101 protein-coding genes (1 of these 101 running past the window's edge) are annotated in these 115003 nt (G+C 71.8%); 71 read left to right on the forward strand and 30 right to left on the reverse strand.

What is annotated here, in order from left to right; translation table 11 throughout:
• Positions 1–139: 139 nt before the first annotated feature.
• Together allB and alc are read left to right on the forward strand one after the other, a co-directional pair.
• Positions 140–1495 (forward strand): allantoinase AllB, encoded by a 1356-nt coding sequence (allB, locus tag ACH4RC_RS02090; RefSeq protein ID WP_398193922.1) that lies wholly within the window; start codon positions 140–142, stop codon positions 1493–1495.
• Positions 1496–1553: 58 nt separating this feature from the next.
• Positions 1554–2675: an allantoicase gene (gene alc / locus ACH4RC_RS02095; RefSeq protein ID WP_398195652.1), complete on the forward strand. Its 1122-nt coding sequence runs from the start codon at positions 1554–1556 to the stop codon at positions 2673–2675.
• A 67-nt stretch (positions 2676–2742) separates the two neighbouring features.
• Here alc and ACH4RC_RS02100 read toward each other — a convergent pair whose 3' ends face one another.
• A complete protein-coding gene (locus tag ACH4RC_RS02100) occupies positions 2743–3474 on the reverse strand; it encodes an SDR family oxidoreductase (RefSeq protein WP_398193925.1) in 732 nt (243 codons plus the stop codon).
• A 179-nt stretch (positions 3475–3653) separates the two neighbouring features.
• Here ACH4RC_RS02100 and ACH4RC_RS02105 point away from each other — a divergent pair, with 179 nt between their 5' ends.
• Positions 3654–4085, forward strand: coding sequence for a ribonuclease (locus ACH4RC_RS02105; protein WP_398193926.1), 432 nt, complete (start codon positions 3654–3656; stop codon positions 4083–4085).
• Positions 4086–4092: 7 nt separating this feature from the next.
• Here the strand turns inward: ACH4RC_RS02105 and ACH4RC_RS02110 are convergent, their stop codons facing one another.
• Complete coding sequence (locus ACH4RC_RS02110) at positions 4093–4311, reverse strand: hypothetical protein (RefSeq protein ID WP_398193928.1); 219 nt, start codon at positions 4309–4311, stop codon at positions 4093–4095.
• Between the two features lie 179 nt (positions 4312–4490).
• On the opposite strand from ACH4RC_RS02110, the gene ACH4RC_RS02115 reads away from it, so the two are divergent.
• The 3 genes from ACH4RC_RS02115 to ACH4RC_RS02125 all read left to right on the forward strand — a co-directional run bounded on the left by ACH4RC_RS02115 (position 4491) and on the right by ACH4RC_RS02125 (position 8166).
• On the forward strand, positions 4491–5762 hold the full coding sequence (locus ACH4RC_RS02115) for a histidine kinase (protein WP_398193930.1): 1272 nt from the start codon (positions 4491–4493) through the stop codon (positions 5760–5762).
• A 402-nt stretch (positions 5763–6164) separates the two neighbouring features.
• Positions 6165–6827 carry a response regulator gene (locus ACH4RC_RS02120; protein ID WP_398193933.1) on the forward strand — a complete coding sequence of 221 codons (663 nt, stop codon included), beginning with the start codon at positions 6165–6167 and terminating at the stop codon, positions 6825–6827.
• 64 nt (positions 6828–6891) lie between these two features.
• Positions 6892–8166: an ROK family protein gene (locus ACH4RC_RS02125; protein WP_398193934.1), complete on the forward strand. Its 1275-nt coding sequence runs from the start codon at positions 6892–6894 to the stop codon at positions 8164–8166.
• Positions 8167–8636: 470 nt separating this feature from the next.
• Here ACH4RC_RS02125 and ACH4RC_RS02130 read toward each other — a convergent pair whose 3' ends face one another.
• Positions 8637–9641, reverse strand: a complete 1005-nt coding sequence (locus ACH4RC_RS02130; protein ID WP_398193936.1) for a Gfo/Idh/MocA family oxidoreductase — start codon at positions 9639–9641, stop codon at positions 8637–8639.
• A gap of 219 nt (positions 9642–9860) precedes the next feature.
• Between ACH4RC_RS02130 and ACH4RC_RS02135 the strand changes: the two genes are divergently transcribed.
• The 10 genes from ACH4RC_RS02135 (at position 9861) to ACH4RC_RS02180 (ending at position 20391) form a co-directional block, all read left to right on the forward strand.
• The gene (locus ACH4RC_RS02135; RefSeq protein ID WP_398193938.1) at positions 9861–10625 is read left to right on the forward strand and encodes a GntR family transcriptional regulator; all 765 of its coding nucleotides are present in this window, start codon (positions 9861–9863) and stop codon (positions 10623–10625) included.
• Between the two features lie 115 nt (positions 10626–10740).
• Complete coding sequence (locus tag ACH4RC_RS02140; RefSeq protein ID WP_398193940.1) at positions 10741–11739, forward strand: sugar ABC transporter substrate-binding protein; 999 nt, start codon at positions 10741–10743, stop codon at positions 11737–11739.
• A gap of 140 nt (positions 11740–11879) precedes the next feature.
• A complete protein-coding gene (locus tag ACH4RC_RS02145) occupies positions 11880–12884 on the forward strand; it encodes a sugar ABC transporter substrate-binding protein (protein WP_398193942.1) in 1005 nt (334 codons plus the stop codon).
• Positions 12881–13948 (forward strand): ABC transporter permease, encoded by a 1068-nt coding sequence (locus ACH4RC_RS02150; protein WP_398193945.1) that lies wholly within the window; start codon positions 12881–12883, stop codon positions 13946–13948. The genes ACH4RC_RS02145 and ACH4RC_RS02150 overlap by 4 nt, the downstream gene beginning before the upstream one ends.
• On the forward strand, positions 13945–14787 hold the full coding sequence (locus tag ACH4RC_RS02155) for an ATP-binding cassette domain-containing protein (protein ID WP_398193948.1): 843 nt from the start codon (positions 13945–13947) through the stop codon (positions 14785–14787). Before ACH4RC_RS02150 ends, ACH4RC_RS02155 begins: the two co-directional genes overlap by 4 nt.
• Before the next feature lie 477 nt (positions 14788–15264).
• The gene (locus tag ACH4RC_RS02160; protein ID WP_398193950.1) at positions 15265–16404 is read left to right on the forward strand and encodes an ROK family glucokinase; all 1140 of its coding nucleotides are present in this window, start codon (positions 15265–15267) and stop codon (positions 16402–16404) included.
• A 36-nt stretch (positions 16405–16440) separates the two neighbouring features.
• Positions 16441–17025, forward strand: coding sequence for a sugar kinase (locus ACH4RC_RS02165; RefSeq protein WP_398193952.1), 585 nt, complete (start codon positions 16441–16443; stop codon positions 17023–17025).
• A 75-nt stretch (positions 17026–17100) separates the two neighbouring features.
• A complete protein-coding gene (locus ACH4RC_RS02170) occupies positions 17101–18402 on the forward strand; it encodes a sulfite oxidase (protein ID WP_398193955.1) in 1302 nt (433 codons plus the stop codon).
• A gap of 764 nt (positions 18403–19166) precedes the next feature.
• On the forward strand, positions 19167–19403 hold the full coding sequence (locus tag ACH4RC_RS02175; RefSeq protein ID WP_398193957.1) for a DUF397 domain-containing protein: 237 nt from the start codon (positions 19167–19169) through the stop codon (positions 19401–19403).
• A gap of 88 nt (positions 19404–19491) precedes the next feature.
• Positions 19492–20391 (forward strand): helix-turn-helix domain-containing protein, encoded by a 900-nt coding sequence (locus ACH4RC_RS02180; RefSeq protein WP_398193960.1) that lies wholly within the window; start codon positions 19492–19494, stop codon positions 20389–20391.
• Between the two features lie 50 nt (positions 20392–20441).
• Here the strand turns inward: ACH4RC_RS02180 and ACH4RC_RS02185 are convergent, their stop codons facing one another.
• From ACH4RC_RS02185 to ACH4RC_RS02200, 4 genes are all read right to left on the reverse strand, one after another.
• Positions 20442–21257 (reverse strand): SAM-dependent methyltransferase, encoded by an 816-nt coding sequence (locus tag ACH4RC_RS02185; RefSeq protein WP_398193962.1) that lies wholly within the window; start codon positions 21255–21257, stop codon positions 20442–20444.
• A 96-nt stretch (positions 21258–21353) separates the two neighbouring features.
• Entirely contained in the window at positions 21354–21938 is a 585-nt protein-coding gene (locus tag ACH4RC_RS02190) for a hypothetical protein (RefSeq protein WP_398193964.1), read from the reverse strand.
• Positions 21935–23071: a helix-turn-helix domain-containing protein gene (locus ACH4RC_RS02195; RefSeq protein ID WP_398193966.1), complete on the reverse strand. Its 1137-nt coding sequence runs from the start codon at positions 23069–23071 to the stop codon at positions 21935–21937. The genes ACH4RC_RS02190 and ACH4RC_RS02195 overlap by 4 nt, the downstream gene beginning before the upstream one ends.
• A 161-nt stretch (positions 23072–23232) precedes the next feature.
• Positions 23233–23499, reverse strand: coding sequence for a hypothetical protein (locus tag ACH4RC_RS02200; protein ID WP_398193969.1), 267 nt, complete (start codon positions 23497–23499; stop codon positions 23233–23235).
• Positions 23500–24121: 622 nt separating this feature from the next.
• Between ACH4RC_RS02200 and ACH4RC_RS02205 the strand changes: the two genes are divergently transcribed.
• Complete coding sequence (locus tag ACH4RC_RS02205; protein ID WP_398193971.1) at positions 24122–25414, forward strand: alpha/beta fold hydrolase; 1293 nt, start codon at positions 24122–24124, stop codon at positions 25412–25414.
• Positions 25415–25462: 48 nt separating this feature from the next.
• Entirely contained in the window at positions 25463–26107 is a 645-nt protein-coding gene (locus tag ACH4RC_RS02210; RefSeq protein ID WP_398193973.1) for an MBL fold metallo-hydrolase, read from the forward strand.
• A gap of 21 nt (positions 26108–26128) precedes the next feature.
• Here the strand turns inward: ACH4RC_RS02210 and ACH4RC_RS02215 are convergent, their stop codons facing one another.
• Positions 26129–26704 (reverse strand): hydrolase, encoded by a 576-nt coding sequence (locus ACH4RC_RS02215; RefSeq protein ID WP_398193975.1) that lies wholly within the window; start codon positions 26702–26704, stop codon positions 26129–26131.
• A gap of 117 nt (positions 26705–26821) precedes the next feature.
• Between ACH4RC_RS02215 and ACH4RC_RS02220 the strand changes: the two genes are divergently transcribed.
• Positions 26822–27601 (forward strand): exodeoxyribonuclease III, encoded by a 780-nt coding sequence (locus ACH4RC_RS02220; protein WP_398193978.1) that lies wholly within the window; start codon positions 26822–26824, stop codon positions 27599–27601.
• A 259-nt stretch (positions 27602–27860) separates the two neighbouring features.
• Here ACH4RC_RS02220 and ACH4RC_RS02225 read toward each other — a convergent pair whose 3' ends face one another.
• Positions 27861–29642, reverse strand: a complete 1782-nt coding sequence (locus tag ACH4RC_RS02225) for an SGNH/GDSL hydrolase family protein (RefSeq protein ID WP_398193981.1) — start codon at positions 29640–29642, stop codon at positions 27861–27863.
• 211 nt (positions 29643–29853) lie between these two features.
• Here ACH4RC_RS02225 and ACH4RC_RS02230 point away from each other — a divergent pair, with 211 nt between their 5' ends.
• The 5 genes from ACH4RC_RS02230 to ACH4RC_RS02250 all read left to right on the forward strand — a co-directional run bounded on the left by ACH4RC_RS02230 (position 29854) and on the right by ACH4RC_RS02250 (position 33655).
• Positions 29854–30291, forward strand: a complete 438-nt coding sequence (locus ACH4RC_RS02230; RefSeq protein WP_398193984.1) for a DUF6278 family protein — start codon at positions 29854–29856, stop codon at positions 30289–30291.
• A 132-nt stretch (positions 30292–30423) separates the two neighbouring features.
• Positions 30424–31167, forward strand: a complete 744-nt coding sequence (locus ACH4RC_RS02235) for an amino acid ABC transporter ATP-binding protein (RefSeq protein WP_398193986.1) — start codon at positions 30424–30426, stop codon at positions 31165–31167.
• A gap of 18 nt (positions 31168–31185) precedes the next feature.
• Positions 31186–32097 (forward strand): glutamate ABC transporter substrate-binding protein, encoded by a 912-nt coding sequence (locus tag ACH4RC_RS02240; RefSeq protein ID WP_398193989.1) that lies wholly within the window; start codon positions 31186–31188, stop codon positions 32095–32097.
• An 11-nt stretch (positions 32098–32108) separates the two neighbouring features.
• Positions 32109–32753: an amino acid ABC transporter permease gene (locus tag ACH4RC_RS02245; protein WP_398193992.1), complete on the forward strand. Its 645-nt coding sequence runs from the start codon at positions 32109–32111 to the stop codon at positions 32751–32753.
• 5 nt (positions 32754–32758) lie between these two features.
• Complete coding sequence (locus tag ACH4RC_RS02250) at positions 32759–33655, forward strand: amino acid ABC transporter permease (protein WP_398195654.1); 897 nt, start codon at positions 32759–32761, stop codon at positions 33653–33655.
• A 190-nt stretch (positions 33656–33845) separates the two neighbouring features.
• Here the strand turns inward: ACH4RC_RS02250 and ACH4RC_RS02255 are convergent, their stop codons facing one another.
• Positions 33846–34604 (reverse strand): hypothetical protein, encoded by a 759-nt coding sequence (locus ACH4RC_RS02255; protein ID WP_398193994.1) that lies wholly within the window; start codon positions 34602–34604, stop codon positions 33846–33848.
• A 116-nt stretch (positions 34605–34720) separates the two neighbouring features.
• Here ACH4RC_RS02255 and ggt point away from each other — a divergent pair, with 116 nt between their 5' ends.
• Positions 34721–36544 (forward strand): gamma-glutamyltransferase, encoded by a 1824-nt coding sequence (gene ggt / locus ACH4RC_RS02260; RefSeq protein WP_398193996.1) that lies wholly within the window; start codon positions 34721–34723, stop codon positions 36542–36544.
• 23 nt (positions 36545–36567) lie between these two features.
• Here ggt and ACH4RC_RS02265 read toward each other — a convergent pair whose 3' ends face one another.
• Both ACH4RC_RS02265 and ACH4RC_RS02270 read right to left on the reverse strand, forming a co-directional pair.
• A complete protein-coding gene (locus ACH4RC_RS02265) occupies positions 36568–37386 on the reverse strand; it encodes an ABC transporter permease (protein ID WP_398193999.1) in 819 nt (272 codons plus the stop codon).
• Entirely contained in the window at positions 37383–38312 is a 930-nt protein-coding gene (locus tag ACH4RC_RS02270) for an ATP-binding cassette domain-containing protein (RefSeq protein WP_398194002.1), read from the reverse strand. The genes ACH4RC_RS02265 and ACH4RC_RS02270 overlap by 4 nt, the downstream gene beginning before the upstream one ends.
• Before the next feature lie 102 nt (positions 38313–38414).
• Here ACH4RC_RS02270 and ACH4RC_RS02275 point away from each other — a divergent pair, with 102 nt between their 5' ends.
• The 12 genes from ACH4RC_RS02275 (at position 38415) to ACH4RC_RS02330 (ending at position 51924) form a co-directional block, all read left to right on the forward strand.
• Positions 38415–39581 (forward strand): sensor histidine kinase, encoded by a 1167-nt coding sequence (locus tag ACH4RC_RS02275; RefSeq protein ID WP_398194005.1) that lies wholly within the window; start codon positions 38415–38417, stop codon positions 39579–39581.
• The gene (locus tag ACH4RC_RS02280) at positions 39578–40243 is read left to right on the forward strand and encodes a response regulator (protein ID WP_398194008.1); all 666 of its coding nucleotides are present in this window, start codon (positions 39578–39580) and stop codon (positions 40241–40243) included. The genes ACH4RC_RS02275 and ACH4RC_RS02280 overlap by 4 nt, the downstream gene beginning before the upstream one ends.
• Positions 40244–40303: 60 nt before the next feature.
• Entirely contained in the window at positions 40304–40555 is a 252-nt protein-coding gene (locus ACH4RC_RS02285) for a helix-turn-helix domain-containing protein (RefSeq protein ID WP_398194010.1), read from the forward strand.
• Between the two features lie 194 nt (positions 40556–40749).
• Positions 40750–42039 carry an aspartate aminotransferase family protein gene (locus ACH4RC_RS02290; protein WP_398194013.1) on the forward strand — a complete coding sequence of 430 codons (1290 nt, stop codon included), beginning with the start codon at positions 40750–40752 and terminating at the stop codon, positions 42037–42039.
• A 273-nt stretch (positions 42040–42312) separates the two neighbouring features.
• Positions 42313–43872 carry a PucR family transcriptional regulator gene (locus ACH4RC_RS02295; RefSeq protein ID WP_398194016.1) on the forward strand — a complete coding sequence of 520 codons (1560 nt, stop codon included), beginning with the start codon at positions 42313–42315 and terminating at the stop codon, positions 43870–43872.
• A gap of 108 nt (positions 43873–43980) precedes the next feature.
• Positions 43981–44823, forward strand: coding sequence for a nitrilase-related carbon-nitrogen hydrolase (locus tag ACH4RC_RS02300; protein ID WP_398194018.1), 843 nt, complete (start codon positions 43981–43983; stop codon positions 44821–44823).
• 22 nt (positions 44824–44845) lie between these two features.
• The gene (gene hydA, locus ACH4RC_RS02305; RefSeq protein WP_398194020.1) at positions 44846–46246 is read left to right on the forward strand and encodes a dihydropyrimidinase; all 1401 of its coding nucleotides are present in this window, start codon (positions 44846–44848) and stop codon (positions 46244–46246) included.
• A gap of 11 nt (positions 46247–46257) precedes the next feature.
• On the forward strand, positions 46258–47280 hold the full coding sequence (locus tag ACH4RC_RS02310) for a TIGR03842 family LLM class F420-dependent oxidoreductase (RefSeq protein ID WP_398194021.1): 1023 nt from the start codon (positions 46258–46260) through the stop codon (positions 47278–47280).
• 43 nt (positions 47281–47323) lie between these two features.
• Positions 47324–48844, forward strand: a complete 1521-nt coding sequence (locus ACH4RC_RS02315) for an NCS1 family nucleobase:cation symporter-1 (protein WP_398194023.1) — start codon at positions 47324–47326, stop codon at positions 48842–48844.
• A gap of 32 nt (positions 48845–48876) precedes the next feature.
• A complete protein-coding gene (locus ACH4RC_RS02320; RefSeq protein WP_398194025.1) occupies positions 48877–49449 on the forward strand; it encodes a dihydrofolate reductase family protein in 573 nt (190 codons plus the stop codon).
• Positions 49450–49650: 201 nt separating this feature from the next.
• Positions 49651–51141, forward strand: coding sequence for an NCS1 family nucleobase:cation symporter-1 (locus ACH4RC_RS02325; protein ID WP_398194027.1), 1491 nt, complete (start codon positions 49651–49653; stop codon positions 51139–51141).
• A gap of 54 nt (positions 51142–51195) precedes the next feature.
• Positions 51196–51924 carry an aspartate/glutamate racemase family protein gene (locus ACH4RC_RS02330; protein ID WP_398194029.1) on the forward strand — a complete coding sequence of 243 codons (729 nt, stop codon included), beginning with the start codon at positions 51196–51198 and terminating at the stop codon, positions 51922–51924.
• A gap of 25 nt (positions 51925–51949) precedes the next feature.
• On the opposite strand, the gene ACH4RC_RS02335 is transcribed toward ACH4RC_RS02330, so the two are convergent.
• From ACH4RC_RS02335 to ACH4RC_RS02345, 3 genes are all read right to left on the reverse strand, one after another.
• Positions 51950–52630 carry a hypothetical protein gene (locus ACH4RC_RS02335; RefSeq protein ID WP_398194032.1) on the reverse strand — a complete coding sequence of 227 codons (681 nt, stop codon included), beginning with the start codon at positions 52628–52630 and terminating at the stop codon, positions 51950–51952.
• Between the two features lie 172 nt (positions 52631–52802).
• Positions 52803–53732, reverse strand: a complete 930-nt coding sequence (locus ACH4RC_RS02340) for a class I SAM-dependent methyltransferase (RefSeq protein WP_398194034.1) — start codon at positions 53730–53732, stop codon at positions 52803–52805.
• A complete protein-coding gene (locus ACH4RC_RS02345; RefSeq protein WP_398194037.1) occupies positions 53732–54733 on the reverse strand; it encodes a carboxymuconolactone decarboxylase family protein in 1002 nt (333 codons plus the stop codon). The genes ACH4RC_RS02340 and ACH4RC_RS02345 overlap by 1 nt, the downstream gene beginning before the upstream one ends.
• A 219-nt stretch (positions 54734–54952) precedes the next feature.
• On the opposite strand from ACH4RC_RS02345, the gene ACH4RC_RS02350 reads away from it, so the two are divergent.
• From ACH4RC_RS02350 to ACH4RC_RS02420, 15 genes are all read left to right on the forward strand, one after another.
• Complete coding sequence (locus tag ACH4RC_RS02350) at positions 54953–56170, forward strand: sensor histidine kinase (RefSeq protein ID WP_398194040.1); 1218 nt, start codon at positions 54953–54955, stop codon at positions 56168–56170.
• Entirely contained in the window at positions 56167–56904 is a 738-nt protein-coding gene (locus tag ACH4RC_RS02355; protein WP_398194043.1) for a response regulator, read from the forward strand. Before ACH4RC_RS02350 ends, ACH4RC_RS02355 begins: the two co-directional genes overlap by 4 nt.
• Positions 56901–57584, forward strand: coding sequence for a DUF4232 domain-containing protein (locus ACH4RC_RS02360; RefSeq protein WP_398194045.1), 684 nt, complete (start codon positions 56901–56903; stop codon positions 57582–57584). Before ACH4RC_RS02355 ends, ACH4RC_RS02360 begins: the two co-directional genes overlap by 4 nt.
• A gap of 75 nt (positions 57585–57659) precedes the next feature.
• A complete protein-coding gene (locus tag ACH4RC_RS02365; protein ID WP_398194048.1) occupies positions 57660–58061 on the forward strand; it encodes a cold-shock protein in 402 nt (133 codons plus the stop codon).
• A gap of 311 nt (positions 58062–58372) precedes the next feature.
• Positions 58373–59941 carry an ABC transporter substrate-binding protein gene (locus ACH4RC_RS02370; protein ID WP_398195656.1) on the forward strand — a complete coding sequence of 523 codons (1569 nt, stop codon included), beginning with the start codon at positions 58373–58375 and terminating at the stop codon, positions 59939–59941.
• Positions 59942–60012: 71 nt separating this feature from the next.
• Positions 60013–60966 carry an ABC transporter permease gene (locus ACH4RC_RS02375; protein WP_398195658.1) on the forward strand — a complete coding sequence of 318 codons (954 nt, stop codon included), beginning with the start codon at positions 60013–60015 and terminating at the stop codon, positions 60964–60966.
• 11 nt (positions 60967–60977) lie between these two features.
• Positions 60978–61847, forward strand: coding sequence for an ABC transporter permease (locus tag ACH4RC_RS02380; RefSeq protein WP_398195660.1), 870 nt, complete (start codon positions 60978–60980; stop codon positions 61845–61847).
• Entirely contained in the window at positions 61844–62848 is a 1005-nt protein-coding gene (locus ACH4RC_RS02385; protein ID WP_398194050.1) for an ABC transporter ATP-binding protein, read from the forward strand. Before ACH4RC_RS02380 ends, ACH4RC_RS02385 begins: the two co-directional genes overlap by 4 nt.
• Positions 62845–63879: an ABC transporter ATP-binding protein gene (locus ACH4RC_RS02390; RefSeq protein WP_398194053.1), complete on the forward strand. Its 1035-nt coding sequence runs from the start codon at positions 62845–62847 to the stop codon at positions 63877–63879. The genes ACH4RC_RS02385 and ACH4RC_RS02390 overlap by 4 nt, the downstream gene beginning before the upstream one ends.
• Positions 63880–63887: 8 nt before the next feature.
• A complete protein-coding gene (locus ACH4RC_RS02395) occupies positions 63888–65738 on the forward strand; it encodes a gamma-glutamyltransferase family protein (RefSeq protein WP_398194055.1) in 1851 nt (616 codons plus the stop codon).
• Positions 65739–65846: 108 nt separating this feature from the next.
• Entirely contained in the window at positions 65847–66710 is an 864-nt protein-coding gene (locus ACH4RC_RS02400) for an inositol monophosphatase family protein (protein ID WP_398194057.1), read from the forward strand.
• A 114-nt stretch (positions 66711–66824) separates the two neighbouring features.
• The gene (locus tag ACH4RC_RS02405; RefSeq protein WP_398194059.1) at positions 66825–68243 is read left to right on the forward strand and encodes a phytoene desaturase family protein; all 1419 of its coding nucleotides are present in this window, start codon (positions 66825–66827) and stop codon (positions 68241–68243) included.
• Entirely contained in the window at positions 68240–68755 is a 516-nt protein-coding gene (locus ACH4RC_RS02410; protein ID WP_398194062.1) for an O-acetyl-ADP-ribose deacetylase, read from the forward strand. Before ACH4RC_RS02405 ends, ACH4RC_RS02410 begins: the two co-directional genes overlap by 4 nt.
• 308 nt (positions 68756–69063) lie before the next feature.
• Complete coding sequence (locus ACH4RC_RS02415) at positions 69064–70539, forward strand: AlkA N-terminal domain-containing protein (RefSeq protein ID WP_398195662.1); 1476 nt, start codon at positions 69064–69066, stop codon at positions 70537–70539.
• 18 nt (positions 70540–70557) lie between these two features.
• Positions 70558–71046, forward strand: coding sequence for a methylated-DNA--[protein]-cysteine S-methyltransferase (locus ACH4RC_RS02420; protein WP_398194065.1), 489 nt, complete (start codon positions 70558–70560; stop codon positions 71044–71046).
• 30 nt (positions 71047–71076) lie between these two features.
• Here ACH4RC_RS02420 and ACH4RC_RS02425 read toward each other — a convergent pair whose 3' ends face one another.
• The 3 genes from ACH4RC_RS02425 to ACH4RC_RS02435 all read right to left on the reverse strand — a co-directional run bounded on the left by ACH4RC_RS02425 (position 71077) and on the right by ACH4RC_RS02435 (position 74745).
• Positions 71077–72519, reverse strand: coding sequence for an MFS transporter (locus ACH4RC_RS02425; protein ID WP_398194068.1), 1443 nt, complete (start codon positions 72517–72519; stop codon positions 71077–71079).
• Positions 72516–73463, reverse strand: a complete 948-nt coding sequence (locus ACH4RC_RS02430; protein ID WP_398194070.1) for a nucleoside hydrolase — start codon at positions 73461–73463, stop codon at positions 72516–72518. Before ACH4RC_RS02430 ends, ACH4RC_RS02425 begins: the two co-directional genes overlap by 4 nt.
• A 193-nt stretch (positions 73464–73656) precedes the next feature.
• Positions 73657–74745 carry an ADP-ribosylglycohydrolase family protein gene (locus ACH4RC_RS02435; RefSeq protein ID WP_398194073.1) on the reverse strand — a complete coding sequence of 363 codons (1089 nt, stop codon included), beginning with the start codon at positions 74743–74745 and terminating at the stop codon, positions 73657–73659.
• Positions 74746–74894: 149 nt separating this feature from the next.
• Between ACH4RC_RS02435 and ACH4RC_RS02440 the strand changes: the two genes are divergently transcribed.
• Entirely contained in the window at positions 74895–76046 is a 1152-nt protein-coding gene (locus ACH4RC_RS02440; protein ID WP_398194076.1) for a glycerate kinase, read from the forward strand.
• Between the two features lie 557 nt (positions 76047–76603).
• Here the strand turns inward: ACH4RC_RS02440 and ACH4RC_RS02445 are convergent.
• A complete protein-coding gene (locus tag ACH4RC_RS02445; protein WP_398194079.1) occupies positions 76604–77803 on the reverse strand; it encodes a PucR family transcriptional regulator in 1200 nt (399 codons plus the stop codon).
• Between the two features lie 264 nt (positions 77804–78067).
• Here ACH4RC_RS02445 and ACH4RC_RS02450 point away from each other — a divergent pair, with 264 nt between their 5' ends.
• The 5 genes from ACH4RC_RS02450 (at position 78068) to ACH4RC_RS02470 (ending at position 83062) form a co-directional block, all read left to right on the forward strand.
• Positions 78068–78850 (forward strand): ABC transporter ATP-binding protein, encoded by a 783-nt coding sequence (locus ACH4RC_RS02450; RefSeq protein ID WP_398195663.1) that lies wholly within the window; start codon positions 78068–78070, stop codon positions 78848–78850.
• Between the two features lie 109 nt (positions 78851–78959).
• Entirely contained in the window at positions 78960–79796 is an 837-nt protein-coding gene (locus ACH4RC_RS02455; protein ID WP_398194081.1) for an ABC transporter ATP-binding protein, read from the forward strand.
• Positions 79793–80683, forward strand: a complete 891-nt coding sequence (locus ACH4RC_RS02460) for a branched-chain amino acid ABC transporter permease (protein ID WP_398194084.1) — start codon at positions 79793–79795, stop codon at positions 80681–80683. Before ACH4RC_RS02455 ends, ACH4RC_RS02460 begins: the two co-directional genes overlap by 4 nt.
• The gene (locus ACH4RC_RS02465; protein ID WP_398194087.1) at positions 80676–81791 is read left to right on the forward strand and encodes a branched-chain amino acid ABC transporter permease; all 1116 of its coding nucleotides are present in this window, start codon (positions 80676–80678) and stop codon (positions 81789–81791) included. Before ACH4RC_RS02460 ends, ACH4RC_RS02465 begins: the two co-directional genes overlap by 8 nt.
• A complete protein-coding gene (locus ACH4RC_RS02470) occupies positions 81788–83062 on the forward strand; it encodes an ABC transporter substrate-binding protein (protein WP_398194090.1) in 1275 nt (424 codons plus the stop codon). The genes ACH4RC_RS02465 and ACH4RC_RS02470 overlap by 4 nt, the downstream gene beginning before the upstream one ends.
• Before the next feature lie 241 nt (positions 83063–83303).
• On the opposite strand, the gene pssA is transcribed toward ACH4RC_RS02470, so the two are convergent.
• The 9 genes from pssA to ACH4RC_RS02515 all read right to left on the reverse strand — a co-directional run bounded on the left by pssA (position 83304) and on the right by ACH4RC_RS02515 (position 94253).
• Positions 83304–84116 carry a CDP-diacylglycerol--serine O-phosphatidyltransferase gene (gene pssA, locus ACH4RC_RS02475; protein ID WP_398195665.1) on the reverse strand — a complete coding sequence of 271 codons (813 nt, stop codon included), beginning with the start codon at positions 84114–84116 and terminating at the stop codon, positions 83304–83306.
• Positions 84117–84144: 28 nt separating this feature from the next.
• Positions 84145–84801, reverse strand: a complete 657-nt coding sequence (locus tag ACH4RC_RS02480; protein WP_398194092.1) for a phosphatidylserine decarboxylase — start codon at positions 84799–84801, stop codon at positions 84145–84147.
• Positions 84802–84985: 184 nt separating this feature from the next.
• Positions 84986–86191: an acyl-CoA dehydrogenase family protein gene (locus ACH4RC_RS02485; RefSeq protein ID WP_398194093.1), complete on the reverse strand. Its 1206-nt coding sequence runs from the start codon at positions 86189–86191 to the stop codon at positions 84986–84988.
• 2 nt (positions 86192–86193) lie between these two features.
• Positions 86194–86706 carry a MaoC family dehydratase gene (locus tag ACH4RC_RS02490; protein ID WP_398194095.1) on the reverse strand — a complete coding sequence of 171 codons (513 nt, stop codon included), beginning with the start codon at positions 86704–86706 and terminating at the stop codon, positions 86194–86196.
• A gap of 5 nt (positions 86707–86711) precedes the next feature.
• Positions 86712–87674 carry an HpcH/HpaI aldolase/citrate lyase family protein gene (locus tag ACH4RC_RS02495; protein ID WP_398194097.1) on the reverse strand — a complete coding sequence of 321 codons (963 nt, stop codon included), beginning with the start codon at positions 87672–87674 and terminating at the stop codon, positions 86712–86714.
• Complete coding sequence (locus tag ACH4RC_RS02500) at positions 87671–89719, reverse strand: protein meaA (protein ID WP_398194099.1); 2049 nt, start codon at positions 89717–89719, stop codon at positions 87671–87673. Before ACH4RC_RS02500 ends, ACH4RC_RS02495 begins: the two co-directional genes overlap by 4 nt.
• A gap of 22 nt (positions 89720–89741) precedes the next feature.
• Positions 89742–91079: a crotonyl-CoA carboxylase/reductase gene (ccrA, locus tag ACH4RC_RS02505; RefSeq protein ID WP_398194101.1), complete on the reverse strand. Its 1338-nt coding sequence runs from the start codon at positions 91077–91079 to the stop codon at positions 89742–89744.
• Positions 91080–91555: 476 nt separating this feature from the next.
• Complete coding sequence (locus ACH4RC_RS02510; RefSeq protein WP_394429119.1) at positions 91556–92377, reverse strand: TetR family transcriptional regulator; 822 nt, start codon at positions 92375–92377, stop codon at positions 91556–91558.
• Between the two features lie 85 nt (positions 92378–92462).
• Positions 92463–94253, reverse strand: a complete 1791-nt coding sequence (locus ACH4RC_RS02515; protein WP_398194105.1) for a 3-hydroxyacyl-CoA dehydrogenase family protein — start codon at positions 94251–94253, stop codon at positions 92463–92465.
• A gap of 291 nt (positions 94254–94544) precedes the next feature.
• Here ACH4RC_RS02515 and ACH4RC_RS02520 point away from each other — a divergent pair, with 291 nt between their 5' ends.
• Positions 94545–95117, forward strand: a complete 573-nt coding sequence (locus tag ACH4RC_RS02520) for an adenylosuccinate lyase (RefSeq protein WP_398194108.1) — start codon at positions 94545–94547, stop codon at positions 95115–95117.
• Between the two features lie 6 nt (positions 95118–95123).
• On the opposite strand, the gene ACH4RC_RS02525 is transcribed toward ACH4RC_RS02520, so the two are convergent.
• Positions 95124–96692, reverse strand: coding sequence for an alpha/beta hydrolase (locus ACH4RC_RS02525; protein ID WP_398194111.1), 1569 nt, complete (start codon positions 96690–96692; stop codon positions 95124–95126).
• A gap of 72 nt (positions 96693–96764) precedes the next feature.
• Positions 96765–97805, reverse strand: a complete 1041-nt coding sequence (locus tag ACH4RC_RS02530; RefSeq protein ID WP_398194113.1) for an Rv2578c family radical SAM protein — start codon at positions 97803–97805, stop codon at positions 96765–96767.
• A gap of 160 nt (positions 97806–97965) precedes the next feature.
• Here ACH4RC_RS02530 and ACH4RC_RS02535 point away from each other — a divergent pair, with 160 nt between their 5' ends.
• From ACH4RC_RS02535 to ACH4RC_RS02590, 12 genes are all read left to right on the forward strand, one after another.
• Positions 97966–98409 carry an SRPBCC family protein gene (locus ACH4RC_RS02535; RefSeq protein ID WP_398194116.1) on the forward strand — a complete coding sequence of 148 codons (444 nt, stop codon included), beginning with the start codon at positions 97966–97968 and terminating at the stop codon, positions 98407–98409.
• 220 nt (positions 98410–98629) lie between these two features.
• The gene (locus ACH4RC_RS02540; protein WP_398194119.1) at positions 98630–101071 is read left to right on the forward strand and encodes an MFS transporter; all 2442 of its coding nucleotides are present in this window, start codon (positions 98630–98632) and stop codon (positions 101069–101071) included.
• Between the two features lie 130 nt (positions 101072–101201).
• Positions 101202–103652: a SpoIIE family protein phosphatase gene (locus ACH4RC_RS02545; protein ID WP_398194122.1), complete on the forward strand. Its 2451-nt coding sequence runs from the start codon at positions 101202–101204 to the stop codon at positions 103650–103652.
• Between the two features lie 67 nt (positions 103653–103719).
• Positions 103720–104451: a class I SAM-dependent methyltransferase gene (locus ACH4RC_RS02550; protein ID WP_398194125.1), complete on the forward strand. Its 732-nt coding sequence runs from the start codon at positions 103720–103722 to the stop codon at positions 104449–104451.
• Positions 104452–104534: 83 nt separating this feature from the next.
• Positions 104535–105857 carry an enterochelin esterase gene (gene fes / locus ACH4RC_RS02555; protein ID WP_398194127.1) on the forward strand — a complete coding sequence of 441 codons (1323 nt, stop codon included), beginning with the start codon at positions 104535–104537 and terminating at the stop codon, positions 105855–105857.
• A 104-nt stretch (positions 105858–105961) separates the two neighbouring features.
• A complete protein-coding gene (locus tag ACH4RC_RS02560; protein WP_398194130.1) occupies positions 105962–106795 on the forward strand; it encodes a M55 family metallopeptidase in 834 nt (277 codons plus the stop codon).
• Positions 106788–108131, forward strand: a complete 1344-nt coding sequence (locus ACH4RC_RS02565) for a M20/M25/M40 family metallo-hydrolase (RefSeq protein ID WP_398194132.1) — start codon at positions 106788–106790, stop codon at positions 108129–108131. Before ACH4RC_RS02560 ends, ACH4RC_RS02565 begins: the two co-directional genes overlap by 8 nt.
• 89 nt (positions 108132–108220) lie before the next feature.
• Positions 108221–110209: an LpqB family beta-propeller domain-containing protein gene (locus ACH4RC_RS02570; protein WP_398194134.1), complete on the forward strand. Its 1989-nt coding sequence runs from the start codon at positions 108221–108223 to the stop codon at positions 110207–110209.
• Positions 110206–111138 carry an LD-carboxypeptidase gene (locus tag ACH4RC_RS02575; protein WP_398194136.1) on the forward strand — a complete coding sequence of 311 codons (933 nt, stop codon included), beginning with the start codon at positions 110206–110208 and terminating at the stop codon, positions 111136–111138. Before ACH4RC_RS02570 ends, ACH4RC_RS02575 begins: the two co-directional genes overlap by 4 nt.
• Before the next feature lie 693 nt (positions 111139–111831).
• A complete protein-coding gene (locus ACH4RC_RS02580) occupies positions 111832–113637 on the forward strand; it encodes a CocE/NonD family hydrolase (RefSeq protein WP_398194139.1) in 1806 nt (601 codons plus the stop codon).
• A 56-nt stretch (positions 113638–113693) separates the two neighbouring features.
• Positions 113694–114269, forward strand: a complete 576-nt coding sequence (locus tag ACH4RC_RS02585; protein ID WP_398194142.1) for a GNAT family N-acetyltransferase — start codon at positions 113694–113696, stop codon at positions 114267–114269.
• A 90-nt stretch (positions 114270–114359) separates the two neighbouring features.
• Positions 114360–115003: the beginning of a DUF5107 domain-containing protein gene (locus ACH4RC_RS02590; protein ID WP_398194144.1), read on the forward strand. Its footprint extends 1351 nt past the window's final position; only the first 644 of its 1995 coding nucleotides appear in the window; it begins with the start codon at positions 114360–114362; its stop codon lies beyond the right edge, outside the window.

The following is a 115003-nucleotide window of genomic DNA, read 5'->3' on the forward strand; positions in this document are numbered from 1 at the left end:
TATCGGAAGGGTAATTCCACTTTGTGGAAACGTCCAGAGGGTCGTCGGACAGGCGTCGGAGGTACGCCGACTCTTGACGGACCGCGAACGCGAAGTGAAAACTCCTTCAACAGAACGTTGAAAAGCGAGGAGGTCCAGGGTGTCGGAGGCCGAAGTCGAACTGGTGCTGCGCTCGACCCGCGTGGTCACCCCCGACGGTACGCGGCCCGCGTCCGTCGCCGTAGCCGCCGGAAAGATCGTCGCGGTGCTCGAGCACGACGCGGAGGTACCGGCGGGCGCCAGGGTCGAGGACTTCGGCGACCACGCGCTGCTGCCGGGGATCGTGGACACGCACGTCCACGTCAACGACCCCGGGCGCACCGAGTGGGAGGGCTTCTGGACCGCCACCCGCGCCGCCGCGGCGGGCGGCATCACGACCCTGGTCGACATGCCGCTCAACTCCCTGCCGCCGACCACCACCGTCGGCAACCTCCGCACCAAGCAGGAGGTCGCCCGCGCGAAGGCGCACATCGACGTCGGCTTCTGGGGCGGCGCCCTGCCCGACAACGTCAAGGACCTGCGCCCGCTGCACGACGCCGGAGTCTTCGGCTTCAAGTGCTTCCTCTCGCCGTCCGGCGTCGACGAGTTCCCGCACCTGGACAGCGAGCGGCTGACCGCCTCCATGGCCGAGATCGCCGGGTTCGGTGCCGAGGGGGGACTCCTCATCGTGCACGCCGAGGACCCGCACGAGCTGGACGCCGCCCCGCACAACAGCGGCCCCAAGTACGACGACTACCTCGCGACCCGGCCCCGTATCTCCGAGGACACCGCGATCAAGGGGCTCATCGACACCGCCAGGCGGATCGGCGCCCGCGTCCACATCCTGCACCTGTCCTCCGCCGACGCGCTGCCGCTGATCGCCGCCGCGAAGGCGGAGGGCGTCCGGCTGACCGTCGAGACGTGCCCGCACTACCTCACGCTCACCGCGGAGGAAGTCCCGGACGGCGCCAGTGAGTTCAAGTGCTGCCCGCCGATCCGCGAGGCCGCCAACCAGGACCTGCTGTGGCAGGCGCTCGCCGACGGCACCATCGACTGCGTCGTCACCGACCACTCACCCTCCACCGCCGACCTGAAGACCGACGACTTCGCCACCGCGTGGGGCGGCATCTCCGGGCTCCAGCTCAGCCTCTCCGCCATCTGGACCGCGGCACGCGCGCGTGGGTACGCCCTCGACGACGTGGTCCGCTGGATGTCGGCGCGCACCTCCGAGCTGGTCGGCCTCGACGACCGCAAGGGCGCCATCGCCGTCGGCCGCGACGCCGACTTCGCGGTGCTCGCCCCCGACGAGACCTTCACCGTCGACCCGGCCGCGCTCCAGCACCGCAACCGCGTCACCGCGTACGCGGGCAAGACGCTGCACGGCGTCGTCAAGTCGACCTGGCTGCGCGGCGAACGCATCGTCGCCGACGGCGAGTTCACCGCCCCGCAGGGCAAGCTGCTCGAAAGGACCAAGTAACCCCGTGGCCGCATCTTCCGAGACACCCGGGGCCCCCGAGGCCCCCGAGAACCCAGTCATACCCCGCTTCACCGGTGACGCGAGCCCCTTCGGCGGCGGTGACCCGTACGCCGACTACCGCACCGCGGACTTCCCCTTCACCCGGTACGCCGACCTCGCCGCGCGCACCCTCGGCGCCGGGGTGATCGCGGCGAACGACGAGTTCTTCGCGCAGCGCGAGAACCTCCTCGTCGCCGGGCGCGCCGAGTTCGACCCGGAGCACTTCGGCCACAAGGGCAAGGTCATGGACGGCTGGGAGACCCGCCGCCGCCGCGGCGCGGGCCCCGAGCACCCGTGGCCCACCGAGGACGACCACGACTGGGCGCTGATCCGGCTCGGCGCGCCCGGCGTGATCCGCGGCATCGTCGTCGACACGGCGCACTTCCGCGGCAACTACCCGCAGGCCGTCTCCGTGGAGGCGACCTCGGTCGCGGGCGCCCCGACCCCGGAGGAGCTGCTCGCCCCCGACGTGAAGTGGACGACGCTCGTCCCGCGCACGGCGGTCGGCGGCCACGCGGCCAACGGCTTCGCGGTCGATGTCGAGCAGCGCTTCACCCACCTGCGCCTCAACCAGCACCCCGACGGCGGCGTCGCCCGGCTGCGCGTGTACGGCGAGGTCGTCCCGGACCCGGAGTGGCTCGCCACCCTCGGCACCTTCGACGTCGTCGCCCTCGCCAACGGCGGCCACGCCGAGGACGCCTCGAACCTCTTCTACTCGCCCGCCTCCAACACCATCCAGCCGGGTTACTCCCGCAAGATGGACGACGGCTGGGAGACCCGGCGCCGCCGCGACACCGGCAACGACTGGATCCGCTACCAGCTCGTCGCCCAGGCGCAGATCCGCGCCCTGGAGATCGACACGGCGTACCTGAAGGGCAACTCGGCCGGCTGGGCCTCGGTCTCCGTCAAGGACGTCTCCGGGAACGGGAACGGGGACGGCGACTGGGTCGAGGTGCTGCCCCGCACCCGCCTCCAGCCCGACACGAACCACCGCTTCGTGCTCGACACCCCGGCGGTCGGCACCCACGCCCGTATCGACATCTTCCCCGACGGCGGCATCTCGCGCCTGCGCCTGTTCGGCTCCCTGACAGAGCAGGGTGCCGCGCAACTGGCAGCGCGCCGCGCGGAGTTGGGCGCGTAGCCCACTCCTCGCGCCCGCGGGGCCGCACCGGCTCGACAGCACCGGTGCGGCCCCGCGTTCCGCGCTGTTACGCGGCGTGCCCGCCGTCCACCGCCAGCTCCGCGCCCGTGACGTACGTGGCCGAGGGCCCCGCCAGATAGGCCACGGTCCGGGCCACCTCGTCCGCCGTGCCGAACCGGCCCAGCGCCGTGGCCTGCGCCTGAGGCGACGCGTACGGCCCGTCCGCCGGGTTCATGTCGGTGTCGATGGGCCCGGGGTGCACGATGTTCGCCGTGACACCACGCCCGCCCAACTCCCGCGCCAGCGCCTTCGTCAGCCCGATCAGGGCCGACTTGCTCATCGCGTAGAGCGTGGCGCCCGGACCCGGCACGTACTTGGTCATGCACGTGCCGATCGTGACGATGCGCCCGCCCTCGGCGAGGACCGGTGCCGCGGCCTGCGAGGCGAGGAAGACCCCGCGCACGTTGACGGCGAGGACCCGGTCCACGTCGGCGAGGGACAAACTCTCCAGCGGGCCGAGGACGCCGACGCCGACGTTGTTGACCAGCACGTCGAGCCGACCGAGCCGCTCCACGGTCTGTGCGACCGCCCCCGCCGCCTCGCCCGCGTCCGCGGAGTCGGCGCGGATCGCGCACCCGCGCCGCCCGAGCGCCTCCACCCGCCGCACGACCTCGTCGGCGGCCTCCTTGCCCTGTACATAGGTGACGGCCACGTCGAAACCGTCCTCCGCGAGCCGTACGGCCGCCGCCGCACCCATGCCGCGGCTGCCGCCGGTCACCAGAGCCACCTTGCTGTCCATGAACTCTCCTGAGGTCATCGGTTGTTGTGATGTCCTCAAGTACAGCGGCGTACGAGGCCGGAGGCTGGCGGCAATCGGACGGTAAGTCCGGACGCGTCCGGCGGCGCATGTGAACACCCGGAGAAAATGCGGAAGTTGCTGTTGACGTACACCCGTCTACGCGCGTCATGCTGAGCGGCATGAAGATTCCCCCACGCTTCATCAGCGTCGCCGCCCTCGCCGCCGCGCTCTTCGTCGGCGGCCCCGCCACGCTCACCGCCCAGGCAGCCCCGGCCGCCCAGGCCCCCGCCCCCGCCGTCTCCGTATCGGCGTTCTCCGCCGCCGCCGTCGGCGACATCTGCTACTCCGACCTGCCGTCCCAGGCGCACGACACCCTGGACCTCATCGCGCGGGGCGGCCCGTTCCCGTACGACCAGGACGGCGTCGTCTTCCAGAACCGCGAGGGCATCCTGCCGTCGCGGTCGACCGGGTACTACCACGAGTACACGGTCATCACGCCGGGCTCCTCCGACCGCGGCGCCCGCCGCATCGTCACCGGTGAGGCGAGCGAGGAGGACTACTACACGTCCGACCACTACGCGTCGTTCGACCTGGTCGACCACGACTGCTGATCCGCGCTCAGCCGTTCTTCCGGCTCTCGGCGGCCGCGAGCAGGGCGATCGCGAGCACGACCAGCGCGACGTTCCCGTAGACCTCGTAGCCGTCGAGGAAGCCGAGGTGCTGGACCAGGCCCCAGTCGAGACGGCCGGTGAACTCGTGGACGAGACCGATCACGCCCTGGAGCAGGGCGAGACCGCCGAGAACCTCGAGGATCCGCTGCAACTCCTTCTTGTTCATGTCCGGAACCCTCGCCCCGCGGACCCCCCACGCACATCGGCCGCGGGGCGAGCCACGTACGCCATGAGTCGCTCTCGGCACGGCCGTCGGCCGACCTAAGTCGCCGGCCGCACGACTTTGGTCGCCTTCCGTCCGCTCCGGGCGGTACGGGGCCGCCGCCATGCGTAGATTTGTCGGCCATGAAGGCATCGCAGCGGACCGGAACCCCGGAGCAGGCGGCCGGGCCGCCGCAGGGATGGCGACGCCGGCTGCTGCCCTCGGGCGCGGCCGGTGAACTCGATCTGGACCCCGACGGCCATCCGGGCCGCCGCAAGCGCACCGCCCGGGACTGGGCGGTCGACTTCAGCTGCTTCCTGGTCGCCGTCTGCATCGGCATGGTCGCCGCCGACCAGCTCGACCAGAACCCGCACGTGTCGCACGACCTCGCCGTCGCCGACCAGCTCGTCGGCGCCCTGTCCTGCGCGGCGGTCTGGCTGCGCCGGCGCTGGCCGCTCGGGCTCGCCGTCGCGATGGTGCCGGTCAGCCTGGTCTCCGACAGCGCGGGCGGCGCGGTCGCGGTCTCCATCTTCACGCTGGCCGTGCACCGGCCGTTCCGCTTCGTCGGCTGGGTCGGGGGCGTCACGGTCGCGCTGGTCCCGGTCTACGTCGCCCTCCGCCCGGACCCGACCACGCCGTACCTGGTCGTGGTCGCCTTCACCGTGATCCTCATGGGCACGTGTGTCGGCTGGGGCATGTTCGTCCGCTCGCGGCGCCAGCTCCTGGCATCGCTGCGGGACCGCGCCCACCGGGCCGAGACCGAGGCGGGGCTGCGCGCCGAACGCGCCCAACGCCTGGCCCGCGAGGCCATCGCCCGCGAGATGCACGACGTGCTGGCCCACCGCCTCACCTTGCTCAGCGTGCACGCCGGTGCTCTGGAGTTCCGGCCCGACGCGCCTCAGGCGGAGGTCGCCCGTGCGGCCGGGGTCATCCGGGAGAGCGCGCACGAGGCGCTGCAGGATCTGCGCGAGATCATCGGCGTTCTGCGAGCCGCCGATCACGGTGACGAGTCCGGGCGGCCCCAGCCCACGCTCGCCGCGCTCGACACGTTGGCCGCCGAGTCGCGTGAGGCGGGCATGAAAGTCGCCCTCGACCAGCGCGTCACCGACCCGGAGGCCGTGCCCGCCTCCGTCGGCCGCACCGCCTACCGGATCGCCCAAGAGGGTCTGACCAACGCCCGTAAGCACGCGCCCGGGGCGGAGGTCTCGGTAGCGGTGACAGGCGCCCCCGGCGACGGCCTCACCATCGAGGTCACCAACCCGCCCCCACCCGGCGACGTCCCCCACGTCCCCGGCTCCGGCCAGGGCCTGATCGGCCTGACAGAGCGCGCGACGCTGGCCGGCGGCCGCCTCGAGCACGGCCCCGGGCCGGGCGGCGGTTTCCTGGTACGAGCATGGCTCCCCTGGCCCGCCTGACCCGCGCCGAGCCGTACCGCCCCGGAGGTCGCCGTCTGCCCCACCGTCGTGGCTGGCCGCGACGAGGACGGCAACCACCCCGCCGGTGGCGTGCCTGTAAGGGGCGCGAGGAACGGCGCGACCGGCCACGACGGGCGCTCGGTCGCGACGAGGACGGCAGCCACCCCGCCGCTGGCGTGCCTGTAAGGGGCGCGAGGAGCGGCGCGACCGGCCACGACGGGCGCCCGCTCGCGACGAGGACGTCAGCCACCCCGCCGCTGGCGTGCCTGTAAGGGGCGCGAGGAACGGCGCGACCAGCCCCCCACCGGCCGGTGACCGCGGGCGAGACCTCACCACCCCACCCGCGGCGCGACCCGCACCCACTCCCCCAGAACCGGCGGAGCCCCCCGCTACGGTGGCCCCATGAACGTGACCCGTCTGCTGCTCGTCGACGACGACCCCCTCGTCCGCTCCGGGCTGACGCTGATGCTGGGCGGAGCGGAGGACGTCGAGATCGTCGGAGAGGCGGCCGACGGGGAGCAGGCGCTCGCGATGGCCGGCCGCCTCGGACCCGACGTCGTCCTCATGGACATCCGCATGCCGACGATGGACGGCCTCACGGCGACGGAGCGCCTCCGGGCACGCCCGGACGCGCCCGAGGTCGTCGTCCTGACGACGTTCCACGCGGACGAACAGGTACTACGGGCGCTGCGCGCGGGCGCCGCCGGTTTCGTGCTCAAGGACGCCACCCCCACCGAGATCCTCGACGCGGTACGCAGCGTCGTGGCCGGCGACCCGGTGCTGTCACCCGCGGTGACCCGCCAGCTCATGACGCACGCCGTCGCCTCGGAGCGAGACGTCCGCACGGCGGCGGCCCGGCGCCGCCTCGCCGACCTGGCCGAGCGCGAACGGGACGTAGCGGTCGGCATCGGCCGAGGCCGCTCCAACGCGGAGATCGCCGCGGCCCTCTACCTCAGCGTCGCCACCGTCAAGGCGCACGTCTCCCGCATCATGTCGAAACTCGACCTCAACAACCGCGTACAGATCGCACTCCTCGTGCACGACGCGGGCCTGCTCGACGACTGAGCCAGGACGTCACGGTAAATTTCGCACCGTGATCTAAGTGTGGGGTGAAGGGGTGGAGCGAGGGATGGCAGGACCACGCCGGCGGACGGTGCGCGATCTGCGCCGCAACAACCGGGCCACCGTACTGAGCAAGCTCTACTTCGACGGACCGCTCAGCAGACAGGAGTTGGGCCCGCTCACAGCCCTCAGTTCGGGCTCGATCAGCAACGTCGTCGCGGAGCTGATCGCCGACGGCCTCGTGGAGGAGGCGGGCTCGGTCGACTCCGACGGCGGCCGCCCGCGTACGTTGCTGCGCGTCGCGCCGGGCAGCGGCCACGTCGTGGGGGTGGACGTCGGCGAGACGCGCGTACGGGTGGAGCTGTTCGACCTGTCGCTCAGGGAACTCGCGCGCGCGGACGCCCCGTTGCCGGTGGCCGCGCCGGACGGCACGTACGACGCGCACGAGATCGTACGTCTCATCGCGGGCGGGCTCACGGAGGTCCTCGCCGGGACCGACGTGACCCCCGTCTCGCTCATCGGCGTCGGGATCGGCGTGCCCGGCATCGTGGACGCCTCGGGCGCGTCCGGCGCCGTCGTGCACGGCCAGACCATCGGCTGGGAGGCCGTGCCCCTGGAGGCCATGCTGCGCGCCCCCGGCGAACTCCCGCCGGAGATCCCGCTCTTCGTCGACAACGGCGCCAAGACGCTCGGCCGCGCCGAGATGTGGTTCGGCGCGGGCCGCGGCGCCCGCAACGCGGTGATCACCCTCATCGGCTCGGGCGTCGGCGCCTGCGTCATCGCCGACGGCGTGCCCTACCAGGGCTCCTCCAGCAGCGCGGGGGAGTGGGGCCACACGGTCCTCCAGGTCGGCGGACGGCTCTGCCGGTGCGGCGCGCGCGGCTGCCTGGAGGCGTACGTGGGCGCCGAGGCGCTGCTCGAACGGTGGCGGGAGACGGGCGGCAGCTGGAGCGCCCCGGACGAGGAGGGCGCCCTCGCCGAACTCCTCGCCGACCCCGGCACCGGCGAACTCCTCGACCAGACGGCCGAGTTCCTAGGCGCCGGCATCGCCGACCTGGTCAACCTCTTCAACCCGGAGCGGATCGTCCTCGCCGGCTGGGCGGGCCTGCTCCTCGGCCCGCGCCTCATCGAACCGGTCCGCCGCGCCGCCGCCGCGTACGCGCTGCGCCACCCCTTCGCGCAGACGACCGTCGAACTCGGCCGCCTCGGCGCCGACGCGGTCACGGTCGGCGCGGCCGCTCTGCCGCTCGCCCGGTTCCTGGAGACGGGCGGAACACGAAAGGCGACGGGAACCGATCGCGGGCGCCACGAGTTGAACGGGGTGAGGAGCGGCGAACGCTGAGCGCCGGGGGGACGTACGAGCACGGGGCACGGCCTTGGCGGACGAGGGTGAGATCGCACGCCGGGCCCCGCGAGGACCTCTAGCTGATCGTCGGGCGCGAGGCGGCCCGCGCCGCGTTCACCGACGCGCGCTTCGCCAGGACCCCGCCCCGGGGCTTCGAGGACGTCCTCCTCGGCCGTCACCTGCTCTTAGCGGACCCGCCCGAGCACGGCAGGCTTCGCTCCCCGGTCACCCGCGAGTCCACCGCGCGCCGGGTCGCCGGGCTCGCCCCGCGCATCCGGAAGATCACGGACGAACTCCTCGACGACATGGTGCCGCGCGGCTCCGCCGACCTGATCGCGGCGCTCGCCCTCCCGCTCCCGCTCGTCGTCATCCGCGAACCGCTCGGCGTCCCCGACATCGACCGGACCGCTTCCGCCGCATGTCGACGCCGGTGGTCGCCGCGACGAGCAGCGACCAGGAGGCGCAACTCAGACCCCGGGCACCTCGTCCACCCGCACCACCCTGCGCTCCGCCCGGGACACCTCACAGGCCTCCGCAACCCGCAACGCCGCCAGCGCCTCGAACCCGTCACACGGATTGACCCGCTCCCCCCGCACCACATCCACGAACGCGATGAGCTCCGCTTCGTACGCGGCAGCGAACCGTTCCAGGAACCCGGGCCACGGCTTCGCCGCGGCGGGCGGCCCCTCCGGCTCCGTGGAGGTGACCGGCGTACGGTCGTCGAGGCCGACCACGACGGTGTCGCGCTCCCCGGAGAGCTCCATGCGGACGTCGTACCCGGCGCCGTTGCACCGCGTGGCCGTGGCCGTGGCCAGGGTTCCGTCGTCCAGGGTCAGAACGACGGCTGCCGTGTCGACGTCGCCCGCCTCGCGGAACATGGACGGCCCCGCGTCGGACCCGGTCGCGTACACCTCGACGATCTCCCGCCCGGTGACCCAGCGCAGGATGTCGAAGTCGTGGACGAGGCAGTCCCGGTAGAGCCCGCCGGACAGCGGCAGGTACGCGGCCGGGGGCGGCGCCGGGTCGGAGGTCAGCGCCCGTACGGTGTGCAGCCGACCGAGCGCCCCTGACCGTACGGCCTCGCGCGCGGCCGCGTACCCGGCGTCGAAGCGGCGCTGGAAGCCGAGCTGCAGGACGGTGCCCGCCGCCTCGACCTCGTGCAGCGCGGCCAGGGTGCCGGGCAGGTCGACGGCGATCGGCTTCTCGCAGAAGACGGGCAGTCCGGCGCGCGCCGCCCGGCCGATCAGCTCGGCGTGCGCGGCGGTGGCGGCGGTGATGACGAGGGCGTCGACGCCCCAGGCGAAGAGTTCGTCGACGCCGGGCGCCGCGGTCGCCCCGATGCGGTCGGCGAGCGCGACGGCGCGGGCGGGTTCGGCGTCGGTGACGACGAGCGAGCCGACCTCCCGGTACCGCTCCAGCACACCCGCGTGAAAGGTTCCGATCCGGCCCGTTCCGATGAGTCCGATGCGCATGGACCCAACGTGCCGCTCCCGCCACATACTGTCAATCCTTTGTCCTGACAAAGTAGGTTCGGGCAGGCCGCATGGTGCGGCGGCTTTGTCCGAACAACCTGACTTCCGGACTTCCGGACTTCCGGACTTCCGGACTTCCGGACTTCCGGACTTCCGGACTTCCGGACTTCCGGACTTTCCGTCTTCCCGTCAACAACACCCCGCCGCTACGCTCGCCCCGTGGCCAAACCCGTAGCCGACCCCACCCTCCCGTTCGAACTCAGCGTCGACCGCTCCAGCCCGATCCCGCTGTACTTCCAGCTCTCGCAGCAGCTGGAGGCGGCGATCGAGCGCGGTGCGCTCACCCCCGGCAGCCTGCTCGGCAACGAGATCGAGCTGGCGGGGCGGCTCGGCCTGTCCCGGCCCACCGTCCGCCAGGCCATCCAGTCCCTCGTCGACAAGGGGCTGCTCGTGCGGCGCCGCGGCGTCGGCACCCAGGTCGTGCACAGCCAGGTCAAGCGCCCCCTGGAACTGTCCAGCCTCTACGACGACCTGGAGGCCGCGGGCCAGCGCCCCGGGACCCGGGTCCTGGTCAACACCCTCGTCCCCGCCTCCGCCGAGATCGCCGCCGCGCTCGCGCTCGCGGAGGGTGACGAGGTGCACCGCGTCGAGCGGCTCCGCCTGGCCCACGGTGAGCCGGTCGCGTACCTCCGCAACCACCTGCCCACCGGGCTGCTCGCGCTGGAGGACGCGCGCCTGGAGGCGACCGGCCTGTACCGGTTGATGCGTGCCGCCGGGATCACGCTGCACAGCGCCCGCCAGTCGGTCGGCGCGCGCGCCGCCACCGCCGCCGAGGGCGAGCGCCTCACCGAGCCGGAGGGCGCCCCGCTCCTGACGATGCAGCGCACCACCTATGACGACAAGGGCCGCGCGGTCGAGTTCGGCTCGCACATCTACCGTGCCTCGCGCCACTCCTTCGAGTTCCAGCTCCTCGTACGTTCCTGACCGCACCTTCCAGAACGCGGTCCGAATGTTCTGACAAAGGCGTTGACGCTGCGAGGGGACCCCGCTACAAACTCCTCCAGCCGCACCGCGCGGCCGGAGGAGAGGTGGCTCCACCATGTCCAGGTTGCGTACAGCTCGCACGGCCGCGGCGCTCGTCGCGGTGATCGCCCTCGCCGCCGGCTGCAGCGGATCGGGCGGCAAGGACTCCGAGGACAAGGCGGACGAGCCGTCCGGCGGCCAGGGTGTCTCGACGCCCCGCCTCAAGATCGCGATGGTGACGCACTCGGGTGAGGGCGACACGTTCTGGGACATCGTCCGCAGCGGCGCGAAGCAGGCGGCGGCCAAGGACAACGTCGACTTCCTCTACTCGAACGACAAGGAGGCCAAGGGCCAGGCCGAACTCGTCCAGGCCGCGATCGACAAGAAGGTCGACGGGATCGTCGTCACGCTCGCCAAGCCGGAGGCCATGGAGGCGGTGCTCGGCAAGGCGAAGGCGGCGGGCATCCCGGTGGTGTCGATCAACTCGGGCTCGCAGTTCTCGCAGAAGTACGGCGCGCTCAGCCACATCGGCCAGGAGGAGTCCGTGGCCGGTGAGGCGGTCGGCACGAAGCTGGCGGACGAGGGCCGCGGACACGTCCTGTGCGTCGTCCACGAGCAGGGCAACGTCTCGCTCGAGCAGCGCTGCGCGGGCGTCAAGAAGACGTTCAAGGGCACCGTCGAGAACCTGAACGTCGACGGCACCAACGCCCCCGGCTCCCAGTCCTCCATCGAGGCGAAGCTCCAGGCCGACAAGTCCATCGACGCGATCGTGGCGCTCGGCGCGCCCGTCGCGGCGCTCGCGGTGAAGGCGAAGGACGGCGCGGGCAGCGAGGCGGAGATCGCCACCTTCGACCTGAACGCCGAGGTCGTACGGCGGCTCAAGGCGAAGGAGGTCACCTTCGCGGTCGACCAGCAGCCCTACCTCCAGGGCTATCTGGCCGTCGACGAACTGTGGCTCTTCAAGACCAACGGCAACGTCCTCGGTGGCGGGAAACCGGTCTTCACCGGCCCGGCCCTGGTCACCGGGAAGGACGTGCCCCAGCTGGAGAAGTACACCGCGCGCGGTACCCGGTGAACCGTTGGATGATCCCCGTGACCCATACTTGTGCGTTTGGGACCGCGAAGTGGTCCCCAAGGACCGGACGACGGTCCACCGGGACCGGCCCGTCGCCGGTTCCGGTGTATGACGCAGCAGACCAAGAAGGGCACGGCCTCGTGGCACGGTTTCGGACCTGGGTGAGCATCGCCGTTGCGGGGGCGCTCGGCCTCTCGCTGGCAGGTTGCAGCAGCACCGGCGGCAAGCGGGCGGAGGACGCCAGGAAGGCCCAGGCCGCGCAGGGCAAGGCCGCGGTGACCACCCCGCGCTGGACGTTCGCGATGATCACCCACTCGGGCGACGGCGACACCTTCTGGGACATCGTCCAGAGCGGTGCGAAGGAAGCCGCCCGCAAGGACAACATCAACTTCCTGTACTCGCACAACGACGAGGCCAACCAGCAGGCGCAGCTCGTCGACGCCGCGATCGACAAGAAGGTCGACGGGATCATCGTCACCCTCGCCAAGCCCGCCGCGATGAAGGCGGCCGTCGCCCGCGCGGAGAAGGCCGGCATCCCGGTGATCACGGTGAACTCGGGCTCCGCGGAGTCCAAGGCGTTCGGCGCCCTCACCCACATCGGGCAGGACGAGAAGATCGCGGGCGAGGCCGTCGGCGAGGAGCTGAACAAGCGCGGCAGGAAGAAGGCGCTGTGCATCCTGCACGAGCAGGGCAACGTCGGCCATGAGCAGCGCTGCGAAGGCGCCAAGGAGACGTTCAAGGGCACGATGACGAACCTGTACGTCGAGGGCACCAACATGCCCGACGTGCAGTCCTCCATCGAGGCGAAGCTCCAGTCCGACAAGTCCGTCGACGCGGTCGTCACCCTCGGCGCCCCGTTCGCCGCCACCGCCGTGAAGTCGGCCGAGGACGCGGGCAGCAAGGCCGAGGTCGACACCTTCGACCTGAACGAGAAGGTCGCCCAGGGCCTGGAGGACGGCTCGCTCGGCTTCGCCGTCGACCAGCAGCCCTACCTCCAGGGCTACCAGGCCGTCGACCTGCTCTGGCTCTACCGGTACAACGCCAACGTGCTCGGCGGCGGACAGCCCGTCCTCACCGGTCCGCAGATCGTCACCAAGGACCAGGCCGCCGAGCTCCAGGACTACGCGAAGCGGGGGACACGATGACGACGACCGCTCCCGAGAAGCAGCCCGGCAGGCAGCCGGACCAGCCGGTCGACGAGCGCCTGCTGCGCACCTCGCCCTGGAAGAAGCTCCTCGGCCGCCCCGAGCTGGGCTCGGTCGTCGGCGCCGTCGCCGTCTTCGTCTTCTTCTCGGTCTTCGCGGACAGCTTCCTGCGCGCGACCAGCCTCGCGACGGTCCTGTACGCGGCCTCGACGCTCGGCATCATGGCGGTCCCGGTCGCGCTCCTCATGATCGGCGGCGAGTTCGACCTGTCGGCCGGTGTCCTCGTGACGTCCTCCGCGCTGATCTCGTCGATGTTCAGCTATCAGATGACGGCGAACGCCTGGGTCGGCGTGGCGGTGTCCCTCCTGGTCACCCTCGCCATCGGCGTCTTCAACGGGGTCATGCTGACCCGCACGAAACTGCCCAGCTTCATCATCACGCTGGGTACGTTCCTGATGCTGACCGGCATGAACCTCGGCTTCACCAAGCTGATCAGCGGCACCGTCTCGACGAAGTCGATCTCCGACATGGAGGGCTTCTCGTCGGCCAAGTCGGTCTTCGCCTCGACGATCACCCTCGGCTCCATCGACTTCAAGATCACGATCATCTGGTGGCTGGCCCTGATCCTGGTGGCGACCTGGATCCTGCTCCGTACCCGCGCCGGAAACTGGATCTTCGCGGTCGGCGGTGACGTGGACGCGGCCCGCGCGGTCGGTGTCCCGGTGAACAAGACCAAGATCGGCCTCTATATGGGCGTCGCGTTCGGCGCCTGGATCTCCGGCCAGCACCTGCTCTTCTCCTACGACGTCGTACAGTCCGGCGAAGGCGTCGGCAACGAGCTGATCTACATCGTCGCGGCCGTCATCGGCGGCTGTCTGATCACCGGCGGCTACGGCTCCGCGGTCGGCGCCGCCATCGGCGCGCTGATCTTCGGCATGACCAGCAAGGGCATCGTGTTCGCCGAGTGGAACTCGGACTGGTTCAAGTTCTTCCTCGGAGCGATGCTGCTCCTCGCGACCCTGCTCAACGCGTGGGTCCGTAAGCGCGCGGAGGCGATCAAGTGAGTACGCAGCACGAACCGGCGGCGCCGCTGGTCGAGCTCGAGGGCGTCAGTAAGTACTACGGCAACATCCGCGCCCTCGAGGACGTCTCCCTGCTCGTGAACGCGGGGGAGATCACCTGCGTCCTCGGCGACAACGGGGCCGGCAAGTCCACCCTCATCAAGATCATCGCGGGGTTGCACCGGCACGACGCGGGCACCTTCTCGATCGACGGCGAGGAGACGAAACTGGCCAATCCGCGCGACGCGCTCGACCGGGGCATCGCCACCGTCCACCAGAACCTCGCCGTCGTCCCCCTGATGCCGGTCTGGCGCAACTTCTTCCTCGGCTCCGAGCCGACGAGGGGCGCGGGCCCCTTCAAGCGTCTCGACGTCGATCTCATGCGCCGCACCACCCGCGAGGAACTCGCCCGCATGGGGATCGACCTGCGCGACGTCGACCAGCCCGTCGGCACGCTCTCCGGCGGCGAGCGGCAGTGCGTCGCGATCGCCCGAGCGGTCTACTTCGGCGCGAAGGTCCTCGTCCTCGACGAGCCCACCGCGGCGCTCGGCGTCAAGCAGTCCGGCGTGGTCCTCAAGTACGTCGCGGCGGCGCGGGACGCGGGCCTGGGCGTGGTCCTGATCACCCACAACCCGCACCACGCGTACCTGGTGGGCGACCGGTTCGTCCTCCTCAAGCGCGGCGCCATGTTCGGCAGCCACACCCGCGACGAGATCACCCTGGACGAACTGACCCGTCAGATGGCGGGCGGCAACGAACTGGACGACCTCCGCCACGAACTGGAACGCGCGCCTGTGCCTACGCATCTTGGCGGGCATTCGGCGGACGGCGCGGAGAAGTAACGGATCCGCTGCGGCGCGGGCCGGCCCACCGACAAGCGCGGCCGCGCCCCCGAGGGCCTACGGCCGCGCCGCGACACCCTGACGCGTGCCCGGCTGCCGCGCCGCGGTGGCCGGTCGCGCAGTTCCCCGCGCCCCTGGAGGCTTGCGGCTGCGCCGCTTTGCCTGGTGCGTGGTCGGCTGCCCCGGCGTCGTGGCTGGTCGCGCGTTCCCCGCGCCCCTGGAGGCTTCAGGGGCGCGCGGTGCGTGCTGTGCCCTGATATGGCGCACGAAGTGCGCATCTCAGGGGCGCGGGGAACTGCGCGAGAAGCCCCACCGGCCGTGGGTCGCTGACGATGCGCAGGCCACCCCGCCGGTGGCGGGCACCGGCCGCAGCCCGAAACGAGCCCCCACCCGGCAAGGGACCCGCGCAAGCCACAAGCCCCCCGAACCAGAAACCCGGATCGCGGCGCAGCCACCCCGTGAGGCAGAATCGCCGCAATGAGCACCTACCGCGATCTCGCCCACCGGGGCTCCGCCCGGGCCACTGTCCTGCGGACCGTCGGCACCCGGGAGCGCCGCTCGCACCTGACGGCCCCGCGCGTCCCCACCGTAGGTATCGACATCGGCGGTACGAAGGTGATGGCGGGGGTCGTCGACGCGGACGGCGTCATCCTGGAGACGCTGCGTGCGGAGACGCCGGACAAGTCGAAGAGCCCGAAGGTCGTCGAGGACACGATCACGGAGCTGGTCCTCGACCTCTCGGACCGGCACGACGTGCACGCGGTCGGCATCGGCGCGGCGGGCTGGGTCGACGCGGACCGCAACCGCGTCCTGTTCGCCCCGCACCTGTCCTGGCGCAACGAACCGCTCCGCGACCGCCTCGCGGGCCGCCTCTCCGTCCCGGTCCTGGTGGACAACGACGCGAACACGGCCGCCTGGGCCGAATGGCGGTTCGGCGCGGGCCGGGGCGAGGAACACCTCGTCATGATCACCCTCGGCACCGGCATCGGCGGCGCGATCCTGGAGGACGGCCAGGTCAAGCGCGGCAAGTTCGGCGTGGCCGGGGAGTTCGGCCACATGCAGGTCGTCCCCGGCGGGCACCGCTGCCCGTGCGGGAACCGCGGCTGCTGGGAGCAGTACAGCTCGGGCAACGCGCTGGTCAGAGAGGCCCGCGAGCTGGCCGCCGCCGACTCCCCGGTGGCGTACAACATCATCGAGCGGGTCAAGGGCAGCGTCCCCGACATCACGGGCCCGCTCATCACGGAGCTGGCCCGCGAGGGCGACGCGATGTGCGTCGAGCTGCTCCAGGACATCGGCCAGTGGCTCGGCGTCGGCATCGCGAACCTCGCCGCGGCCCTGGACCCGTCCTGCTTCGTCATCGGCGGCGGTGTGTCGGCCGCCGACGACCTGCTCATCGGCCCCGCCCGCGACGCCTTCAAGCGCCACCTCACCGGCCGCGGCTACCGCCCGGAGGCCCGCATCGCCCGCGCCCAGCTCGGCCCGGAGGCGGGCATGGTCGGCGCCGCGGACCTGGCCCGCCTGGTCGCCCGCCGCTTCCGCCGCGCGAAGCGCCGCCGCGTGGAGCGTTACGAGCGCTACGACAGGTACGTCCGCACCGCGGGCGACGCCGAGGCCTGAGGCCCCAGAACCACCGGGACGACAGGAATGCCAGCCATGACGACGACCGTGCCCCGCCAGCCCCCGTCCCCGGACGAGGAGCCCCCGCGCCAGGGCCCGGACCGCCGCCGCGTGATCCGCCGCCGCGCCCTCACCCTCCTGACCATCGTGCTGCTCATCGGGATCCCCGCCGGCTATCTGGTGATCTCGGCGAACCAGAGCCGCAACAGCGGCAAGGACAAGGAGGCCAAGTACTCGGCGACCGGCCTCACCATCGGCTGGCCGTCCAAGGTGCAGCGGCGGCTCTACGAGATCCCGATCCCCGCGCACTCCCGCGCCGTCGCCTACTACGAGACGAACAACTACAAGGTCAGCCGCCTGTACGCCCAGTTCCTCACCGACGACGACGGCCTGGACGAGTTCCTGAACGACCTCGACAGCGGCGTGGACGATCTCGCCGAGGACGATCTGCCGATCAGCGACCGAGACCGTTCCGTGGCGGGCTGGGAGTTCACGGGCCCCGGCCCCTGGTACGGCCTCACGCACCCCCAGAAGGACCCGTCCCCGACCCAGAGCGTCGTGGTGAACCGCTCGAACGCGGACCACCCCATGGTCTACGTCGTCTCGACCACGCACCCCTGATCCGGTTGTGAACAGCGGATTGCAGTACGGGGATCGACCTGGGCCGGAGCGCGGGACCCTCCCTACACTCCGGGCGTGACGACACAGACGGAACCACCCACGACAGCGCCGGACGAGGCCGCCTACGACCACCGCCGACTGCGGCAGTGGCTGGCCGGCCGGGCGAGGGCAGAGACCGTGGACCGCCGTGACCTGCTGAGACTCCTCGCGGCGACAGGCCTCGCGACCGCGCTGCCGCCGGCGCTCACCACCGGGGCCCACGCCGCGACCCGGGCCGTCAACCGGGCCACCGCCCCCGGCATCGTCAAACCCCTCCCCGTCGACCGCTTCACGATCCGCGGCACGAACGCCGAGACGAACTTCGCCGCCCTCGCCGGCACCGGCCACTCCACACCCGCCTCCCACTTCTTCGTCCGCAACCACACCTCCACACCGCTCGTCGACCCGGCGGCCTGGGAGCTGCGGCTGTGGGGCAGCGGCCTCACGGGACGCCAGGAGCGGACCTTCACGCTCGCCGACCTCAAGCGGCTGCCCGCCGTGACCCGCTCCGCGTTCGTCGAGTGCGCGGGCAACGGCCGCAGCTTCTACGCGAGCCAGCAGGGCCGGGGCGCCGAGGGCACCGCGTGGACCCTGGGCGCGATCGGCTCGGCCCGCTGGCGCGGCGCCCGCCTCGCCGACGTGCTGCGCCTCGCGGGCATCCGCCGCGACGCCGTCGACGTCCTGCCGCGCGGCCTCGACCCGCAGTACGTGACGGCGGACGGCACCGACCTGGGCCGGGTGCGCCGCCCCCTGCCCGTACCGAAAGCCCTCGACGACGTACTCCTCGCCTACGAGATGAACGGCGAGCCCCTCCCACCGGACCACGGCGCCCCGGTCCGCCTCCTCGTCCCGTCCTGGATCGGCATCGCGTCGACGAAATGGGTGGGCGACATCGAAGTGTCGCGCGAGCCCCTCTTCTCGCCCTGGAACACCATCTTCTACCGCCTCTTCGGAGAGGCGTACCCGCCCGAGGGCGGCACCCCGCTCACCCGGCAGACCCTGAAATCCGCCTTCGAACTCCCCTGGAACGCGACCCTGCCCGCCCACACCCGCCACCACCTGACCGGCCGCTCCTGGTCGGGAACGGGCACCATCGCGCGCGTGGACGTCAGCACGGACGCGGGCCGCACCTGGCACCGCGCCCGACTCCACGACACCCCGCGCCGCGGCGACTGGATCCGCTGGTCCAGCCCCTGGCACCCGACCACCAAGGGCCCGGCGGAACTCCTCGCCCGAGCCACGGACACGACAGGCCACACCCAGCCGACCACCACGGTCCACAACACCCAGGGCTACTTGTTCGACGCGGTGGTACGACACGCGGTCACCGTCGTCTGACGGACCCGGGGGCCGGCCGCCTCAGCCCTGGACCGTGACCCAGGAGGTTCTGCCTGTCTCGGAATGTCCGGCGGACGGAAGTACGTGCATGCTCGCTGAGGAGTCGCCCGGTACGGAACCTGACGGTTCTGTCTCTGCGAGAACCCCTTCGCCGATTTCACACGGACAAAGTTCCGTCACCGCGCATATGACGGATTGATGCCTCTGGAGAAGCCCCACCCACGTGCGCGATACGCTCTGTCGCGGTCCGGCCGGGCCCCCATCCGGAATGTTCCTTCCCGCGGTCAGCCCGGCGACGGCGTGCAGGACGTCCTCGGCGTGTGCGGCTAATCCCCATTCGTCCAGGGTATTCGCGACAAACCTATGCAATTCCCTTCGGCCTTGCGGTCCCCATTCCACGATGCGGGCCGTGAATCCGGACGTGGCAATTCCGAGGGCCAGGCCCCAGTCGTGAGCGTCTGGTGACGGGATGAGGTCTCTTTGTGCCACATTCTGTTCGACTTGAACCGATGCACTGCCGACCGGCTGCGCGTGACACGCTGTAGTCACTGCATGTGCCCGCACTGCCCCTCCCGGCGAGACGGCCAGTCGGCCGCCTCTCAACGGCCCTGGTCCGTCCAGTATCCCGGCGAGAAAGGAGACCGTGCAATTGCGCGAACAATTGCACCCGTTGGGGTAGAAGCGAACGCATGTACGCAGCGTGACTCTGCAATCCCTTCTTTACGGGGGAGGGCGTTCGAATCAGGCGTAGGAGGAAGGCCCGAATGGACTCTGCAGTGAACGGTGTTCCCGCCACGTCGCTCCGCGGCGTGCGGTGGGTGAAGAGCCGGCACAGTGCCGCCATGGGCAACTGTGTGGAGCTGGCGGTGCTGGCGGACGGCTCGGTGGCGGTGCGCAACTCGCGCCACCCGGAGGGCCCGGCGCTCATCTATACGCAGGCCGAGGTTGTCGCGTTCCTGGCGGGCGCGAAGGACGGGGAGTTCGACACGCTGGTCGTGTGACTCCCCGGCCCAATAACGGGGTTTGAGCCCCCGGCGAGCTCCTGGGTGGAAAACTCGTTCGTACCCGATGATCCCCGCAGGAGCTCGCATGTCCGCCGCTCGTCCGCTCAGCCTCCCGGACCTCGAGGTCTTCCGGGAACCCGGTCGGCACAACCCCACCGTGCTGCGCCGGATTCTCGCCGCGCAGCTACGAGCGCGTCGCAAGGGCGCCGGCGTGGAGGCATGGCAAGCCGCGCAGATCCTCGAATGCCACGACTCGAAGATCAGCCGGCTCGAGAGGCACGGCCAGGGACTGACGGAGCATGTCGTCGCGGTCCTGCTGCGGGCCTACGGGCTCGACGAGAGCGACATCGAGCTGTGCGTCGGGCTGGTGAGCGATCTGGACAAGCCGGGTTGGTGGCAGCGCTACGACGACCTGCTGCCCCCCTGGCTGGACGGGTTCATAGCGCTGCAAGAGGCGTCCTCGGTGATCCGCACCTACGAGGTACAGCTCGTTCCCGGGCTCCTGCAGACCAAGGACTACGCGACCTGGGTGACGCGCGGCAGGCCGTACGTGACCCCCGACGAGGTGGAACGCCTGGTCCAGGTGCGGATGCGCAGGCAGGAGCTGCTGTGGCGCACCGACGCCCCGAACCTGTGGGTCCTGCTCCACGAGGGGGTGCTCGAGATGTCGGGCGGTGGGCAGCGCGTGATGCGCAAACAGCTGGAGTACCTGATCGACGCGGCCGAACATCCGCACATCACGCTGCAGTTGACGCAGGTCCGTGACCAGCACTGCCCGCCGGTCGCCAACCCGATCACCTACCTCCGCTTCGACCAGCTGGGTCTGCCGGACACCGTGTATCTGGAGGACCTGGAGGACGCCCGGTTCCTGGACCGGCGAGAGGAGTGCGACCGGTACCGGTCGATGCTGGACACGCTTCTCAACTACGCCGCGGATCCCGACGAGACGGTGCGGCTGCTCAAGGCGAAGGCGCAGACGTTGTAGACGACACCCTCGCCGCACCGATCGCGGCGTCCCGTACCCGTGCGCGGAGTTCAGACGATCTTGCCGATGCCGCCGTACTCGATCCATTCATGCGTGGCGGGCCGGGGCCCGAGGACGGTGCCGGTGGGCCAGGTCGCGATGTCCACCAGGCCGGGCCGCAATACCTCGAGATCGCGGAAGTAGTGCTGGACGTCCTCGCGCCTGCGCACTTTGCCCCACTGCCCGGGCAGCGTGTCGAGCATGAGGCCGGTGATGGCCTTCCGTGTGGCGGCGTCGTCGCTGATCAGATGGCTGACCACCAGAACGCTGCCGGCTGTGAGCAGTTCGGCCATGGCGTGCAGGATCTCATCGGGACGGTCCTCGTCCGGGACGCACTGCAGCACGGAGACGAAGAGCGCGGCCACCGGCTGCGCGAAGTCGATGAGATCCGCCACCTGGGGATGGCCGGTGATGGAGGGCGGAGAGCGCAGGTCGGCTTGGATGACCGCGGTGTGCTGTGCTCCGGCCAGCAGGGCCCGGCCGTGGGCGAACACCATGGGGTCGTTGTCGATGTAGACCACGCGGGCCTCGGCATCGGTGTCCTGGGCGATCTCGTGCGTGTTGTTCCGTGTAGGCAGCCCGGACCCGAGATCGAGAAATTGGCGGACATTGTGCTCGGAAATGAGATATGGGATAAGGCGCCGCAGGAAGCCCCGGTTGTTCACAGCCAGGGTGGGCGTACTCGGAGCGTATTCGAGCAAGCCCGCGCACGCCCTGCGGTCGGCAGGGTAGTTGTCCTTGCCGCCCAGGTAGTAGTCGTGCATCCGGGCGAGGTTGGGCTGGGTGATGTCAATGGTGCGTGGCAGAGGCCTGTCGCCGGTATTCATGCGTCCCCTCCACGGCCCCCGAGAACAGCGAATGTTCATCGTAGTCAGGGCGGCGCGCCGGGAGCCAGGACTCCGCGATGGGAACAGCAGTCCCGTTCAGGTTCCGCCGCGGAGGCAGTCGGCGAAGGCTTCCGGTAACGACCCGTACGCAAGGGCGAGCCGGCAGGTCACGGTGAACGGTTCCACACCCATGAGGTCGGCGGACGACTGCGTGTCGAGCCGTATGCGATGGCGCAGTACGACGGCGTCGGCCTGTGCCAGGGGCAGCGTCCGGTACAGCACTTCGCAGGCGCCCATGCCGCCCGTCCGGCTGACTGCCGCCCTGGCGCGGGTGATCTCCGAACTCAGTAACTCCCAGGCCACCTCGGCGGGGTGCGATGCGCTCAGGGCGTGCGGCCAGTGCGTGGCGAGACGTCCCAGCGCGTTGGCCACGACCCGGCGGCCGGTGTCCGTGTCGCCCATCCGCGCTTGGGCGTAGCGCAGGTAGATGTCCTGGTAGAGCAGGCAGAAGGCCCGGTACGCCGGCGGTAACTGGATGTGCAGCTCGGCCACGGGCCACGGGGCTTCGTCGGAGTCGGGCCGGCGGGGCTGCTCGCGCACGGCGTCGCGGGCGTCGCCGGTGGCGGCCGGAGGGGCGGGGCGGGCGCAGGGGGGTGCTTCAGGGCACAGGGCGGCAGTCATCGGGGCTCCGGGAGGTCGGGTCGGTCGCCGGGGGAGGCATCCGGGCCGCGCGTCGGGGGCGGGGGCGTGGGCGGGGTCGCGTCGGCGGCGCTCTCCGGATGGAGGCGTACGAGGAAGCCGTACTCGACGGCCTCCCACAGGGGCCGGATGTCGGCCGGCCAGCCGCCCAGAGCTTTCACGAACGCTCCGGTGACCGGCCAGGTCGGTACTTCGTGTCCGTCCAGGACGGCTGCCACCACGGCGGGTGTGAGCAGGCCGTCGCCGGCCTCGCAGATCCGCTCGCCGCTGGGGTGCGCGGCGGCCAGGTGCAGACCGCGCAGCGCCGCGTGCAGCCGTTTCACCGCGTCGGGCAGGGGGTGGCGCACCGGCGGAGCCATGCCCTGAGCGTGTTCCCACAACATGCTCACCTCGCTCGGGTCGCCCCCGCAGGCCAGGACCAGCTGCCGGGTCACCTCCCACGTGGGCAGCCGTTCTCCGGTCAGGATGCGCGACACATAGGGTGCCGACAGACCGGAGCCGACCCGCGAAGCCGCCTCTTTGACAGTCAGTCCGCTCTTGCGGTGCAGATAGGACAGGGCTGCCGCGAGCTTGCTCCCGGCCCGCGAAGTGGCCTCGGCGAGGGCCTTGTGATCCAGCGGCGCACGGGTCGCCGACAGGACCACCTCCTGCTGCCGGGCCACGGACCGCTCCGTCGCCCGGCGGGCCAGCCGCCGCTCGACCTCCTTCGGCGCCCAGCGGGCCCGCGCCGTGGCGGTGCTGACGGACGCCGCCGCGGCCAACTGCTCCCAGCTCACCTTGTGCATGTGTTCCTCGTGCACCACGGCCGACATGTAGTACTCCACCTCCCTGCTCACCTCGCCGGCCAGGCTCAGCCGGACGCGCAAGGACTGTCCCTCGTACTCCGCCGTCAGCAGGCGGGCGACCAGGAGCTGGAGATCCTCGGCGATGTTCCGCCCGAGCGGGAGCGGTTTGGCTGCCGGGAGCCGCGTTCCGCCGCCTTTCCCGCGCTCGCGCTGAGCACGGCGACGGCACCGCAGCGAGCAGTATTCCTGGCGCCGTCCTATGGGATTGGTCCTCTGGAAGGACTGCCCGCAGTACCGGCACTCGCTTTCCTGAGGCTCACGCTTCGACATACTGCCTCCTTCTGTGCCCGTGCGCTGTTTCTCTCTCCTTCTGCGTGCACCCCTGATTCCGGCCGAAAGGGGAACAGCCTGTTCCCATTCCTCTGAGCGGAAGGAGGGGTACGGGCGCCCGTCGGGGTGATATCGCGGTCACCGACGGGCGCCCGTGAGGATCAGCTCCGGCGGATCCGTAGATAGCGGACGGAGGAGTGACGGGTCAGCGCGTACACCGAAGCGATCGCGCCGAAGCAGGCAGGCGCCTGCCACGTGCCGGAAATGAGCAGGATCGGCAGCACGACGAGCGCAAGGAAGGCGCTCAGCTGCAGCGTGCCACCCCAGGCACTCAAAACGTGGGTTTCACTACGGCGAAGCTGCGGAAGAGTAGCTTCGTAACCAGTTGGAGGCCGATAGCGGCCGACAGCTGAAAGGGGATCAAACACAGGAACCCTCCTTCGGGTTGTGGTTTCTGGGTGGTCAACTTGCCTGAGCGGCCCCGGTCTTGGTGTGCAGCCGGTCCGGGGCCGTCTCGTGTCTTGCGTCAATCGAAGCTATCGCCTCACCCGCGTCACCCGCTATCCGTACGGTTCAGTAAGGCAAATCTCGAGCGCGTGCGGTGAAAATCGAGGAAACGCTTCCGCGGGGTAGTTCCGAGTCGCAATTGCAGCTTCGTCAATAACGAACAAGTTTTGGCAGGATCTGTCGAAGCGCGAAGTGGATCGATCACTTGCGGCCTACCTGCAGGGAGAGGGCATCGGTCGGCGCGTCCGGCCCGAAAGCCGCGGCGTGTGCTCGGGGCCTGATGGAGGCGGTTCGTACAAGGGGCGGCAGGGTGCCCTCGTGCAAGGAGTCGCACAGGGAAGTCCGCGATACGCCTGCAATTGCAAACGGTCAATCGCGATCGAAGTATTGAGGATTGCGACGTAATAGGTGCGTACCGGCCGCCTGCCCTCGTCCGCCGTCTCCCGCAAGCGCCACGCGACCGGAAGGTTTCCACCTGGTCAGATGGGTGCAGCGTGCCCCCCGCTCAGAGGCGCCCCCGTGACAGATGAGAGGGTCGGGCGGGTGAGTGAGACACCGATGAACGCGTTGCAGTACCGCTTCGACGGTCCGGAAGACGCCCCGGTCCTGATCCTGGGCCCGTCCCTCGGCACCACCTGGCACATGTGGGACCGCCAGATACCCGAGCTGGCCAAGCAGTGGCGGGTGTTCCGCTTCGACCTTCCCGGGCACGGCGGCGCCCCCGCCCACCCGGCCGGATCCGTGGCGGAGCTCGCGAACCGGCTCCTCGCCACCCTCGACGCCGTGGGCGTGCAGCGCTTCGGGTACGCGGGCTGCTCGCTCGGCGGCGCGATCGGCGCCGAGCTGGCCCTGCGCCATCCGCAGCGGGTCGCCTCCCTCGCGCTGATCGCGGCCTCGCCGCGGTTCGGCACGGCCGACGAGTTCCGCCAGCGCGGTGTCATCGTGCGCAGCAACGGACTGGACCCGATCGCGCGGACGTCGCCGGAGCGCTGGTTCACCACCGGCTTCGCCGCCGCGCAGCCCGCGATCACGGACTGGGCCGTGCAGATGGTCCGGACGACCGACCCCGGGTGCTACATCGCCGCGTGCGAGGCGCTCGCCGCGTTCGACATCCGGGCGGAGCTGGGCGCCATCGGGGTTCCGACTCTCGTCCTGGTGGGGTCGGAGGACCAGGTCACGGGCCCGGCCGAGGCGCGTACGCTCGTCGCGGGCATTCCGGACGCGCGCCTCGCCGTCGTTCCCGGCGCCTCGCACCTGGCCCCGGTCGAGCAGCCCGCGGCCGTCACCGACCTCCTCGTACGGCACTTCTCCTCGGCCTGGATCCCCGGCTACGAGACCGGGCAGCACGCGATCGTGGCCGCGCCCGTCAAGCCGGTGATCGCGCCGCCGCCCCCGCCGGTCGCCCCGGTCGCCGAGATCACCGCCGCGGCCGCGCAGCCCGAGGCGGCCGTGCGCGCCGACCCGCACGAGGCGGGTCTGAAGGTGCGCCGCGAGGTCCTCGGCGACGCGCACGTGGACCAGGCGCTCGCCACGGCCGACGACTTCTCCGGCGACTTCCAGGAGTTCCTCACCCGCTACACCTGGGGCGAGATCTGGAGCCGTGCCGGGCTCGACCGGCGGATGCGTTCCGCCGTCGCGCTGACGGCCCTGGTCGCGGGCGGGCACCTCGACGAACTCGCCGCCCACACCCGGGCCGCCCTGCGCAACGGGCTGACCGCCGACGAGATCAAGGAAGTCCTGATCCAGTCGGCTGTGTACTGCGGGATGCCCGCCGCCAACGCGGCGTTCAAGGTGGCCAAGGAGGTCATCCGCGAGGAGACGACCCCGCAGGAGTAGCGGCGGTCCGTTCCCCGTTTGCCCGTACGGCGGAGCAGGATGGGACATATGAAGCTCACGAAGAAGTCCCACTCCTGCGTCCGCCTGGAGAAGGACGGACAGACGCTCGTCATCGACCCGGGCGGGTTCTCCGAGGAGGACGCCGCGCTCGGCGCCGACGCGATCCTGGTGACGCACGAACACCCCGACCACTTCGACGAGGCACGGCTGCGCGCCGGGATGGAGAAGAATCCCGGCGCGCGGATCTGGACGCTGAGGTCGGTGGCGGAGCAGCTCTCGGCGGCGTTCCCGGGCCGCGTCCACACGGTCGGGCACGGCGACACGTTCTCGGCGGCCGGGTTCGACGTCCAGGTCCACGGCGAGCTGCACGCCGTCATCCACCCGGACATCCCGCGCATCACGAACGTCGGTTATCTCGTGAAGGGGGCCGACGGGGGTTCCGTCTTCCACCCCGGTGACGCCCTCACCGTCCCGGACCAGCCGGTCGAGACGCTGATGCTGCCGGTCATGGCCCCGTGGAACAAGATCTCCGAGGTCATCGACTACGTACGTGAGGTGAAGCCGAGCCGCGCCTACGACATCCACGACGCGCTCCTGACCGACCTGGCCCGGCCGATCTACGACCGGCAGATCGGCGGGCTCGGCGGCGCGGAGCATCTGCGGCTGACGCCGGGGGATTCGGCGCAGGTTTGAACCGCCGGTCTCGAGACCCCGTTACTCGCCGAGGAGCCGGAGCACGTCGTCCGTCGTGCCGAGCTGGGCGATGCGCGGGAAGATCTTGCCCATCGCGTGCTCGTGGGACGCGGCGTCGGTGTCGGTCGTCGCGTCCGTGACGATCACCTGGTGGTAGCTCAGCTCGAACGCGGAGCGCGCGGTCGACTCGACGCCGATCGACGTCGAGATGCCGCCGAGCACGATCTGCGTGACGCCGCGCCGGCGCAGCTGCAGGTCCAGCTCGGTGCCGGTGAAGGCGCCCCAGTGCCGCTTGGTGATCACGATGTCGTTGCCGAGCGGGCCCAGGTCGGCCGGGAACTCGGCGAACTCGGCCGGCGGCGCCTGCGCGGGGCCGGGCGCCTCGGACCGGCTCACCGGCAGGTCGCCGCCGTCGGGCGACCACGTCACGCGCACGCGCACGACGGGCAGGCCCTTGGCGCGGAAGGCGTCGGCGAGCCGGGCGGCGTTCTTCAGCACGTCGGCCGAGGGGTGCACGGTGGGGAGGCCGAGGATGCCGTTCTGGAGGTCGATGAGGACGAGGGCGGGGCGCTCGTCCAGTGGGGTGCTGATGCTCATGATGCGCAGGCTACCTGTCTGACAGGAAAACTTGCAAGGTTGCCTGTCTATGTGTGGCGGTCGTGCGGGCCCGCTGTCGTCGGCCCGTTGTCACACCCGCCGGGTAGGTTGGACCGCATGCGCATTGCTACGTGGAACGTGAACTCGATCACCGCGCGCCTCCCGCGCCTCCTGGCCTGGCTGGAGTCCAGCGGCACGGACGTGCTGTGCATCCAGGAGACCAAGTGCTCGGCTGAGCAGTTCCCCACGGACGAGCTGCGGGAGCTGGGCTACGAGGCGGCGGTCAACGCCACGGGGCGGTGGAACGGGGTGGCGGTGCTCTCCCGTGTCGGCCTCGACGACGTCGTCCGGGGGCTGCCCGGTGACCCCGGGTACGAAGGTGTCGAGGAGCCCCGCGCCGTCTCCGCGACCTGCGGTCCGGTGCGTGTGTGGTCGGTCTATGTGCCGAACGGGCGGGAGGTCGGGCACCCGCACTACGCGTACAAGCTGGAGTGGTTCGAGGCGCTGAAGGCGGCCGTCGCGGGTGACGCGGCCGGCTCCCGGCCCTTCGCCGTCCTCGGTGACTACAACGTCGCTCCGACCGACGACGACGTCTGGGACATCTCCCTCTTCGAGGGCGCCACGCACGTCACCCCCGGCGAGCGCGCCGCGCTGGCCGCGCTTCGTGAGGCGGGGCTCTCGGACATCGTCCCGCGTCCTCTCAAGTACGACCGGCCCTTCACGTACTGGGACTACCGGCAGCTCGGGTTCCCGAAGAACCGGGGGATGCGGATCGATCTGGTGTACGGGAACGCGGCGTTCGCCGGCGCCGGCAAGGATGCGTATGTCGATCGGGAGGAGCGGAAGGGCAAGGGGGCTTCGGATCACGCCCCCGTGGTGGTCGACCTGGACGTGTAGCGCGGCTGCGGGCCGGTGGGGGCCGATCGCGCAGTTCCCCGCGCCCCTGGGTTGCGCACTGCGTGCGGCATCTTCTCGGTCTGTTTTCGGGTGCAGCGCCGCTGTGGCTGAGCGCGCAGTTCCCCGCGCCCCTGGGATGCGCACTGCGTGCGCCATCTCAAGCCTCGAGGGCCTGCGGCGAATCCGCGCACCCTTAGGGGCGCGGGGAACTGCGCGGCCGGCCACGACGCAACCCGCGCATCTTCACCGTCCGAGCGGACTACGGCGCGAGGAGCCGCAGGTTCACGGAGTCGGCCAGCGCAGCGAGGCCCGCGTCGCCCGGGTGCAGATGATCCCCGGAGTCGAACTCCGCCCGCATCCGCGAGGGCCGCTCCGGGTCACGGATCACCGCGTCGAAATCGAGCACCCCGTCGAACCCGGACCCGGGCCCGCGCAAGAACCCGTTCACAGCGACCCGCTCCGCATCAGCCGCGGCCGTGCACAAGGCCTCCCCCTCGCACGGAGTGATCGTCGCCCCGATCACCTTCAGACCCCGCGCATGCGCCCGCCGCGCGATCTCCCGCAGCCCCGCCACGACCTGCTCCGCGCTCGCTCCCCACCGCACGTCGTTGACGCCCTGGAACACCACGACGCTCCGCGCCGAGGTCTGCGAGAAGACGTCACGGTCGAGGCGGTGCAGGGCGCTCACCCCGCCCGTGTCGGTGGAGACACCGTCCCCGGGGTACCGGTCGGCGACGACACGGTTGGCGGAGATGCCTTCGTTGAGCACGCCGTAGCGCGGCACGTCCGACTGGGCCAGCAGCCGCGTGGCCAGCACGTTCGGCCACCGCCGATTGGCGTCCCGCGTCGAGCGGACCCCGTCCGTGATGGAGTCGCCGAGCAGCACCACCGACCCCGGCCCACCGCCCACGTCGACCCCCGTCAGCAGCGGCCAGTACGAGATCGTCGACGTGTACGCCGACCCCGCCGCCTCCGCCGCGTGGTCCCCGGGCTCACTCACGTACGACGTCTGGATCGCCTGACTGTGCACGGGCGCGGCGGCCACCGGCTCGGGGAGGTGGAAGCTCACCAGCAGGCTGGTGTCGGCCGGGACCCGGAAGCCGACCGGGTCGCTGTACGCCTGGCCGCCCGCGGGCAGCACAGCCCCCCGCGCGCCCCGGAACGTCAGCCGCACCGGCTTCCCCCGCGCCTCCGCCCCGGCGCCCTGTACCGCCACCGACGCGCTCCCGACCCGTACCGGCGTCGACGCGAACGTGTTGTCGAGGCGGATGCGTACCCGTGAGCCGCCGACGCTGCTGTGCACGACGAGCCGCACCGTGCGGTCGATCCAGGGCCCGACCGTCGTGTACCCGGCGGGGGACGCCGCCCAGGTGCCGGTCCAGCCGGTCGTCGCCGCGCGGACGGAGAGGGAGAAGACGTGCAGGGCCGGGCTGCCACCCGTCGCCCGGGGCAGGTCCACCGACGAGATCCGGTGGCCGGAGCGCACCGGCACCGTCACCACGTACAGGCGGGTCTTCTCGGTGAGCTGCCCGCCGGGCGTGTTGCGGTGCGGCAGCGCCACCGACTTCGTGGCGAGGGGGCCGGTGCGCCAGTCGGGCGCGGTGAGCGAGTACGTGGAACGGGAGCCGTCCGCGTAGCGCACTGTGCCGGAGCCGTGCGCGTCGCCGCCGGTCCCGGCGACGAGGAACGCCAGCGCGTCGCCCCGGCCGGTGACGCGGACGCGCTGGCCGTCGGCCCGTACGTTGTCGGGTCCCGCGCCCGCCGTGCGCGGCCAGGTCAGCCTGGCGCCCTCGACGCCGAGCCGGGTGCCGGGGGTCCAGCCCGCCGCGGTCAGGTCCTGCGCGGAGAGCGAGCCGCCCGCGCCGTCGAAGTCGGCGGCGCCGGGCGCGGTGTCGTCGCTGACCGCGCGGTTGTCGAAGAGCCGCTCCAGGGGGAGCGGCCCGGGTCTGTGCGGGGCCGTGGTGGCGCCCGCGGCCGTGACGGGGGCGAGGCCCGCGCAGACGGCCAGGGCGAGGGCGGTGGTCCAGGTGCGTCGGCGCACGACCGGCTCCCTTCGTGGTGCGGCTGGCGTGACAGTGGCCACCGAAGTGGCATGACAGTCACCACCGAAGTGGCGTGAGAGTGCGCACTGAAGGTAAGGAGGAGGTGACGACGGGTCAATGAGGTGCGGCCGAAGGCGGCGTGAACTCACCGCGAACGTAGGCCAGCGCGCCTGTGGTGCGAGGGCGGGGGCGGATGCGAGGCTGGTCGGTATGAAGATCCCTTTCGTGGAGCATTGGCGCAAGAGGTACGGCGCGTCGGCGGTGGCCGTCTTCTCGTCGGACGGGGCCGACGCGGCCGGCCTTGCCGAACTCCTCGCCGAGTGCGAACTGTTGCGCACGCAGGCGGAACAGTCCGGGGTCGAACTCGACGACTCCGTACAGTCCTTGGCGGCGCTCGACCAACTGGTGCCGCGCTGGCGGGAGGACGAGGAGGCGCTGCACTGGCTCGGCAACGACGCGGGGCTCTACCTCGGCACGGTTCTCGTGCGCCGGGTGCCCGGCGCCGCGTGGGTGATCTGGCCCGACGGGCAGCCGGTGGTACGGCTCGCGTCGGGCCGGGAGATCGACGTGGTGGAGGCCGGTCACGCCTGGGCGGCGAGCGGGGCCCCGGAGTTGTCGCAGTTCTACGCGGAGGCCGCCGAGTTCTAGCGAGGCCGGTGCCCGAACGCAGTTGAACCGCAAATACGGTTAATGCCCATACTCGCGTGTCGTCCGTTAAGTCCCATATCGGCGTGGATAGTTTGCGCGGACCGACACAGCTGAGAGTGGGCAGGTACTGCCATGGCCGTCGATCCGTTGATCGAGCTGCGTGACGTGAACAAGCACTACGGGGAGCTGCATGTCCTCCAGGGCATCGATCTCACCGTCGGCAAGGGGGAGGTGGTGGTGGTCATCGGCCCCTCGGGGTCGGGAAAGTCGACGCTCTGCCGGACGATCAACCGCCTGGAGACCATCAGGTCGGGATCGATCCGGCTCGACGGACAGCCGCTGCCCGCGGAGGGCAAGGCGCTCGCCCGGCTGCGGGCCGAAGTCGGCATGGTCTTCCAGTCCTTCAACCTCTTCGCGCACAAGACGGTCCTGCAGAACGTCTCCCTTGCCCAGGTGAAGGTCAGGAAGCGCAAGAAGGACGAGGCCGACAAGCGCTCCCGCGAACTCCTCGACCGGGTCGGACTCGCCGCGCACGCCGACAAGTTCCCCGCCCAGCTCTCCGGCGGCCAGCAGCAGCGCGTGGCCATCGCCCGCGCCCTGGCCATGGACCCCAAGGCGCTCCTCTTCGACGAGCCGACCTCGGCCCTCGACCCCGAGATGATCAACGAGGTCCTCGAGGTCATGCGGCAACTGGCGCGCGAGGGCATGACGATGGTCGTCGTCACCCACGAGATGGGCTTCGCCCGTACCGCCGCCGACCGCGTCGTCTTCATGGCGGACGGCAGGATCGTCGAGGACCGCGCCCCGGAGGACTTCTTCAGCCACCCCGAGAGCGAGCGCGCCCGGGACTTCCTCTCCAAGATCCTCAAGCACTGACGGGGGAGTGCAGCACGCATGATGCGCAAGTCGCCACCGCTTCTTGCCGCCCTGGCGCTGACGGCCCTCGCCGCCACCGCCTGCGGCAAGGAGGGCAGCCCGCCCGTCAAGGGCCCGTCGGGGGACGAACTCCCCAGGTACACCGTCGCGCAGGGCTTCTCCCTGCCCGGCTCCCGGACGTGGCGGGCCGCTGAGCGGCGCGGACACTTCGTCGTCGGCGCCAAGGAGGACCAGCCCTACCTCGGCGAGAAGAACCCGGCCAACGGCGTCTACTCCGGGTTCGACATCGAGATCGCCAAGATGGTCTCGGCCTCGCTCGGCCTGGACCCGAAGAAGATCACGTTCAAGACGATCGCCTCCGCCAACCGCGAGACGGCCCTGCAGAACGGCCAGATCGACTACTACGTCGGCACGTACACCATCAACGACAACCGCAAGAAGCTCGTCGGCTTCGCGGGCCCCTACTACATGGCGGGCCAGTCGCTGCTCGTGCGCACCGACGAGGACGCCATCAAGGGCGCCCGCGACCTCGACGGCAAACGCGTCTGCTCGGCCGCGGGTTCGACCCCGTACCAGCGCATCCAGGCCGACCACCCGAAGGCCGACCTCGTCGCCTACGACACGTACTCGATCTGCGTCGACAACCTGCTGACCTACCAGGTCGACGCCGTCACCACCGACGACGCGATCCTGCTCGGCTTCGCCGCCAAGGCGCCCGACGAGATGAAGGTGACCGGCCGGCCGTTCTCGCAGGAGCCGTACGGCATCGGCCTCCCACGGAGCGACAACGCGCTGCGGTCCGCCATGAACGACGCCCTCGAAGCGCGGCAGAAGAACGGCGACTGGAAGCGCGCCTACGAGGCAACGCTCGGCCTGTCCGGCGAGTCCGCCCCGCAGCCGCCCGCCATCGACCGCTACCCGGCGAGCTGAGGAGCGCGACCGTGAACGTCCTGACCGACAACTTCTCGCTCTACTGGAAGGGCTTCCTCGGCACCGTCGAACTGACCGTCTACGCCTCGGTCCTCGCCCTCGTGCTCGGCTTCCTCATGGCGTCCTTCCGCGTCGCGCCCGTCGGCTCCTTCCGCGCCCTCGGCACCGCCTGGGTCACCGTCCTGCGCAACACCCCGCTCACCCTGCTGTTCTTCGCGGTGCTGCTCGGCCTTCCGCGCTTCGGACTCGTCCTCCCCTTCACCGTCTTCGCGGTGCTCGCGCTCGGCTGCTACACCTCCGCGTTCATCTGCGAGGCGGTGCGCTCCGGCATCAACACCGTGCCCAAGGGGCAGGGGGAGGCGGCGCGCAGCCTCGGCATGACCTTCGGTCAGACGCTGACGCACGTGATCCTGCCGCAGGCGTTCCGGTCCGTGATCCCGCCGGTCGGCTCCACGCTCATCGCGCTCGCCAAGAACTCGGCGATCGCGGGCGCGTTCAGCGTCGTCGAACTGCTCGGCACGTACAAGACGCTCAGCGAGCTCGGCTACAACATCATCTGGACGTTCGTCTGGATCGCGATCGGCTACCTCGTCATCACGCTCGCCATCAGCGCCTTGTTCAACATCCTCGAGAAGCGCTGGGGGGTCGCGCGGTGAGCCACCTGCCGAGCCGCCCGAAGGGGCGGCAGCCGAAAGCCCTCGACCACGACTCCACCGCCCTCTACGACATCCCGGGGCCGAAGACCGAGCGCCGCCACCGCCTCTACGGCGTCCTGTCCACGCTGCTCGTGCTCGCGCTCGTCGGCTGGATCCTCTACCTGCTCTTCGACACCGACCAGTTCACGCGCACCAAGTGGATGCCCTTCGAGTACAAGGGCATCCAGGAGCTGCTCCTGCGCGGTCTCGGCAACACGCTGAAGGCGTTCGCCGTCGCCGCCGTGCTCTCGCTCGCCCTCGGCACGCTCCTCGCCGTGGGCCGGCTCTCCGACCACAGGCCGGTGCGCCTGCTCGCCACGCTCTTCGTCGAGTTCTTCCGCGCCATGCCGGTCCTCGTGATGATCTTCTTCATCTACGTGGCCCTGAAGATGGAGCCGCTCCCGGCGCTCGTCGCCGGTCTGACGCTCTACAACGGCTCCGTGCTCGCCGAGGTCTTCCGCTCCGGCATCAACTCCGTGGAGCGCGGCCAGCGCGAGGCGGCGTACGCGCTCGGCATGCGCAAGACGCAGGTCATGACCCATGTCCTCGTACCGCAGGCCGTACGCGCCATGCTGCCCGCCATCATCAGCCAGCTGGTGGTCGCCCTGAAGGACACCTCGCTCGGTTATTTGATCACGTATGAGGAGTTTCTCCATGCCGGGAAGCTGATCGCTTCGAACCTCGACTACGATTTGCCCTTCATCCCTGTGGTGATGGTGATCTCGCCGATCTACATCGGGATGTGCATGCTGCTGTCGTGGTTCGCCCAATGGGTGTCCAAGCGGCAGCGGCGCAATCCCAAGACCGAGGCCGCGGATGTCGCCCCGGCCGAACCAGGGACGCTGCTGCCAGGGGTGCAGTAGCCGGAGCATGGGCAGTCCTCGCCCGGCAGCCGGAGATCACTTCGCATTCCGTGCGGAGAAGGTCAGCTGCGCGCGGGACGGGACGCGCCTGCTTGCCGAGGCCGAGCGGGCCCTTGTCGCCTTCGTACGCGGCAGGGGCACCGCTCCCCTTGGTCCTACGGGCATCACAGGCCCTGCCGGTCTTACGGGCCTATTTCGCGCGGTGCGAACTGCGCGGTCCCGCCGGGGCCGGCAGCGGTGTCTGCGCGGCGCGAGTGACATCGCCCACCAGTTCGACGACGTCAGGCCCGTAGGCCCCCGAGTTGACGACCTTCAGGAGCAGGACGAAGGAAGCGTTTCCGTGCTTGCGCGCGAGCCGCTCGTGGTGCCGGGCGAGGTAGCGGGTGGCGGCCTGGTTGGTGATGGGCAGCTGGCCGCAGAAGAGGAAGACCGGCCGCGCCTCCTTCGCCTGGCCCGCCGTCAGCCGGGCGAGGACCACGTACTCCGTCATCCCGGGCTCCAGGCGGTACCGCTCGGAGCCGATCTGGAAGGCGCCGCGGTCGGGGCCCGGCTCGGGGTCGTTGTTGACCCGGATGCCCGGCAGCAGGCTGACCATGTGCGCGGCCATGCGGCGGTTCGCCACGGGCCCGCCGATGCAGAACTCCGTACGTTCGCCGAAGCCCTGCTGGGCCGTGTCGTGCGCGACGACCTGGGCGTGGGCGCCGCAGTCCTTGACGATCGCGGACAGCTCAAGGAGCGCGAAGACGTCGTGGCGCCGCACCATCAGATCGGGACCGCCCGCGTCACGGTTCACCACCAGCAGCGACTCGGAGTTGTCGGGCAGCCCGAAGAAGGCCTGCTTGCGGCGGAGCCGGCGCTTGCACAGATGGGCGCGGACGAGCCAGCCAAGGGCGGCGCCGACGCCCGCCGCTATCAGGCCGACGACGATATAGCGCACGTCTTCAGTCATGGGCGCGCACTCTAGCGGGCGGGCGCACCGGGCGGACACACCGGTGTTCGAGGGGGTCCTGACGTCGCTGACAAGTCAAGTTACGCTGCGCGGACGGCTGTTGACCGGAGGTACTGATGCGACGTTCGATTGGGCGGAATCTGTCATTCTGCGCCGTTGCGGCGACCATGGTGGCGGTCGGCGCGGCGGCGCCCCCCTCGGCCGCTCCGGGGGATTCCGGCGGTTCTCACGACGGCCCGCGGAAGGTGCCGGTCGCCGTCGGGTACGGCGGCGCCGTGTCGAGCGTCGACGCGGACGCCTCGGCGGCGGGCATCGAGGTGCTGCGCAACGGGGGCAACGCGGTGGACGCCGCCGTCGCCACCGCCGCCGCGCTCGGCGTGACCGAGCCCTACTCCTCGGGCGTCGGCGGAGGCGGCTACTTCGTCTACTACGACGCAGAGTCCCGCAAGGTGCACACCATCGACGGCCGCGAGACCGCGCCGCTGACGGCGGGCTCCGACCTGTTCCTGGAGAACGGCAAGCCGCTCGCCTTCGCCGACGCGGTCACCAGCGGCCTGGGCGTCGGCACCCCCGGCACCCCGGCCACCTGGCAGTCCGCGCTCGACGCGTGGGGCAGCGAGCGCCTCGCCACCGTGCTGCGGCCCGCGGAGAAGCTGGCGCGCGACGGGTTCACGGTCGACGAGACGTTCCGCTCGCAGACCGCCGCCAACGAGGCCCGGTTCCGCAACTTCCCCGACACGGTGAAGCTGTTCCTGCCCGGCGGGCAGCTGCCGGCCGTCGGCTCGACGCTGAACAACCCCGACCTGGCGCGTACGTACCAGGAGCTGGCCCGCAAGGGCGTCGGGGCGGTGTACCGGGGCGACATCGGCGCCGACATCGTGCGCACCGTCAACAAGCCGCCCGTGGACCCGGCCTCCGGGTACAACGCCCGGCCGGGCAGGCTCTCGGCGAAGGACCTGCGGGCGTACACCGCCAAGTACCAGGCCCCGTCGAAGGCCTCGTACCGCGGTCTCGGCGTCTACTCGATGGCGCCGTCCTCGTCCGGCGGCACGACCGTCGGTGAGGCGCTCAACATCCTGGAGCGCACCGACCTGTCGAAGGCGTCCGACGTGCGCTACCTGCACCGGTACATCGAGGCGAGCCGCATCGCGTTCGCCGACCGGGGCCGCTGGGTCGGCGACCCGGCCTTCGAGGACGTGCCGACGAAGCAGCTTCTGTCGCAGCGGTTCGCGGACGCCCGCGAGTGCCTGATCAAGGACGACGCGGTCCTCACCAGCCCGGTCGCGCCCGGCGACCCGCGCCGCCCCGGCCGGTGCGGCGAGGCGGGTGACAAGGCGGCCCCGACGACGTACGAGGGCGAGAACACCACGCACCTCACCACCGCCGACAAGTGGGGCAACGTCGTCTCCTACACCCTCACCATCGAGCAGACCGGCGGCAGCGGCATCACTGTGCCCGGCCGCGGCTTCCTGCTCAACAACGAGCTGACCGACTTCTCCTTCGCGCCCGCCGACCCGGAGGTGCACGACCCGAACCTGCCCGGGCCCGGCAAGCGGCCCCGCTCCTCCATCTCGCCGACCATCGTGCTCGACAAGGCGGGCAAGCCGGTCGTCGCGGTCGGTTCGCCCGGCGGCGCCACCATCATCACGACCGTGCTGCAGACCCTGACCGGGTTCCTCGACCGGGGCCTGCCGCTCGTCGACGCCATCGCCGCGCCCCGCGCCAGCCAGCGCAACGCCGCCCAGACCGAGCTCGAACCGGGCCTGTACGACAGCCCGCTGCGGGCGGAGCTGGAGGCCGTCGGGCACTCCTTCAAGCCGAACCCGGAGATCGGCGCGGCCACCGGTGTGCAGCGCCTCCCGAACGGGAAGTGGCTGGCCGCCGCCGAGCCCGTACGGCGTGGGGGCGGGTCGGCGATGGTGGTGACACCCGGGAAGTAGCCTCTCCCCGCCGCGGAAGTGAGTCATACGTCTCTGCGGCGCACCACGAACAAGGCGAGCGCGACGGCCACCAGCGGCCAGACGGCGAACACCGTCCAGGACCCGGCGACCGTCGCGCCGCCGTACGCCTCCGGGCCCCACCCGTACAGCGTCGTCAGGCGCTTCCACGCGCTCTGCACCATCATGTTCCGCACCCGCTCGGCCCACGGCTCGGAGGAACCGAAGAACATCGGCAGCATCAGCAGCACGAACGCGGAGGCCACCATGGTCGTCGCGCCGTGCCGGAGCAGCACGCCGAGGCCGAACCCGATCAGCGCGCTGACCGGGGCGATCAGCGCCGACGCGGCGAGGGCGCGCAACGAGCCCGGGTCGGTGAGCGAGACAGCGGCGTCGCGGCCGCTGAGGATCGCCTGCGACACCGCGAACGAGCCGAGCGCGCAGAGCAGTCCGACGCCGGTCCAGAGCAGGGCGGTGGCGGTCGCCTTGGCGAGCATGAGCGCGCGGCGCGCGGGCACGGCGGCGGTCGTGGTCCGGATCAGGCCGCTGCCGTACTCGCTGACGACGACGATCGCGCCGACGCTGCCCGCCGCCAGCATCAGGACGAGGTAGCCCTCGGCGGGGAACGCGTCGCCGAGCGCGAAGACGTGGTCGCGCCGGGCGTCCGCGTCGAGACGGGGGACGTCCTGGTAGTCGCTCCAGGCGGCGAGCGCGGCGGTGACCAGGACGGTGAGCGTGACGGCCGCGAGGATCCAGGGCGTGGAGCGCAGTGACCGGATCTTGATCCATTCGGCGGCGAGCAGGTCGCCGAAGCGGGCACGGGGGACGGCGGTGGTCGCGTTCATCGGGCGGCTCCTGTCGGGTGCTGGGTCTCCGCCGGGTACTCGACGCGGTCGGCGGTCAGCTCCATGAAGGCCTCCTCCAGCGAGGCGGTACGGGTGGTCAGTTCACGCAGCGGGAAGCGGTGCTCCAGAGCGAGAGCACCGATCCGCTCGGCGGAAAGACCGGTCACCACCAGGCGCTCCGTGTTCTCCGGCACGGCCTCCGCGCCCGCCGCCGCGAGGAGCCCGGCGAACTCCGTGGCGCGCACCGTCCCGACCACGACGCTGAGCCGCGCGGCCCGCGCCGCGAACACCCGCAACGGCTCCGCCGCGACGAGCCGCCCCCGCCCGATGACGACCAGCTCATCCGCCGTGGACTCCATCTCCGACATCAGATGGCTCGACAGGAACACGGTGCGCCCTTCGCCGGCGAGCCTGCGGAACAACCGGCGCAGCCACAGCACCCCCTCCGGATCCATCCCGTTGAACGGCTCGTCGAACAGCAGCACCGGCGGGTCACCGAGCAGCGCCGCCGCCACCCCGAGCCGCTGCTTCATGCCGAGCGAGAACCCGCCGATGCGCCGCCCGGCCGCCCCAGCGAGACCGACCTCGGCGAGGACGTCGGCGACCCGCCGCGCAGGAAGGCCGTTGGAGCGGGCGAGCGCCGCCAGATGGGCCGTGGCCGTACGTCCGCCGTGCACCTGCTGCGCGTCGAGGAGCGCCCCCGCGTGCCGCAGACCGCGCGGATGCGAGACGAACGGCACCCCGCCGACGGTCGTGCCGCCCGCGTCCGGCGTGTCCAGGCCGAGGAGCACCCGCAGCGTGGTGGACTTGCCCGCCCCGTTCGGCCCGAGGAACCCGGTGACGGCACCGGGCCGCACGGTGAAGGACAGGCGGTCGACGGCCGTCCTGCGGCCGTACCGTTTCGTGAGCTCGTTGACTTCGATCATGTGAGCCACCGTGCCGCGCGGCAGGGCGTCCGCACATCGGCCCCCGGGATGCATCCCCCGGGCCGACGCCCCCGCGCGCGCCGCCCTCGTACGCTCACCGGTGTGAACCGTGGAAACGCCGCCGCGCCACCGCGACGCTCCGTCGTCGCCTGGTGCGGGCTCGCCCTGTACCCCCTCGCCGGGGCCCTGTGTCTGTTCGGCTCGTCGGACGTGCTGCCGTCGGTGCGCGCGCTCGGCATCGCGCTGTCCGCGGTGCTCCTCGTGGGCGTCGCGACGCGGATGCCGCTGTTCGCGCTCGTCGTGGTGGTGCTCGGCACGCTGTCCGCGGTCGCGCTCCAGCCCTCGAACGGTCCCTGGGGCGACTCGCAGCAGGTGACGGTCATGGCGTTCGTCTCGGCGGACGTGGTCCTCGCCCGCCTCGTGGCGACCCGTTCGTCCGCGCAGTGGATCACGGGCGTCGCGCTCTGCGTCCTCGCGCAGGCGGCCGCCATCCTCTTCTTCGTGCACCCGGAGAACCTGATCGCGTTCGGGGTCGTCGCCCTGCTCGTGCTGCTCGTCGCCTGCATGGTGGGCCTGCTCCTGGGGGAGCGGCGCCGGCACGCCGCCGCGCTGCACGACCAGGCCGTCGCCGAGGCCGTGACCGCTGAACGGCTGCGCATCGCGCGGGAGTTGCACGACCTGGTCTCCCACAGCATCAGTGTCATCGCGATCCAGTCGGGCGTCGCGAGCCGCGTCATCGAGACCCGCCCGAAGGAGGCCCGCGACGCCCTGCGCGCCATCGAGGCCACCAGCCGCGAGACCCTCCAGGGCCTGCGCCGCACCCTGGTCGCGCTGCGCAGGGCCGAGCCGGGCGAGACGGCACCGCTCGCCCCGAGCACAGGACTCGGGGACCTCGACCGGCTCTCCGAGACGACGGGCAGGGACGCGGGTGTGCGCGTCGAGGTGGCGGTGACCGGCACGCCCCGCGCGCTCCCGCCCGACATCGACCTGGCGGCGTACCGCATCGTGCAGGAGTCCTTGGCCAACGTGGTCCGGCACGCCCGCACCGACACCTGCCGCGTCCTCGTCGCCCACGCCGAGGACGCACTGCTCCTGGAGATCGTGGACGCCGGGACGGGCCCCGCCGCCTCGGCTACCGTGCCCGGTATGGGGATCACGGGGATGGCGGAGCGGGTGAGTCTGCTGCACGGGGAGTTCAGCGCGGGCCCTGGACCGGACGGCGGGTTCCGGGTCGCGGCGCGGATACCGCTGCCGGAGGCGGCCCGATGACCGTACGGGTGCTGCTCGTCGACGACCAGCCGCTGGTCCGCTCGGGGCTCAGGGTGCTGATCAGCGACACCGACGATTTGGAGGTGGCCGGCGAGGCGGGCGACGGGGCCGAGGCCGTCGAGCTGGCCGCACGGCTGCGGCCGGACGTCGTCGTCATGGACATCCGGATGCCCGGCACGGACGGCATCGAGGCGACGCGGCAGATCATGGCGGCGGACACCGGCAGCCGCGTCCTCGTGCTCACCACCTTCGACGAGGACGCGTACGTGTACGGGGCGCTGCGGGCAGGCGCGGGCGGTTTCGTCGTCAAGGACATGCGGCTGGAGGACATCCTGGCCGCGATCCGGGTGGTCGCCGCCGGGGACGCCCTCATCGCGCCGGGCGTCACCCGCCGTCTGATCGCGGACTTCGTGGGGCGGCCGGAGCGTGCGGCGACGGCCCGCGCGTCCCGCGTCATCGAGAGCGTCACCCAGCGCGAACGCGAGGTCCTCACCCTGATCGGCCTCGGCCGCTCGAACCAGGAGATCGCCGCCGACCTGGTCATCAGCGTGGCCACGGTCAAGTCCCACGTGGCCCGTCTCCTCACCAAGCTCGACGCCAGGGACCGCGTGCAGCTGGTCATCACCGCGTACGAGTCGGGCCTGGTGACACCGGAGGGCTGAGAGTACGAGCACCGGTATTGTTATCCGGTATAGGAATAGGTCCTCAGGTACCCTGGTCCCATGGTCCGAACCCCTTTGACCCCGCAAGAGCGAGAGCGCGGCGAGCGTCTCGGCCGGCTGCTGCGCGAGGCGCGGCTCGGCCGCAGCATGACCGAGGTCGCCGCGGCGGCGGGCGTCTCGGTGGAGACGCTGCGCAAGATCGAGACGGGCCGGGCGCCGACCCCCGCGTTCTTCACCGTCGCCGCCATCGCGCGCGAGCTGGGCCTGTCCATGGACGAGCTGATGGCGCACTGCGGCCCGGTCCCCGTCTGACGCGGCCCGCTTCCTGACCGGCCGCGGTCCGGTCCCCGTCCGGTCTCCGGCCGGAGATCACCCGCAAGGGTGTCAATCAAGATCGATCGAGCGGGTTGCCGACGATGGTCTTGGCAAGCCTGCCGCACGGGCTTACGTTCGTGCCTCTACGACCCTGGTCTACGGGCGTAGAGGAGCAGGCAAAGGAGCGGCCCATGACACCCGATCTGTACGCCCGCCACCGCGCCGCCCTGCCGGACTGGCTGGCGCTGTACTACGACAACCCGATCGAGCTGACCCACGGCGAGGGACGCCACGTCTGGGACGCGGCCGGCAACAAGTACCTCGACTTCTTCGGCGGCATCCTCACCACGATGACGGCGCACGCGCTGCCCGAGGTCACGAAGGCGGTCAGCGAACAGGCCGCCCGCATCATCCACTCCTCGACCCTCTACCTCAACCGCGCGATGGTCGAACTCGCCGAGCGGGTCGCCCAGTTGTCCGGCATCCCGGACGCCCGGGTCTTCTTCACCACCTCCGGTACCGAGGCCAACGACGCGGCGCTGCTGCTCGCCACCTCCTACCGCCGCTCGAACCAGATCCTGGCGATGCGCAACAGCTACCACGGCCGCTCCTTCTCGGCGGTCGGCATCACCGGCAACCGAGGCTGGTCACCGACCAGCCTCTCCCCGCTCCAGACGCTGTACGTGCACGGAGGCGTCCGGAGCCGCGGCCCGTACGCCCACCTGTCCGACGCCGAGTTCACCGACGCGTGCGTCGCCGACCTGCGCGACATGCTCGGCCAGACACGCGGCGACGTGGCGGCGCTCATCGCGGAGCCGGTCCAGGGCGTGGGCGGCTTCACCTCGCCCCCCGACGGCCTCTACGCCCGCTTCCGCGAGGTCCTCCGCGAACACGGCATCCTCTGGATCACCGACGAGGTGCAGACCGGCTGGGGCCGTACCGGGGACCACTTCTGGGGCTGGCAGGCCCACGCACAGTCAGGGCCGCCGGACATCCTCACCTTCGCCAAGGGCATCGGCAACGGCATGTCGATCGGCGGCGTCGTGGCCCGCGCCGAGGTCATGAACTGCCTCGACGCCAACTCCATCTCCACCTTCGGCGGCTCCCCGGTCACCATGGCCGCGGGCCTCGCCAACCTCTCCCACCTCATCGAGCACGACCTCCAGGGCAACGCGCGCCGCGTCGGCGGCCTCCTCATCGAGCGCCTCCGCGCCGTCGCGGCGCATGCCTCCGGCGTACGGGAGGTACGCGGCCGGGGCCTCATGATCGGCATCGAACTCGCCGCCCCCGGCACGGCGGAGGCGGCCCCGCACGCCGCCACGGCGGTCCTGGAATCCTGCCGCGAGAACGGCCTCCTGATCGGCAAGGGAGGCGGCCACGACACGAGCGTCCTGCGCATCGCGCCCCCGCTGTCGCTGACGGTGTCGGAGGCGGAGGAGGGCGCCTCGATCCTGGACGCCGCGCTGCGGGAGCACGCGTAGGGGGGGCCGTGCGACGCGCGCGGAGCCCGGCCGCGCCCCTTCAGGGGCGCGGGAACCGCGCGGGCAACCACGACACACAGGCAGCCGGCCGCCGAGCGGTGTGCCCACGGCGCGCTCCGGCCGGCGGCGCGGCAGCCTCCGGTTCACCCCTCACGAGGCGGCGGACCGGGCCCCTTCAGGGGTGCGGGGAACTGCGCGACCAGCCACAACGCACCCGCAGTCGGCGGACGACGAACGACCAATGGCGCGCTTCCGTCCAGGAGAGGACGCCCCGTGACCATCACACCCCCCTTCGACCACTCCCTCTCCGTCCGCCAGATCCTCGCCCTGGACAGAATCGCAGCCGGAGAACCGGAGGTGGTGGCCGCGGCCGCCCACCTCGACCGCCCCGTCCGCTGGGTCCACGTGGCAGAAGCCTCGGACGTCGGCGTCATGCTCACCGGCGGCGAGATGATCCTGACCACGGGCGTCCTGCTCGCGGGCGACGTCCGCAGCCAGACCGAGTACATCAGGTCCCTGCACAAGGCGGAGGCCGCGGCCCTCGTCCTGGGCCTCGGCCGCGCCTTCCCCGCGCCCCCGGAGGACATGCGCCGCGAGGCGGAGCGCTACGGCCTGCCCATGGTGGTCCTCCACCGCCCGTTCCCTTTCGCGGAGTTGACCGAGGAGGTCCAGTCCCGGCTCGTCCGCCGCAAGTTCGCGGCAGTCAGCCTCTCCGAAGGGATCCGCACCGCGCTCACCGGCCTGATCACAGCCGGAGCGCCCCTGCAGAGCCTGCTCGACGAGATCGCCGCGCACAGCGCCTGCCCCGTGGTCGTCACCAATCTCGCCCACCGCGTCCTCGCCACGGCCGGGGAGCGCCCCGCCGTCGACGACGTCCTGCGCGACTGGGACCGCATCGCCCGCCGGCCCGGCGAGACCGACGGCGAGGGCTGGCTCCGCGCCGGCCTCGGCGGCCGGGGCGAACGCTGGGGCTCCGTCGTCCTGTGCGGCTACCGGGGGGACGCGGCGTCCGGGCGGCTCCTCGCCGACCGCGCCGCCGAGGCGCTGGTCCTGCACCGCATGCTGTCCGGCTCCGCACCGAGCTGGGAGGAGCAGTCCGCGCAGTGTCTCCTCGCCGACCTGCTCTCCGGTGTCGTCCCGGCCCGCCAGCTCCTGCCCCGGGCCAGGGCGGCCGGCCTCCCGGTGAACCGCCGCACCTTCGTCCCGCTCGTCGTCCGCGACGCGGAGCCCGCCCGACTCGACCGCGTACTGCGCCTGTTGGGCCTCCCCGGGCTCGTGGCCGAGGTGGCCGAGGGCGCCACCGCCGTCCTCCTCAGCCTCGCCCGCGACCAGGCCGCCGACGCGCTCACCGACCGCTTCGCGTCCCGCCTGCGCGCCGGGACGGGGGAGGGGTGCCCGGTCGTCGCCGCCGGTCCCGCACGGCCCGGCTGGGAGGACGTGCCCGACGGGCTGCGCGAGGCGCTGCACGTCGCCGAGGCCGTCGCCGGAGCGCCGCCCGGATCGCCGCCCGTGGTCCGGCTCGGTGACGTACGCCTTCGCGGACTCGTCCGGCTGCTGCGGGACGACCCGCGCGTGCAGTCGTTCGCCGAGCGGGAACTGGACGGCCTGCTGCGCGCCGACGACACGGAAGCCCTGCTGCCGGTCCTGCGCACCTACCTCGCCACCGGCCGCAACAAGTCCCGCACGGCCCATCTCCACCACATGAGCCGCCCCGCCCTGTACCGCCGCCTGGAGACCATCGAGGCGCTGCTCGGCATGGAGCTCGACGACTTCGAGCAGGCCGCCTCCGTCCACATCGCCCTGCTCGCGCACGACGCCCAGCGCGGGACGTGACACGGTGCAACGCCGCGCGCCCGACGACGTGACACGGTGCGACTCGGCGGCCACGGCCGGAGTTCCTATCGTCGACAGCACGCCGCGTACCCCCCTCAGGAGGTCCCGATGAGCCCCGTGATCCGCGCCGCGATCTTCCAGACCGCCTGGACCGGCGAGAAAGAGTCCATGATCGAGGCGCACGAGCAGGCCGTCCGTGACGCCGCCGCGCAAGGCGCCCAAGTCCTCTGCTTCCAGGAGCTGTTCTACGGCCCGTACTTCTGCCAGGTCCAGGACGCGAAGTTCTACGAGTACGCCGAGGCGATCCCGGACGGACCGATCGTGCGCCGCTTCCAGGACCTCGCTCGCGAGCACGGCATCGTCCTCGTGCTGCCCATGTACGAGGAGGAGCAGCCCGGCGTCCTCTACAACACGGCCGCCGTGATCGACGCCGACGGCTCCTACCTCGGCAAGTACCGCAAGACCCACATCCCCCAGGTTCAGGGGTTCTGGGAGAAGTTCTACTTCCGGCCCGGGAACTCCGGCTGGCCCGTCTTCGACACGGCGGTCGGCAGGATCGGTGTCTACATCTGCTACGACCGGCACTTCCCGGAGGGCTGGCGCGCGCTCGGCCTCGAAGGCGCGCAGATCGTCTTCAACCCGTCCGCCACCAGCCGGGGCCTGTCCCGCTACCTGTGGCAGCTGGAGCAGCCGGCCGCCGCCGTCGCCAACGAGTACTTCGTCGGCGCCATCAACCGCGTAGGCGTCGAGGAGTACGGGGACAACGACTTCTACGGCACTTCCTACTTCGTCGATCCCGAGGGCCAGTTCGTGGGCGAGGTCGCCGACGACAAGGCGCCCGAACTCGTCGTCCGCGACCTCGACATCGCCAAGCTGCGCGAGGTCCGCGACCGCTGGCAGTTCTACCGCGACCGCAACCCGCAGGCGTACGAGCCCCTCACCCGTCCCTGACCGCCCGTCCCTGGAGGAGAGCATGAGCGCTGTCCGTACCGTCGTCCGCGGCGGACTCGTCGTCACCGCCGCCGACGAGATGCACGCCGACGTCCTCGTCGAGGACGGGCGCGTCGTGGCCCTGGCGGCCGGCGGCAGCGACACCGCCGCGTCCTGGACGGACGCGCGCGTCCTCGACGCGAGCCACAAGTACGTCATCCCGGGCGGGGTCGACGGCCACACCCACATGGAGATGCCGTTCGGCGGCACCTTCGCCGCCGACACCTTCGAGACGGGCACCCGGGCGGCGGCCTGGGGCGGCACGACGACCATCGTCGACTTCGCCATCCAGTCGGTCGGGCACTCGCTGCGCGAGGGCCTCGACGCCTGGCACGCCAAGGCCGACGGCAAGTGCGCGATCGACTACGGCTTCCACATGATCGTCTCCGACGTGCACGACAAGACGCTCAGGGAGATGGACCTGCTCGTCGGGGAGGGGGTGACGTCCTTCAAGCAGTTCATGGCCTACCCGGGCGTCTTCTACTCCGACGACGGGCAGATCCTGCGCGCCATGCAGCGCGCCGCCGAGAACGGCGGGCTGATCATGATGCACGCCGAGAACGGCATCGCGATCGACGTCCTCGTGCAGCAGGCCCTCGCGCGCGGCGAGACCGATCCGCGCCACCACGGCGAAGTGCGGAAGGCGCTGCTCGAAGCGGAGGCCACACACCGCGCGATCAAGCTGGCACAGGTCGCCGGGGCGCCGCTGTACGTCGTGCACGTCTCCGCGCAGGAGGCGGTCGCCGAGCTGGCGCGCGCCCGCGACGACGGCCTGCCGGTCTTCGGCGAGACCTGCCCGCAGTACCTGTTCCTGTCCACCGACAACCTCGCCGAGCCGGACTTCGAGGGCGCCAAATACGTCTGCTCGACCCCGCTCAGGCCCGAGGAGCACCAGGCCGCGCTCTGGCGCGGCCTGCGCACCAACGACCTCCAGGTCGTCTCCACCGACCACTGCCCCTTCTGCTTCACCGGCCAGAAGGAGCTGGGCCGCGGCGACTTCTCGAAGATCCCCAACGGGATGCCGGGCGTCGAGAACCGTATGGACCTGCTCCACCAGGCGGTCGTCGACGGGCACATCTCGCGCCGCCGCTGGATCGAGATCGCCTGCGCCTCACCGGCCCGGATGTTCGGCCTGTACCCGAAGAAGGGCACCATCGCGCCGGGCGCCGACGCGGACATCGTGATCTACGACCCGCACGCCGAGCAGACGATCAGCGCCGCCACCCACCACATGAACGTCGACTACTCGGCGTACGAGGGCAAGCGGCTCACCGGCCGCGTCGAGACGGTCCTGTCGCGCGGCGAACTCGTCGTCACCGAGCGGGAGTTCACCGGCCGCGCCGGACACGGCGCGTACACCCCGCGCTCCACCTGTCAGTACTGAGAGGGGCCACCATGGATTTCGGACTCGTCCTGCAGACCGACCCGCCGGCTTCGGCGGTCGTGGAGTTGATGAAGCGCGCGGAGGGGGCCGGGTTCCGTTACGGGTGGACGTTCGACTCGTGCGTGCTGTGGCAGGAGCCGTTCGTCATCTACAGCCGCATCCTCGCCGAGACCGAGCGCCTGACCGTCGGCCCGATGGTGACCAACCCTTCCACCCGCACCTGGGAGGTCACCGCCTCGACCTTCGCCACGCTCAACGACATGTACGGCAACCGCACCGTCTGCGGCATCGGGCGCGGCGACTCCGCCCTGCGCGTCGCGGGCCGCACCCCGAGCACCCTCGCCCGGATCAGCGGCGCGATGCAGGTCATCCGGGCGCTCGGCCGGGGCGACGAGGCGGACCTCGGCGGCGGTGCGGTCGTCCGCTTCCCCTGGGTACGGGAGGGCGCCCGACTCCCCGTCTGGATGGCCGCGTACGGGCCGAAGGCGCTGAGGATGACCGGCGAGGAGGCCGACGGCTTCATCCTCCAGCTCGCCGATCCGTTCCTGACGAAGTGGATGGTCAAGGCGGTACGGGACGCGGCGGTCGCAGCCGGCCGAGACCCGGCGGACGTCAAGATCTGCGTCGCCGCGCCCGCGTACGTCACCGACGACGACTCGCCGCAGGCCCTCGCCCACGCGCGCGAGCAGTGCCGCTGGTTCGGCGGCATGGTCGGCAACCACGTCGCCGACCTGGTCTCCAAGTACGGCGCGCACTCCGGCATGGTCCCCGACGAGCTGACCGAGTACATCAAGGCGCGCGAGGGCTACGACTACGCGCACCACGGCCGCTCGGGCAACCCGGACACGGCGTTCGTGCCGGACGAGATCGTGGACCGCTTCTGCCTGATCGGCCCGGCGGAAGCACACCTCGAAAAGCTGCGCGCGCTACGGGAGCTGGGCGTCGACCAGTTCGCCCTGTACGCCATGCATGACGCGAAGGAGACGGTGATCGACCGGTACGGCCGGGACGTGATCCCGGTGCTCGACGCGTGAACCGTTTTCCCGGAACGGACTGAACGGACTGAACGGACTGCCCATGACCGACACCGCCCCGCCCGTCCGCGCCGCCGACCTCGGGGCCGACGCCTTCCCGTCGGACAGCCGCTACGGCAATGACGATCTGCGCCCCGTACCGCTCGCCGAGCGCCGCTGGACCACCTACAACTTCGTGGCTCTGTGGATCGGCATGGCCCACTGCATCCCGTCCTGGACGCTCGCCTCCGGCCTGGTCGCGCTCGGCATGGACTGGAAACAGGCGGTGCTCACCATCGCCCTGGCCAATGTGATCGTCCTGTTCCCGATGCTGCTCACGGGGCACGCCGGGCCGAAGTACGGCATACCGTTCCCGGTCCTGGCCCGCGCCTCGTTCGGGATACGCGGGGCCAATCTGCCCGCGATGGTGCGCGCGGCGGTGGCCTGCTGCTGGTTCGGCATCCAGACGTGGATCGGCGGGCAGGGCATCTTCGTCCTCCTGGGCAAGATCTTCGGCGGCTGGGCCGACGCCGCGCACATCGGCGGCTACCCGTGGACGCTGTGGCTGTGCTTCGTCGTCTTCTGGGTGCTCGAACTCGCCATCATCTACCGGGGGATGGACACGCTGCGCCGGTTCGAGAACTGGGCGGCGCCGTTCGTGCTCGTCGGCGCGCTGGTGCTGCTTGTCTGGATCGCGAACAAGGCGGGCGGCTTCGGCCCGCTGCTGCACGAGCCGTCGAAGGTCGGCTGGGGCCCGGACTTCTGGAAGATCTTCTTCCCCGGCCTGATGGGCATGATCGGGTTCTGGTCGACGCTCTCGCTGAACATCCCGGACTTCACCCGGTTCGGCAAGGGCCAGAGGGCGCAGGTGCTCGGGCAGACGCTTGGGCTGCCTACCACCATGACGTTGTTCGCGCTGATGTCCGTCCTCGTCACCGCCGGCTCCGAGAAGGTGTACGGCGTCGCGATCTGGGACCCGGTCGAGCTGGCCGCCAAGACGGACAGTGTGTTCGGGCTCCTGTTCGCGCTGGTCACGGTGTTCGTGGCGACGATCTCGGTCAACATCGCCGCGAATGTCGTCTCGCCCGCGTACGACCTCGCGAACCTCGCCCCGAAGCTGATCACCTTCCGTACGGGTGCGATCATCGCCGGCGTCGTGGGTGTCCTTGTCATGCCGTGGAAGCTGACCTCGACGCCCGAGCTGTACATCTTCACCTGGCTCGGTGTGGTGGGCGGGCTGCTCGGCACGGTCGCCGGCATCCTCATCGCCGACTACTGGATCGTCCGGCGGACCGTACTGCATCTCGCCGACCTGTATGACGCGGGCGGGCGCTACTGGTACTCCGGCGGCTGGAACTTGCGGGCTGTCGCCGCCTTCACCGTCGGCGGGCTGCTCGCGGTCGGCGGCTCGTACTCCACGCTCGACGAGGACGGGAACAAGGCGGGGCCGTTCCCCGTGGACGGCGTCATCCCCTTCCTGAAACCGCTGGCCGACTACGGGTGGGCCGTGGGACTCGCCGCGTCGCTGTGCGTGTATCTGGTGCTCATGGGCGCCGGGCGGGATCGTGGGACGCGGCACGCGTGACACGCCCCGGCCCATTGTTCGGGAGGACAGAGATGCGCACGTTGATCAGTACCGCCTTCGTCTCGCTCGACGGCGTCATGGAGGCCCCGGGCGGCGAGTCCGGCTACCGCAACGCGGGATGGACCTACAAGGACCTGGAGTTCCGGCCCGAGGCGTACGAGCTCAAGGGCCGCGAGCAGAAGGAAGCGGCCGCGATGATGCTCGGCCGGGTCAGCTATGAGGCGTTCAGCCCGCTCTGGCCCACGATGGAGGAGTTCGCCGAGTACGCGGTGCTGCCGAAGTACGTCGTGTCGACGACGCTCGGCGAGAACGCCCTGGTGGACAACTGGGGCCCGACCACGATCCTGCGCTCGCTCGACGACGTCGCCGCGCTGAAGCGGACGGACGGCGGGGCGGTCATCATCCACGGCAGTGCGTCCCTCAACCGGAGCCTGTCGGCGGCGGGCCTCATCGACCGCTACCACCTGCTCGTCTTCCCGGTGCTGCTCGGCGCCGGAAAACGCCTGTTCAGCGAGGCCGACAGGGACAAGCAGAAGCTGAAGCTCGTCGAGTACGAGGCGTACGCGAACGGGCTGCAGAAGAACGTCTTCGACGTCGTGCGCTGAGGTGCGCGCTGACGTGTACGCCCTGTGGTCACGGTAGTTGAATGTCGGATTCCCCTGACGCGTTCCATTGACGGATGCCTTTCACACGCCGTATTGGTATACCAAAGACGTCAGAGCGCGGTGTCGCTCTCGCGGAGGCGTGTGCCCCGACGTCCCGTTCCGTGCGGGCGAACCGGGCGCATTCAGACAGAGGAGCGCGTCATGGTCGCCGTGCACGAACAGACCTCCACAGCCGCAGCCACCGGGCCGGACGGGACCAGCCCCGGCCTCTACAGTCCCGACCTCGCGCCCACCCGCAGGGAGGGCCGCCGCTGGGGCGCGTACAACGTCTTCACGCTGTGGGGCAACGACGTGCACAGCCTCGGCAACTACGCCTTCGCCATGGGGCTCTTCGCCCTCGGGATGAGCGTCTGGCAGATCCTCATCGCCTTCGCCATCGCCTCGGCCCTGCTGTTCGGACTGCTCACGCTCTCCGGGTACATGGGGCACAAGACGGGCGTCCCGTTCCCGGTGATGAGCCGGATCTCGTTCGGCACCAAGGGCGCGCAGCTCCCGGCGGCCGTGCGCGGCATCGTCGCCATCGCCTGGTTCGGCATCCAGACCTACCTGGCGGCCTCGGTGCTCCGCGCGGTGATCAAGAAGCTCGCGCCGGGCGCCGCGTCGCTCGACCACAACTCGTTCCTGGGCCTGTCGACGCTCGGCTGGATCACCTTCGTCGCGCTGTGGGCGGTCCAGGTCGTGATCGTCAGCTACGGCATGGAGCTGATCCGCAAGTACATGGCGTTCGCCGCGCCCGCCATCCTCATCACGATGTGCGGCCTGGCCCTCTGGATCCTGACCAGGACGGACCTGTCGATCGCGGTCTCCACGGGCCACGCCCCGGCCGGCCTCGACGCCTGGCGCCAGGTCTTCGAGAGCGCCGCTCTCTGGGTCGTCATCTACGGCACGTTCGTCCTGAACTTCTGCGACTTCACGCGCTCCGCCAAGAGCCGCCGCGCCATCGTCGTCGGCAACCTGGCCGGCATCCCGCTCAACATGCTCTTCTTCGCCGGGATCGTGGTCGTGCTCTCCGGCGGCCAGTTCAAGCTCGACGGGCACGTCGTCACCGGGCCCGAGGACATCGTCGCCACCATCCCCAGCACCACGCTGATGGTGCTCGCCTCGCTCGCCTTCATCACCCTGACCATCGCGGTGAACCTGCTCGCGAACTTCGTCGCCCCGATCTACGCGCTGGTCAACCTCTTCCCGCGCAAGCTCGACTTCCGCAGGGCGGGCCTGGTCAGCGCCGTCATCGGCCTCGTCATCCTGCCGTGGAACCTCTACAACAGCCCGACCGTCGTCAACTACTTCCTCGGCGGCCTCGGCGCCCTCCTCGGCCCCGCCTTCGGCGTCGTCATGGCCGACTACTGGCTGGTCCGCAGGGCCCGCGTCAACGTCCCCGCCCTCTACACCGACGCCGCCGACGGCGACTACCACTACCGCTCCGGCTACCACCTGCGCGCCGTCGGCGCCTTCGGCCCGGCCGCCGCCGTGGCCGTCGTCGTCGCGCTCGTGCCCGTCTTCGAGCCGGTCTCCGGCTTCTCCTGGTTCATCGGCGCGGGCCTCGCCGCCCTGCTCTACGTGGTCTTCGCCGACCGCAGCCGTACCGCGCGGGACGTGGACGGCGAGGCGCTCGCGGTCGACGCCGCGTAACTCCGCACAGCCGCCAGGGAATTGAGGTTCGTCATCCGCACAGAAAGCACCACCATGCGCATACTCGTCTGCAACGTCAACACCACCGGGACGATGACCGACGCCATCGCCGCCCAGGCGCGGTCCGTCGCCGCGCCCGGCACCGAGATCGTGGCGCTGACCCCGGCGTTCGGCGCCGAGTCCGTCGAGGGCAACTACGAGAGCTACCTCGCCGCCGTCGCCGTGATGGAGACGGTGCGCGCCTACCCCGGGCCGTTCGACGCCGTCATCCAGGCCGGGTACGGGGAACACGGCCGCGAAGGGCTCCAGGAGCTGCTCGACGTACCGGTCGTCGACATCACCGAGGCCGCCGCCTCCACCGCCCAGTACCTCGGCCACCGCTACTCCGTCGTCACCACCCTGGACCGGGCCGTGCCGCTCATCGAGGACCGGCTGAAGCTCGCCGGACTCACCGACCGGTGCGCCTCCGTGCGGGCCAGCGGCGTGGCCGTGCTCGATCTCGAACGCGATCCGGACGCCGCCGTCGAGGCCATCGTCGAGGAGGCCGCCCGCGCGGTCGAGATCGACCGCGCGGAGGTCATCTGCCTGGGCTGCGGCGGTATGGCCGAGCTCACCGAGCGGATCAAGGAGCGCACCGGCGTACCGGTGGTCGACGGGGTCGCCGCGGCCGTGACCGTCGCCGAGTCGCTCGTACGGCTCGGACTCACCACGTCGAAGACGCGGACGTACGCGCCGCCCCGCGAGAAGAAGATCCGCAACTGGCCCCCGTTCATCGGGGCGTAGCGGCCGGACCGGCGGGCGGGGGAGATCAGGAGGCGGCGGCCGGGGTGCTCTCGCCCGTCGCCCGGAGGGCGGTGACGGCGTCACGGGCCGCCTGGAGCGCGCCCTTGTCGATCGTGGCGGCGGACGGCGCGCCCTTGGACTCGAAGTCGCTGCCGTTGTAGGTGACGGTCACCATGACGTTGGCGGCGCGGACCGTGACCACGGCCTCGCGGGTCTTCTGCTTGTCCTTGGTGGTGAGGGCCGAGGTCAGGCGGGCGGCGTCGCCGATCTCCTGCGGCGTGCCGTCGCCCTTGTCCCCGGACGCGTACGCCTGCTTCGCGAGCGCGTCGGAGTCCTTCACCTCGAAGGAGACGTCCAGCCAGTGGTACTCGTACCCCTTGAGCGCGCTCCAGGAGCAGCCGCGGCGCACCGCTTCGTCGGTCGCCGCGAGCTCCTTGCCCGCCGTCTTCGCGCCCGGCACGAGCGACGTGACCGTCTTGCCCGGCACGGCGTCGCAGGGTGTGGGCGGCTTCGCGTACGTCTTGGCCGCCACGCTCTCGCTCGGGCTGTGCGACGCGGACGCCGACGGCCGGGGCGCCGCGTCCTTGTGCTCCGTGTCGGCGGAGCCGGACATCGGGCCGGTGGACCAGGCCCAGCCCACGCAGGCGAGCAGGGCGACCGGCAGCAGCCGGGCGGTCAGCACGACCGGCAGCGGGAGAGAACGCACGGCGTACGTCCCTTACGTCAGGGGGGTGGGGGAGGTCAGTCTCACATGAGTTGCTGTGCGGCGAAACCGCCACTTCTGTCACCCCCGCATCACACACCGGCATCACGCACCGGCATCACACACTGGCACCGCGCGCCGGAGCCCGCGCGGACCTCACGCGCCCCCCATCGGCTCACGCGCCCGCGTCGTCCCGGCGCAGGGCCGTGACCACCCAGACACCCGCGCGCATCCGCACACCGCTCGCGGTCGCGTACGGACGGAGCGTGTCCTCCAGGGCGGCGCGCGTCCGGGCGGACACCCGCCGCCCGGGGGTGCGGGAGAGGAGGAAGTCGACGGCGTCGGCGGGCGAGTCGCCCCAGCGGGTGCGGACATCGACCGGCTGCACGGCGATCCGGTGGAACGTGCGGTGCAGGACCGCGTGGATCCGGTACGGCTCGGACAGGGACGCCATCGCGGCGCCCGCCGCACGCGCGTCCGGGTCGGGCCCGGCGGGCACCGCGTCCCGGGTGCCCTCCGCGAGGCGGCGCGCGAACCGGGCGAGCACCGCGCCCTCCTCGGTCTCGGGGCCCGTCCGGCGCGGACAGACGAAGGCGAGCCGGCCGCCCTCGCGCAGGGCGCGCGCCACGTTCGCGAACGCCGCCACATGGTCCTCGAAGAACATCACGCCGCCCCGGCTGAGCGCGAGGTCGTAGGTGCCCGGGGGGAACGGGTGCGTCTGCACGTCGCCGACCTCGTACGTCGCCCCGCGCACCCCCTCCTCGTCGGTACGCGCGCGGGCGCGTGCGACGAGCGGCACCGAGATGTCGACGCCCACCGCGTGCCCCGGTGCCGCGAGCAGGGCGGCCGTACGGGTGGTGGCGCCCGCGCCGCAGCCGATGTCCAGGACACGGTCGCCGGGGGCGATCGCGGCGGCCTCGAAGAGGGCCGCGTCGGCGCCGCCGAGCATGGCGTCGAAGCGGCGGTGGTGGGCGGCCCAGTGCTCGCCGAGGGGGCCGTTCCAGGCGAGTTCCTGGCGGAGATTGGCGACAGTGCTGGTCGCCGGGGTCGCCGGGGTCGCCGGGGTCGTCAGGGTGGCCGGGGTCGCCGGAATCATCGAGGTCATCAGGTCTCCAGGAGGTGGGGCACGGGCAGGGCCGACTCGATCCGGTCCACGGCGGCGAACGCCCCGTAGGCGATCAGATGCACCAGGCAGTGGTCGGTGAACGGCTCCACGCGCCACGCCGCCACGTCCTCGTCGGTGATCCGGTACGGCGCCAGCGCGGCGAGCAGCGCGAGACGGGCCCCAGGCCGCTCGGCGCGGCCGGGCAGGTCCGGCCAGGCGGGCGCCGGGTGCGAGCCGTCCCAGCGCGCCACGGTCTCCTGTACGAGGCCGAGTTCGGCGTCGTCGAGGAGGGCGGCGCCCGCCGTGGCGGCGGTGCGCAGGGCGTCGTAGGCGGGCCCGACGGAGGTGCCCGCCGCCCAGGCCGGTCCTGGGCCCGGGGAGCCGAGCAGAGCGAGCGAGGCACCCGGCGCGTGGTCGGCGCGGACCACGCGCGACACGCTCCGCCCGGCGAGCGAGCGGACCGCCTTCACGCGCTGGGCGTTGCCGGGCAGCAGGTTCTCGGTACACAGCGCGGAGACGATCCGGTTGATGAAGTGGAAGGTCAGCGCGGTGCCGACGTGCGAGGCGAGGTCGGCGCGGGCGAACGGCGGCGGCGCAAGGTCCGGGGAGCCCGGCACGCGCGAGGCGCGCCCCCACGCGAGGAGCCGCGCCGCGCGGGCGTCGTCCGGGGCGCGGTCGCGGGCCACCGCTTCGCCGAGCGCGTGGTCGCCGGTCGCGTGCAGCAGCACGGCGTGCGCGTCGACGCAGAACGGGCAGCGGTTGGCGAGGGAGGTCCCGGCCGCGACGAGTTCGCGGTCGGTGCGCGAACCGCTGCCCGCGATCAGGGACTCCCGCAGCAACGCCCAGGCGGGCGCGAGGAGTTCGGGTGCCGAGGAGAGGACGACCAGGGTCGAGGGGCGCGCGATGCCGAAGTCGGTCGCGGTCTGCGCCCAGACGGCGGCCGCGGTGCCGGTGGCGGACTTGGGCGACGGTGGCTCGGTGTAGCGGTACGGGCCGGACATGCAAGCTCCTTGGGTCGAGGTCACTTCTGCGATGCCGTCAGCCTCGTCCGGCGCCCCGTACTCGGGCGTCGTACGTCGGATCCCAACTCGGCCTACTCCCGTGGGAGTAGGCGGGCGCCCGGTGCCGTACCCGGGGCGGACGCCGATGTCGGTGGGGCGGTCTAGTGTGCCGGGCATACGGGGGAACCGGCCGGAGCGGGCGTGGGGGTGGGCGAGGTCATGGACGTGGGTGCGGGCGGGAGCGAGGGAGCGGTGACGGGCCGGCGGGCCGGTGCGTCGGCGGCGCCGCCCGGCCCGCGCGCGTACCTCGGTGACGCGCTGCTCGCCGTCGTGGTCGCCGCGGTCGTCGTGCTCGGCGCGACGCTCGCCGACGACGGGCGCGCAGCGGCGATCGACTATGTCCTGATGGTGGCGTCGGCGCTGGTACTGGCGGGACACCGCCGTGCGCCCCGCGCCGTGCTGCTCACCTCGACGGCCCTGACCACGGCCTACGTCGTGCACGCGCACCCCGGCACCCTCGCGGCGCTGCCGGTCGTCGTGGCGGTGCACACGGCGTCCCGGGCCGGGCACCGGGGACTCGGCGCCGCTGTCGCCGGTGGTTTCCTGGCCGTGTACATCACCCAGGACGCGCTTGCCGCCGACGGCGCCACCACGCGCGGGATGCTGCTCGCGGGCTGGTTCCTGTGCGCCGTCGTGACCGGGCTCGCCGACAAGAACTGGCAGGCCTATCTCCACCAGACCGAACAGCGCGCCCTGGAGGCCGAGCGGACCCGCGAGGAGGCGGCGCTGCGCCGCGCCGGCGAGGAACGGCTGCGCATCGCGCGCGAGCTGCACGACTCCCTCACCCACAGCATCTCCATCGTCAAGCTCCAGGCCGGGGTCGCCGTCCACCTCGCACGCAAGCGCGGCGAGGAGATACCGCCCGCGCTCCTCGCCATCCAGGAGGCGAGCGGCGAGGCGATGCGCGAACTGCGCGCCACGCTGGACGTGCTGCGCACGGACGAGCCCGCCGGCGACCCCGCGACCCTGGTCGAACGCGCCCGCGCGGCAGGCGTCCCCGTCGACTACACCGTCACAGGGCCGGAGCGCGAGCTGCCCGCCGCACTGCACCGAGCGGCGTACCGGATCGTGCAGGAGGCACTGACGAACGTGGCACGGCACGCCGGGCGCGGCGCGCGGGCCGGCGTACTACTGGCGTACGAGGAGGGCGAGTTGACGGTGCTCGTGACCGATACCGGTACGGCGTCCGCGTCCCGGCCGGTGGCCGAGGGGACGGGGCTCACCGGGATGCGGGAGCGGGTCGCCGAGGCGGGCGGCACGTTGGTCGCGGGGCCGCGGGAGGAGGGCGGGTTCGAGGTACGGGCGCGGCTGCCGTTCGGCGAGAAGCCGCCGGACCCGGCCGCGCGGGTCCCGGTGCGTGAGACGGCCGCCCCATGACCCCCTCCACCGTCCGCGTCGTCAGCGTCGTCAGCGTCGTCCGCGTAGTCCTCGTCGACGACCAGGCGCTCATGCGGGCCGGGTTCCGCGCGTTGCTCGACGCCGAGGACGGGATCGAGGTCGTGGGGGAGGCGGCGGGTGGGGACGAGGGGGTGCGGCTCGTCCGGGAGCGTGTGCCCGACGTCGTGCTCATGGACGTGCAGATGCCCGGAGTCAGCGGCATCGAGGCGACCCGGCGGATCGCCGGGGACTCCGCGCTCGCGCACGTCCGCGTCGTCATGCTCACCAACTACGGCCTGGACGAGTACGTCTTCGAGGCGCTGCGCGCGGGCGCGTCCGGGTTCCTGCTCAAGGACAGCGAGCCGGAGGACCTGCTCACCGGGATCGCGGTCGTGGCGCGCGGCGACGCGCTGCTCTCGCCGTCCGTCACGCGCCGCCTCATCGGCGCCTTCGTGGCCCGCCCGCCGGACCGTACGACCGCGCCGGGCCTGGAGTGCCTCACCCCGCGCGAACGGGAGGTCACCGCGCTGGCCGCGCGCGGCCTCAGCAACGAGGAGATCGCCGCGCACATGGTCATCAGCCCGTTCACCGCGAAGACCCACATCAGCCGCGCGATGACCAAGCTGGGCGCCCGCGACCGGGCACAACTCGTCGTCTTCGCCTACGAGTCGGGCCTCGTCGCCGCCCGCACCCCGGACGCCGCGCGCGCGGAGGTACGTAGGATCACGCCATGACGATCAAGGGGAAGGCGTCGCTCGGGCGCGCCGTGGGGCTCATGGCGACGGCGCTGTTCGTCGCGGCATGCGGAACGCAGGCGCCGGACGGGCCCGCGGCGGCGGCGGACAGCGGCGCCCGCGTGGACGGCTACCGTGTCCACGCGGACTCACTGGAGACCGTCACCCCGGCGCCCTACGGAAGCGTCGACGTGCGGGGAGCCGGCCGTCCGGGCGCCGCGTCCGCTTCCGCGCCCGCCGCCTCCGGCCCCTGCCCCGACTCCGGCATGCGCATCACCGCGGGGGACGCCGAATCCGCCATGGGCCTGCGCGTCCTCGCGGTCACCCTCACCAACTGCGGCAAGGCCACCTTCGACCTGTACGGCTATCCGCGGCTGACCCTCCTCGACGAGGACGGGGCGCCCGTCGAGCGCGTCCAGGTCCTCGAAGGCGCCGACGCGGTCACCACCGGCATCCGCGACGACGGCCCCCGCCACATCACCGTGCGCCCCGGCGAGGCCGCGTCCACGTCCTGGGTGTGGCGCAACACCTACGACGACACGACGCACGCGCCGGTCACGGTCGAGCGCGTCGTCGTCGACCCCGCTCTCGGCCGCGGCACCACGACCGTCACCCCGGACGGTGGGCTCGATCTGGGCAGCACGGGCCGGCTCGGCACGACCGCCTGGCGCAAGAGGTGAGAGCGGGCGGCTAGGATCCGCACACGTTGCAGAGGAAGGCGGACACTGGGTCCGCCGTGGTGGTTGGGGGTCGGCGTGGTCGCTGGTCGTGTGGTGCGCTTCGACGGAGCGCGCGGATATGGGTTCATCGCGCCGGACGACGGCGGTGAGGACGTCTTTCTTCATGTGAACGACCTCCTCATCCCCGAGTCGTACCTGCGCACAGGTCTGAAGGTCGAGTTCGACATCGAGGAGGGCGACCGCGGCCCGAAGGCGTCGTCGGTGCAGCTCGCCGAGGGCACCCCGGCGCCGACGGCCGGACGGGCCGCGGTCGACGGCGACGACGTGCTGTGCGACGTGCTGCGCGTCGACGAGTTCACCAACGAGGTCACCGAGCTGCTGCTGCGCGTCGCGCCCTCGCTGACCGGCGAGCAGATCCTGGCGGTCCGCCGCGAACTGGTGCAGAGCGGGCGCAAGCACGGCTGGGTGGACAGCTGAGCATGTGAAGCAGCGCACCTGATCCACCCGGGGCCCGGACCGAGTCGACGTACTCGGTCCGGGCCCCGCTCGTTGTGAGCGGTCGTTGTGGGCGCTCGTTGTGGGCGGGCTTCATCCCCTATGTCAGGTCTTTGCCTCGTCCAGTTATCCAAACTTCATCGAATCCGGTCCGGCATCCGGACAACCCTCTTGTCCTGCGGACTGTATGCGAAATACGTTCTGCGGTATTCCTTGATCGCCCACAGGCTCGGGAGGGTGCCCTCGTGCGCCGAACATCTGGTGCCCTCGCGGCAGTTGCAGTCACCCTGGTGATGTCCACGACGGCGGGCTGCGGCTCCTTGCAGTCCTCGGCCACCGAGGTCGGCGGCGAGCGGCTGACCGACGACCGTCCCGTCCGCGACGGCGACACCCTGACCGTCGCCCTCAACGCCGACCCCGACAAGCTGGACCCGACGCTCGCCCAGACCCTCGTCGGCCGCACCGTCTTCGCCGGGATGTGCGAGAAGCTCTACGACGTCGACGCGCGGGGCAAGGTCGTGCCGCAGCTCGCGACCGCCCTGCCGAAGATCTCCGCCGACGGCCGCACCGTCTCCTTCGACGTCCGCGAGGACGCCCGCTTCAGCGACGGCACGAAGCTCGACGCGGCCGCCGTCGTCACCTCCCTGCTGCGCCACCGCGACCTCGCGGGATCGGCCCGCGCCACCGAACTGACCCCGCTGAAGCGCGCCGAGGCCACCGGCCCGTACAGCGTCCGCCTGACCCTCAAACAGGCGTACGTGCCGCTCACCGCGGTGCTCGCCGACCGTGCCGGCATGGTGATGTCCCCGGCCGCGCTGAAGAAGTACGGCAAGGACTTCACCAACCACCCCTCGTGCGTCGGCCCGTTCAAGTACGCCGAGCGCGTCGGCGGCGACCGCATCGTCCTCACCAAGGACGCCCGCTACTACGACGCGGACGCCGTCCACCTCGACAAGGTGATCTACAAGCCGATCCCGGACGGCAGCGTCCGCCTCGCCAACCTGCGCTCCGGCGACCTCCAGGTCGGCGACCAGATGGCCCCGGTCGACGTGAAGAGCGCCCTCACCGACAAGAAGCTCCAGCTCTTCAACTCGCCCTCGCTCGGCTACCAGGGCATCGGCATCAACGTCGGCAATGTCGCCGGGCTCGGCGAGGAACCCGGCCGCGTCGACACCCCGATGGCCCGCGACGTCCGCGTCCGTGAGGCGTTCGAGCTGGCCATCGACCGCGACCTCATCAACAAGGTCGTCTTCCAGGGCATGTACGAGCCTGCCTGCGGCCCCATATCGCCGCAGTCCGCGCTCGCCCCCGGCCGCAAGCCGTCCGAGTGCCCCGGACGCGACGTCCCGGCCGCGAAGCGGCTGCTGAAGCAGGCCGGCGTCCACACCCCTGTGCCCGTCGAGCTGAAGATCTCCACCACGCCCGAGTGGAGCCGTATCGGCCAGGTCATCCAGGCCATGGCCAAGGACGCCGGTTTCGCCGTCACGCTGCGCCCCACCGAATACGCCACCATGCTCGAGGAGACCGACGACGGGCACTACACGGCCTTCAACAGCGGCTGGTCTGGACGGCTCGACCCGGACGGCAACGTCGCCAGCTTCCTGCGGACCCGCGGCGCCATGAACGCCTACGGGCTCTCGGACAAGAAGATCGACGCACTCGTCGAACGCGGCCGCACCGAGGCCGACCCGGACGAACGCGCCGAGATCTACGACGAGTTGACCCGCCGCGTCAACGACGCCCACGCCCTGATCTACCTCTACCGCCAGAAGAACTACGTCGTCGCCGGGAAGGACGTCGCGGGCGTACGCGTCTACGGCGACGGCCTCGTGCGCGTGAAGAATGCGGGGTACGCCAAGTGACGACCGCCGAGACCACGGCTGTGAAGGCTCAGCTACGCGCGCCCGAAGTCAAGTCGCTCACCGGGCACCCCATGGCCAAGTACGTCCTGACCCGGCTGCGCCAGTCCGTCATCACCCTCTTCCTCGTCTCCATCGTCGTCTTCGCGGGGATCCGCGCCCTGCCGGGCGACCCGGCGCTCGCCCTCGCCGGTGAGGAGCGCAGCCCGGAGGCGCTGGCCGCGATCCGCTCGGAGTACGGCCTCGACGACAACATCGTGATCCAGTACGCGCGGTTCATCGGCCACGCCCTCCAGGGCGACCTCGGCACCTCCTCGCGCACCGGCCTCCCGGTCGCCGACGCCATCGGCCAGGCGCTGCCCGTCACGCTCGAACTCGCCGCCCTTTCACTGCTGTTGGCGATCGTGCTCGGCATCGGCGCCGGGATCGTCGCGGCCGTCAGGCGCGGCAGGCCGGCCGAGTGGATCGCCAACGTGCTCGCCCTGCTCGGCCTGTCGATCCCCACCTTCTGGCTGGGCATCGTCCTCGTCCTGGCCTTCGCGATCGCCCTGCCCGTCTTCGCGGCGTCCGGATTCGTGCCCTTCGGCGCCGACCCGCTCGACAACCTGCGCCGCATGGTGCTCCCCGCGATCGTCCTCGGCTCGGGGCTCGCCGCCGTCGTCATGCGCCAGACCCGCGCCGCGATGCTCGACTCGCTCTCCGCCGACTACGTGCGCACGGCCCGCGCCAAGGGGCTGCCGCGCCGCGCGGTCATCGGCGGCCACGCGCTCAGGAACTCCCTGGTCACCGTCGTCACCGTGCTCGGGCTCCAGCTCGGCCACCTGATCTCGGGCGCCGTCGTCACCGAGCAGATCTTCGTGCTCCCCGGCTTCGGCAAGCTGACCATCGACGCCGTCTTCACGCGTGACTACGCGACCCTGCAAGGCGTGGTGCTGTGCACCTCCGCCGCGTACATCTTCATCAACCTGCTGGTCGACGTGGCGTACTCGGTCATCGACCCGCGCATCCGGCTCGGAGGTGCCCGGTGACCGCACTGGCTCTGACAGGCATCCGCACCCAGGTGCTCAAGGGCGCGAGAAGTCCCAAGCTGCGCGCCCTGCGCAGGAACAAACTGGCCATGACCGGCGCCGTCATCGCCGCCGTCTTCGTACTGGCGGCCCTGCTCGCGCCGCTCATCGCGCCCTACGATCCCGCGCGGCCCGACTTCGACGACGTCCTCGCCGCGCCGAGCTGGAGCCACTGGCTCGGCACCGACGACCTCGGCCGCGACCAGCTCTCCCGGGTCCTCCACGGGGCCCGCGCCTCCATGCAGGTCGGCGTGGTCGCGGTCGTGTTCGCCTTCGTCATCGGCGTACCGCTCGGACTGCTCGCGGGCTTCTACGGGCGGTTCACCGACAGCGTCGTCTCCCGCGTCACCGACACGATGCTCGCCTTCCCGTTCCTGGTTCTGGCCGTCGGCCTCGCCGCGGTCCTCGGCCCGTCCCTCACCAACGCGACCATCGCCATCGGCATCTCGCAGATCCCGGCCGTCATACGTATCACCCGCGCCGAGACGCTCCGCCTCAAGCACGTCGACTACGTGGCCGCCGCCGTCGCCAACGGAGGCGGTGACGGGACCGTCCTCCTCCGCCACATCCTGCCGAACGCGACCTCCGCGCTCACCGTGCAGGCCACCGTCGGCATCCCCGCCGCGATCCTCGGCGAGGCGCTGCTCAGCTTCCTCGGCCTCGGCGTGCAGCCGCCCGAGCCCTCACTCGGCGTGATGCTCTCCTCCGCCCAGTCCTTCCTCGCACCCGCGCCCTGGATGGCCGTCTTCCCCGGCCTCGCCGTGGTCGCCGCGACCCTGGCGTTCAACCTGCTCGGCGACGGCCTGCGCGACGTCCTCGACCCCCGTGGAGCCACCCGATGAGCCCCGACCCCGTACTGAGCGTGCGCGACCTGTCGGTCTCCTTCCGCTCCGACACCCGTACCGTCCACGCCGTCGACCACCTCTCCTACGACCTGCGCGCGGGCGAGGTGCTCGCGGTGGTCGGCGAGTCCGGCTGCGGCAAGTCCGTCACGTCCATGGCCGTCATGGGGCTCCTTCCGCCCACCGCGCACATCACCGGATCCGTCCGGCTCGGGGAGCGGGAGCTGGCGGGCGCCGACGACAAGGCGTACGGGCGGATCCGCGGCAAGGACATCGCGATGATCTTCCAGGAGCCGATGACCAGCCTGAACCCGGTGCTCACCATCGGGCGGCAGATAGGGGAAGTACTCCGCCGCCATCAGGGGCTGTCGAAGAAGGAGGCACGCGCGCGTGCCGTCGAACTCCTCGGCCTCGTCGGCATCCCGGCGCCCGCCCAGCGCGTCGACGAGTACCCGCACCAGCTCTCCGGCGGTATGCGCCAGCGCGTCATGATCGCCATCGCGGTCGCCTGCGACCCGTCCGTGCTCATCGCCGACGAACCCACCACCGCGCTCGACGTGACCGTCCAGGCGGGCATCCTCGAGGTCCTCCAGTCGCTGCGCGACCGCCTCGGCACCGCGATCGTCCTCATCACGCACGACCTCGGCGTCGTCGCCGACATCGCCGACCGGGTCCTCGTCATGTACGCGGGCCGCCCCGTGGAACAGGCGCCGGTGGACGAGCTGTTCCAGGCGCCCCGGCACCCGTACACGCGCGGCCTGCTCTCCGCCGTGCTGCGCCCCGGCACCGCCAAGGAACGGCTCCCGGAGATCCCCGGCCTGGTGCCGAGCCTGGACGAGCAACCCGACGCCTGCACGTTCGCGCCGCGCTGCGCCCGCGCCGACGACACCTGCACCGCGTCACGGCCCGGCTTCAAGGCCGTCGCCGCCGACGCCGGGGCGGGCGCCGCGCACCGCGCCGCCTGCTGGCACCCGCACACCCTCCAGGAGGCCGCCTCATGAGCACCCCGGCACTCGAACTCATCGGCCTGGAGCGGCACTTCGCGGGCTCCGGCGGCACCGTGCGCGCCGCCGACGGCGTCACCCTGACCGTCGGGCGCGGCGAGGTCGTCGGGCTCGTCGGCGAGTCCGGCAGCGGCAAGTCGACCGTAGGCCGGTGCGCCGTCCGCCTCGACGAGCCCACCGGCGGCACCGTCCGCATCAACGGCACCGACGTGACGACCCTGTCGCGCCGCGCCCTGCGCCCCCTGCGCAAGAACTTCCACCTCGTCTTCCAGGACCCGTCGTCCTCGCTCGACCCGCGCATGACCGTCGGCCAGATCATCGCCGAGCCGCTGCGCCTGCACGGCATCGCGAAGAAGGAGGCCGCCCACGCGCGCGTGGCCGGGCTTCTCGCCCAAGTAGGGCTGCGCCCCGAGCACGCCGACCGGCATCCGCACGAGCTCTCCGGCGGCCAGCGCCAGCGCATCTCCATCGCCCGCGCGCTCTCCGTCGACCCGGACCTCCTGGTCGCGGACGAGCCGACGTCCGCCCTCGACGTCTCGGTGCAGGCCAGCGTCCTGAACCTGCTCGCCGACCTCCAGCGCGACCGCGGCTTCGGCTGCCTGTTCATCACGCACGACCTGGCCGCCGTCGAGTACCTCGCGGACCGGATCGCCGTCATGTACCTCGGGCAGATCGTCGAGCAGGCCCCCACCAAGGAGCTGTTCGCGGACCCCAAGCACCCGTACACGCAGGCCCTGCTCTCCGCCGCGCCCGTCCCCGACCCGGTCACCCAGCGCACCCGCGAGCGCATCGTCCTCAGCGGCGAACTGCCCAGCCCGCTCGCGCCCCCGCCCGGCTGCCGCTTCCACACGCGCTGCCCGCTCGCCGTGGACCGCTGCCGCACGGAGGTGCCGCCGCTGCGCGCCCTGGAGGGCGGCCGCGAGGTCTCCTGCCACCTTGTCGCCGATGACGGCATGGCCCCCGATGCCGCCACAGCTCGCTCCAAGACCTCTCGTACGATCCCGGACAACCGCACCGCCACCCGCTAGGAGCCTTCTTGTTCACCACCCGGCCGACCCTCCAGGGCACCTTCGGCATGGTGTCCTCCACGCACTACCTCGCCTCCCAGTCCGCGATGGCGGTCCTGGAGGACGGCGGCAACGCCTACGACGCCGCCGTCGCCGCCGGCTTCGTCCTGCACGTCGTCGAGCCGCACCTGAACGGGCCCGCGGGCGAGGTGCCGATCATCCTCGCCCCGGCCGGCGGCGAGGTACGCGTCCTGTGCGGCCAGGGCGGAGCGCCCGCCGGGGCCACCGTCGCCCACTACAAGTCCCTCGGCCTCGACCTCGTACCCGGCACAGGGCCCCTCGCCGCCGCCGTTCCCGGTGCCTTCGACGCCTGGATGCTCCTCCTCAAGGACCACGGCACGAAGTCCCTCGCCGACGTCCTGAAGTACGCCATCGGCTACGCGGAGGACGGCCACGCGCCCGTGGAGCGCGTCGGCGAGACCGTCGAGACCGTCCGCGAGCTGTTCGAGACCGAGTGGCCGTCCTCGGCCGAGATCTACCTGGCCGACGGCAAGGCGCCCGCTCCTGGCGAGTTGTTCCGCAACCCGCGGCTCGCCGCCACCTGGAAGCGGCTCACGGCGGAGGCGGAGGAGGCGGGCGCCGACCGCGTCGCGCAGATCGAGGCGGCGCGGCGCATCTGGCGCGAGGGCTTCATCGCCGAGGCGCTCGTCCGCCAGGCCGGGCGCCCCACCAAGGACACCAGCGGCGAGCACCACACCGGCACCCTCACCCGCGCCGACCTCGCCGCCTGGGAAGCGACCTACGAGGCCCCGGCGACGTACGACTGGAACGGCTGGACGCTCTGCAAGGCGGGCGGCTGGAGCCAGGGCCCCGCCTTCCTCCAGCAGCTCGCCCTGCTCCCGCCCGAGCTGCCCGCCCACGGCTCCGCCGACTACGTCCACCTGCTCGTCGAGGGCTGCAAGCTCGCCATGGCCGACCGCGAGGCCTGGTACGGCGACGCGCGTGACGTCCCCGTGGACGCGCTCCTGTCCGAGGAGTACAACGCCGGGCGCCGGGCTCTGATAGACCCGCAGAAGGCGTCGTACGAGCTGCGCCCCGGGCGCCCGCTCGGCTCTCCCGGCGCTGAGCCGCGGCTCAGCGCGCACGCGACCGCCGTCGCCGCCGGTGAGCCCGGTTTCGACGCCATGGGGGTCGCGGGCGCCGGTGAGCCCACCGTCGCCAAGCGCCCCACGTCCCCGGTGCCCGGCGAGCCCGACGTCGACAGCGACGGGCTGACCCGCGGCGACACCTGCCACCTCGACATCGTCGACCGCTGGGGCAACATGGTCGCCGCGACCCCGTCCGGCGGCTGGCTCCAGTCCAACCCGGTCGTGCCCGAGCTGGGCTTCCCGCTCGGTACGCGCCTGCAGATGGCGTGGCTGGAGGAGGGGCTGCCGAACTCGCTCACCCCGGGCCGCCGCCCGCGCACCACCCTCACCCCCTCGCTCGCCCTGAAGGACGGCGTTCCGGTGATGGCGTTCGGCACGCCCGGCGGCGACCAGCAGGACCAGTGGCAGCTGCACTTCTTCCTGGCGGTGGCCCTGCGCCCCGAGGTCCGCGGCGGCCTCGACCTCCAGGGCGCCATCGACGCCCCGAACTGGCACAACGACTCCTTCCCCGGCTCCTTCTTCCCGCGCGGCATGCGACCGGGGTCGGTCACCGTCGAGTCGCGGATGGCGGAGGAGGTCGTCGCTGAGCTGCGCCGCCGCGGCCATGACGTGACCGTCGGGGACGCCTGGTCCGAGGGGCGGCTGTGCGCCGTCGCCCGCGACCCGCGCACAGGTGTGCTGTCCGCGGCGGCGAACCCGCGGGGGATGCAGGGGTACGCGGTCGGCCGCTGAGCCGTACGCGCACGTGCACTGTGGGCGGGATCTCCGATTTCATGGTGATTCCACCCACAGTTCATCTGATCAGTACGCGTTGTCAGTGGGGCGTGTTCTCATGGGGACATGATCGAAACAGCCACAGAAAGCATCGACGACTTTCTGACCCGCACTATCGATGACCAGCTGGTGAGCGACGTGGAGCGGATCGTCCGCGCCGCGGCCGCCGCCGAGATCACGCCCCGCTTCCGGCAGCTCGCCGCCCACGAGATCCAGCAGAAGAGCGCCCCGCACGACCTGGTGACCGTCGCCGACAAGCGCGCCGAGGAGTACCTGACGCGCGAGCTGCCCGCTCTGCTCCCCGGCTCCGTCGTGGTGGGCGAGGAGGCGGTCGCCGCCGACCCGGCGACGTACGGCGCGATCCGGGGCGCGGCCCCGGTCTGGATCGTCGACCCGGTCGACGGAACCCGCCAGTTCGTCCACGGCGACCCCGGTTTCTGCACGCTCGTCGCGCTCGCCCTCGACGGCGTGGTCCTCGCGTCGTGGACGTACGCGCCCGCGCTCGGCGAGTTCGCCGTCGCGGTCCGCGGCCGGGGCGCGCGGCTCAACGGCCGGCTCCTGCCCGCGGGCGCCCCCGCGCCGGGCCGTGACCTGCGCGTCGCCACCTCGCACCCCGACTTCACCACCGACGCCCAGAAGCGCTCCCTGCTCGGCCTGCGTACCGAGGGCGTCGCGCCGCGCCCGTGCGGCTCGGCGGGCCTGGAGTACCTGGCGATAGCCCGCGGCGACCTCGAAGCGGTCGCCTTCGGCTGGGAGCTGGCCTGGGACCACGCCGCCGGACTGCTCCTCGTCGAGGAGACGGGCGGCGCGCACCTCACCCGCGACGGCCGCCCGTTTGTGATCACCGGGGGGAACGCGCTGCCGTTCACGGCGGCGCGGGACGCGGCCACGGCGCGCCGGGTCGCCGGGCTCCTCGCGGACGGCGTCTGACCTCGGCCCCGCCCGTCGGCCGGTGATCGCCGGGCGGTACCCGCGCCCGGCGATCCCGGTGGTCCGGCATATCCTGTGCGGGCAGTGGCCGTCGGCTGACGAAGGAGTCCGAAGGTGCCGTCGATGCTCGATGCCGTCGTGGTCGGTGCGGGGCCCAACGGTCTGACCGCCGCGGTCGAACTGGCCAGGCGGGGCTTCTCCGTGGCCCTCTTCGAGGCGGAGTCCACCGTCGGCGGCGGCGCCCGCACCGAGGAACTCACGCTGCCCGGCTTCCGCCACGACCCCTGCTCGGCGGCGCACCCGCTGGGCGTCAACTCCCCGGCGTTCAGGGCGATGCCGCTGGAGCGGTACGGGCTCGACTGGGCCCACCCCGAACTGCCCATGGCCCATCCGTTCCCGGACGGCACGGCCGCCGTCCTCGCCCGCTCCGTCGCCGAGACCGCCGCCTCGTTCGGGGCGCGCGACGCGGGCGCGTACCGCCGTCTGGTCGAACCGCTCCTGCCGCACTGGGACGCCCTGGTGCGGGACTTCATGTCCCTGCCGCTCAGCGCGCTGCCCCGGGACCCGCTCGCTCTCGCCCGCTTCGGCCTGCGCGGACTGCCGCCCGCCACCTGGCTGATGCGCCGCTTCCGCGACGAGCGGGCCGGCGCCCTGTTCTCCGGGCTCGTCGCCCACACCATCGCCCCGCTCGGCGGCTTCGCGACCTCGGCGATAGGGCTCGTCTTCGCGCTCGCCGCCCACGCGCGCGGGTGGCCGCTGGTCCGGGGCGGTACCCAGTCCCTCTCCGACGCGCTCGCCGCGTACCTGAAGGACCTCGGCGGCGTGATCCACACCGACTACACGGTCAAGCGCCTCGACGACCTGCCGCCCGCCCGCGCCTACGTCTTCGACACCTCGCCGACCGCCCTCGCGCGGATCGCGGGGCTCGGCCGCTACTACGACCGGTTCCGGTACGGGGCGAGCGTCTTCAAGCTCGACTACGCGCTCGACGGGCCCGTGCCGTGGACCGCGCCGGAGGCCAGGAAGGCGGGCACGGTGCAGGTCGGCCCGTACCAGGGCGACATCGACAAGGCGCTGCGCGCCGCGTCGGTCGAGGGCCGGGCCCCCGAGGCGCCGTTCCTCATCACCGTGCAGCCGAGCGTCGTCGACGCCTCGCGCGCGCCCGAGGGCAAGCACACGTTCTGGGCCTACGGCCACGTGCCGAACGGCTGGGACGGCGACCTCACCGACGCCGTCGAACGCCAACTGGAGCGTTTCGCCCCGGGGTTCAGGGACCTGATCCTCGCCCGCGCCACCGCGGGCCCGCCCGAACTCGCCGTGCGCAACGCCAACTACGTGGGCGGCGACATCTCCTGCGGCTCCGTCGGCGGGCTCCAGCTCCTGCTCCGGCCCAGACTGTCCCTCTCCCCGTACACGACCCCGCACCCGGCCGTCTTCCTCTGCTCCTCGGCGACCCCGCCGGGCCCGGGGGTGCACGGCATGTCCGGACACAACGCGGCCAAGGCCGTCTGGCGGCGACTGCGAGCGACATGACTACGCGACTGACCCTCATCCAGGGCGACATCACCGAGCAGGACGTGGACGCCGTGGTGAACGCGGCGAACTCCTCCCTCCTCGGCGGCGGGGGAGTCGACGGCGCCATCCACCGGCGCGGCGGCCCCGAGATCCTCGCCGCGTGCCGCGCCCTGCGCGCCTCCCACTACGGCAAGGGCCTGGCGACCGGCCAGGCCGTCGCGACCACGGCCGGACGCCTCCCGGCCCGCCACGTCATCCACACCGTCGGCCCCCGCTGGTCCCCGGCCGAGGACCGCTCGGAGCTGCTCGCCTCCTGCTACCGGGAGTCCCTGAGGATCGCCGCCGAACTCGACGCCCGTACGGTCGCGTTCCCCGCGATCTCCACGGGGATCTATGGCTGGCCCCTTGACGACGGGGCGCGGATCGCGGTGGAGACGGTACGGGGCGCGGTCCGGGCGGGGGTCGAGGAGGTGCGGTTCGTGGTGTTCGACGAACGGGGGCGAGTGGCTTTCGCCGCGTACCTGGACTGAGCCGTCCCCTGGGTCGAACCACTGCGGCCGGTGAGCCCCTCGGGGAGCACCTGAATCGGCGCCCTCAGCACGCCGGTGTCCGGATGCGGGCTTCGTCGTGACTGCTCGCGCTTCGTGGTGGAGCCGTTGATGGGCACAGTGCCGTGTCCTTGGGATGCGCACCTCGTGCGCCGTCTTCCCCCGGCAGGTGCCGCACGCCGTGGTGCGAGGACCATGTCGTATTCTCGCCAGCCACGTCGCTCACCATGCCCGATGCTGGATCCATGCCCACCGTCGAGAACGCCGCGCACGCGCCCGGCACCGCCGCCATGCACACCGACACCGAGCGGTGTGTCCGGGCCGTGCAGGCCAAGGACACCCGGTTCGACGGGGTGTTCTTCACCGCCGTCGTGACCACCCGCATCTACTGCAGGCCCGGCTGTCCGGTCGTGCCGCCCAAGCCGCGCAACATGCGGTTCTACCCGAGCGCCGCCGCCTGCCAGCAGGCCGGATTCCGGGCCTGCAAGCGGTGCCGGCCCGACACCAGCCCCGGCTCACCGGAGTGGAACCAGCGGGCCGACCTCACCGCCCGTGCCATGCGGCTGATCGCCGACGGGACCGTGGACCGGGAGGGTGTACCCGGCCTGGCAGGCCGCCTCGGGTACAGCGCCCGGCAGATCGAGCGGCAGCTCCTCGCCGAGCTGGGCGCCGGGCCGCTCGCGCTCGCCCGTGCCCAGCGCGCCCAGACCGCGCGGCTCCTCATCGAGACCACCGGGCTGCCGATGGCGGACATCGCGTTCGCCGCCGGGTTCGCCTCGATCCGCACCTTCAACGACACCGTCCGCGAGGTCTTCGCCCTCTCCCCGAGCGAGCTGCGCACCCGCGCGCCCCAGGGCCTGCCGAGCGCGCCCGGCGCGATCACGCTTCGGCTGCCGTTCCGCACGCCCCTCAACCCCGACAACCTCTTCGGCCACCTCGCGGCGACCGCCGTGCCCGGGGTCGAGGAGTGGCGGGACGGGGCGTACCGGCGCACGCTGCGGCTCCCGTACGGGCACGGCATCGTGGCCCTGACGCCGGGCGCCGAGCACATCGGGTGCCGGCTCGTCCTCACCGACCAGCGCGATCTGACCGTCGCCATCAGCCGCTGCCGCCGGATGCTCGACCTCGACGCCGACCCGGTCGCCGTGGACGAGCGGCTGCGCGCCGACCCGCTGCTCGCGCCGCTCGTCGACAAGGCGCCGGGCCGCCGGGTCCCGCGCACGGTCGACGAGGCCGAGTTCGCGGTCAGGGCCGTGCTCGGACAGCAGGTCTCCACCGCCGCCGCCCGCACCCACGCGGCCCGCCTTGTCCGGGCGCACGGCGAACCGGTCGACGACCCCGAGGGCGGCCTCACGCACCTCTTCCCGTCACCGGAGGCCCTGGCCTCGCTCGACCCGGAGACCCTTGCTCTGCCGCGTACGCGCCGGACCACGCTCACCACACTCGTACGCCGACTCGCCGACGGGGAGCTGACGTTGGGTCCCGAGTCCGACTGGGACGAGGCCCGCGCCCGCCTCGCCGAGCTGCCCGGTTTCGGGCCCTGGACCATCGAGGCCATCGCCATGCGCGCCCTCGGCGACCCGGACGCCTTCCTCCCCACGGACCTCGGGATGCGGCGCGCCGCACGGGAGCTGGGGATTGCGCACACCCCGGCGGCGCTCACCGCGCGGGCGGCGGCCTGGCGCCCGTGGCGCGCGTACGCCGTCCAGTACCTGTGGGCGACCGACAGCCACCCGATCAACTTCCTCCCCGGTCAGCCCAGCTAGCGAATGGAACCTACGGCCATGGAACACAGACAGCACACCGTCATCGACAGCGCCTACGGGCCGCTCACCCTCGTCGCCACCGACGGCACCCTCTCCGGTCTCTACATGACCGATCAGCGCCACCGCCCCGCCGAGGAGACGTTCGGCGCGCGCGACGAACGCCCCTTCGGGGCCGTCATCGACCAGCTGAACGCGTACTTCGCCGGGGAGCTTGTCGCCTTCGATGTGCCGCTGCACCTGCACGGCACGCCGTTTCAGCGCTCCGTCTGGGAGCGGCTCCGGAAGATCCCGTACGGCGAGACCCGTACGTACGGGGAGCTGGCCGCCGCCCTCGGCAACTCGGCCGCCTCCCGCGCCGTGGGCCTCGCCAACGGCAAGAACCCCGTCGGCGTCATCGTCCCCTGTCACCGGGTGATCGGCGCGAGCGGCGGCCTGACTGGGTACGGCGGCGGCCTGGAGCGCAAGCGCCGCCTGCTCGACTTCGAGCGCGGCACGGCCCTCTTCTAGGGCCTGGCCTCCGCTAGGGTTTGGCCTCCGCTAGGGCTTGGCCTCCGCGTCGACCGGCTTCGGGATCAGCAGCGACGTGAACAGGGCCGCCACGATCAGCACGAGCCCGGCCACGACACCGGCGCTGTACCCGCCGACGGACGTCCCGTCGGCGGGGGCGACCGCGTCCATCACCGCGTACAGGATGACGAAGCTGAGGCCCGCGCCCAGGTTGAAGCAGCCGGCGTTCAGGCCCGGCAGGAAGCCCGGGTTCTCCTCGGGGGAGAGGAGGATGCCGAGGCCGTTGAGCATGATGTTGACCGTGCCCGCGTAGGTCGCGCCGAGCAGGATCGACGAGGCGAGCAGCAGGCCCGAGGAGTCGGTCTGCAGCGTCAGCAGGGCGAGCACCGTCGCGACGGCCGTCGAGATCAGGCCGATGCGCAGGATGCGGCCGTAACCGAAGCTCGCCGCGAGCCGTCCGGCCAGCGGGCCCATCGCGAGGCCCGCGAGCGCGTACGGCGTCAGCGTCCACCAGGTCGCGCCCTCGGCACCGAGGCCGAGACCGACCCCGGCGTCCTGGGCGAAGCCCGGGAGCAGCCCGTTCATGATGGCGAAGACGCCGGTCATGGTCAGCATGGTCGACAGGAGCAGGGACCAGGTACCGCGCCGCTTCAGCAGGTGCGTGGCGACCAGCGGGGTCCGGGCGCGGGTCTCGAGGCGCCAGAACGCCCAGAACGCGAGCACGGCCAGGACGAGGAGCCCGATGGCGAGCGGCCAGTTCGCGTCGGCCAGCTTGCCCGCCTCGTTGAAGGCGATCAGCAGGGCACCGACGGAGACGACCAGGAGCGCGACGCCGGGCCAGTCCATGGGCGGCCGCTCCTGCGCGCGCGACTCGGACGCGAGGAAGCGGACGAGGAGGGCGGCGAGCGCCGCGAAGGCGGTCATGACCCAGAAGATCGACGCGTAACCGTGGTGCTCCGCGAGGGAGCCGCCCGCGAACGAGTCGACGCCCGCGATACCGCCGTTCACCGCCGTGACCAGGCCGAGCAGGGTCCCGTACCGCTTCGGGTCGGGCACCTCGACGCGCAGCATGATCAGCGCGAGCGGGATGGTCGGTCCTGACGCGCCCTGGATGACGCGGCCGACGGCGAGCGTGCCGACGGAGGTCGCGAGCGCGGAGATCACGCAGCCGACGGCCATCAGGACCATCATCCCGGTGAGCACCTTGCGGCGGCCGATCAGGTCGCCGAGGCGCGGCAGGAAGAGCGAGAACAGCGCGGCGGCCGTGAAGAAGGCCGTCTGCGTGACGCCGACGGCCGAGGCGGTGGTGTGCAGTTCGTCGGCCATCGTGGACAGCGCGGGGCTGAGCATCGACGCGTTGAGCTGAAAGGCGAAACTGGCCGCGAGCAGTGCGGCCATCAGGGCGCCGACCCGGGCGGGGCGGCCCGTACGGGGGCCGCCGGCCGGGGTGTGGGGGGTGGCGTCGACGCTCATGCCGCCGGGTCTCCGATACGGACGAGGGCGTCCACGACGAGGTTCCAGAACCGCTCGTGGTCGAGGTCGACGGCGACCTGGGTGTGGCAGTCGTCGGGCGCGGGGGCGCGCAGGTCGGTGACGGTCATGCCGAGGGTGAGCGTGCCGCGCAGCTCGATGTCGACGGGCGCCTTGCGTACGGTCATGACAGCCGGGTCGATCACGTACGCGACGGCGCACGGGTCGTGCACGGGCGGGTGTTCGAAGCCCTGGTTCTCGCGGTAGGCCTCGCGGAAGAACTCCAGGAGGTCCAGGACGAACGCGGCGGGTTTGGTGCCGACGGCCGCGATCTTCTTCTCCACCTCGGGGGTGGCGAGCGCCTGGTGGGTGAGGTCGAGGCCGACCATCGTGACCGGCCACTTCTCGTTGAAGACGATGTGGGCGGCCTCGGGGTCGATGACGATGTTGAACTCGGCGACCGGGCTCCAGTTGCCCTCGTGGAAACCGCCGCCCATCAGCACGACCTCGCGCACACGCTCCGCGATGCGGGGCTCCTTGCGCACGGCGAGCGCGATGTTCGTCAGGCCGGCGGTCGGCACGATGGTGATCTCGCCCGGCTCGTGCGCCATGACGGTGTCGATGATGAGGTCGACGGCGTGCCGGTCGTCCAGCTCGGTGGTGGCCTCGGCCAGCTCGGGCCCGTCCATGCCGGTGTCGCCGTGGATCTCGGCGGCGGTCTCGATCTCGCGCACCAGCGGCCGCGCGCAGCCCGCCGCGAAGGGCACGCCCGTGATCCCGGCGATGGCGGCCACCGAGAGCGCGTTGCGGGTCACCTTCTCCAGGGTCTGGTTCCCGACGACGGTCGTCACGGCGACCAGGTCGATGTCGGGGTTGCCGTGCGCGAGGAGCATGGCGATCGCGTCGTCGTGCCCCGGGTCGCAGTCGAGAATGATCTTCCTGGCCAACGGAATGAGCCCCTTTGCTCCGAAAAAACTGTCCACGGATAGCTCACCTGCCACAGGCCATGCTGTCAACGCGCGTAGATGACCAACTTGCGGTGGTCTGCTTCGTACGGACCTCCAAGGAAGCGGAGGCGAGCCTTCCTCAGTGATCCTAGGCGTGGGTCAGGTCTGGCCTGGCCCGCTGGTCTGGTCTGGATCAGGTTTGGATCAGTTCCACCGTCCGCGCGGCCAGTTCGCTGACGCGCACCCCGTCGAAGCCGAAGACCGCGCTGCGGACCCGGTCCTCCAGCGGCGCCGTCCACTGCTCGGGGATGGCCGCGGCCCCGCACAGCACACCGGCGACGGAACCGGCCGTCGCCCCGTTGGAGTCGGTGTCGAGACCGCCGCGCACCGTCAGGGCGAGGGTGTGGGTGAAGTCACCGCCGCCGTACAGCAGGGCGGCGGTGATCACGGCGGCGTTCGGGACCGTGTGGATCCAGCCGAGCCCCGCCGTCTCCCGCTCGACCGTGGCGAGCGTCTCCTCCCAGCCCAGGCGCGCGTCATGGAGCGACGTCGTCCGGCGCACGACACGGGCCAGGCGGCTGCTCGCCGGGATCGTGGTCAGCGCCGCGTCGAGCGCGGCCCGCGCGGACGGTGCCGTGAACGCGGCGGCCACCAGCGCCGCCGCCCACATCGCGCCGTACACACCGTTCCCGGTGTGCGAGAGCGCCGCGTCGCGCCGGGCCAGGTACGCGGCCCGGCGCGGATCCCCGGGCGACGTCCAGCCGTAGACGTCCGCGCGGATCAGCGCGCCGATCCACTCCTGGTAGGGGTTGTCGTACGTGGCCGTCAGCGGCGGCTTCAACCCGTTCGCGAGATTGCGGTACGCGGCGCGCTCCGCCGTGAACGTCTGCAGGTACGGAAGGCGCAGCAGCCACATTTCGCCCACCTGCTCCGTGCTGAACGCGGAGCCGAACGTCTCGAGCAGATGCAGGTTGAGGATCGCGTAGTCCACGTCGTCGTCCCGGCAGCTGCCGTGGACCCGCCCCCGGACGCACCGCTGCCACCCCGGGCGCAGCGCCGACGCGATCTCCTCCGACGGCGGCTGGGGGAGGTAGTCGGTCAGCGGCAGCGCCTCCGCCTCCCGCAGATAGCGGTCGATGCGCGCCCGCGTCCACACGTCGCCCTGCTCGACCGGCTTGCCGAGCATGTTTCCGGCGACGCGGCCCAGCCAGCCGCCGAGGACACGGTCGGCGAGGAAGTTCTCGGTGAGCGTGGGGCGGGCGGGAGGGGCCGTCGGCGTCATGAACCCGGTCTACTCGCTTCCCACCCCGCCTGCCAGTACCCCTGGTCAGCCCGCGGGCACCCCTGGGCAGCGGGCACCTCCTGCGGTTAAGGTCGCAGCGGCGCGACTGCCTTGACGCGAGCAAGGCCCGAAACAGCAAGGGGAGCAAGGTGGCGGACGCTGCACAGGCCGCGCGACGCGTGTTGATCGCTGCGGACAAGTTCAAGGGGTCGCTCACCGCGGTGCAGGTAGCCGAGCGGGTGGGCGCGGGGCTTCGCCGGGTCGCGCCGGACGTCGAGATCGCGTCCGTGCCCGTCGCGGACGGCGGGGACGGCACGGTCGCGGCGGCGGTCGCCGCGGGGTTCGAGCGCCGCGAGGTCCGGGTGACCGGGCCGCTCGGTGAACCGGTGACGGCGGCGTACGCGCTGCGCGACGGCACGGCCGTGGTGGAGGTGGCGGAGGCGTCGGGCCTCCAGCTGCTGCCCGAGGGCGTCTTCGCTCCCCTGACCGCCACGACGTACGGCTCCGGGGAGGTCATCGCCGCCGCGCTCGACGCGGGGGCCACGTCCATCGTCCTCGGCGTCGGCGGCAGCGCCACGACCGACGGCGGCGCGGGGATGCTGGCCGCGCTCGGCGCCCGTTTCCTGGACGCGTCGGGCGCGCAGGTCGGGCCGGGTGGCGGGGCCCTGGCCTCGCTGGCCTCCGCCGACCTGTCGGGGCTCGACCCGCGCCTTTCCGCGGTGTCCGTCGTCCTCGCCAGCGACGTCGACAACCCGCTCACCGGGCCCAAGGGCGCGCCCGCGGTCTACGGTCCCCAGAAGGGCGCCACGCCCGAGGACGTGGCCGAACTCGACGCGGCGCTCGGGCACTTCGCGAAGGTGCTCGGGGAGTGTGCCGGGCCGAGGGCGCTCGAGTACGCGCAGTCGCCCGGGGCGGGGGCCGCCGGGGGGATCGGGTACGGGGCGCTCGTCGGTCTCGGGGCGAGTTTCCGGGCCGGGATCGAGGTCATGCTCGACGTCCTCGGATTCGCGCCGGCGCTCGAAGGGGCCACGCTGGTCATCACCGGCGAAGGGTCGTTGGACGAGCAGACCCTGCACGGCAAGGCGCCGGCGGGTGTGGCGGCCGCGGCGCGCGCGGCCGGCATCGAGGTCGTCGCGGTCTGCGGCCGCCTGGCCCTCGACCCGGCCGCGCTCGGCCGGGCCGGCATCCGGCGGGCCTACGCTCTCACGGAACTGGAGCCCGACGTGTCCCGCTGCATCGCCGAGGCGGGGCCCATCCTGGAGGATCTGGCTGAGCGCATCGCGGCCGATTTCCTGAACTGATCGACCGCCGCCCGGCGCCGTCGCCCACGGACCCCGCGCGGCTCCCCGCGCCCCTGGGACACGCACGCCATGCGATGCCCTGGCCGGGAGCGGTAGCGGGGGCGGGGGGTCGGATGCGGCGCCGCGGGGGCTGGTCGCGCAGTTCCCCGCGCCCCTGGAATGCGCACTGCGTGCGGCATTCCCCGTCCGTTCTCGGGCGCGGCTCTCGCCGTGGTTGCTCGCGCAGTTCCCCGCGCCCCTGAAGGCCTGCGGCTACGCCGCGCCTCCTCCGCCGCCGCGCTCCAACGAGGCGGCGCACGCCGATGCCGCGCCACAAGACGACTCCCGGAGACAGCGCACGAAGTGCGCGTCTCAGGGGCGCGGGGAACGGCGCGAGCAACCACGACGGCGTCGCGGCCGCCTGCGGGGAGGACGTCGCACGAAGTGCGCGTCTCGGGGGCGCGGGGAACGGCGCGAGCAACCACGACGGCGCGGCAGCCGCGCACGCACATTTCAGGGGCGCGGGGAACGGCGCGACCAGCCACCCCCACCCCCGCCCCCATCCCACCCCCGACCCCCTACGGCGAGTGCGACAACCGATACGCGTCCAGCGCCAATGTCATCTCCATCAGATCCCTCGGCCGCGACAACGACCGCGAGGTCAACTGCTCGAGCCGACGAAGCCGGTTGAACACGGTGTTCCGGTGACAGTACAACCGCCCGGCCGCCCGCCCGGCGGAACCTTCGCAGGCCAGCCACGCATCCAGCGTCTCCAGGAGCACAGCCCGGTCGGCGGGTTCGAGGGAGAGCAGCTCACCGAAGACCCCGGCGACGAGCCGCTGCGCGAGGTCCGGCTGGCTCACCACGAGCGCCGTAGGCATGCGCTGGTCGAGGCGTACCACGCCCGCCGTCTCCGGAGGACATGTCCGCAACGCAAGCTCCGCGAGGCGCCGCGCGTGCCCCAGCTCGGCAAGCCCCGTGACGACGGGGCTCAGCCCGCCAGGCCCCGGGCACCGCCCGTCGAGCAGCGCCGCCAACTCCTCCAGCTCACGGCCCGCGCCGAGCGCGACCACCCCCAGCTCACAATCCGCCCGCATCCGCCAGACGAACCGGAACCCCGGGTCCTGGATCCGCCGGTGGAACGCCTCCCGCCCGTCCCGCCGCTCGACCCGGAGCACGACGACCGCGTACGGACCGTGCTCGGGCAGGTCGAGCCCGGCCGCAGCCCGCGCGGCGAGCCCCGGCGCGGGGCGCCCCCCCAGCAACGCGTCGAGCAGGGCCTGCATCTGCTCATCGGTCCGCCGCCGCAGCTCGAGCTCCGTCGCCCGGTACGCCTCGGACGCCGCCTCGGCCTGCGCGTCGACCGCCGCCCACACCATCGTCGCGGACCGCATGAGGGCGGAGAGCCGGTCGGGTTCGCGGCCCGCGCTCTCCATCAGGGCGTCCCAGACCAGGTAACCCGCGTTGCGGTACGCGTGCACCAGCAGGTCCAGGGGCAGCCCCTGGCCCGCCCGCCGCCGCCCCGCCTCCTCCGCGTACGCCAGATCACGGCGCGGTGAGTCGCGCGGCGCGGAGATCGTCTCGATGCCGATCCGCATCGCCTCCTCCGCCTCCCGCCACTGGACGTCGTACGGCAGCACGCGCGCGTACACGTCGGAGAACGCGGACAGCTGCCGCAGATGCTCGTCGACCAGTTCGGGCACCCGTTCGAGCAGCGTTGTGCACGCCTCCTTCAGGAGCTTCCAGTCCTGCCCGGTGCGATGCCTGCGCCCGCCCATCGCCCCTCCCCAACACCTCGTAAAGCGACGGCAAAGGACTCACTTGCTTGTCCGGAGGATGCCATCCCGCGCTCGTCCCCGGCAGGGCCCTGACACGGGGTCTTGTGCGCGCGCACAACCGAGGCGGGCGGGCGCTGGGCCCGCGCAGCGATTCGGGGGCCGCCCGTGGACGGGCCGCCCGCGCGGTGCTGTCGTGAGCGCCACCGGTCCAGGGAGGGACACAGAGTGACCGATGCACAAGGGGAGGGCCTCGCCGTCGACACGATGTCGGTCGGCTACGGCCCCGTACGCGCCTTGCGCGGTGTGACGCTGAAGGTGCCGCAAGGCGCCTGCGTCGCCGTGCTCGGCGGCAACGGCGCGGGGAAGTCGACGCTGCTGCGCGCCGTCTCGCGCACGCTGCAATTCCACGGTGGGACGGTCACGTCCGGCGAGGCACGGTTCGGCGGGCGCAGGATCAGCGGCCTGTCCGCCGACCGCGTCGTGGCCGCCGGCGTCTGCCACGTACCGGAGGGGCGGCGGGTGTTCGCCCGGATGACCGTCGCCGACAACCTGCGGGCCGGCGCGCTCGGTTCGACCGGCTCGCGCGCCGACAAGGCGGCCGCGCTGCGCCGCGTCCACGAACTGTTCCCGGTCCTCGCCGACCGGGCCCACCAGCGCGCGGGGCTGCTCTCCGGCGGCGAACAGCAGATGCTGGCCGTCGGCCGCGCCTTGATGGCGGGCCCCCGCCTGCTCCTGCTCGACGAACCGTCGCTCGGCCTGGCCCCGCTGATGGCGGCCCGCATCGCCGACACGATCCGGGAGATCAACGCCCAGGGCGTCTCGGTCCTCCTCGTCGAGCAGAACGCGGCGCTGGCGCTCCGCCTCGCCTCGCAGGCGTACGTCCTCGAGGTCGGCGAGATCACCCTGCACGGCCCCGCCGACGAACTGGCGGGCTCCGACGAGGTGCGCCGCCGCTACCTCGGCGTCGTCGACGAGACGGCCGCCGCGGACGCCTCCGGCGGCGCCTCGCACGCCCCGGTCCTGCGGCGCTGGGGAGGCGCGCGATGACACCGCCGACCACGACCGGCACGGACCCGTCGTCCGCACGCGGGCCGGTCCCCGCCCGCGCGGCCCGCACGACGGTCCGACGACCGCACCCGGGGCCCGGAGGTGCCTGGTGACCACCACGACCGCGACCAGCACCGACATACCGCCCCTGCACGTACGCGACCTCACCGTCCGCTTCGCCGGCCTCACCGCTCTCGACGCCATCGGCTTCACCGTCGAGCCCGGCACCGTGCACGCCGTCATCGGCCCGAACGGCGCGGGCAAGTCGACCTGCTTCAACGTGCTGTCCGGCGTCTACCGCGCCACCGCCGGCACCGTCCACCTCGGCGACCAGGAGCTCACCGGCCTCTCCCCGCACCGCATCGCCGGGCTCGGCGTGGCCCGGATCTTCCAGAACCTGGCCCTGCCGCCGCGCACCACGGTCGCCGACAGCCTGCTGCTCGGCCGCCACCGGCTGACCCGGACCGGCTTCGTCGCCGCCGGGCTGCGGCTGCCCTCCGCCGTCCGGGAGGAGCGCCTGCACCGCGCGCGGGTCCGCGAGATCGCCGAGTTCGTCGGCATCGCCGACCAGCTCTCCACCCCGACCGGCGCCCTGCCCTACGGGCAGCAGAAGCTCGCCGAGCTCGCCCGCGCCCTGTGCATGGAGCCCCGTGTCCTGCTGCTCGACGAGCCCGTCGCCGGAATGACGGCGGACGAGCGGCGCCGTACCGCGGCCGTGATCGCGGGTGTCCGCGACAGCCTCGGGATCTCCATCGTCCTGGTCGAACACGACATGGGAGTCGTCATGCGCCTCGCCGACGAGGTCACCGTCCTCGACTTCGGCCGCCGGATCGCCGGCGGACCACCGGAGCGCGTCCAGAACGACCCGGCGGTGATCCAGGCGTACCTGGGCGCACCCACCGAGAGCGACGCGAACGGCACCACGAACGGGGAGACCACGGCATGACCACGTTCCTCGAACTCCTCCTCAACGGGCTCTCCATGGGCTCCGTGTACGCGCTCATCGCCCTCGGCTTCGTCGTCATCTTCCGCGCCACGGAGGTCGTGAACTTCGCCCACGCGTCCCTGCTCCTCGCGGGCGGCTATGTCACGGCCGTCCTCCACGACGACATCGGCTTCTGGCCCGCGCTCGGCGTCGGCATCGCCGCCGCGGCGGTGGTCGGCGCCGCCGTCGAGTTCTTCGTGATGCGCCGCTACCGGGGGCACGACCAGTCCGTCCTCGCCATCGTCACGATCGGCGTCGACATCCTGCTGACCACCGAACTCACCCGCCGCCTCGGCACCGACGTCCTGTCCATGGGCGACCCGTGGGGCGATGCCGTGCTGACCGTCGGCGGGGTGTCGATCGCGCACACCCGCATCGCCGCGTTCGTCACCGCCGCGCTGCTCATCACCGCCTTCCTGCTCGTCTTCCGCTACACGTCGTGGGGCGTCGCGATGCGCGCCGCCGCCGAGAGCGGGGAGACGGCCGCGCTCATGGGCGTACGCCTGCACCGGGTGTCGCTCGGCGCATGGGCCGTGGCGGGCGGGCTCGCGGCCGTCGCCGCGCTGTTCCTGTGCGTCTTCCCGACACCGGGCCTGGAGCGCGCCACCTCCCTGGCCGCGCTCAAAGCCTTCCCCGCCGCGATCCTCGGCGGGCTCGACTCGACCACGGGCGCGCTCGTCGGCGGCCTGGTCGTCGGCGTCACCGAGTCCCTCGCCACCGGCTACCAGAGCGAGCTGGCCTTCATGGGCCGCGGCCTCGGCGACCTCGCGCCCTACCTCGTGATGACCGTGATTCTCCTGCTGCGGCCCTCCGGCCTCTTCGGCACGAAGGAGCTGGCCCGTGTCTGACACCCTCGCCGCCACGAAGACCGCGGACCACCCGGAACGCGACACCCCGGCCCGCACGCTCCTCACCCGCCGCGGCACCTACGCCGTCGCCGGCTGCGCCCTGCTCCTCCTCGCCCTGCCCTTCTACCTCGACCGGTTCTGGCTCCAGGCGGGCCTCTTCGCCATGGCCGCCGCGATCGGGGCGATCGGCCTGAACCTCCTCACCGGCGCCACCGGCCAGCTCTCCATGGGCCACGCCTTCTTCCTCGCCGTCGGCGCGTACGGCTACTGCGTCTTCGCGGGGGAGCGCGGCGAGGAGCTCAACGGGCTCGGCCTTCCCCCGTGGCTCGCCGCCGTCCTGGCCGTCCTCGTCGCCGGGGTCGCGGGCGGCCTGTTCAGCCCCATCGCGGGCCGCCTGAAGGGCGCGTACCTCGGCATCGCGACGCTCGCGCTGATCTTCATCGGGCAGCACGTCCTGTTCAACGCCGAGGACCTGACCGGCGGCGCCAACGGCCGCGACGTCCCCGCGATGAGCCTGTTCGGGCTCACCTTCGACGACACGCCGCTCAACGTCGCGAGCGTCCCCTTCGGCTCCGCCGAGAAGCTCTGGTACCTCGGACTGCTGCTCCTGCTCGGCTGCGGCCTGTTCGCCCGCGGAGTGCTGCGAGGACGGCCCGGCCGCGCCATGAACGCCATCCGCGACCACCGCATCGCGGCGGGCGTCCTGGGCGTCCCCGTGGCCCGCTACCGAGGCGCCGTCTTCGTCCTGTCCTCGATGTACGCGGGCCTGGCCGGCGTCCTCCTGGCCCTCGTCTTCCAGCGCACGGTGCCGGACTACTTCGGCATCACGCTGTCCCTGGAGTACCTGGCGATGATCGTCATCGGCGGCCTGGGCTCGGTGGCGGGCGCGGTCGTGGGCGCCGTGTTCGTCTCCCTGCTGCCCCAGATCCTCACCCGCTACAGCGACGCCCTGCCCCTCGTCTCGGCCCCCGGCACCGGCGGCGTCGCGCCGGGCGAGGCCGCCCGCTACCTCTACGGCGCCGCCGTCGTGGCAGTGGTCCTGTTCCTACCGGGCGGCCTCGTGCAACTGGCCCGGCGCACCCGGAAACACCCTCAGGAGGAGTCATGACCGCCCGTACCCGCCCCACCCGCACGCTCACGGTGACCGCCGTGGCCGCGCTGCTCGCGCTCACCGCCGCGTGCAGCAACAAGGCCGAGGACGGGGGAGGAGACGAGAAGCAGAGCGCGGGCGGCATCAAGACCGGCCAGGGCATCTCGGGCAAGACCATCGACCTCGGCGTCCTCACCGACATGACCGGCGTGTACGCGACCCTCGGCAAGAGCGTCACACAGGCCCAGCAGCTCTACGTCAAGCAGGTCAACGCCGACGGCGGCATCTGCGGCTACCAGCTCAAGCTCACCGTCCGGGACCACGGCTACGACCCGCAGAAGGCCGTCGCCGGCTACACCGAGCTGTCACCGAAGGTGCTCGGCTTCACGCAGTTCATAGGCTCGCCGTTCGTAGCGGCGGTGGAGAAGCGCATAGACACGGACAAGGCCCTCGTCCTTCCCCAGGCCTGGTCCTCGAACCTCCTCGGCAGCCCGTACGTGCGCATCATCGGCTCCACGTACGACATCGAGACGATCAACGCGATCGACTTCCTGATGAAGGAGAAGGGGCTGAAGAAGGGCGACAAGCTCGGCCACGTCTACTTCGAGGGCGACTACGGCGAGAGCGCGCTGAAGGGCTCGAAGTTCATGGCGAAGGAGGCCGGGCTCACCGTCGTCGAGCAGAAGATCAAGCCGACCGACAACGACATGACCGCGCAGGTCGCCGCCCTGAAGAAGGCGGGCGTCGACGCCATCGTGATCAGCGCGGGCCCGCGCCAGGCGGCCTCCCTGGTCGGCGTCGCGGCGGCGGCGAAGCTGATGGTTCCGGTGATCGGCAACAACTCGGCGTACTCCCCCCAGCTCCTGGGCACCCAGGCGGCCCCGGCCCTGCTGGCCAACTACTACGTCGCCTCCCCCTCCCTCCCCATCGGCGCGGACACCCCGGAGGCGAAGAAGCTGGTCGACGACTACAAGAAGGCGTACCCCGAGGACGGCCTCGACAACGGCGTCGTAGCGGGCTGGACGGCCGCCGGCGTCTTCGGCGAGGCCTTGAAGAAGGCGTGCGAGTCGAAGGACCTGACCCGCGAGAGCGTCGACAAGGCCCTGCTCTCCCTCAACGGCTACGACATGGGCTTCGGCGTCGACCAGAACTTCACCGACCCCAAGGCCCCGTCCTCCTACAAGTCGGTCATCCTCCAGCCCGACAAGGCGGCGGTGGGCGGCCTGAAGGTACTCCAGCAGCCGGTTGAGGCCGCGCAGGCGAAGACGTACGCGCAGAGCGCCGGCTAGGCAGCGCCCCACCAGGCATGCCGCTAGGGCACACAGGCGCACAGGCGCACAGGCGCAAAGGACGAGGGGCCCGGGCCGTCAAGGCTCGGGCCCCTCGTCACACCGCCCGGGGCGCGGGCAACCGCGACCGGCCACCACGGACCGGTGCCCGCCCCGGGACGGACGCCTCTGCGGCGCGCAGGCGCAAAAACGGGGGCCCGAGCCAACAGGCTCGGGCCCCCCGTTTTTGTGTTCCGTCGGGCTACGACTGGGCCCGGGCCTCCCGCCGGTTGTCCCGGAAGTTGTTCACCCGCCGCGCCGTGGCGAACAGCGGAATGACGGCCCCCAGCACCAGCTGCAGCGCGCACCCGGTCTGGAGCAGCAGCTGCCCCCCCGGCGCGTCGAACGCCCAGGCCGCGAGCAGCCCCATGCTGAGCACGATCCACGACAGCATGGCCACCGCGAGGCGCCCACGCGGCTTCGGGTACTCGACCCGGCTGACCATCAGCCACGCCGTACCGATGATGGCGAGCAGAGTCGCCACGAAGGGCAGCTCGAGCAGGACGATGGAGACGACGGTCAGCGCCCCGAACGGCGACGGCATGCCCTGGAACGTGCCGTCCTTCACGGTCACGCACGAGAACCGCGCAAGCCTCAGCACCACCGCCAACAGCACCACGATGGCCCCGACGGCCGCGACTCTCTGGTGCGCGTCATTGGCGACCATGCCGTAGACGAGCACGAAGTACGCGGGCGCGAGCCCGAAGCTGATCAGGTCCGAGAGGTTGTCCAGCTCGGCCCCCATCGGCGAGGAGCGCAGCTTGCGGGCGACCAGACCGTCGAACAGGTCGAAGATCGCGGCGGCCAGCATCAGGATCACCGCGGTCGCGGCGCTGCTGCGGGCCATGCCGGAGTCGTTGCTGCCCTGGATGTGCGGGATGAGGATGCCGGTCGTCGTGAAGTAGACCGCCATGAAGCCGCACGTGGCGTTGCCGAGGGTGAGGGTGTCCGCTATCGACAGGCGAAGCGAGAGCGGCATCTCCTCCGCGTCGTCCGCCTCGTCGTTGTCGTTCATGGGCACCCAGCCCGCCTGGGTCTCCGGATCAGTCACGGTCAAGTCGAGTCACCCCTGCCACGGTCTTCTGGCCGACCTCCACGTCGATCTCCACACCCTCGGGCAGGTAGATGTCGACGCGCGAGCCGAACCGGATGAGACCGATGCGCTCGCCCTGCTCGACCTTGGTGCCGCGCGGGATGTAGGGCACGATGCGGCGGGCGACGGCACCGGCGATCTGGATCATCTCGATGTCACCGAGCTCGGTGTCGAAGTGCCAGACGACGCGCTCGTTGTTCTCGCTCTCCTTGTTGAACGCCGGGACGAATCCGCCCGGGACGTGTTCGACGGAGGTCACGGTGCCCGCGAGGGGAGCGCGGTTCACGTGCACGTTCAGCGGGCTCATGAAGATCGCGACGCGGGTGCGGCCGTCCTTCCACGGCATGATGCTCTGCACCACGCCGTCGGCGGGCGAGATGACCCGGCCCTCGGCGATCTCGCGCTCGGGGTCGCGGAAGAACCAGAGCATGCCGGCCGCCAGAGCGGTGGCCGGGACGGCGAGCGCCGCCGCGTTCTTCGAACGGCGCGAACGGGCCAGGCTCACTGCGGCCGTGGCCACGGTCGGGAGAAGCCACGGCGATGCTCCGCGCGCAAGGCGACCACCGGGGAAGCCGTCGCGAGGTGCAGAGGTTTGGCTGTGGGGCATGGATGACCTTCGTAGCGGATGAGGCCGCGCTGGTTACGGGGGGACGGCGGCTTTTCCGAGGAATGCTATCGGTTGCGAGCCACAACTGGGCAAGCCAGGAAGCCGAGTCGGCGGCCGAAGAGTGCTGACGGGGTGTGATCTTCCTTGCGAAGAAAACACCCCGAAATAGGACATCTCGCCAGGCTCAGCCCTGGACTCGATACTCTTCGAGCAGTCGACGACCAATGATCATTTTCTGGATTTCGGCGGTACCTTCACCGATCAGCAGCATCGGCGCCTCGCGGTACAGACGCTCGATCTCGTACTCCTTGGAGAACCCGTATCCACCGTGGATCCGGAACGCGTCCTCCACGACTTCTTTGCAGTATTCGGAGGCCAGGTACTTGGCCATTCCCGCTTCGAGGTCGTTTCGTTCCCCGGAGTCCTTTTTGCGTGCCGCGTTCACCATCATCGCATGGGCGGCCTCGACCTTGGTGGCCATCTCGGCCAACTTGAACTGAATGGCCTGATGCTGGGCGATCGGCTTGCCGAAAGTGTGACGTTGCTGGGCATACGAGACGCCCAGTTCGAAGGCACGCTGCGCGACACCGCAACCACGGGCCGCCACGTTCACGCGCCCGACCTCGACTCCGTCCATCATTTGGTAAAACCCTCGGCCGGTCTGTCCGCCAAGTACACGATTGGCTGGAATGCGTAGCCCGTCCATGAGCAGTTCGGTGGTGTCGACGCCCTTGTAACCCATCTTGTCGATCTTCCCGGGGATGGTCAGACCGGGCCGGACCTCGCCGAATCCGGCTTCCTTCTCGACGAGGAAGGTCGTCATCGACTTGTGCGGGGCCGTTCCCTCTCCATGACCTTCATCACTCCGAGTGAGAACCGCCACAAGTGTTGACGTGCCGCCGTTGGTCAGCCACATCTTCTGACCGTTCAGGACGTACTCGTCGCCGTCCTTGACCGCCTTCGACGTGATGGCCGACACATCCGAGCCGAGCGCCGGCTCGGACATCGAGAACGCGCCGCGCACCTCGCCCAGCGCCATCCGCGGCAGGAAGTACTCCTTCTGCTCCCGCGTGCCGTGCTGCTTGAGCATGTACGCCACGATGAAGTGCGTGTTGATGATGCCGGAGACCGACATCCAGCCGCGCGCGATCTCCTCCACGCACAGCGCGTACGTGAGCAGCGACTCGCCGAGCCCCCCGTACTCCTCCGGGATCATGAGCCCGAACAGGCCCAGCTCCTTGAGCCCGTCGACGATCGCCTGCGGGTACTCGTCGCGGTGCTCCAGCTCGGTGGCGACCGGGATGATCTCCTTGTCCACGAAGTCGCGCACCGTGGAGAGGATTTCCTGCTGGACCTCGGTGAGACCGGCGGTCCGGGCGAGTCGCGCCATGACTACTTCTCCTGGGACTTGAGGGCCGGGCGGCCGGGCTGTTCGCCGCCGCGCTCCTTGATGTACGTCTCGGTGGGCACCATCACCTTGCGGCGGAAGACGCAGACGAGCGTGCCGTCCTGCTTGTAGCCCTTGGTCTCCACGTACACGATCCCGCGGTCGCTCTTGGACCTCGACGGGGTCTTGTCCAGGACCGTCGTCTCGCCGTAGACGGTGTCGCCGTGGAAGGTCGGCGCCACGTGCTTGAGCGACTCCACCTCCAGGTTGGCGATCGCCTTGCCGGAGACGTCCGGCACGGACATGCCCAGCAGCAGGGAGTAGATGTAGTTGCCGACGACGACGTTCTTGCCGAAGTCGGTGGTGCTCTCCGCGTAGTTGGCGTCCATGTGGAGCGGGTGGTGGTTCATCGTGAGGAGACAGAAGAGGTGGTCGTCGTACTCGGTGACCGTCTTTCCCGGCCAGTGCTTGTAGACGTCCCCGACGGTGAACTCTTCGTAGGTGCGGCCGAATTGCATGTGTCTTACGCCTCCGGGGCCTCGAACTTGGACGTGCGGCGCATGCCGGCCGCGCGGCCCTTGCCGGAGATGACGAGCGCCATCTTCCGGCTCGCCTCGTCGATCATCTCGTCGCCGAGCATCGCCGAGCCCTTCTTGCCGCCCGCCTCGGACGTGCAGTACTCGTACGCGTCGAGGATCAGCTCGGCGTGGTCGTAGTCCTCCTGCGACGGGGAGAAGACCTCGTTGGCCGCCTCGACCTGGCCGGGGTGGAGCACCCACTTGCCGTCGAAGCCGAGGGCGGCGGCGCGCCCGGCGACCTCGCGGAAGCCGTCCACGTTCTTGATCTGGAGGTAGGGGCCGTCGATCGCCTGGAGGTCGTTGGCGCGGGCCGCCATCAGGATCTTCATCAGGATGTAGTGGTAGGCGTCGGCGCCGTAGCCGGGCGGCTGCTCGCCGACGACCAGGGACTTCATGTTGATCGACGCCATGAAGTCGGCCGGGCCGAAGATGATCGTCTCGATGCGCGGGGACGCCTCGGCGATCGCGTTGACGTTGTTCAGGCCGCGCGCGTTCTCGATCTGCGCCTCGATACCGATCTTGCCGACCTCGAAGCCCATCGTCTTCTCGATCTGGGTGAGGAGCAGGTCCAGGGCGACGACCTGGTCGGCCGTCTGGACCTTCGGCAGCATGATGCAGTCGAGGTTCGGGCCCGCGCCCTCGACGACGGTCACGACGTCGCGGTAGGTCCACTCGGTCGTCCAGTCGTTGACCCGAACGACGCGCGTCTTGCCCGTCCAGTCGCCCTCGTTGAGGAACTTCACGATGGTGTGCCGGGCCTCCGGCTTGGCGAGCGGCGCGCAGGCGTCCTCCAGGTCGAGGAAGACCTGGTCGGCCGCCAGGCCCTGGGCCTTCTCCAGGAAGCGCGGGTTCGACCCGGGCACCGCGAGGCAGGAGCGGCGCGGACGAAGACGGTTGACCTGTGTCATGCGGGGACCTCCAGTGGGTCGAGCTTGTTCGCTAGCCGGATCTCGTCGACGATACGGCCGATGATCTCCGTGATGCCGAAGTCCTTGGGGGTGAAGACGGCGGCGACACCCGCCCGCTTCAGCTCCTCGGCGTCGGCGTTCGGGATGATGCCGCCGACGATCACGGGGATGTCGGTGGCGCCCGCCTCGCGCAGCCGGTCGAGCACGTCGGGGACCAGCTCGGCGTGCGACCCCGACAGGATCGACAGGCCGACGCACGTCACGTCCTCGGCGAGCGCGGCGGACACGATCTGCTCGGGTGTGAGCCGGATGCCCTGGTAGACCACCTCGAACCCGGCGTCGCGGGCCCGTACGGCGATCTGCTCGGCGCCGTTGGAGTGCCCGTCGAGGCCCGGCTTGCCGACGAGCAGGCGCAGCTTGCCGCCCAGCTCGTCTCCCGTACGGCGGACCTTCTCGCGGACCTGCGCGAGCGGTGTGCCCGCCTCGGCGGTCACCGCGACCGGCGCCGACGAGACGCCGGTCGGCGCCCGGAACTCGCCGAAGACCTCGCGCAGCGCCTCGGACCACTCGCCGGTCGTGACCCCGGCGCGGGCGCATTCGAGCGTCGCCTCCATGAGGTTCTCCGTGCCGGCCGCGGCCTCCTTCAGACGCTCGATGGTCTGCTGGGTCGTCGGGTAGTGGAACGGGTCGCCCATTCCCTGCCGGTCGGTCGACTCCTGGCGCGTGGTGCGCCACTCGCCGATCGCCCGCACGACGCGCGCCTCCACCTGGTGGTCGACCGTCATGATCGCGGCGTCCAGATCGGCGGTGAGCGGGTTCGGCTCGGTCGACTCGTAGATGTTGACGCCGACGATCTTCTCCTCGCCGCCCTCGATCCGCGCCCGGCGCTCCGCGTGCGAGGAGACGAGCTGGGACTTGAGGTAGCCCGACTCGACGGCGGCCATCGCGCCGCCCATCTCCTCGATCCGCTCGATCTCCGCGAGCGACTCGGCGACCAGCGCGTCGACCTTCTTCTCGACGACGTGCGAGCCCGCGAAGATGTCCTCGTACTCGAGCAGGTCGCTCTCGTGGGCGAGGACCTGCTGGATACGGAGCGACCACTGCTGGTCCCACGGCCGGGGCAGGCCCAGAGCCTCGTTCCAGGCCGGGAGTTGGACAGCACGCGCGCGTGCGTCCTTCGACAGGGTCACGGCCAGCATCTCGAGCACGATCCGCTGGACGTTGTTCTCCGGCTGCGCCTCGGTCAGACCCAGCGAGTTGACCTGGACGCCGTACCGGAAGCGGCGCTGCTTCGCGTTCTCGATGCCGTACCGCTCGCGCGTGATCTGGTCCCAGATCCGCCCGAACGCCCGCATCTTGCACATCTCCTCGATGAAGCGGACGCCCGCGTTCACGAAGAAGGAGATACGGGCCACGACGTCCCCGAACTTGTCGGCGGGGACCTGCCCTGAGTCGCGTACGGCATCGAGAACGGCGATGGCGGTGGACATCGCGTACGCGATCTCCTGGACCGGTGTGGCCCCCGCCTCCTGGAGGTGGTACGAGCAGATGTTGATCGGGTTCCACTTGGGGATGTGGGAGACCGTGTAGGCGATCATGTCGGTCGTCAGGCGGAGCGAGGGGCCCGGCGGGAACACGTGGGTGCCCCGCGACAGGTACTCCTTGACGATGTCGTTCTGCGTCGTGCCCTGGAGGGCCGCGATGTCGAGGCCCTGCTCCTCGGCGACGACCTGGTAGAGCGCCAGAAGCCACATCGCCGTGGCGTTGATGGTCATCGAGGTGTTCATCTGGTCCAGGGGGATGTCCTGGAACAGCCGCCGCATGTCACCGAGGTGCGAGACCGGCACGCCGACCCGGCCGACCTCGCCGCGGGCGAGGATGTGGTCCGGGTCGTAGCCCGTCTGGGTCGGCAGGTCGAAGGCGACCGACAGACCCGTCTGGCCCTTGGCGAGGTTGCGCCGGTACAGCTCGTTGGACGCCTCGGCCGTGGAGTGACCGGCGTAGGTCCGCATCAACCACGGCCGGTCCTTCTGACGCTCAGTCATGAGCCGGTTCCCCTCCGGGGTTTCAGACGTTGCGGAAGCGGTTGATGGCGTCGATGTGCCGGGCGCGCTTGTCGTGGTCGCGCACGCCCAGGCCCTCCTTGGGCGCGAGCGCGAGGACGCCGACCTTGCCCTGGTGCAGGTTGCGGTGGACGTCGTACGCGGCCTGGCCGGTGTCTTCCAGCGCGTACGTCTTGGAGAGCGTCGGGTGGATCTTTCCCTTGGAGATCAGGCGGTTGGCCTCCCACGCCTCGCGGTAGTTGGCGAAGTGCGAGCCGATGATCCGCTTCAGCGACATCCACAGGTAGCGGTTGTCGTACTCGTGCATGTAGCCCGAGGTGGAGGCGCAGGTGGTGATCGTGCCGCCCTTGCGGGTGACGTAGACGGAGGCGCCGAAGGTCTCGCGGCCGGGGTGCTCGAAGACGATGTCGATGTCCTCGCCGCCGGTGAACTCGCGGATGCGCTTGCCGAAGCGCTTCCACTCCTTGGGGTCCTGGGTGCGCTCGTCCTTCCAGAACTTGTAGCCCTCGGCGTTGCGGTCGATGATCGCCTCGGCGCCCATCCTCCGGCAGATGTCCGCCTTCTGCTCGCTGCTCACGACGCAGATGGGGTTGGCCCCGCCCGCGAGCGCGAACTGCGTGGCGTACGAGCCCAGTCCGCCGCTCGCGCCCCAGATCAGGACGTTGTCGCCCTGCTTCATGCCGGCGCCGTTGCGGGAGACGAGCTGGCGGTACGCGGTCGAGTTCACCAGGCCGGGGGCCGCCGCCTCCTCCCAGCTGAGGTGATCGGGCTTGGGCATCAGCTGGTTGGACTTGACCAGTGCTATCTCCGCCAGGCCGCCGAAGTTGGTCTCGAAGCCCCAGATGCGCTGCTCGGGGTCGAGCATCGTGTCGTTGTGGCCGTCGGAGGACTCCAGCTCGACGGAGAGGCAGTGTGCGACGACCTCGTCACCGGGGTTCCAGGCGTTCACGCCGGGGCCGGTGCGCAGGACGACGCCCGCGAGGTCGGAGCCGATGATGTGGTACGGCAGGTCGTGGCGCTTGGTCAGCTCGCTGAGGCGGCCGTAGCGCTCCAGGAAGCTGAAGGTGGAGACCGGCTCGAAGATCGAGGTCCACACCGAGTTGTAGTTGACCGAGGAGGCCATCACGGCCACCAGGGCTTCGCCCGGGCCGAGTTCGGGCACCGGCACGTCGTCCAGGTGGATCGACTTGCGCGGGTCCTTCTCGCGGGAGTCGAGCCCCGCGAACATCTCCGCCTCGTCCTTGTGCACGGTGATCGCGCGGTACGAGTCGGGCAGCGGCAGGGCGGCGAAGTCGGCGGACGTGGCGGTCCGCGACTGGATCGCGTCCAGGATTTCCTTCACGGTGGTGCCTCCGGCGGTGAGCGTCGAGGGAAACGCTGAGTCGGGGTGGTGTGGCTGCGGGTGAGGGGTGGAGCGTGCCGTCGGTTCGGCGGGGGTGGTGCGGTGGCAGCGCTTGGTGTGGCGCGGAAGGTTGCCTGTGACGCAGGCGTCCGGGCGCGCGGAACCACGGTCGTTCGTGGCTTGCGGGGACAGCCGGCGTACGGAAGTTCTCTGTACGCCGGCCGCCCGGACTTCCTTCAACGTATGGCACACCGTGACAGCTTGCAAGGCACTCCGTGCCACAAATTTCGCTCAGGTGTCATGTTTGAGTGTCAGCTGAGCGATGATCGATCATTCGAGGTCAGAGCGGGGTTACCGCCGCGTACAAAGATCGATGATCGATCAGAGGCTCGCGATGTCGTCGCAGTCGGGCATGAAGAAGGCCCCTGACGTGGCACTCCGTGCCAGATCAGGGGCCGTGCTGACGCGGGACGGCCCTAGCGGTTCCTGAGGGCTTCCTCGATGGTGCGCATGACCTCCGGGAGCGGCGCGTCCGTGCGCGCCACCGTCACGAGCACCTCGCCCGAGTGCGAGACCTGCGCCGCCGGGGGAGCGGCGGGGGTGCGGCCCGCCCCGATGCCGCTGCCGAACGTGCGGCGCACGATGGCGAAGGCGTGGTCCAGCTGCGCCTCGACGTCGCCCTGGCCGCCCGCCCGCAGCCAGCGGCGCAGGACGTGGTTGTGGGCGGTGACGACGGCGGAGGCGGCGACCTCGGCGAGCAACGGGTCGTCGTTGCCGTCGTGGTGGGCCTGCTCGTCGAAGTGGCCGAGGAGGTAGCGGGTGAACAGCCGCTCGTAGCGGGAGACCGAGGCGATCTCGGCCTGGCGCAGCGTCGGCACCTCACGGGTGAGCTGGTAGCGCGCCACGGCCACCGCGGGCGCCCCCGCGTACATCTTCATGACTTCCTTGATGCCGCGGCACACGGTGTCCAGCGGGTGCTCCAGGGGCGGCGCCGCGTTGAGGACCGCCTCGGCGCGCACCAGGGTGTCGTCGTGGTCCGGGAAGATCGCCTCTTCCTTCGAACGGAAGTGGCGGAAGAAGGTGCGGCGCGCGACGCCCGCCTGCGCGGCGATCTCGTCGACCGTCGTCGCCTCGTACCCCTTCGTGGCGAAGAGCTCCATCGCCGCGGCCGCCAGCTCACGGCGCATCTTGAGCCGCTGGGCGGCCGCCCGGTTGCCGGCGGCGCTCTCCGGGGCGTCGGTCGTAGCGGGGGTACGGGAGGACTGGTCGGCCTTGGGCATGGACCGAACGTACTGCATGTACGTTCCAAAAGGCTCCCCGGTGAGCGGGCCGCCCGGAGCTCCGAGCAGCCCGCCCCAACCGTTTCCGGCCCCCTGGTCCGGCTCAGCGCCGGGCATATTCGCGGAAGCCACGACCCGTCTTGCGGCCGAGGCAGCCCGCGGCCACCAGGTGTTCGAGCAGGGGTGCGGGGGCGAGGCCCGGGTCGCGGAACTCGCGGTGCAGCACCTTCTCGATGGCGAGGGAGACGTCCAGGCCGACCACGTCGAGGAGTTCGAACGGGCCCATCGGGTAGCCGCCGCCGAGCTTCATCGCGGCGTCGATGTCGTCGAGCGTGGCGTAGTGCTCCTGCACCATCTTGATCGCGTTGTTCAGGTACGGGAACAGCAAAGCGTTCACGATGAACCCGGCGCGGTCGCCGCAGTCCACCGGGTGCTTGCGGATCGCGACGGTCAGGCCGCGGACGGTGGCGTGCACGTCGTCCGTGGTCAGGACGGTCCGCACGACCTCGACGAGCTTCATCGCCGGCGCCGGGTTGAAGAAGTGCATGCCGATGACGTCCTGCGGGCGCGCGGTGGCGCGGGCGAGGGCGACGACAGGCAGCGACGAGGTCGTGGTGGCGAGGATCGCGCCGGGCTTGCAGACCTTGTCGAAGACGGCGAACAGCTGCCGCTTGATCTCCAGATCCTCGGCGACCGCCTCCAGGGCCAGATCGACCTCGGCGAACGCGTCGTAGGTACCCGCGGGTGCGATGCGCGCGAGCGTCTGCTCCGCCGCCTCCGCCGTCATCCGGCCCTTGTCGACGGAGCGGGAAAGCGACTTGTCGATACGGGCCTTGGCCTTCTCGGCCTTCTCCTCGCTGCGGGCGGCGAGGACGACGTCGTAGCCCGCCTTCGCGAAGACCTCGGCGATGCCGGAGGCCATCGTGCCCGAGCCCGCGACGCCGACGGAGCGGACGGTGCGGGTGGGGCCCGCGCCGGCGCCGTCCGACGGCGTCAGGGCGTCCGGCACCACGACCGGACTGCCCGGCTCCTCGTACGTGTAGAAGCCGCGGCCCGCCTTGCGTCCGGTCAGGCCCGCCTCGCTGAGCTGCTTGAGGACGGGCGCGGGCGCGTGCAGCCGGTCGTGCGACTCCGCGTACATGGCGTCGAGCACCGTGCGCGCGGTGTCGACGCCGATGAGGTCGAGCAGCGCGAGCGGCCCCATCGGCAGGCCGCAGCCGAGCCTCATCGCGGCGTCGATGTCCTCGCGGGAGGCGTACCTGGCCTCGTACATGGCGGCGGCCTGGTTGAGGTAGCCGAACAGCAGTCCGTCGGCGACGAAGCCGGGCCGGTCGCCGACCGCGACGGGCTCCTTGCCCAGCTCGAGCGCGAGGTCGGTGACGGCGGTGACCGCGACCGGCGCGGTCAGCACGCTGGAGACCACCTCGACGAGCTTCATCGCCGGGGCCGGGTTGAAGAAGTGCAGGCCGAGGACGCGCTCGGGGCGCGCGGAGTCGGCGGCCAGCCGGGTCACCGACAGCGCGTTGGTGCCGGTCGCGAGGATCGTCCCGGGCCGCACGACCGTGTCGAGCGCCCGGAAGATCTGCTGCTTGATCTCGTACGACTCGGGGGCGACCTCGATCACCAGATCGGCGTCGGCCGCGGCCCGCAGATCGGTGAACGTACGGAACCGGGCGAGCAGTTCCGCCCGCTCCCGCTCGGTGAGGTGCCCGCGGCGCACCGCACGCGCCGTCGAGCCTTCCAGGGCCACGACCGCCTGTGCGGCGGCGGCCTCGCTGATGTCGATGCCGATGACCTCGCGGCCGGCGCGGGCGAGGACCTCGGCGATGCCGGTGCCCATGGTGCCCAGGCCGACGACGGCCACGGTAGAGATGCGGGACAGGGGAGCGTCCATCCGGGAACTCCAGAGGTGAGGGTGGTGTGCCGTGCCAACTGCACCGCTGTGCACGGGGAATCCGACCGGCCCTGTCCCGGAGCCAGGTCGTGCTGTGAATACGTCGGTAACGCGCGGCGGAACCGACCGCACTCGCGGCGGCTGCGTCACCAGGCCGCCCTGAGTGGTACTGCGGGAAGTGTGCCCCGCTCAGATGAGATTAACCAGCGAGTAACGAGCGCGCCAGCCCTGGACGTTGCTGGACTGCTGTGATCTACGTCGCCGCAGGCCCCCCGCGTCTACCCTCGACTTATGGACGAAGAGTCGCGAACGGTGACGGAACGCATCCGGAAGGAATCCGGCGGGACGCCCGCCTTCGACCAGCTGGCCGCCACACGTGACCCGGACCAGCTGGCCGAGGTGCTCACAGCACCGCAACAGCCCCTCTGGGCTCGTGAGTTGGCCGCCTACCGGCTGGGCATCGCCGGTGACAAGCGCGCCTTCGAATCACTCGTCCTGCTCCTGAACCACCGCGATCCGGAACGCTGCGCCGCCGCTGCCCAGGCGCTGGCCGCCCTGCGCGACCCGCGTACCGCCCGCGCGGCGGCGGCCCTCGCGACCAACGAACTCCGCGTCGCCTACGCCCTCCACCCGGTCCGCCTGCTCACCCAGCTGAGAGCGCCCGAGTCGGCTCCGGCGCTCATCACCACGCTCCGCCGCCGCCTCGCCCCGCACGACCCGTACCGCAAGGTGGCGCTCGCCTGCGTGGAGGGGCTCGGCAGCCTCGCCGACCCCCGCGCGCGCGAGGTCCTCACGGAGGCGGCGACCCACCCGCGCCTGGCGATGGCGGCGGCGGCGGCGCTGGCCCGCCTGGAGCAGAGCTGAGCGCGCTCAGCCCCGGTGGCCGAGCAGCCTGTGCAGCGCGGACCCCTTCGCCCTGGGAGCCTCGGGCGGTGCCGCCTTGGTCGCCGGCGGCTTGGGGTCCGGCTGCTTCTTGCACACCGCGTCCACGTCGCCGCTGCCGCGCGGCACCTTCCCCGAGGCGAGATACGTCGCCAGGTGCTTGTCGAGGCAGGCGTTCCCGCTGAGCGTGATCCCGTGGTTGCCGCCGCCCTGCTCGACGACGAGGCTCGACCCGCGGAGGAGGCGGTGCATGGTGGCGCCGCCGCGGTACGGGGTCGCCGCGTCGTCCGTCGCCTGCAGGAGCAGGACCGGCGGCAGCGTCAGGCTGGTGACGTCGGGCGGGGTGAGCGTCCCGGCCGGCCAGAACGCGCACGGCGCGTTGTACCAGGCGTTGTTCCACGTGGAGAACGGTGCCTTCGTGTGGGTCCGGGCGTTGTCCGCGCGCCACTGCCGCCAGTCGCGCGGCCACCGCGCGTCGCGGCACTGGACGGCCGAGTAGACGCTGTAGCCGTTGTCCCCCTCGGCGTCGACCGCCGCGAAGGTGTCGTACGCCTCGACCAGCGGGTCCGGGTCCTTCGCCCTCACGTACGCGGAGAACGCGTCGGCCAGGAACGGCCAGTAGCCGTCGAAGTAGCCGCCGGGCAGGAACGTGTCCTCCAGCTCGCCCGCGCCGACCTTCTTGCCCGCGGGCTTCTTCGCCAGCGCGTCCCGCATCGCGTACCACTTGGCCTCGACCTCGGCCGGGTCCTTGCCGAGCTTGTAGGCCGCGTCGTGCTTGGCGACCCAGGCGAGGAAGTCCCGGTGGCGGTCGTTGAAGGCGACGTCCTGGCGCAGGTTGTCCTCGTACCAGACGCCGGTCGGGTCGACGATCGAGTCGAGCGCGAACCGCCGCACCCGGCCGGGGTAGGACTTCGCGTAGACCGCGCCGAGGTAGGTGCCGTACGAGTAGCCGAAGTAGTTCAGCTTCTTCGCGCCGAGCGCGGCCCGGATCGCGTCCATGTCCCGCACGGAGCTGACCGTGTCGAGGAACGGCAGGACGTCCGCGTACTTCTTGCCGCACGCGCGCGCGAAGCCCTCGGCCCGCTTCAGCTGCGCCCGCTCGACCGCCCCGGTCTTCGGCACGCTCTGCGGCCGTACGGGCTTGAAGTGACCCGGCGCGCAGTCGAGGGCGGGTTTGCTCTTGCCGACGCCGCGGGGGTCGAACCCGATGACGTCGTACTGCGCCGCGACCGGCTTCGGCAGGCCCGCGGCGACGAACCCGGCGAGCTGCAACCCGCTGCCGCCCGGCCCGCCGGGGTTCACCAGGAGTGGCCCCTGGGACGTCTTCGCGGTGTGCGGGACGCGCGACAAGGCGAGGGTGATCTGGCGCCCCCGCACGCGCGCGTGGTTGAGCGGCACCTTCAACGACGCGCATTGCAGCGTCGGATACTCCTTCGTCGCGCACTTCTTCCAGGTGACGGCGGCGGCGCGGGGGCCTGGCTCGGCGGTGGCCGTCGGGGCGAGGCCGGCGGCGGCGAGCGCGGCGATGCCGCACAGGGCGACTGTGCGTGTCTTCACGTGCGGCATGTTTCCTTGATCGCCGGGCCGGGATATCCGTTCGGCCGGAAGTTGACCCGATCGCGTGGCGGATCAGACCAGGGTGAGCTGCGTGGGTTCCGTCGGGTCCGCCGCCGGCTCCGGTGCGCGCACACGCCGGGGCAGACCCGGGCGCGAGGGCCCGATCCCGTACTCCTCGGCCAGCTCGTGGACCTGCCGCGTCAGCCGCCGCTGGTACCACTTGGGGGCGTACGCGCCCTCCGCGTACAGCCGCTCGTAGCGGCGTACGAGGTACGGGTGGTGCTGCGCCAGCCAGGCCATGAACCACTCGCGGGCGCCAGGGCGCAGATGCAGCACGAGCGGCGTCACCGAGGTCGCACCGGCCCTCGCGACGGCCCGGACGGTCGCCCGCAGCTGCTCCGGGCGGTCGCCGAGGAACGGGATCACCGGGGCCATCAGGACGCCGCAGCCGATCCCGGCGTCGGTGAGGGCGCGGACGACGTCGAGGCGGCGCTCGGGCGCGGGCGTGCCCGGCTCGACCGTCCGCCACAGCTCCTGGTCGACGAAGCCGACGGAGACCGAGACGCCGACGTCGGTCACCTCGGCGGCCTGCCGCAGCAGGTCCAGGTCGCGCAGGATCAGCGTGCCCTTGGTGAGGACGGAGAAGGGGTTGGCGTGGTCGCGCAGCGCCTCGATGATGCCGGGCATCAGCCGGTAGCGGCCCTCTGCCCGCTGGTAGCAGTCGACGTTGGTGCCCATCGCGATGTGGTCGCCGGACCAGCGGCGCGAGCCGAGGTGGTGGCGGAGCAGCTCCGGCGCGTTCACCTTCACCACGATCTGGCTGTCGAAGCCGAGCCCCGTGTCGAGGTCCAGGTAGCGGTGGGTGTTGCGGGCGAAGCAGTAGACGCACGCGTGCGTGCAGCCGCGGTACGGGTTCACCGTCCATTCGAACGGCATCCGGGACGCGCCGGGCACCCGGTTCACGATCGAGCGGGCCCGGATCTCGTGGAAGGTCACGCCGCTGAACTCGGGGGTGTCGAGGGTGCGGGTCGTGACCGCCTCCGCGCCGAACAGCGCGGCGTCGGGCGCCCGGCCGTGCCCGGCCCGGTCGTCCGTGAGGTTCTCCCAGCGCATGCCGCCTCCTTCGATAGCTCTGCCCCACGCCCACAATAGAACACATGTTCCCTTGATCGTGCGGACGTGTCCCGGCCCCGTGAGCACCCCGGTTTGGGCGGCTCGTGCGAGGGGTGGTTGGCTTGGGCGCCCACAGGATCCAAGTGCTGGAGGAAAAGCCATGGCGCAGGTCGAGGCCACCACGGAACGCGTCGTCGCCGCCAAGCCCGACGACGTCTTCGACGCCCTCGCCGACTACAGCGGCACCCGCCCGAAGCTGCTGCCCGAGCACTTCAGCGAGTACGAGGTGCGCGAGGGCGGCGACGGCGAGGGCACCGTCGTCCACTGGAAGCTCCAGGCCACCAGCAAGCGCGTCCGCGACTGCCTGCTCGACGTCACCGAGCCCACCGACGGCGAACTCGTCGAGACGGACCGCAACTCCTCGATGGTGACGACCTGGCGCGTCACCCCGGCCGGCGAGGACCGCTCACGCGTCGTCGTCACCACCGTGTGGAACGGGGCGGGCGGCATCGGCGGTTTCTTCGAGAAGACGTTCGCGCCCAAGGGTCTCGGCCGCATCTACGACGCCGTGCTCGCCAAGCTCGCCGCCGAAGTGGAGAAGTGACGCTTCCCGGTGGTGCCCGCCCGCTCATCGTGCGGTAGCGAACAATGATCTGCCGCTCACCGTTTCGAGTGGTTTTCGTTTCGCGCCCGTTGTACGCCGTAGGGCTCCGACCGGCGCATTCGTCGGTCGAGCGCCTCTGACGTGCGCCTCGTCGCGCTTGCCCCCCGTTGTCGCGTAATGCGAGAAATGGGCGGCGCAAGGGCGACGAGGGGAGCAGTACGTGGGCACGACGACGCTGGTGACCGATCCCGTGCGGGAGCGGGACGAGCCGGGGGCGGTCGCCGAGCCGGCGCCGGTCGCCGCCGCTCCCGTGGTCGAACAGGCCGCCGTGGAGCGGCAGCCGGCCGAGGACGCGCTCAGCCCGCGCCGGGTGCGGATGGTCTTCGTCGGCCTGATGCTGGCGCTGCTGCTCGCCGCCCTGGAGCAGATGATCGTCGCCACCGCGCTCCCGAAGATCGTCGGTGAGCTGCACGGCCTCGACAAGATGTCCTGGGCGATCACCGCCTACCTGCTGACCTCCACCATCGGCCTGCCGATCTACGGCAAGCTCGGCGACCTCTTCGGCCGCAAGGGCATCTTCCAGTTCGCGATCGTCGTGTTCGTCGTCGGTTCGGCGCTCGCGGGCCGGGCGCAGAGCATGGACCAGCTCATCGCCTTCCGGGCCGTCCAGGGCGTCGGCGCGGGCGGCCTGATGATCGGCGTGCAGGCGATCATCGGTGACATCGTGCCGCCCCGCGAGCGCGGCCGCTACATGGGCCTGATCGGCGCCGCGTTCGGCCTCGCCTCGGTCGCCGGACCGCTGCTCGGCGGCTACTTCACCGACCACCTCTCCTGGCGCTGGTGCTTCTACTTCAACGTCCCCTTCGGCCTGCTCACCCTCGCCGTCACGGCCGTCGTCCTCAAGCTCCCCAAGCCCACGAAGAAGCCCAGGCTCGACGTGCTCGGCGCGGTGCTCCTCGCGTCGGCCTCGACATGCCTGGTCCTGCTGACCAGTTGGGGCGGGACGGAGTACGCGTGGGGCGACCGGGTCATCATCGGCCTCGCCGCCGGGGCGGCTCTCTCCGCCGCGCTGTTCGTCGTCGCCGAGAAGTACGCGGCCGAACCCCTCATCCCGCTGCGCCTGTTCCGCGACTCCGTCTTCAACCTCAGCGGATTCGTCGGCATGGTCGTCGGCGTCGCCCTGTTCGGCGCGGCCAGCTACCTGCCGACGTTCCTGCAGATGGTCGACGGCGCCACCGCCACCGAGTCCGGGCTCCTCATGCTGCCCATGATGGGCGGCGTCGTCGGCGCCTCCATCCTCTCCGGGCAGCTCATCAGCCACACCGGCCGCTACAAGCTCTACCCGATCCTCGGCGGCGCCCTCTCCAGCCTCGGCATGTACCTCCTGTCGCGCCTTGAGGTCGGCACCCCGCGCGCCGAGTACAGCGTCTACATGGCGATCCTCGGCGCGGGCATCGGCCTGATCATGCCCGTCCTGGTGCTCGCCGTGCAGAACGCGGTGCGCCCGAGCGACCTCGGCACCGCCACCAGCGCCAACAACTACTTCCGGCAGATCGGCGGCAGCGTCGGCGCCGCGGTCTTCGGCACGCTCTTCGCGGGCCGGCTCGCCGACGCCCTCGCCGAACGGCTGCCGGAGGGCGGCGCCGGGATGCCCGCCGGCGCCGACCCCGAATCGATCACCCCGCAGCTCGTGCACGCGCTGCCCGAGGCGCTGCGCACCCCGTACATCCAGGCGTACGCGGACGCGATGCCGCGCATCTTCCTCTACTTGGTGCCGGTCCTCGTCCTGGGCCTGGTCCTCGCCTTCTTCATCAAGGAGACACCCCTGTTGTCCAGCACCACCCCCGTCGAACAGCCCGTCGCCCCCGCCGCCGTGCCCGCCCAGGAGCGCACCTCGTACGGCGCCGGAGTCCCCGTCTGCGGCACGGTCCGGCACTCCGACGGCACCGCCGTGCCGCGCGCCGCGCTCACCCTCATCGACGTCGGCGGCACCCAGATCGGGCGCGGCGCCAGCGGCGACGACGGCCGGTACGCGCTCTCGACGCCGGGCGCGGGCAGTTACGTACTGATCGCGGCGGCCGGCGGGCACCAGCCGCAGGCCGTCACGGTCACCGTGGGGGAGCGGCCCGTCGACCTCGACGTGGTGCTCGGCGGCGCGGGCCGCCTCGCCGGCTCCGTCCTCACCGCCGACGGCACTCCCGTACGGGACGCGATCGTCACCCTCACCAATGTGCACGGCGAGGTCGTGTCGACGACCCGCAGCGGGCGCGAGGGCGCGTACGTCATCACGGAGTTGGTGGCGGGGGAGTACACCCTCGCGGCGAGCGCCCCCGCGTTCCGCCCGGCGGCGCTGCCCGTCACCGTGATGGCCTCGCGCGAGACCCGGCAGGACGTGGAGCTGGCGGGCGGCGCGGTGCTGCGCGGCACCGTGCGGGCCGGTGGCGGGCGGCCCGTGGAGGAGGCCCGGGTCACGCTGCTCGACGCGGCGGGCAATGTGGTCGACACGTTGACGACCGGCGCCGACGGCACGTTCCGCTTCGTCGACCTGTCGTCGGGCGAGTACACGGTCATCGCGGCGGGTTATCCGCCGGTGGCGACGGTTCTGCAGGTCGCCGGGGGCGGTCGTACGGAGCGCGACCTGCAACTGGGCCACGAGGACTGACGGCACCCCGGCGTCTGTCAAGGCCCAGGGCTCAATTCGCCGGTAAGTACCCGGGTGTTGAACGGCCGCGCGTACCGTGGAAGCAGGCGGTACGCACCCTCTTCGGCGTGCCCGAGGGAAGGAGGCGGCGATGGCGGACACCGGTCGTTCCCCGCAGGGCCGCGTCCCGCTGGCCGTGGTCGTCGTCGACCAGGCGGGCCGTGTCTCGCACTGGAGCGCGGGCGCACGCCGCCTCTTCGGCCCCGACCGGCAGGACGCGGTGGGGCGGCCCGCCGCCGACCTGCTGCCCGTGTCCGGCGCCCTGCCGCAGGAGCGGGACCTGACGGCGCGGGCCGCGTTCGGCGCGTACGACGACGGGCTCGGGCCCGATCTGGAGGAGACGCTCGGCGGGCGGACGGCCTACCCCGCCGCGGGGCGGGCCCGGCTCGACACCAGCGCGGTCCCGCGCGACCGCATCGACGTCCTGTGGTGGGCGTACCCCCTGGTGGGGCCGGGGCCCGAGCGACTGCTCGTGCTGGCGGCCGACGCGCAAAAGCTCAGCGGCGACCCGGGCACGGACCCGGACGGCACGGCGAAGCCCGTGGCGGGGGAGCGGATCGCGCCCGGTTTCGCGCTGCACACCGACTTCGCGGCCGCCGACGAGCTGGCGCGCGGGCTGCCCGAGATCCTGCCCAGCATGAGCGTGCGGGAGAGCGCCCGCATCGTCTCCCAGATACTCGAACTCGGCTATCCGGTGCTGGAGTTCAGCCAGCACGACCGCGTCCCCGTCACCGCCGACTGGGGCGTCTCCCGGCGCGCCGAGCGCAAGGCGCGGCGCGCGGAGGCGGCGCGTGGGGCGGCGGCCGGGGTGCCGTCCCCGCGCACGTCGGCCGAGGACGCCGACGAGGCCGAGGATCTCGAATACGTGGCGGTGCGCGAGCGCCTGGAGTTCCTCAACGAGGTGAGCGGCCGCATCGGTTCGTCCCTCGACCTCTCCCGCACCATCGTCGAGGTCAGCAAGGCGGTCGTGCCCCGCTTCACCGACGTGGCCGGGACGTACCTGCGCGAACAGGTCGTCGCGGGCGAGGGGTTCCCGGAGGGGCCGCCCGACGAGACCACGATGTGGCACCGCGTCGCCGTCGAGCACACCGACGAGCCGGGCCGCTGGGACGACGTGGTGCCGGTCGGCGAGTCGATGCCGTTCCCGGCACACACCCCGTTCTTCCAGTGCATGACGACCGGCGACCCGGTCCTCGTCCCGTACATCTCGCAGGAGATGGGCAACGGGATCGCCTCGCAGTTCGAGAAGCGCGACATCCGCCCGCTGATCACCCACCGCTCCATGCTCGTCGTCCCGCTGAAGGCGCGGAACGTCGTCCTCGGGTTCATGATCCTGCTGCGCCACCAGGGGCGGCAGCTCTTCAACGACATGGACCGCGTCACCGGCGCCGAACTCGCCGCGCGCGCGGGACTCGTGCTCGACAACGCGCGCATGTACACCTACCAGGAGTCCGTCGCCGAGACGCTCCAGGACAGCATGCTGCCGCACATCGAGCCGCACATGCCGGGCTGCGACATCGCCACCCGCTACCTCCCCGGCACCCTGCTCGGCCGGGTCGGCGGCGACTGGTTCGACTCGATCAAACTGCCCGGCGCGCGCACCGCCCTCGTCGTCGGCGACGTGATGGGGCACGGGCTCAACTCGGCCGCGATGATGGGCCAGTTGCGCACCGCCGTGCAGACGATGGCCGCCCTCGACCTGCCCCCGGCCCAGCTGCTGCGCAACCTGTGCGACCTGGCGCAGCGCCTCGGCGAGCACTACCTCGCCACCTGCCTGTACGCCGTCTACGACCCCATCGTCGGCGAGCTGCACCTCGCCAACGCCGGGCACATCCCGCCGGTGATCGTGCGCGCCGCCGACGGCCGCAGCGACCTTCTCGACCTGCCGACCGGCGCCCCCATCGGCGTGGGCGGCGTGCCCTTCGAGTCCGTACGGCTGCCGGTCGCGCCCGGCGACCGCCTCGTCATGTGCACGGACGGCCTGGTCGAGGTGCGCGGCGAGGACATCGGCGTGGGGCTCGCCACGCTCTGCGAGTCGGCGGCCCACCCCGCCGCCTCCATGGACGACGCCTGCGACACCATCATCCGCTCCCTCGCCGGACGCGGCGGCCGCAAGGACGACGTGGCGCTCCTCATGGTCCGTATGAGCGGCATCGAGAGCGCGGACGTCGCCCAGTGGGAGCTCGCGCAGGAGCCGGCCGAGGTGCCGCGCGCCCGCGGCCTGGTCCGCGACCGGCTCGCGCTGTGGGGTCTCACGGACGTCGGGTACGCGGCCGAACTCCTGGTCGGTGAACTCGTCGCGAACGCGGTACGGCACGCCAGGGGCGGCCGCGTGCACCTGCGTCTCGTGCGCTCGGGCACGCTGCTGTGCGAGGTGGAGGACACCGACCCCACGCTGCCGACGCTGCGCAGCGCGGGACCCGGCGACGAGTGCGGCCGGGGCCTGCGGGTCGTCGCGCATCTCGCGCGCGAGTGGGGCGCGAGCAGGACGGCGACGGGGAAGACCGTCTGGTTCGAACTGGGCGCGCGACCGGGCTTGTGAGGCGCGCCCCGGCGCGGTAGACCGGCGTGACACTTCGGTCGAGTCCGCGGGCGCACCTGGGGGAGCCATGAGCGTGACCGAGCGCTACAGAACGGCGTGGGAGGGGTTCTGGGAGGATGCTCCCGAGGAACCGGGGGCCGTCTTCTGGGACGCCGACCCCATCCTCACCGTAGGGCTGCATCTCGCCCTTTTCGAGCCGGAGTTGGCCGACGCGGCGCTGCCCCTGGTGGATCTCGGGTGCGGCAACGGCACCCAGACCCGCTTCCTCGCCGACCGCTACCGGAGGGTGATCGGCGCGGACCTGTCGGCCGCCGCGCTCGACCGCGCCCGGCACGCGGACCCCGCCGGGCAGGCCGACTTCCGGCAGCTGGACGCCACGAACGCGGCGCAGGTGGAGGCGGTGCACGCGGAGTTGGGCGACGTGAACGTGTACATGCGCGGGGTGCTGCACCAGTGCGAGCCGGAGGACCGGCAGCCGCTCGTCGACGCGGTGGCCACGCTGGTCGGCGAGCGCGGGCGCGGCTTCGTCGTCGAGCCGGCGGAGCGCGCCGGGGCGATCCTGCGGGAGCTGGCGCGCCATCCGGCGGGGCCGCCGCCCAAACTGGCCCCGGTCTTCGCGCACGGCCTCGCCCCGGGCGAGGTCGCCGACGCGTCCGTGCCCGGGTACGTCACGGCGGCGGGCCTCACGGTCCTCGCGTCGGGGGAGCTGCCGCTGCTGACCACCGAGTACACGGCCGACGGGAACAGGATCGAGCTGCCGTCGGGGTGGCTGGTGGTGGGGCGCCGCGACCGGCGGTGAGGTGGGGCGGACGACAGGGCCGCTGGTAAGTTAGCTTAGGCTCAGCTAACTACTAACTCGTTGCGTCAGGAAGCGGTGGGGCGATGCGAACGCCTGTGGTTTCGTCCGATCTCTCCTGGGTGGCCGAGGCCGTCCGCCCCCGCCCGGCCGTCGGCGCGCGCGTCGCGCGGCTGCTCGACGAGGTGAGCGGGGTCCACGGAGCGCGGCGCGAGGCGATCGCCGCCGCGTTCTGGGAGGACGTGCGCGGGCTCGGCGCCCCGCTCGTCGAGCCCATCGAGGGCGATCCTGACCACCGGACCCTCACGTTCCTCTACCGCGGCAATCGGGCGACCAGGCACGTCCTGTTGTTCAGCAACCGTCTCGTCGACCGCGCCCGGCTCGCCGACGCCCTGTTCCACCACGTCCCCGGCACCGACATCTGGCACCTCGGCCTGCGCCTGCGCGCCGACCACCGCGGCGCCTACCGCATCGCCGCCGACGTCTCGACCGGCGCCCCGCCCGCCGACCCGGCCCTGCTCCAGAAGTTCCTCCAGACCCTCCAGCGGTACGCGGGCCCGGACCCGCTCAACCCGCGCACCATCCCCACCCGCTGGGGCGGCCCGGACTGCTCCGTCTTCGCCCTGCCCGACGCGCCCCGGCAGCGCTGGGAGCGCGGGGGGCGCCCCGCGCGCGCGGTGGAGCGCGGCAGGGTCGAGCGGCACCGCGTGGAGAGCCCGGCGCTCGGCGCCGCCCGCGACGTCTGGGTCTATCTGCCGCCGGGCCTCGGCCACCGCGACCTGCCCGTCGTCGTACTCGGCGACGGCGACATGTGGCTGGGCGGCATGGGCCTCCAGGACTCCCTCGACGCCCTGATCACCGAGGGCGCCCTGCCGCCGCTGATCGTGCTCGCTCCGGACTCCGTCGACGGACCCACCCGCTGGCGCGAGATGAGCGCCCGCGACTCCTACGTGACCTTCCTCGCCGATGACGTCCTGCCCTGGGCGGCGGGCCGCTGGCCGCTCACCACCGACCCGCGCCGCACCGTCGTCGCCGGACAGAGCCTCGGCGGGCTCACCGCCCTGTACGCGGGGCTCGTGCGCCCCGAGCGGTTCGGCAACGTCCTCGCGCAGTCGGCGTCCCTGTGGTGGCACCCGGGCCTGTCGTCCGAGGGCGGGGTCCCGCAGACCCCGGTCGTCGGCGTGCCGTGGCTCGTACGGCGGTACGCGGAGGAGGCGCCCCGCGACCTCACCGTGCACCTCGACGTCGGCCTGCACGAGGGTCCGATGGTCGGTTACAGCCGCGCCCTGTACGACGCGCTGCGCCCCGCCGGTCATCGGATCACGCTCGACGAGTTCAACGGCGGGCACGACTACGCCTGTTGGCACGGAGCGCTGATCGACGCGCTGGTGCGGATGCTGAACCCCTGATCAGAGCCTGGCGGGGGCGCGTAAATGGTCTAGACCCATGAGAATTCCGGGTAGTTATCCACAGGCCTGGTGGGGGGTGCCCGGATCCGCGTACGGTGCTGCTCATGAAGATCCTCATCAGCGCCGACATGGAGGGCGCCACGGGCGTGACCTGGCCCGCCGACGTGCTGCCCGGCACACCGCAGTGGGAGCGCTGCCGGTCGATGTTCACCTCGGACGTGAACGCGGCGGTGCTCGGCTTCTTCGACGGCGGCGCCGACGAGGTCCTGGTGAACGAGGCGCACTGGACGATGCGCAACCTGCTCCTGGAGCGGCTCGACGACCGCACGGAGATGCTGACCGGGCGCCACAAGTCGCTCTCCATGGTCGAGGGCGTCCAGCACGGCGACGTCGACGGCATCGCGTTCGTCGGCTACCACGCGGGCGCCGGCATGGAGGGCGTCCTCGCCCACACCTACCTGGCCAACCAGATCACCGGCGTGTGGGTGAATGACGTACGGGCCAGCGAGGGCCTGCTCAACGCGCACGTGGTGGCCGAGTACGGCGTCCCCGTCGTCCTCGTCACCGGCGACGACCACGCCTGCGACGACGCACTCGGCTACGCGCCCGAGGCCCGCAAGGTCGCCGTCAAGGACCACGTCTCCCGGTACGCGGCGGTGTGCCGCACGCCCGCGCGGACGGCCGCCGACATCCGGGCCGCCGCCCAGGACGCCGCGTCCCTCGCCGTGCGGTACGAGCCGGTGCGGGGCGGCCCGTTCACCATCGAGGTCGAGTTCGACGCCGAGCACCTCGCCATGGCGTCGACCGTCGTCCCCGGCGTCGAGCGGATCGGCGAACGCAGGATCGCTTACACCCACGAAACCATGTACGAAGGCATCCGCACCTTCAAGGCGGTCACCACGATCGCCTCGGCCGCGGTGGAGGAACAGTATGGCTGACCAGCACCTTCCGACGATCGACATCGACGAGAAGGCGCTCGACGAAGTCGTCACCTTCACCTCCGAGCTGATCCGGATCGACACGACCAACCGCGGCGGCGGCGACTGCAAGGAGCGCCCCGCAGCCGAGTACGCGGCGGCCCTGCTCTCCGAGGCGGGCCTGGAGCCGACGATCCTGGAGCGCACTCCGGGCCGCGGCAATGTGGTGGCGCGCATCGCCGGAACCGATCCCTCCGCCGACGCCCTCCTGGTCCACGGGCACCTGGACGTCGTACCGGCCGAGGCCGCCGACTGGAGCGTCCACCCGTTCTCCGGCGAGATCCGCGACGGCGTCGTGTGGGGCCGTGGCGCGGTCGACATGAAGAACATGGACGCGATGATCCTCGCGACCGTCCGGCACTGGGCCCGCGTCGGGTTCCGGCCCCGCCGCGACATCGTCGTCGCCTTCACCGCCGACGAGGAGGCCAGCGCCGAGGACGGCTCGGGCTTCCTCGCCGACCGGCACGCCGGCCTCTTCGAAGGCTGCACGGAGGGCATCAGCGAGTCCGGCGCCTACACCTTCCACGACGGCGCGGGCAAGCAGATCTACCCGATCGGCGCGGGCGAGCGCGGCACCGGCTGGCTCAAGCTCACCGCCCGCGGCAAGGCGGGCCACGGCTCCAAGGTCAACCCGGCCAACGCGGTGACGCGCCTCGCCGCCGCCGTCACCCGCATCGGCGCCCACGAGTGGCCCGTCCGCCTCACGCCCACCGTGCGCGCGGCCCTCAGTGAACTCGCGGCGCTGTACGGCGTCGAGGCCGACGTGCACGCGGCGGACTTCGACGTCGACGCGCTGCTCACCGAGCTCGGTCCGGCCGCGAGCCTCGTCGAGGCGACCGTGCGCAACAGCACCAACCCGACGATGCTGTCCGCCGGCTACAAGGTCAACGTCATCCCCGGCGACGCCGTCGCCCACGTCGACGGGCGCTTCCTGCCGGGCGCCGAGGACGAGTTCCGGGCCGCGCTCGACCAGCTCACGGGACCGGACGTCGACTGGGAGCTCCACCACCGCGAGGTCGCGCTCCAGGCGCCGGTCGACTCGCCCACGTTCGCGAAGATGCGGGCGGCGGTCCAGGAGTTCGCGCCCGAGGGACACACCGTCCCGTACTGCATGTCCGGCGGCACCGACGCCAAGCAGTTCTCCCGGCTCGGCATCACCGGCTACGGCTTCGCCCCGCTCAAGCTCCCCGAGGGCTTCGACTACCAGGCGCTCTTCCACGGAGTCGACGAGCGGGTGCCGGTCGAGGCGCTGCACTTCGGTGTACGTGTACTCGACCGGTTCCTGCGCTCGGCCTAGGCGCGGCCCCGGCACACGCGACGCACTAGGAAAAAACGGAGGACACGAAGAATATGGAGGGTCCGGAGTAAATGGGGGGCGGGGACGACATGGTGCACACGCAGGGCCACGGCTCATGGCCGTCGCCGATCGACGCCGCGCTGGCCGCGGCGCACGACGGCAGGCCGGAGTACGTGGGGTTCGTCGGCGACGAAGCCTGGTGGACCGAGCCACGGCCCACCGAGGCGGGCCGCCGCGCCCTGGTGCGGCGCAGGCCCGACGGCGCGGAGCAGTCGGTGCTGCCCGCGCCGTGGAACGTGCGCAGCCGCGTCATCGAGTACGGCGGCCACCCCTGGGCAGGCGCCGACCGCCCCGAGGGCCCGCTCCTGGTCTTCGTCAACTTCGCCGACCAGCGCCTCTACGCCTACGAGCCCGAGGCACCCGGCGCCGAACCGCGCCCGCTCACCCCGCTCTCCGCCGTCGGTGACGGACTGCGCTGGGCCGACCCGCGGCTCCACCTCGACCGGGGCGAGCTGTGGTGCGTCCTGGAGGAGTTCACCGGTGAGGGCCCGACCGACGTGCGGCGCGTGGTCGCCGCCGTCCCGCTCGACGGCTCGGCCGCGGAGGACCGCTCGGCGGTTCGTGAACTGAGCGACGACGCCCACCGGTTCGTCACCGGGGCCCGGCTCTCGCCGGACGGCCGGCGCGCGGCGTGGATCGCCTGGGACCATCCGCGGATGCCGTGGGACGGTACGGAGCTGCTGGTCGCGGAGGTCACGGACGAGGGCACGTTCGGCCCCGCGCGGACGGTCGCGGGCGGGCCCGAGGAGTCGATCTGCCAGGTCGAGTGGGCCCCGGACGGGACGCTTCTCTACTCGGGTGACGCGAGCGGCTGGTGGAACCTGTACCGGCTCGACGCCGCTTCGGGCGCGGCCCGGCCGTTGTGCCCGCGCGAGGAGGAGTTCGGCGGGCCGCTGTGGAAGGTCGGCCTGAGCTGGTTCAAGCCGCTGGAGGCAGGGCTGATCGCCGTCGTGCACGGCGTCGGCGCCACCTCGCTCGGCATCCTCGACCCGGCGACCGGGGAGGTCGTCGACACGGCGGGCCCCTGGACCGAATGGTCGTCCTCCCTGGCCGTGCACGGCACGCGCGTGGTCGGCGTCGCCGCGAGCCCGCGCACCGCGCACGAGGTCGTCGAGCTCGACACCGCCACCGGGCGCGCCCGCGTCATCGGCGCCGCGCACCAGGACCCCGTCGATCCCGCGTACTACCCGGAACCTCAGATCCGTACCTTCGAGGGACCCGACGGCCGCTCCGTCCACGCGCACATCTACCCGCCGCACAGCCCCACGCACGCCGCGCCCGACGAGGAGCTGCCCCCGTACGTCGTGTGGGCGCACGGCGGCCCCACCAGCCACTCCCCGCTCGTCCTCGACCTGGAGATCGCCTACTTCACCTCGCGCGGCATCGGCGTCGCCGAGGTCAACTACGGCGGCTCCACCGGGTACGGGCGCGAGTACCGCAACCGGCTGCGCGAACAGTGGGGCGTCGTCGACGTCGAGGACTGCGCGGCCGTCGCCCTCGCCCTCGCAGCCGAGGGCACCGCCGACCGCGACCGGCTCGCGATCCGCGGTGGCAGCGCGGGTGGCTGGACCAGCGCGGCATCCCTGACCAGCACGGACGTCTACGCCTGCGGGACGGTGATCTACCCGATCCTCGACCTCACCGCCTGGGGCAGCGGGGAGACCCACGACTTCGAGTCGCAGTACCTGGAGACGCTCGTCGGCCCGCTCGCCGAGGTTCCCGCGCGCTACGCCGAACGTTCCCCCGCGGAGCACGCCGACCGCCTGACGGCGCCCTTCCTGCTCCTGCAAGGACTCGACGACGTGATCTGTCCGCCCGTGCAGTGCGAGCGGTTCCTCGAACGGGTCGAGAGCGAGGGGCGGCGGGTGCCGCACGCTTACATCGCCTTCGAGGGGGAGGGGCACGGGTTCCGGCGGGCCGACACGATGGTGCGGGCGCTGGAGGCTGAACTGTCCCTGTACGCCCAGGTGTTCCGGCTCGACGTGGCCGGGATCCCGGCACTGGAGCTCACCAAGTGACGGCTGCGGCCTCTTCGTCGATCCGCCCCGCGCGTCTTGTCGCCGGGGCGCGGGTCGCCGTCGTCGCGCCGAGCGGGCCCGTGCCGGAGGACCGGTTGCAGGCGGGGCTCGACATTCTGCGGGGCTGGGACCTGGAGCCGGTCGTCATGCCGCACGTTCTCGACGTGCACCCGGAGTTGAGGTACCTGGCGGGGGCGGACGCGGACCGTGCGGCCGATCTGGAGCGGGCCTGGTGCGACCCCTCGGTCGACGCCGTGCTGTGTGCGCGGGGCGGGTACGGGGCGCAGCGCATGGTCGAGCTGCTCGACTGGGCCGCGATGCGGGGCGCCCGGCCCAAGGTCTTCGTCGGGTACAGCGACATCACCGCGCTGCACGAGGCGTTCGCGGTGCGGCTGGGTGTCTCGACCCTGCACGGGCCGATGGTCGCGGCGGCGGACTTCGTGAAGAGCGCGCGGGCGCAGGATCATTTGCGGGCCACGTTGTTCGAGCCGGAGTCCGTTCAGGTGATCCGGGGGGCCGAGGGTGCGGGGGTTGTGGTGCCCGGGGTCGCGCGGGGCGTGACGTTGGGCGGCTGCCTGTCGCTGCTCGCGGGGGATGTGGGTGTGCGCGGGGCGCGGGGGTCCGCGCGGGGTGGGTTGTTGTGCCTGGAGGATGTGGGGGAGGAGACGTATCGGGTCGACCGGTATGTCACGCAGTTGCTGCGCGCGGGGTGGCTGGACGGCGTCTCGGGGTTCCTCCTCGGCTCTTGGGCGGAGTGCGAGCCGGTTCGGGGGTTGTTGGTCGAGCGGTTGGGTGGGCTCGGGGTGCCTGTGGTGGAGGAGTTCGGGTTCGGGCACGGGGAAGGGGCGCTGACAGTGCCCTTTGGGGTGGCGGGGCGATTGGATGCCGGGGCTTTGACGTTGACGCTGGATGTGCCGGCGCTGAGGTGACCCCGGGGATGCCGGGTGCGGCGCCGTTGTGGCTGGTCGCGCAGTTCCCCGCGCCCCTCGCGGCGGCGTCTGCCCGGTCGGCGTCGATGCGCGGCTGCGGCGCCGTCGTGGTTGCTCGCGCAGTTCCCCGCGCCCCTGAGATGCGCACTACGTGCACCATCTCAGGGCGCGTAGCCGGGGGAGGCGCGTGGCTGCGGAAGGTGCGGGCTGCGAAAAGTGCGTGGCCGGGGGAGGCGCGTCACTGTCCGGGGCGCGTCATAGGGGAAGGCGCGGCGAAGCCGCATGCCTTCAGGGGCGCGGGGAACTGCGCGACCGGCCGCGACGGGGGCCGCGCCTGGGTATTGGTGGGATGGCGCACGAAGGGCGTGTTTCAGGGGCGCGGGGAACTGCGCGACCGGCCGCGACGGGGGCCGCGCCTGGGTATTGGTGGGATGGCGCACGAAGGGTGCGTTTCAGGGGCGCGGGGAACTGCGCGAGCAACCACGACGGGAGCCGCGCCTGGGAGTCGGTGGGGTGGTCCGGGGCGTGGGAGCTGCGCGGGATTCGGGGATCCGCCCGCGACCGTGCAGCCTCTACGGCGAATGGGCCACCCGGGAGAAACACCGCGCAAGCCCATTGACCGCCCCCTGACACGTGTCACACGATGACCACGCCGCAAACTTACCGGTCGGTACAACCCGCGTGGAGGCCAACGTGTCCCGAGCCGTACCCAGAACCATCAGCACCCTCGGCGCGGCAGCACTCGTCATCCCCCTCGCTCTCGCCACCCCCGCCGCGGCCACGCCCCCCGCACAGGACCGACCCGGCGCCTACACCGTCACCCCCCTCACGTTCACCGTCACCACCGGCGGCCGCCGTTGCGTGATCGACGCCGACCTCTACCGCCCCGCCGGTGTCGACGCCGAGAACCCCGCCCCCGCCGTCCTCACCACCAACGGCTTCGGCGGCAGCAAGTCCGACGGGTCCACCGACGCCACCGGCAAGGCCTTCGCGCAGCGCGGATACGTCGGACTCGCCTACTCCGGCCTGGGTTTCGGCAGATCCGGCTGTGTCATCTCCCTGGACGACCCGAAGATCGACGGCCGGGCCGCCTCCGCCCTGGTCGACTTCCTCGCCGGCACCCGCGCCGCCGACGACGGCACCACGATCGGCTACGTGACGGCCGACAAGAAGGGCGACCCGCGCGTAGGCATGATCGGCGGCTCGTACGGAGGCGCGATCCAGATGGCGACGGCCGCCGTGGACCACCGGGTCGACGCGCTGGTCCCGATGATCACCTGGAACGACCTGGCCTACTCGCTCGACCCGCAGAACGCCACCCCCCGCAACGCCGCCGACCGCGACGTCCCCGGCGTCTTCAAGTGGCAGTGGACCAACGGGTTCTACCTGATGGGCGAGGGCCAGCCGCTGCTCCAGCCGTCGCTCGACCCCTCCCGCATCAACAAGCTGGGCTGCCTGCACTTCGTCGACGACGCCTGCGAGACGATCCGCACCCTCAACTCCGGCCGCTACCCCGCCGACAGGACGAAGGCGCTGCTCGACTACGCGCGCGGCGTGTCCCCGGTCTCGTACCTGAAGGACGTGAAGGCGCCGACGCTGCTCGTGCAGGGGCAGGCCGACAGTCTGTTTAACCTGAACGAGGCCCGCGCCAGTTACGACACACTGCGCGCCCAGGGCACAGCCGCCAAGATGATCTGGCAGTCCTGGGGGCACAGCGGCGGGCTCACCGACCCCGCGAGCGGTGAGCTCAACCTCTCGCAGGGGAACCTCGGGACCAGCTACGTCGGCAAGCGGGTCCTCGCCTGGTTCGACCGCTACCTCCACCACGACAAGGCCGCCGACACCGGCCCCGCCTTCGCCTACTACCGCGACTGGATCGACGACCCGGCCGCCACCTACGCCACCGCCCCCACCGTCCCCGCCCTGTCGAAGAAGCTGTACCTCTCCGGCGACGGCAGACTCGTCGACAACACGGACGAAGTGGCTCGCGGCAGCCGCACGTACCGCAACTGGCCATTCCCCACCAGCCACTCCGAGTCCTCCCTCGCCGGCCTCATCGGATTCGCCGACTCCGCGCCGCGCGACACCCGCGGTACCCACCTCGACTGGACCACCGAGCCGCTGGCCTCGGCGACCGACGTCGTCGGCGCCCCCAAGGCCACCCTCAAGGTGACCTCGCCACGAACCGAGCGCGTGCAGAACTCCGCCGACGCCGCCGACAAGCTCGTCCTCTTCGCCAAGCTGTACGACGTCGCGCCGGACGGCACGAAGACGCTCGTTCACCGGCTCGTCTCCCCGGTCCGCGTCCCGGACGTCACCCGCCCCTTCACCGTCACGCTCCCCGGCATCGTGCACCGCTACGAGAAGGGGCACCGCATCCGGTTCGTGATCGCGGCGAGCGACGACGCGTACGGCGGGAACAAGGGGATCAAGCCGGTCACCGTCGTCAGCGCGCCGGAGGACACCGGCACCGTCGAACTGCCGGTCGTGACCCCGTAGGGCCGCGCCGTCACCCGTACGGGCCCGGCCGCCGCGGACGCGAATAGGGTGGGCCGATGGCCGCTCACCTTCCCGAAGGACCCCGTGTCGCGCTGCGGCACATCGCCCTCGCCGACGCCGAGGAGTTCACGGCGCGGGCCCGCGAGAGCCGGGAGCTGCACCGGCCCTGGCTGTTCCCGCCGCTGACGGCGGAGGCGTTCGCCGCGTACGCGGGGCGGCTCGTCGACGACCCCACCGGACACGGCTTCCTGGTGTGCGAGCGCGCCCCGGAGAGCGGGAGCGGCGCCGTCGCCGGGTTCATCAACATCAACAACATCGTCCAGGGCGGTTTCCGCAGCGGCGCCCTCGGCTACGGCGTCTTCGCGCACGCCGCCCGGCGCGGGCTGATGGCGGAGGGGCTCGGGCTCGTCGTCCGGTACGCCTTCGGCCCCCTCGCACTGCACCGCCTCGAGATCAACGTGCAGCCCGGCAACGCCGCCTCCATCGCGCTGGCCCGCCGCGCCGGGTTCCGCCTCGAGGGCTACTCCCCGGACTTCCTCCACGTCGACGGGGCCTGGCGCGACCATGAGCGCTGGGCGCTCACCACCGAGATGACCGCCGCTGCGGCAGGCACCGCTTTTGCGCAATCCTGACCGGAGCGGACCCTGGTCAGCTCGGCGTCGACCATGTTCCATGGTCACCGGGGGGCGGGGAGCCGCGCTCCGTGACACCGGGAGGCAGCCATGACCGTCGTACGACGTGAGGTACTCACGCTGCCGGGAGCGGCGCTCGGCCCGGTCAATCCGCTGCCGCCGCTGCGGCCCCTCGCCGACGTGCACCAGTCGCACGAGCCGGACGAGCGTGCGAAGAAGGACATGCCCCTGGACATGGCCCGCCAGCTCGGTCACCAGCCGCTGCGCAGCGTGCTCCCCGAGCGGATCCGCGACGGGTACGGGCGCGAGCGCGCGCCCCTCGACCTCGACACCGTCGTGATCGAGAACGACCGGCTGAGAGTGACCGTGCTGCCCGGTCTCGGCGGGCGGATCGCGTCCCTCTTCCACAAGCCGACCGGGCGCGAACTCCTCCACCGCAACCCCGTGTTCCAGCCCGCCGCCTTCGCGCTCAACGGCGCCTGGTTCTCCGGCGGCATCGAATGGAACATCGGCGCCACCGGCCACTCCACCCTGTCCTGCGCACCCCTGCACGCCGCCCGCGTCACCGCGCCCGACGGCACCGAGATGGTCCGCCTGTGGGAGTGGGAACGCCTGCGCGATCTGCCGTTCCAGGTCGACCTGTGGCTGCCGGACGGCTCCGACTTCCTCTACGTGGGCGTCCGCGTCCGCAACCCGCACGAGAAGCCCGCGCCCGTGTACTGGTGGTCCAACAC

This window comes from Streptomyces sp. NPDC016845, assembly GCF_044332585.1.
GTDB lineage: Bacteria > Actinomycetota > Actinomycetes > Streptomycetales > Streptomycetaceae > Streptomyces.

Excerpts from the sequence above, each read along its gene's own strand:
- pssA (WP_398195665.1), bottom strand. The coding sequence starts at position 84,116 with ATGAACGACAACGACGAGGCGGACGACGCGGAGGAGATGCCGCTCTCG.
- ACH4RC_RS02120 (WP_398193933.1), top strand. The coding sequence starts at position 6,165 with ATGAACGTGACCCGTCTGCTGCTCGTCGACGACGACCCCCTCGTCCGC.
- ACH4RC_RS02310 (WP_398194021.1), top strand. The coding sequence starts at position 46,258 with ATGGATTTCGGACTCGTCCTGCAGACCGACCCGCCGGCTTCGGCGGTC.
- ACH4RC_RS02190 (WP_398193964.1), bottom strand. The coding sequence starts at position 21,938 with ATGACTGCCGCCCTGTGCCCTGAAGCACCCCCCTGCGCCCGCCCCGCC.
- ACH4RC_RS02165 (WP_398193952.1), top strand. The coding sequence starts at position 16,441 with ATGACGACGACCGTGCCCCGCCAGCCCCCGTCCCCGGACGAGGAGCCC.
- ACH4RC_RS02130 (WP_398193936.1), bottom strand. The coding sequence starts at position 9,641 with ATGCGCATCGGACTCATCGGAACGGGCCGGATCGGAACCTTTCACGCG.
- ACH4RC_RS02235 (WP_398193986.1), top strand. The coding sequence starts at position 30,424 with ATGGCCGTCGATCCGTTGATCGAGCTGCGTGACGTGAACAAGCACTAC.
- ACH4RC_RS02125 (WP_398193934.1), top strand. The coding sequence starts at position 6,892 with ATGGCAGGACCACGCCGGCGGACGGTGCGCGATCTGCGCCGCAACAAC.
- ACH4RC_RS02195 (WP_398193966.1), bottom strand. The coding sequence starts at position 23,071 with ATGTCGAAGCGTGAGCCTCAGGAAAGCGAGTGCCGGTACTGCGGGCAG.
- ACH4RC_RS02510 (WP_394429119.1), bottom strand. The coding sequence starts at position 92,377 with ATGCAGTACGTTCGGTCCATGCCCAAGGCCGACCAGTCCTCCCGTACC.
- ACH4RC_RS02385 (WP_398194050.1), top strand. The coding sequence starts at position 61,844 with ATGAGCCCCGACCCCGTACTGAGCGTGCGCGACCTGTCGGTCTCCTTC.
- ggt (WP_398193996.1), top strand. The coding sequence starts at position 34,721 with ATGCGACGTTCGATTGGGCGGAATCTGTCATTCTGCGCCGTTGCGGCG.
- ACH4RC_RS02325 (WP_398194027.1), top strand. The coding sequence starts at position 49,651 with ATGGTCGCCGTGCACGAACAGACCTCCACAGCCGCAGCCACCGGGCCG.
- ACH4RC_RS02115 (WP_398193930.1), top strand. The coding sequence starts at position 4,491 with ATGAAGGCATCGCAGCGGACCGGAACCCCGGAGCAGGCGGCCGGGCCG.
- ACH4RC_RS02345 (WP_398194037.1), bottom strand. The coding sequence starts at position 54,733 with ATGTCCGGCCCGTACCGCTACACCGAGCCACCGTCGCCCAAGTCCGCC.
- ACH4RC_RS02390 (WP_398194053.1), top strand. The coding sequence starts at position 62,845 with ATGAGCACCCCGGCACTCGAACTCATCGGCCTGGAGCGGCACTTCGCG.
- ACH4RC_RS02485 (WP_398194093.1), bottom strand. The coding sequence starts at position 86,191 with ATGGCGCGACTCGCCCGGACCGCCGGTCTCACCGAGGTCCAGCAGGAA.
- ACH4RC_RS02520 (WP_398194108.1), top strand. The coding sequence starts at position 94,545 with ATGGACGAAGAGTCGCGAACGGTGACGGAACGCATCCGGAAGGAATCC.
- ACH4RC_RS02550 (WP_398194125.1), top strand. The coding sequence starts at position 103,720 with ATGAGCGTGACCGAGCGCTACAGAACGGCGTGGGAGGGGTTCTGGGAG.
- ACH4RC_RS02215 (WP_398193975.1), bottom strand. The coding sequence starts at position 26,704 with ATGAGCATCAGCACCCCACTGGACGAGCGCCCCGCCCTCGTCCTCATC.
- ACH4RC_RS02320 (WP_398194025.1), top strand. The coding sequence starts at position 48,877 with ATGCGCACGTTGATCAGTACCGCCTTCGTCTCGCTCGACGGCGTCATG.
- ACH4RC_RS02150 (WP_398193945.1), top strand. The coding sequence starts at position 12,881 with ATGACGACGACCGCTCCCGAGAAGCAGCCCGGCAGGCAGCCGGACCAG.
- ACH4RC_RS02495 (WP_398194097.1), bottom strand. The coding sequence starts at position 87,674 with ATGACACAGGTCAACCGTCTTCGTCCGCGCCGCTCCTGCCTCGCGGTG.
- ACH4RC_RS02315 (WP_398194023.1), top strand. The coding sequence starts at position 47,324 with ATGACCGACACCGCCCCGCCCGTCCGCGCCGCCGACCTCGGGGCCGAC.
- ACH4RC_RS02180 (WP_398193960.1), top strand. The coding sequence starts at position 19,492 with ATGTCCGCCGCTCGTCCGCTCAGCCTCCCGGACCTCGAGGTCTTCCGG.
- ACH4RC_RS02560 (WP_398194130.1), top strand. The coding sequence starts at position 105,962 with ATGAAGATCCTCATCAGCGCCGACATGGAGGGCGCCACGGGCGTGACC.
- ACH4RC_RS02340 (WP_398194034.1), bottom strand. The coding sequence starts at position 53,732 with ATGACCTCGATGATTCCGGCGACCCCGGCCACCCTGACGACCCCGGCG.
- ACH4RC_RS02350 (WP_398194040.1), top strand. The coding sequence starts at position 54,953 with ATGGACGTGGGTGCGGGCGGGAGCGAGGGAGCGGTGACGGGCCGGCGG.
- ACH4RC_RS02370 (WP_398195656.1), top strand. The coding sequence starts at position 58,373 with ATGTCCACGACGGCGGGCTGCGGCTCCTTGCAGTCCTCGGCCACCGAG.
- ACH4RC_RS02355 (WP_398194043.1), top strand. The coding sequence starts at position 56,167 with ATGACCCCCTCCACCGTCCGCGTCGTCAGCGTCGTCAGCGTCGTCCGC.
- ACH4RC_RS02400 (WP_398194057.1), top strand. The coding sequence starts at position 65,847 with ATGATCGAAACAGCCACAGAAAGCATCGACGACTTTCTGACCCGCACT.
- ACH4RC_RS02280 (WP_398194008.1), top strand. The coding sequence starts at position 39,578 with ATGACCGTACGGGTGCTGCTCGTCGACGACCAGCCGCTGGTCCGCTCG.
- ACH4RC_RS02270 (WP_398194002.1), bottom strand. The coding sequence starts at position 38,312 with ATGATCGAAGTCAACGAGCTCACGAAACGGTACGGCCGCAGGACGGCC.
- ACH4RC_RS02265 (WP_398193999.1), bottom strand. The coding sequence starts at position 37,386 with ATGAACGCGACCACCGCCGTCCCCCGTGCCCGCTTCGGCGACCTGCTC.
- ACH4RC_RS02100 (WP_398193925.1), bottom strand. The coding sequence starts at position 3,474 with ATGGACAGCAAGGTGGCTCTGGTGACCGGCGGCAGCCGCGGCATGGGT.
- ACH4RC_RS02290 (WP_398194013.1), top strand. The coding sequence starts at position 40,750 with ATGACACCCGATCTGTACGCCCGCCACCGCGCCGCCCTGCCGGACTGG.
- ACH4RC_RS02460 (WP_398194084.1), top strand. The coding sequence starts at position 79,793 with ATGACCACGTTCCTCGAACTCCTCCTCAACGGGCTCTCCATGGGCTCC.
- ACH4RC_RS02530 (WP_398194113.1), bottom strand. The coding sequence starts at position 97,805 with ATGCGCTGGGAGAACCTCACGGACGACCGGGCCGGGCACGGCCGGGCG.
- ACH4RC_RS02255 (WP_398193994.1), bottom strand. The coding sequence starts at position 34,604 with ATGACTGAAGACGTGCGCTATATCGTCGTCGGCCTGATAGCGGCGGGC.
- ACH4RC_RS02140 (WP_398193940.1), top strand. The coding sequence starts at position 10,741 with ATGTCCAGGTTGCGTACAGCTCGCACGGCCGCGGCGCTCGTCGCGGTG.
- ACH4RC_RS02210 (WP_398193973.1), top strand. The coding sequence starts at position 25,463 with ATGAAGCTCACGAAGAAGTCCCACTCCTGCGTCCGCCTGGAGAAGGAC.
- ACH4RC_RS02110 (WP_398193928.1), bottom strand. The coding sequence starts at position 4,311 with ATGAACAAGAAGGAGTTGCAGCGGATCCTCGAGGTTCTCGGCGGTCTC.
- ACH4RC_RS02185 (WP_398193962.1), bottom strand. The coding sequence starts at position 21,257 with ATGAATACCGGCGACAGGCCTCTGCCACGCACCATTGACATCACCCAG.
- ACH4RC_RS02160 (WP_398193950.1), top strand. The coding sequence starts at position 15,265 with ATGAGCACCTACCGCGATCTCGCCCACCGGGGCTCCGCCCGGGCCACT.
- ACH4RC_RS02420 (WP_398194065.1), top strand. The coding sequence starts at position 70,558 with ATGGAACACAGACAGCACACCGTCATCGACAGCGCCTACGGGCCGCTC.
- ACH4RC_RS02300 (WP_398194018.1), top strand. The coding sequence starts at position 43,981 with ATGAGCCCCGTGATCCGCGCCGCGATCTTCCAGACCGCCTGGACCGGC.
- ACH4RC_RS02450 (WP_398195663.1), top strand. The coding sequence starts at position 78,068 with ATGTCGGTCGGCTACGGCCCCGTACGCGCCTTGCGCGGTGTGACGCTG.
- ACH4RC_RS02230 (WP_398193984.1), top strand. The coding sequence starts at position 29,854 with ATGAAGATCCCTTTCGTGGAGCATTGGCGCAAGAGGTACGGCGCGTCG.
- ACH4RC_RS02470 (WP_398194090.1), top strand. The coding sequence starts at position 81,788 with ATGACCGCCCGTACCCGCCCCACCCGCACGCTCACGGTGACCGCCGTG.
- ACH4RC_RS02425 (WP_398194068.1), bottom strand. The coding sequence starts at position 72,519 with ATGAGCGTCGACGCCACCCCCCACACCCCGGCCGGCGGCCCCCGTACG.
- ACH4RC_RS02535 (WP_398194116.1), top strand. The coding sequence starts at position 97,966 with ATGGCGCAGGTCGAGGCCACCACGGAACGCGTCGTCGCCGCCAAGCCC.
- ACH4RC_RS02360 (WP_398194045.1), top strand. The coding sequence starts at position 56,901 with ATGACGATCAAGGGGAAGGCGTCGCTCGGGCGCGCCGTGGGGCTCATG.
- ACH4RC_RS02220 (WP_398193978.1), top strand. The coding sequence starts at position 26,822 with ATGCGCATTGCTACGTGGAACGTGAACTCGATCACCGCGCGCCTCCCG.
- hydA (WP_398194020.1), top strand. The coding sequence starts at position 44,846 with ATGAGCGCTGTCCGTACCGTCGTCCGCGGCGGACTCGTCGTCACCGCC.
- ACH4RC_RS02445 (WP_398194079.1), bottom strand. The coding sequence starts at position 77,803 with ATGGGCGGGCGCAGGCATCGCACCGGGCAGGACTGGAAGCTCCTGAAG.
- ACH4RC_RS02175 (WP_398193957.1), top strand. The coding sequence starts at position 19,167 with ATGGACTCTGCAGTGAACGGTGTTCCCGCCACGTCGCTCCGCGGCGTG.
- ACH4RC_RS02435 (WP_398194073.1), bottom strand. The coding sequence starts at position 74,745 with ATGACGCCGACGGCCCCTCCCGCCCGCCCCACGCTCACCGAGAACTTC.
- ACH4RC_RS02410 (WP_398194062.1), top strand. The coding sequence starts at position 68,240 with ATGACTACGCGACTGACCCTCATCCAGGGCGACATCACCGAGCAGGAC.
- ACH4RC_RS02570 (WP_398194134.1), top strand. The coding sequence starts at position 108,221 with ATGGTGCACACGCAGGGCCACGGCTCATGGCCGTCGCCGATCGACGCC.
- ACH4RC_RS02330 (WP_398194029.1), top strand. The coding sequence starts at position 51,196 with ATGCGCATACTCGTCTGCAACGTCAACACCACCGGGACGATGACCGAC.
- fes (WP_398194127.1), top strand. The coding sequence starts at position 104,535 with ATGCGAACGCCTGTGGTTTCGTCCGATCTCTCCTGGGTGGCCGAGGCC.
- ACH4RC_RS02490 (WP_398194095.1), bottom strand. The coding sequence starts at position 86,706 with ATGCAATTCGGCCGCACCTACGAAGAGTTCACCGTCGGGGACGTCTAC.
- ACH4RC_RS02515 (WP_398194105.1), bottom strand. The coding sequence starts at position 94,253 with ATGGACGCTCCCCTGTCCCGCATCTCTACCGTGGCCGTCGTCGGCCTG.
- ACH4RC_RS02565 (WP_398194132.1), top strand. The coding sequence starts at position 106,788 with ATGGCTGACCAGCACCTTCCGACGATCGACATCGACGAGAAGGCGCTC.
- ACH4RC_RS02285 (WP_398194010.1), top strand. The coding sequence starts at position 40,304 with ATGGTCCGAACCCCTTTGACCCCGCAAGAGCGAGAGCGCGGCGAGCGT.
- ACH4RC_RS02480 (WP_398194092.1), bottom strand. The coding sequence starts at position 84,801 with ATGCCCCACAGCCAAACCTCTGCACCTCGCGACGGCTTCCCCGGTGGT.
- ACH4RC_RS02240 (WP_398193989.1), top strand. The coding sequence starts at position 31,186 with ATGATGCGCAAGTCGCCACCGCTTCTTGCCGCCCTGGCGCTGACGGCC.
- ACH4RC_RS02545 (WP_398194122.1), top strand. The coding sequence starts at position 101,202 with ATGGCGGACACCGGTCGTTCCCCGCAGGGCCGCGTCCCGCTGGCCGTG.
- ACH4RC_RS02415 (WP_398195662.1), top strand. The coding sequence starts at position 69,064 with ATGCACACCGACACCGAGCGGTGTGTCCGGGCCGTGCAGGCCAAGGAC.
- ACH4RC_RS02375 (WP_398195658.1), top strand. The coding sequence starts at position 60,013 with ATGGCCAAGTACGTCCTGACCCGGCTGCGCCAGTCCGTCATCACCCTC.
- ACH4RC_RS02105 (WP_398193926.1), top strand. The coding sequence starts at position 3,654 with ATGAAGATTCCCCCACGCTTCATCAGCGTCGCCGCCCTCGCCGCCGCG.
- ACH4RC_RS02500 (WP_398194099.1), bottom strand. The coding sequence starts at position 89,719 with ATGACTGAGCGTCAGAAGGACCGGCCGTGGTTGATGCGGACCTACGCC.
- ACH4RC_RS02585 (WP_398194142.1), top strand. The coding sequence starts at position 113,694 with ATGGCCGCTCACCTTCCCGAAGGACCCCGTGTCGCGCTGCGGCACATC.